The sequence below is a fragment of the Marinomonas sp. 63XJN7_9_ISO-PGPR-S23-217 genome (assembly GCF_056173515.1).
In genome coordinates this window covers 4,196,576-4,311,918 of sequence record NZ_CM149678.1, presented here as the reverse complement: position 1 = coordinate 4,311,918, position 115,343 = coordinate 4,196,576, and the positions used below count along the sequence as shown (strand labels likewise).

101 protein-coding genes, 1 CRISPR repeat array and 1 riboswitch (2 of these 103 running past the window's edge) are annotated in these 115,343 nt (G+C 44.8%); of the genes, 62 read left to right on the top strand and 39 right to left on the bottom strand.

Features of this window, described 5'->3' with window-relative positions:
- The 12 genes from flgK to AC0VYI_RS20145 form a co-directional block, all read left to right on the top strand.
- Positions 1-159, top strand: the end of a protein-coding gene (gene flgK, locus AC0VYI_RS20200; RefSeq protein WP_475445153.1) for a flagellar hook-associated protein FlgK. 1,818 nt of this gene lie to the left of the window's left edge; 159 of the gene's 1,977 nt are visible here — the last part of the coding sequence; the start codon falls outside the window, past its left edge; its stop codon occupies positions 157-159.
- Positions 160-163: 4 nt separating this feature from the next.
- Positions 164-1,507: a flagellar hook-associated protein FlgL gene (flgL, locus tag AC0VYI_RS20195; protein WP_199473908.1), complete on the top strand. Its 1,344-nt coding sequence runs from the start codon at positions 164-166 to the stop codon at positions 1,505-1,507.
- Between the two features lie 25 nt (positions 1,508-1,532).
- Positions 1,533-3,074 (top strand): HD-GYP domain-containing protein, encoded by a 1,542-nt coding sequence (locus AC0VYI_RS20190; protein ID WP_475445151.1) that lies wholly within the window; start codon positions 1,533-1,535, stop codon positions 3,072-3,074.
- 367 nt (positions 3,075-3,441) lie between these two features.
- Positions 3,442-4,332: a flagellin N-terminal helical domain-containing protein gene (locus tag AC0VYI_RS20185; RefSeq protein WP_475445149.1), complete on the top strand. Its 891-nt coding sequence runs from the start codon at positions 3,442-3,444 to the stop codon at positions 4,330-4,332.
- Between the two features lie 700 nt (positions 4,333-5,032).
- Positions 5,033-5,914 (top strand): flagellin N-terminal helical domain-containing protein, encoded by an 882-nt coding sequence (locus AC0VYI_RS20180; RefSeq protein ID WP_475445147.1) that lies wholly within the window; start codon positions 5,033-5,035, stop codon positions 5,912-5,914.
- A 63-nt stretch (positions 5,915-5,977) separates the two neighbouring features.
- Positions 5,978-6,397: a flagellar protein FlaG gene (locus AC0VYI_RS20175; RefSeq protein WP_067013465.1), complete on the top strand. Its 420-nt coding sequence runs from the start codon at positions 5,978-5,980 to the stop codon at positions 6,395-6,397.
- Positions 6,398-6,439: 42 nt separating this feature from the next.
- A complete protein-coding gene (fliD, locus tag AC0VYI_RS20170; protein WP_199473923.1) occupies positions 6,440-7,882 on the top strand; it encodes a flagellar filament capping protein FliD in 1,443 nt (480 codons plus the stop codon).
- 29 nt (positions 7,883-7,911) lie between these two features.
- Complete coding sequence (gene fliS, locus AC0VYI_RS20165) at positions 7,912-8,346, top strand: flagellar export chaperone FliS (protein WP_475445145.1); 435 nt, start codon at positions 7,912-7,914, stop codon at positions 8,344-8,346.
- Positions 8,346-8,639, top strand: a complete 294-nt coding sequence (locus AC0VYI_RS20160) for a hypothetical protein (protein ID WP_475445143.1) — start codon at positions 8,346-8,348, stop codon at positions 8,637-8,639. Before fliS ends, AC0VYI_RS20160 begins: the two co-directional genes overlap by 1 nt.
- Entirely contained in the window at positions 8,629-10,737 is a 2,109-nt protein-coding gene (locus AC0VYI_RS20155; RefSeq protein ID WP_475445142.1) for a motility associated factor glycosyltransferase family protein, read from the top strand. Before AC0VYI_RS20160 ends, AC0VYI_RS20155 begins: the two co-directional genes overlap by 11 nt.
- A 2-nt stretch (positions 10,738-10,739) precedes the next feature.
- On the top strand, positions 10,740-11,759 hold the full coding sequence (gene pseI / locus AC0VYI_RS20150; protein ID WP_475445140.1) for a pseudaminic acid synthase: 1,020 nt from the start codon (positions 10,740-10,742) through the stop codon (positions 11,757-11,759).
- Entirely contained in the window at positions 11,756-12,739 is a 984-nt protein-coding gene (locus AC0VYI_RS20145; protein WP_475445138.1) for a PseG/SpsG family protein, read from the top strand. Before pseI ends, AC0VYI_RS20145 begins: the two co-directional genes overlap by 4 nt.
- Here AC0VYI_RS20145 and pseF read toward each other — a convergent pair.
- From pseF to AC0VYI_RS20125, 4 genes are all read right to left on the bottom strand, one after another.
- The gene (pseF, locus tag AC0VYI_RS20140) at positions 12,725-13,453 is read right to left on the bottom strand and encodes a pseudaminic acid cytidylyltransferase (RefSeq protein WP_475445137.1); all 729 of its coding nucleotides are present in this window, start codon (positions 13,451-13,453) and stop codon (positions 12,725-12,727) included. The two genes, AC0VYI_RS20145 and pseF, sit on opposite strands and share 15 nt — an antisense overlap.
- A gap of 2 nt (positions 13,454-13,455) precedes the next feature.
- Positions 13,456-14,643 carry a UDP-4-amino-4,6-dideoxy-N-acetyl-beta-L-altrosamine transaminase gene (gene pseC / locus AC0VYI_RS20135; RefSeq protein WP_475445135.1) on the bottom strand — a complete coding sequence of 396 codons (1,188 nt, stop codon included), beginning with the start codon at positions 14,641-14,643 and terminating at the stop codon, positions 13,456-13,458.
- The gene (pseB, locus tag AC0VYI_RS20130) at positions 14,630-15,625 is read right to left on the bottom strand and encodes a UDP-N-acetylglucosamine 4,6-dehydratase (inverting) (protein WP_475445133.1); all 996 of its coding nucleotides are present in this window, start codon (positions 15,623-15,625) and stop codon (positions 14,630-14,632) included. The genes pseC and pseB overlap by 14 nt, the downstream gene beginning before the upstream one ends.
- Positions 15,626-15,758: 133 nt before the next feature.
- A complete protein-coding gene (locus AC0VYI_RS20125; RefSeq protein ID WP_475445131.1) occupies positions 15,759-16,328 on the bottom strand; it encodes a DNA-3-methyladenine glycosylase I in 570 nt (189 codons plus the stop codon).
- Positions 16,329-16,455: 127 nt separating this feature from the next.
- Between AC0VYI_RS20125 and AC0VYI_RS20120 the strand changes: the two genes are divergently transcribed.
- The 4 genes from AC0VYI_RS20120 to parE all read left to right on the top strand — a co-directional run bounded on the left by AC0VYI_RS20120 (position 16,456) and on the right by parE (position 20,445).
- Positions 16,456-17,073, top strand: coding sequence for an NUDIX domain-containing protein (locus AC0VYI_RS20120; protein ID WP_475445129.1), 618 nt, complete (start codon positions 16,456-16,458; stop codon positions 17,071-17,073).
- A gap of 206 nt (positions 17,074-17,279) precedes the next feature.
- Positions 17,280-17,732 carry a DUF1249 domain-containing protein gene (locus AC0VYI_RS20115; RefSeq protein ID WP_475445127.1) on the top strand — a complete coding sequence of 151 codons (453 nt, stop codon included), beginning with the start codon at positions 17,280-17,282 and terminating at the stop codon, positions 17,730-17,732.
- 39 nt (positions 17,733-17,771) lie between these two features.
- A complete protein-coding gene (locus tag AC0VYI_RS20110; RefSeq protein WP_475445125.1) occupies positions 17,772-18,359 on the top strand; it encodes a YqiA/YcfP family alpha/beta fold hydrolase in 588 nt (195 codons plus the stop codon).
- Between the two features lie 184 nt (positions 18,360-18,543).
- Positions 18,544-20,445 (top strand): DNA topoisomerase IV subunit B, encoded by a 1,902-nt coding sequence (gene parE, locus AC0VYI_RS20105; RefSeq protein ID WP_475445124.1) that lies wholly within the window; start codon positions 18,544-18,546, stop codon positions 20,443-20,445.
- 70 nt (positions 20,446-20,515) lie between these two features.
- Here parE and AC0VYI_RS20100 read toward each other — a convergent pair whose 3' ends face one another.
- Entirely contained in the window at positions 20,516-21,238 is a 723-nt protein-coding gene (locus AC0VYI_RS20100) for an NUDIX hydrolase (RefSeq protein WP_475445122.1), read from the bottom strand.
- A gap of 128 nt (positions 21,239-21,366) precedes the next feature.
- Here AC0VYI_RS20100 and prs point away from each other — a divergent pair, with 128 nt between their 5' ends.
- From prs to AC0VYI_RS20085, 3 genes are all read left to right on the top strand, one after another.
- The gene (gene prs / locus AC0VYI_RS20095; protein ID WP_475445120.1) at positions 21,367-22,197 is read left to right on the top strand and encodes a ribose-phosphate diphosphokinase; all 831 of its coding nucleotides are present in this window, start codon (positions 21,367-21,369) and stop codon (positions 22,195-22,197) included.
- Positions 22,198-22,222: 25 nt separating this feature from the next.
- Positions 22,223-23,716 (top strand): nicotinate phosphoribosyltransferase, encoded by a 1,494-nt coding sequence (locus AC0VYI_RS20090; RefSeq protein ID WP_475445119.1) that lies wholly within the window; start codon positions 22,223-22,225, stop codon positions 23,714-23,716.
- Between the two features lie 181 nt (positions 23,717-23,897).
- Positions 23,898-24,518 carry a UPF0149 family protein gene (locus AC0VYI_RS20085; protein WP_199473960.1) on the top strand — a complete coding sequence of 207 codons (621 nt, stop codon included), beginning with the start codon at positions 23,898-23,900 and terminating at the stop codon, positions 24,516-24,518.
- Positions 24,519-24,645: 127 nt separating this feature from the next.
- Here the strand turns inward: AC0VYI_RS20085 and AC0VYI_RS20080 are convergent, their stop codons facing one another.
- On the bottom strand, positions 24,646-25,842 hold the full coding sequence (locus AC0VYI_RS20080; RefSeq protein ID WP_475449837.1) for an amino acid aminotransferase: 1,197 nt from the start codon (positions 25,840-25,842) through the stop codon (positions 24,646-24,648).
- A 167-nt stretch (positions 25,843-26,009) separates the two neighbouring features.
- Between AC0VYI_RS20080 and AC0VYI_RS20075 the strand changes: the two genes are divergently transcribed.
- The 9 genes from AC0VYI_RS20075 (at position 26,010) to cas6f (ending at position 37,047) form a co-directional block, all read left to right on the top strand.
- The gene (locus AC0VYI_RS20075; RefSeq protein ID WP_475445117.1) at positions 26,010-27,188 is read left to right on the top strand and encodes a methyltransferase; all 1,179 of its coding nucleotides are present in this window, start codon (positions 26,010-26,012) and stop codon (positions 27,186-27,188) included.
- Positions 27,189-27,304: 116 nt separating this feature from the next.
- Entirely contained in the window at positions 27,305-28,141 is an 837-nt protein-coding gene (locus AC0VYI_RS20070; RefSeq protein ID WP_475445115.1) for a BrxR family helix-turn-helix transcriptional regulator, read from the top strand.
- Between the two features lie 136 nt (positions 28,142-28,277).
- Positions 28,278-29,330, top strand: a complete 1,053-nt coding sequence (gene cas1f, locus AC0VYI_RS20065) for a type I-F CRISPR-associated endonuclease Cas1f (RefSeq protein ID WP_475445113.1) — start codon at positions 28,278-28,280, stop codon at positions 29,328-29,330.
- Positions 29,327-32,728, top strand: a complete 3,402-nt coding sequence (cas3f, locus tag AC0VYI_RS20060) for a type I-F CRISPR-associated helicase Cas3f (RefSeq protein ID WP_475445111.1) — start codon at positions 29,327-29,329, stop codon at positions 32,726-32,728. The genes cas1f and cas3f overlap by 4 nt, the downstream gene beginning before the upstream one ends.
- Before the next feature lie 244 nt (positions 32,729-32,972).
- Positions 32,973-33,149: a hypothetical protein gene (locus tag AC0VYI_RS20055; RefSeq protein ID WP_475445109.1), complete on the top strand. Its 177-nt coding sequence runs from the start codon at positions 32,973-32,975 to the stop codon at positions 33,147-33,149.
- Positions 33,139-34,419 (top strand): type I-F CRISPR-associated protein Csy1, encoded by a 1,281-nt coding sequence (gene csy1 / locus AC0VYI_RS20050; RefSeq protein WP_475445107.1) that lies wholly within the window; start codon positions 33,139-33,141, stop codon positions 34,417-34,419. The genes AC0VYI_RS20055 and csy1 overlap by 11 nt, the downstream gene beginning before the upstream one ends.
- On the top strand, positions 34,416-35,381 hold the full coding sequence (gene csy2, locus AC0VYI_RS20045; protein WP_475445105.1) for a type I-F CRISPR-associated protein Csy2: 966 nt from the start codon (positions 34,416-34,418) through the stop codon (positions 35,379-35,381). Before csy1 ends, csy2 begins: the two co-directional genes overlap by 4 nt.
- 27 nt (positions 35,382-35,408) lie before the next feature.
- Complete coding sequence (gene csy3 / locus AC0VYI_RS20040) at positions 35,409-36,437, top strand: type I-F CRISPR-associated protein Csy3 (protein ID WP_475445103.1); 1,029 nt, start codon at positions 35,409-35,411, stop codon at positions 36,435-36,437.
- Between the two features lie 10 nt (positions 36,438-36,447).
- Positions 36,448-37,047: a type I-F CRISPR-associated endoribonuclease Cas6/Csy4 gene (cas6f, locus tag AC0VYI_RS20035; protein WP_475445101.1), complete on the top strand. Its 600-nt coding sequence runs from the start codon at positions 36,448-36,450 to the stop codon at positions 37,045-37,047.
- A gap of 130 nt (positions 37,048-37,177) precedes the next feature.
- Positions 37,178-41,887: a CRISPR direct-repeat array (repeat unit 28 nt; unit sequence GTTTGCCGCCGAGCACGCGGCTTAGAAA).
- Between the two features lie 68 nt (positions 41,888-41,955).
- Here cas6f and AC0VYI_RS20030 read toward each other — a convergent pair.
- Positions 41,956-42,720, bottom strand: a complete 765-nt coding sequence (locus tag AC0VYI_RS20030; RefSeq protein ID WP_475445099.1) for an EAL domain-containing protein — start codon at positions 42,718-42,720, stop codon at positions 41,956-41,958.
- Positions 42,721-42,968: 248 nt separating this feature from the next.
- On the opposite strand from AC0VYI_RS20030, the gene AC0VYI_RS20025 reads away from it, so the two are divergent.
- A complete protein-coding gene (locus AC0VYI_RS20025) occupies positions 42,969-43,703 on the top strand; it encodes an alpha/beta fold hydrolase (protein WP_475445098.1) in 735 nt (244 codons plus the stop codon).
- 60 nt (positions 43,704-43,763) lie between these two features.
- On the opposite strand, the gene AC0VYI_RS20020 is transcribed toward AC0VYI_RS20025, so the two are convergent.
- A complete protein-coding gene (locus tag AC0VYI_RS20020) occupies positions 43,764-44,474 on the bottom strand; it encodes a pirin family protein (protein ID WP_475445096.1) in 711 nt (236 codons plus the stop codon).
- A 180-nt stretch (positions 44,475-44,654) separates the two neighbouring features.
- Between AC0VYI_RS20020 and AC0VYI_RS20015 the strand changes: the two genes are divergently transcribed.
- Positions 44,655-45,560, top strand: coding sequence for a LysR substrate-binding domain-containing protein (locus tag AC0VYI_RS20015; protein ID WP_199473972.1), 906 nt, complete (start codon positions 44,655-44,657; stop codon positions 45,558-45,560).
- A gap of 59 nt (positions 45,561-45,619) precedes the next feature.
- A complete protein-coding gene (locus AC0VYI_RS20010) occupies positions 45,620-46,573 on the top strand; it encodes an AEC family transporter (RefSeq protein ID WP_475445094.1) in 954 nt (317 codons plus the stop codon).
- Between the two features lie 98 nt (positions 46,574-46,671).
- On the opposite strand, the gene yjfF is transcribed toward AC0VYI_RS20010, so the two are convergent.
- The 9 genes from yjfF to AC0VYI_RS19965 form a co-directional block, all read right to left on the bottom strand.
- Complete coding sequence (gene yjfF, locus AC0VYI_RS20005; RefSeq protein ID WP_475445092.1) at positions 46,672-47,643, bottom strand: galactofuranose ABC transporter, permease protein YjfF; 972 nt, start codon at positions 47,641-47,643, stop codon at positions 46,672-46,674.
- The gene (locus tag AC0VYI_RS20000) at positions 47,640-48,761 is read right to left on the bottom strand and encodes an ABC transporter permease (protein ID WP_475445090.1); all 1,122 of its coding nucleotides are present in this window, start codon (positions 48,759-48,761) and stop codon (positions 47,640-47,642) included. The genes yjfF and AC0VYI_RS20000 overlap by 4 nt, the downstream gene beginning before the upstream one ends.
- Positions 48,762-48,772: 11 nt before the next feature.
- Entirely contained in the window at positions 48,773-50,347 is a 1,575-nt protein-coding gene (locus AC0VYI_RS19995; RefSeq protein ID WP_475445088.1) for a sugar ABC transporter ATP-binding protein, read from the bottom strand.
- A gap of 102 nt (positions 50,348-50,449) precedes the next feature.
- Positions 50,450-51,439: an ABC transporter substrate-binding protein gene (locus AC0VYI_RS19990; RefSeq protein ID WP_067013536.1), complete on the bottom strand. Its 990-nt coding sequence runs from the start codon at positions 51,437-51,439 to the stop codon at positions 50,450-50,452.
- A 241-nt stretch (positions 51,440-51,680) separates the two neighbouring features.
- On the bottom strand, positions 51,681-52,721 hold the full coding sequence (locus AC0VYI_RS19985) for a Gfo/Idh/MocA family protein (RefSeq protein WP_199473981.1): 1,041 nt from the start codon (positions 52,719-52,721) through the stop codon (positions 51,681-51,683).
- Between the two features lie 76 nt (positions 52,722-52,797).
- On the bottom strand, positions 52,798-53,475 hold the full coding sequence (locus AC0VYI_RS19980; protein WP_475445086.1) for a YceH family protein: 678 nt from the start codon (positions 53,473-53,475) through the stop codon (positions 52,798-52,800).
- A 13-nt stretch (positions 53,476-53,488) separates the two neighbouring features.
- Positions 53,489-54,322 (bottom strand): sterol desaturase family protein, encoded by an 834-nt coding sequence (locus AC0VYI_RS19975; RefSeq protein WP_475445085.1) that lies wholly within the window; start codon positions 54,320-54,322, stop codon positions 53,489-53,491.
- Positions 54,323-54,503: 181 nt separating this feature from the next.
- Positions 54,504-54,896: a DUF1801 domain-containing protein gene (locus AC0VYI_RS19970; RefSeq protein ID WP_199473987.1), complete on the bottom strand. Its 393-nt coding sequence runs from the start codon at positions 54,894-54,896 to the stop codon at positions 54,504-54,506.
- A 61-nt stretch (positions 54,897-54,957) separates the two neighbouring features.
- A complete protein-coding gene (locus AC0VYI_RS19965) occupies positions 54,958-56,112 on the bottom strand; it encodes a MalY/PatB family protein (protein WP_475445083.1) in 1,155 nt (384 codons plus the stop codon).
- Positions 56,113-56,447: 335 nt separating this feature from the next.
- Here AC0VYI_RS19965 and betI point away from each other — a divergent pair, with 335 nt between their 5' ends.
- The 5 genes from betI (at position 56,448) to AC0VYI_RS19940 (ending at position 61,757) form a co-directional block, all read left to right on the top strand.
- A complete protein-coding gene (betI, locus tag AC0VYI_RS19960) occupies positions 56,448-57,035 on the top strand; it encodes a transcriptional regulator BetI (RefSeq protein WP_199473997.1) in 588 nt (195 codons plus the stop codon).
- Between the two features lie 110 nt (positions 57,036-57,145).
- Positions 57,146-58,090: a choline ABC transporter substrate-binding protein gene (locus AC0VYI_RS19955; protein ID WP_199473999.1), complete on the top strand. Its 945-nt coding sequence runs from the start codon at positions 57,146-57,148 to the stop codon at positions 58,088-58,090.
- A gap of 104 nt (positions 58,091-58,194) precedes the next feature.
- The gene (gene choW / locus AC0VYI_RS19950) at positions 58,195-59,040 is read left to right on the top strand and encodes a choline ABC transporter permease subunit (protein ID WP_199474001.1); all 846 of its coding nucleotides are present in this window, start codon (positions 58,195-58,197) and stop codon (positions 59,038-59,040) included.
- A 2-nt stretch (positions 59,041-59,042) separates the two neighbouring features.
- A complete protein-coding gene (choV, locus tag AC0VYI_RS19945; RefSeq protein WP_475445081.1) occupies positions 59,043-60,230 on the top strand; it encodes a choline ABC transporter ATP-binding protein in 1,188 nt (395 codons plus the stop codon).
- 243 nt (positions 60,231-60,473) lie between these two features.
- Positions 60,474-61,757: an MFS transporter gene (locus AC0VYI_RS19940; protein WP_199474022.1), complete on the top strand. Its 1,284-nt coding sequence runs from the start codon at positions 60,474-60,476 to the stop codon at positions 61,755-61,757.
- A gap of 69 nt (positions 61,758-61,826) precedes the next feature.
- Here AC0VYI_RS19940 and AC0VYI_RS19935 read toward each other — a convergent pair whose 3' ends face one another.
- Entirely contained in the window at positions 61,827-62,432 is a 606-nt protein-coding gene (locus AC0VYI_RS19935; RefSeq protein WP_475445078.1) for a LysE/ArgO family amino acid transporter, read from the bottom strand.
- Between the two features lie 108 nt (positions 62,433-62,540).
- Here AC0VYI_RS19935 and AC0VYI_RS19930 point away from each other — a divergent pair, with 108 nt between their 5' ends.
- The gene (locus AC0VYI_RS19930; protein ID WP_475445076.1) at positions 62,541-63,431 is read left to right on the top strand and encodes an ArgP/LysG family DNA-binding transcriptional regulator; all 891 of its coding nucleotides are present in this window, start codon (positions 62,541-62,543) and stop codon (positions 63,429-63,431) included.
- A gap of 50 nt (positions 63,432-63,481) precedes the next feature.
- A complete protein-coding gene (galU, locus tag AC0VYI_RS19925; protein WP_475445074.1) occupies positions 63,482-64,312 on the top strand; it encodes a UTP--glucose-1-phosphate uridylyltransferase GalU in 831 nt (276 codons plus the stop codon).
- A 135-nt stretch (positions 64,313-64,447) separates the two neighbouring features.
- Here galU and AC0VYI_RS19920 read toward each other — a convergent pair whose 3' ends face one another.
- On the bottom strand, positions 64,448-65,236 hold the full coding sequence (locus AC0VYI_RS19920) for an inositol monophosphatase family protein (protein ID WP_199474028.1): 789 nt from the start codon (positions 65,234-65,236) through the stop codon (positions 64,448-64,450).
- A 299-nt stretch (positions 65,237-65,535) separates the two neighbouring features.
- Between AC0VYI_RS19920 and AC0VYI_RS19915 the strand changes: the two genes are divergently transcribed.
- Complete coding sequence (locus AC0VYI_RS19915; RefSeq protein WP_199474031.1) at positions 65,536-66,258, top strand: RNA methyltransferase; 723 nt, start codon at positions 65,536-65,538, stop codon at positions 66,256-66,258.
- 120 nt (positions 66,259-66,378) lie between these two features.
- On the opposite strand, the gene gndA is transcribed toward AC0VYI_RS19915, so the two are convergent.
- Positions 66,379-67,902, bottom strand: coding sequence for an NADP-dependent phosphogluconate dehydrogenase (gene gndA / locus AC0VYI_RS19910; protein WP_475445073.1), 1,524 nt, complete (start codon positions 67,900-67,902; stop codon positions 66,379-66,381).
- 498 nt (positions 67,903-68,400) lie between these two features.
- On the opposite strand from gndA, the gene AC0VYI_RS19905 reads away from it, so the two are divergent.
- The 3 genes from AC0VYI_RS19905 to AC0VYI_RS19895 all read left to right on the top strand — a co-directional run bounded on the left by AC0VYI_RS19905 (position 68,401) and on the right by AC0VYI_RS19895 (position 71,755).
- Complete coding sequence (locus AC0VYI_RS19905) at positions 68,401-69,957, top strand: phosphoenolpyruvate carboxykinase (protein WP_475445072.1); 1,557 nt, start codon at positions 68,401-68,403, stop codon at positions 69,955-69,957.
- Positions 69,958-70,079: 122 nt separating this feature from the next.
- Positions 70,080-70,877, top strand: a complete 798-nt coding sequence (locus AC0VYI_RS19900) for a TatD family hydrolase (RefSeq protein ID WP_475445070.1) — start codon at positions 70,080-70,082, stop codon at positions 70,875-70,877.
- Positions 70,874-71,755, top strand: coding sequence for a sugar nucleotide-binding protein (locus AC0VYI_RS19895; protein WP_475445068.1), 882 nt, complete (start codon positions 70,874-70,876; stop codon positions 71,753-71,755). The genes AC0VYI_RS19900 and AC0VYI_RS19895 overlap by 4 nt, the downstream gene beginning before the upstream one ends.
- Before the next feature lie 556 nt (positions 71,756-72,311).
- Here the strand turns inward: AC0VYI_RS19895 and AC0VYI_RS19890 are convergent.
- The 3 genes from AC0VYI_RS19890 to AC0VYI_RS19880 all read right to left on the bottom strand — a co-directional run bounded on the left by AC0VYI_RS19890 (position 72,312) and on the right by AC0VYI_RS19880 (position 76,476).
- Positions 72,312-74,228, bottom strand: coding sequence for a beta-ketoacyl synthase (locus AC0VYI_RS19890; RefSeq protein WP_199474054.1), 1,917 nt, complete (start codon positions 74,226-74,228; stop codon positions 72,312-72,314).
- Positions 74,229-74,388: 160 nt separating this feature from the next.
- Positions 74,389-75,321 carry a glucosaminidase domain-containing protein gene (locus AC0VYI_RS19885; protein WP_475445066.1) on the bottom strand — a complete coding sequence of 311 codons (933 nt, stop codon included), beginning with the start codon at positions 75,319-75,321 and terminating at the stop codon, positions 74,389-74,391.
- A gap of 177 nt (positions 75,322-75,498) precedes the next feature.
- On the bottom strand, positions 75,499-76,476 hold the full coding sequence (locus AC0VYI_RS19880) for a glutathione S-transferase family protein (protein WP_475445064.1): 978 nt from the start codon (positions 76,474-76,476) through the stop codon (positions 75,499-75,501).
- 107 nt (positions 76,477-76,583) lie between these two features.
- Here AC0VYI_RS19880 and AC0VYI_RS19875 point away from each other — a divergent pair, with 107 nt between their 5' ends.
- The 3 genes from AC0VYI_RS19875 (at position 76,584) to AC0VYI_RS19865 (ending at position 79,468) form a co-directional block, all read left to right on the top strand.
- Positions 76,584-77,759, top strand: a complete 1,176-nt coding sequence (locus AC0VYI_RS19875; RefSeq protein WP_475445062.1) for a GGDEF domain-containing protein — start codon at positions 76,584-76,586, stop codon at positions 77,757-77,759.
- 441 nt (positions 77,760-78,200) lie between these two features.
- On the top strand, positions 78,201-78,848 hold the full coding sequence (locus tag AC0VYI_RS19870) for a TetR/AcrR family transcriptional regulator (protein WP_199474065.1): 648 nt from the start codon (positions 78,201-78,203) through the stop codon (positions 78,846-78,848).
- Positions 78,848-79,468, top strand: a complete 621-nt coding sequence (locus AC0VYI_RS19865; RefSeq protein WP_475445059.1) for a LysE family translocator — start codon at positions 78,848-78,850, stop codon at positions 79,466-79,468. The genes AC0VYI_RS19870 and AC0VYI_RS19865 overlap by 1 nt, the downstream gene beginning before the upstream one ends.
- Before the next feature lie 122 nt (positions 79,469-79,590).
- Here the strand turns inward: AC0VYI_RS19865 and upp are convergent, their stop codons facing one another.
- Positions 79,591-80,247 carry a uracil phosphoribosyltransferase gene (gene upp / locus AC0VYI_RS19860; protein ID WP_475445057.1) on the bottom strand — a complete coding sequence of 219 codons (657 nt, stop codon included), beginning with the start codon at positions 80,245-80,247 and terminating at the stop codon, positions 79,591-79,593.
- A 321-nt stretch (positions 80,248-80,568) separates the two neighbouring features.
- Here upp and lon point away from each other — a divergent pair, with 321 nt between their 5' ends.
- Together lon and AC0VYI_RS19850 are read left to right on the top strand one after the other, a co-directional pair.
- The gene (gene lon / locus AC0VYI_RS19855) at positions 80,569-83,007 is read left to right on the top strand and encodes an endopeptidase La (protein WP_475445056.1); all 2,439 of its coding nucleotides are present in this window, start codon (positions 80,569-80,571) and stop codon (positions 83,005-83,007) included.
- Between the two features lie 180 nt (positions 83,008-83,187).
- Entirely contained in the window at positions 83,188-84,570 is a 1,383-nt protein-coding gene (locus tag AC0VYI_RS19850) for an MATE family efflux transporter (RefSeq protein ID WP_475445054.1), read from the top strand.
- A gap of 12 nt (positions 84,571-84,582) precedes the next feature.
- On the opposite strand, the gene AC0VYI_RS19845 is transcribed toward AC0VYI_RS19850, so the two are convergent.
- Positions 84,583-85,350, bottom strand: a complete 768-nt coding sequence (locus AC0VYI_RS19845; protein WP_475445052.1) for a TlyA family RNA methyltransferase — start codon at positions 85,348-85,350, stop codon at positions 84,583-84,585.
- Positions 85,351-85,434: 84 nt separating this feature from the next.
- Between AC0VYI_RS19845 and AC0VYI_RS19840 the strand changes: the two genes are divergently transcribed.
- Positions 85,435-86,268: a sulfurtransferase gene (locus AC0VYI_RS19840; protein WP_475445050.1), complete on the top strand. Its 834-nt coding sequence runs from the start codon at positions 85,435-85,437 to the stop codon at positions 86,266-86,268.
- A 103-nt stretch (positions 86,269-86,371) separates the two neighbouring features.
- On the opposite strand, the gene AC0VYI_RS19835 is transcribed toward AC0VYI_RS19840, so the two are convergent.
- From AC0VYI_RS19835 to AC0VYI_RS19805, 7 genes are all read right to left on the bottom strand, one after another.
- Complete coding sequence (locus tag AC0VYI_RS19835) at positions 86,372-86,689, bottom strand: hypothetical protein (RefSeq protein WP_067341754.1); 318 nt, start codon at positions 86,687-86,689, stop codon at positions 86,372-86,374.
- A gap of 190 nt (positions 86,690-86,879) precedes the next feature.
- Positions 86,880-87,914: a glycosyltransferase family 4 protein gene (locus AC0VYI_RS19830; protein WP_475445048.1), complete on the bottom strand. Its 1,035-nt coding sequence runs from the start codon at positions 87,912-87,914 to the stop codon at positions 86,880-86,882.
- An 11-nt stretch (positions 87,915-87,925) separates the two neighbouring features.
- Positions 87,926-88,711, bottom strand: a complete 786-nt coding sequence (locus AC0VYI_RS19825; RefSeq protein ID WP_475445046.1) for a glycosyltransferase family 2 protein — start codon at positions 88,709-88,711, stop codon at positions 87,926-87,928.
- Between the two features lie 10 nt (positions 88,712-88,721).
- Positions 88,722-89,408, bottom strand: a complete 687-nt coding sequence (locus AC0VYI_RS19820; protein WP_199474084.1) for a glycosyltransferase family 9 protein — start codon at positions 89,406-89,408, stop codon at positions 88,722-88,724.
- Between the two features lie 251 nt (positions 89,409-89,659).
- Positions 89,660-90,664 (bottom strand): lipopolysaccharide heptosyltransferase II, encoded by a 1,005-nt coding sequence (gene waaF, locus AC0VYI_RS19815; RefSeq protein ID WP_475445043.1) that lies wholly within the window; start codon positions 90,662-90,664, stop codon positions 89,660-89,662.
- Complete coding sequence (gene rfaD, locus AC0VYI_RS19810) at positions 90,657-91,604, bottom strand: ADP-glyceromanno-heptose 6-epimerase (protein ID WP_475445041.1); 948 nt, start codon at positions 91,602-91,604, stop codon at positions 90,657-90,659. Before rfaD ends, waaF begins: the two co-directional genes overlap by 8 nt.
- Before the next feature lie 51 nt (positions 91,605-91,655).
- Entirely contained in the window at positions 91,656-92,804 is a 1,149-nt protein-coding gene (locus AC0VYI_RS19805; RefSeq protein WP_475445039.1) for an AGE family epimerase/isomerase, read from the bottom strand.
- A gap of 97 nt (positions 92,805-92,901) precedes the next feature.
- On the opposite strand from AC0VYI_RS19805, the gene hldE reads away from it, so the two are divergent.
- From hldE to AC0VYI_RS19770, 7 genes are all read left to right on the top strand, one after another.
- Positions 92,902-94,329: a bifunctional D-glycero-beta-D-manno-heptose-7-phosphate kinase/D-glycero-beta-D-manno-heptose 1-phosphate adenylyltransferase HldE gene (hldE, locus tag AC0VYI_RS19800; protein ID WP_199474094.1), complete on the top strand. Its 1,428-nt coding sequence runs from the start codon at positions 92,902-92,904 to the stop codon at positions 94,327-94,329.
- Positions 94,330-96,138, top strand: coding sequence for a lipid A export permease/ATP-binding protein MsbA (gene msbA / locus AC0VYI_RS19795; protein ID WP_475445037.1), 1,809 nt, complete (start codon positions 94,330-94,332; stop codon positions 96,136-96,138).
- A gap of 2 nt (positions 96,139-96,140) precedes the next feature.
- Entirely contained in the window at positions 96,141-97,367 is a 1,227-nt protein-coding gene (locus AC0VYI_RS19790) for a 3-deoxy-D-manno-octulosonic acid transferase (RefSeq protein WP_475445035.1), read from the top strand.
- Between the two features lie 22 nt (positions 97,368-97,389).
- Positions 97,390-97,500, top strand: a riboswitch (TPP riboswitch).
- Positions 97,501-97,548: 48 nt separating this feature from the next.
- Positions 97,549-98,550, top strand: coding sequence for a thiamine ABC transporter substrate binding subunit (gene thiB / locus AC0VYI_RS19785; protein WP_475445034.1), 1,002 nt, complete (start codon positions 97,549-97,551; stop codon positions 98,548-98,550).
- Positions 98,550-100,154: a thiamine/thiamine pyrophosphate ABC transporter permease gene (gene thiP, locus AC0VYI_RS19780; protein ID WP_199474117.1), complete on the top strand. Its 1,605-nt coding sequence runs from the start codon at positions 98,550-98,552 to the stop codon at positions 100,152-100,154. Before thiB ends, thiP begins: the two co-directional genes overlap by 1 nt.
- Complete coding sequence (locus tag AC0VYI_RS19775) at positions 100,141-100,842, top strand: thiamine ABC transporter ATP-binding protein (RefSeq protein ID WP_475445031.1); 702 nt, start codon at positions 100,141-100,143, stop codon at positions 100,840-100,842. Before thiP ends, AC0VYI_RS19775 begins: the two co-directional genes overlap by 14 nt.
- 173 nt (positions 100,843-101,015) lie before the next feature.
- Positions 101,016-101,888 carry a DMT family transporter gene (locus tag AC0VYI_RS19770; protein ID WP_475445030.1) on the top strand — a complete coding sequence of 291 codons (873 nt, stop codon included), beginning with the start codon at positions 101,016-101,018 and terminating at the stop codon, positions 101,886-101,888.
- Between the two features lie 213 nt (positions 101,889-102,101).
- Here the strand turns inward: AC0VYI_RS19770 and AC0VYI_RS19765 are convergent, their stop codons facing one another.
- Entirely contained in the window at positions 102,102-102,842 is a 741-nt protein-coding gene (locus AC0VYI_RS19765) for a MipA/OmpV family protein (protein WP_199474135.1), read from the bottom strand.
- Between the two features lie 267 nt (positions 102,843-103,109).
- On the opposite strand from AC0VYI_RS19765, the gene rpsF reads away from it, so the two are divergent.
- The 7 genes from rpsF to dapB all read left to right on the top strand — a co-directional run bounded on the left by rpsF (position 103,110) and on the right by dapB (position 109,250).
- Entirely contained in the window at positions 103,110-103,520 is a 411-nt protein-coding gene (rpsF, locus tag AC0VYI_RS19760) for a 30S ribosomal protein S6 (protein ID WP_199474137.1), read from the top strand.
- Positions 103,521-103,543: 23 nt separating this feature from the next.
- Positions 103,544-103,774, top strand: coding sequence for a 30S ribosomal protein S18 (gene rpsR / locus AC0VYI_RS19755; RefSeq protein WP_067013623.1), 231 nt, complete (start codon positions 103,544-103,546; stop codon positions 103,772-103,774).
- Between the two features lie 22 nt (positions 103,775-103,796).
- The gene (locus AC0VYI_RS19750) at positions 103,797-104,663 is read left to right on the top strand and encodes a YybS family protein (RefSeq protein ID WP_067013625.1); all 867 of its coding nucleotides are present in this window, start codon (positions 103,797-103,799) and stop codon (positions 104,661-104,663) included.
- Between the two features lie 19 nt (positions 104,664-104,682).
- Positions 104,683-105,126, top strand: a complete 444-nt coding sequence (gene rplI, locus AC0VYI_RS19745) for a 50S ribosomal protein L9 (RefSeq protein WP_199474139.1) — start codon at positions 104,683-104,685, stop codon at positions 105,124-105,126.
- Positions 105,127-105,249: 123 nt separating this feature from the next.
- Positions 105,250-106,626, top strand: a complete 1,377-nt coding sequence (gene dnaB, locus AC0VYI_RS19740) for a replicative DNA helicase (RefSeq protein WP_199474141.1) — start codon at positions 105,250-105,252, stop codon at positions 106,624-106,626.
- A 90-nt stretch (positions 106,627-106,716) separates the two neighbouring features.
- The gene (locus AC0VYI_RS19735; protein WP_475445026.1) at positions 106,717-108,279 is read left to right on the top strand and encodes a methyl-accepting chemotaxis protein; all 1,563 of its coding nucleotides are present in this window, start codon (positions 106,717-106,719) and stop codon (positions 108,277-108,279) included.
- A 170-nt stretch (positions 108,280-108,449) separates the two neighbouring features.
- On the top strand, positions 108,450-109,250 hold the full coding sequence (gene dapB / locus AC0VYI_RS19730; RefSeq protein WP_475445025.1) for a 4-hydroxy-tetrahydrodipicolinate reductase: 801 nt from the start codon (positions 108,450-108,452) through the stop codon (positions 109,248-109,250).
- A 103-nt stretch (positions 109,251-109,353) separates the two neighbouring features.
- Here dapB and AC0VYI_RS19725 read toward each other — a convergent pair whose 3' ends face one another.
- From AC0VYI_RS19725 to AC0VYI_RS19700, 6 genes are all read right to left on the bottom strand, one after another.
- A complete protein-coding gene (locus tag AC0VYI_RS19725; protein WP_475445023.1) occupies positions 109,354-110,559 on the bottom strand; it encodes a quaternary amine ABC transporter ATP-binding protein in 1,206 nt (401 codons plus the stop codon).
- Positions 110,552-111,448, bottom strand: coding sequence for an ABC transporter permease (locus AC0VYI_RS19720; RefSeq protein WP_475445021.1), 897 nt, complete (start codon positions 111,446-111,448; stop codon positions 110,552-110,554). Before AC0VYI_RS19720 ends, AC0VYI_RS19725 begins: the two co-directional genes overlap by 8 nt.
- A gap of 63 nt (positions 111,449-111,511) precedes the next feature.
- Positions 111,512-112,516: an ABC transporter substrate-binding protein gene (locus AC0VYI_RS19715; RefSeq protein ID WP_199474148.1), complete on the bottom strand. Its 1,005-nt coding sequence runs from the start codon at positions 112,514-112,516 to the stop codon at positions 111,512-111,514.
- Positions 112,517-112,808: 292 nt separating this feature from the next.
- Complete coding sequence (locus AC0VYI_RS19710; RefSeq protein ID WP_199474151.1) at positions 112,809-113,288, bottom strand: MarR family winged helix-turn-helix transcriptional regulator; 480 nt, start codon at positions 113,286-113,288, stop codon at positions 112,809-112,811.
- Between the two features lie 225 nt (positions 113,289-113,513).
- Complete coding sequence (gene phrB / locus AC0VYI_RS19705) at positions 113,514-114,917, bottom strand: deoxyribodipyrimidine photo-lyase (RefSeq protein WP_475445019.1); 1,404 nt, start codon at positions 114,915-114,917, stop codon at positions 113,514-113,516.
- A gap of 27 nt (positions 114,918-114,944) precedes the next feature.
- Positions 114,945-115,343, bottom strand: the end of a protein-coding gene (locus AC0VYI_RS19700) for a YbgA family protein (RefSeq protein WP_475445017.1). Its footprint extends 600 nt past the window's final position; only the last 399 of its 999 coding nucleotides appear in the window; its start codon lies beyond the right edge, outside the window; its stop codon occupies positions 114,945-114,947.

The following is a 115,343-nucleotide window of genomic DNA, read 5'->3' as shown; positions in this document are numbered from 1 at the left end:
ATGAATCAAAGTATCGCGAGACGTGATTCCATATCTGGTGTTAGCTTGGATGAGGAAGCCGTTAACCTACTCAAGTACCAGCAGGCGTATTCTGCTTCCGCGCAAGTGATCACGGCGGCTCGAAGTACATTTGATACGTTATTAGCGGCAATGAGGTAAGTTTATGAGAGTCACTAATAATCAAATATACGGTCAGTCCAGTCGCGCTATGAGTCATGCGAATGATCGTGTGATGGATATTCAGAAGAAGATTACGGAGAATACCAGTATTGTTTCTCCCAGCGATAACCCAGTGGGTGCGCGGGAGGTGATGCAGTATGAGTCGAGTAATCAGTCTTTAAAGCAGTACGATAACAACATGAAAATGGCGAAAGGGCATTTGGAATACGAAGAAGTGGCCTTGCAAAGTTATAATGGCCTATTGGATGAAGCCAGAACTATGTTGATTCAAGCGGATAATACCGCAAATACGCATCAGGATATTGGTGCGATTGCCGATCAAGTTTCCTCCATGGTCGATTCCATGGAGGATTTAATGAATTCTCGCAGTGCCGATGGTAGCTATATTTTTTCGGGGACAAACACCCAAGCGCCTGCTTTTACCCATTTGCCAGATGGTACCTTTAAATGGTCTGGTAATGAGGGGCAAAATTTTGCGCAAATTTCAGAGAGCCGTAAGGTGGCGGTGAGCGATTCGGGTAAGCATATTTTTGAAGATGTATGGAAGCGTAATACGTTTTCCACAAAATTGAGTGTGGGGAACTCTGATGTGGTGTCAAAGGTCTCTAATCAGGATGACTTTGATGCCTTTTTAAAAAGGCATTTTAGTGTCACCAATCAAGCAAGTAACCATTTCGTGCTGACAACCACGCCTTTGTCTATGACCAAACCAGATGCGGCTGCAATACAGTCGTTAGTGAGTCAAAGGGCGCAAGATGCTGCCGCTAACAAGGCAGCTGGTGCGAAGAATGATAATAAAGACGATGAAAAAAGCTATATAGGTCCACCAGGACGTTATTTTTTTGCTGATTCATCTGGAAACATTATTGCCTCAGGAACCTATGATCCGAACAAAAACCTCATTATTCAAGGGATGTCTTTTTCTTTAAAAGGGGATCCTGGTGCGATTGTTGACGTTGATCTTAATAAGCCAGAACGTGACAATGTGGTCAATGTGTTGCGCAATACAATAAAGGTGATGAAAGATCCTAATGCCTCGAGTGAAGAGCGCGATATCGCTTTGAAAAATGGTCAAGTCAGTATTGTTAATACGCAGACATCGGTAGGTCGCGTGCGTTCAATGGTGGGGGCTAGGCTCAATAGTATGACAGAACGAGGTGATTTTTCCACAGCGAACCAGATGGCCAATACCATGGCCCAGGAGCGGGTGGCAGGACTGGATATGGGCAAAGCGGCAACCGAATTGTCTATGTCCGAAACGGCCTTGAATGCCTCACAGAAATTATTCACTAGGATAGATAATCTATCTTTATTCAATAAGATTTGATTTATAGCTTGGAAGGTAGCGAGAGATGTCAGCGTTTCAAGTCGAGTCATGCTTTGGTATTGATTTGAATTCGGGGTTCTTTAATCTTGATGAAATTATCAGCCAATTTGGCATTAAGAATGATGTCCTTAATCATAAGCATATCCGTAGCCTAGTTCGAACGCGAGGGAAAAAAAGTCGTATTGTTAGTGTGGCCATGCGTCAAGTGACTTTTGATCTAGTGAAGCCTGCGTTAGAGACCAACTTTCTCCCCTATGACCCTTCTTTTACCTTTGAAAAGCTACTGAACACAAAACGAGAGCGCCTATATGACGCACAAGAGCGATTTCTGTTGCTGTGCTACTCCATGACTCAAGGAAAAACGGTTAAAAGTTTAAAAAAGCTAAATGCCTCATTAACCACCAAAGATTGGCGTGATAAAGCGAATAAAGGTCAAAGTCTGTTTAAATACTTTCGTCAAGAGCTTGATGATAATACTCGAGAGTATATTCTCGCGTATAAGGCGCAAAAAAGAGACAAAGAAAAACAAGTTGAAAAAGAGGCGGACGAGTCTCAGGCTAATGCATCGATTTCTTTGCCTTTACGACGTCAGGCTAAGACTGGTTTCGTGGAGAAAAAACTGGCACCGACTTCATTTAATGATGAGGTTATTAAAGCACTAAAACTGTTCGAAGATGGTTACCTTTTACTCAGGGAGCAGACCGATATCGTTAAAACGGGCTCCCCATTAGACATGGATAAACTAAGGGCGTTTTGTCAGCGCTTGATGCAATCTCATACGCGTAATTCCTTTGCTCTGCTTGCTATTCGTCATATAAAAGATGCTTCTACGTATCTGGAGCAGCATGCAATGGGGGCGGCAGTATTGGGTATTCATTTTGCCAAAGCCTTGGCATTGTCTGAGCCCTACATCGAAGCCATTGCTTTGGGTGGCCTGCTTTTTGATTTTGGGCGTTTTCGTTTGCCTATGGCCATTAGTCATAAAGCAGGGAAAATGACGGAAGCCGAATTTGATTTGTTTCGAAAGCACATTACATTTGGCGAGCAAATGTTTAAGCAGAGTGACGGTATCCCCAAAGTGGCATATCAAATGTTGATCGATCACCACGAAAGAGTAGATGGTGCAGGGTATCCCCATGGTAAGCAGGATCAAGAAATCTCTGTGTATGGGAAAATAGCTGGTATTATCGATGCCTATGATGCCTTAACCTCAGAGCAAGTTCACAAACAGTCCATGGGGCCACTAAGAGCGCGTCGGCAATTAGTAAAAGAGGCTGGATTGGCATTTGATAAATCCCTCTTAGGGGTTTTTCTGAAAAGCATTGGAAGAATTCCGGTGGGGTCTTGCATCGTGCTGTCGAATGGTCGTGTCGGGTTTGTGTTGACCTTAAGTGCTTCTTTGGAGCCCGCTTTAGTTCGTCAAGTATATAGCCTGACTCATAAGAGCTTTATTACAGTATCGGATATTGATCTGAGTAAGCCAGGCTACTCTCAGGAGAGTACTAAAATTGTCAAAGACATTTCCCCTCAGTCTTTGGGAATCCAGTTTATTAATTACCTTTCTTAACACATCCTCCTCTAGCAAGTGCCCTTAATGTGTCGTATCACGACAGTCTGTTTTTGTCATGAGTATTTTTGCTAATGACGGATTATTTGTAGTAGATTACAAATAAGACTAGAGTGCTTACTTTTTGTACACGGTTGTGCGCATTCTACTGACTTCCTTGTCTTTACTGCCTTTAGTGTAAAGGGCTTGGAGAAAAAATAGAAAAAATAGAAAAAAAGGTTAAAGATTGAAAATAGAGTGTCGATAAAGGGTATATGGAGTTTGATAACACAATTCAAACGAGCATTTGGTAGATCGCTGTATATGTGGATGCCAAGTTGATTTTACAGCGTTATCTCTCTTTTTTTATTATTTAGGAGAAAGCAAAATGGCTTTATATGTAAACACAAATACTTCTTCTTTAAATGCTCAGAACCAGTTAATGAAGTCGGGTAAAGCATTGGATACTGCTTACCAGCGTCTATCTTCTGGTTACCGTATTAACAGTGCTGCCGATGATGCTGCGGGCTTACAGATCAGTGACCGTTTGACGTCTCAGGTGAATGGCCTGAACCAGTCAGTACGAAATGCGAATGATGGTATTTCTGTTGCTCAAACGGCTGAAGGTGCGTTGAACGAAACAACCAACATGCTGCAGCGTATGCGTACTCTATCCATTCAATCTGCCAACGGTTCAAACTCGGCTGAAGATCGTGTCGCAATGCAACAGGAAATGGGGCAGCTTTCTAAAGAGATTAACCGTGTTGCCAGTACGACGACCTTTGGTGGACGTAACCTGCTTAATGGTACTTACGCTGGCGTCTTTCAGGTTGGTGCTGACTCTAACCAAACCATTAGTTTTACGCTGGAATCTGGTGGTAATGCGAATTCCATTGATTATTCAGGAAATGGTGGTTTTACCATGTCTGGGTTATCTAGTGGTGCAGCAACACCTCAGGTCTCTAAAGATACCGCATCAATTACCACTATGAGTAATGCGCAAAGTATGATCAAGGTTATTGATACTATGATTTCGGCAGTAGACTCTAAGCGTGCTGAGTTGGGTGCGGTACAAAACCGATTTTCCTCTACTGTGAATAACTTGAGCAATATTACTGAAAACGTAACAGCTGCACGTGCACGTATTAAAGATACTGACTTCGCAAAAGAAACGGCTGCTTTGACCAGTGCTCAAATCCTTCAGCAAGCTAGTAGCAGTATTCTTTCTCAGGCTAATCAACGTCCTCAAGCGGCGTTGTCCCTATTGGGTGGTCGTTAATTAGCATTAAATAGCGAGTAAAAAGTAGTACCTATGTGCTGCTTTTTCTTCTATTAAATTTATTTCAAGCGGCTTCTATTCTCTTGGGAAAAGCGGCTTTTAGCCAGATGAAAGTGCTTCATCTGGCTTTTTTGTGCCTAAAATTTGTGTTTTCAGGAGGTTTGTATTTGATAACGAGTGATTGAGTGGGGCTAATTAAGATGCTTTCAGCGTTTTTGTGTCTGGCGTGTTCGGCGGATATTTTTCTGTCGGCTTGACGGTGTCCGGTCTTTATAACATCTGTTTGCTGTCAGCCAGATGAGTTTTTCGCTCGTCTTTACTTTGTCGTGCCTGTTATTTCGATTTATAGAGATGTGTCTGCCTATCGATGTTGGACGTATTGGCAACATGCGATTATTGCTCCTTTTCGTTTAAGAAAGGGGAGTTGAAGACGGACTTTCCGTTGAGCTTTTTTGTAATGCTAGCGATCTTGTTACTGCTTAAAATTTACATTATTTAGACGGTTTTATTAATAAGGGAGTAAATACAAAGTTTATCTATATCAATCAGTTGGGAATATTTTTGCCTATTAGGGTGAAGGGTTTTGCCTGTATGAGGTAAATAAATGCCATGAAATAGTAAAGTTATTGATGTTCTCGTCGATATTAAGGACGAGTACTGCTTTTTTGCAGGAATTGTCGAAAACTTTAGGAGGCTATTTATGGCTCTTTATGTAAACACGAATATTTCATCTCTGAATGCTCAACGTCAGTTGATGAAATCAGGCAGCACGCTAGATGTTGCTTTCCAGCGTTTGTCTTCGGGGAAGCGTATTAATTCGGCAGCAGATGATGCCGCAGGTTTACAAGTTTCTAACCGTTTAAGCGCTCAAGTTAATGGTTTGAACCAGTCTGTGCGAAACGCGAATGATGGTATTTCTGTCGCGCAAACAGCAGAAGGGGCATTGGATGAAACGACTAATATGCTCCAGCGTATACGTACTTTGTCATTGCAAGCCTCTAACGGTTCAAATACCGATGAAGATAGGAAAGCCATTCAACAAGAGGTGGGACAGCTATCAAAGGAGATTAACCGGGTCGCATCAGACACTACATTCGGTGGAAGAAGCTTATTAGATGGCACTTACGATGGTGTCTTTCAGGTAGGTGCTGATTCCAATCAAACGATCAGTTTTAATATGAAGAATGCTGGTGCCACTGGGTCTATTGACTTTGCTGGGAATGGTGGCTTTACTATGTCAGGTCTGTCAAGTCAGGCCTCTTCCCAAGTTAGCATCACTACGGCATCGGTTACGTCCATGACGAATGCGCAAAGTATGGTTTCCGTCATTGATACGATGATTTCTGCAGTGGATTCTAAGCGTGCGGAATTGGGTGCAATACAGAACCGTTTCTCGTCAACGGTTAATAACCTAAGCAACATCACTGAGAATGTGACCGCTGCGCGTGCCCGTATTGAAGATACGGATTTCGCGAAGGAAACCGCAGCGTTAACAAGTGCACAGATTTTGCAACAGGCTAGTTCGTCTATCTTATCTCAAGCAAATCAGCGCCCGCAAACAGCGCTGTCTCTATTGAGATAATTTCACATTATAGAAAGCTGAGGGGCTACCTCAGCTTTCTATGTGTTATGAGAGGTTCAGACTATGTCGATCAGTTCAAGTGATATTTCTAAACATACGTTAAGTTCATTACCGATAAGGCCCGAACAGCGTAATTCTGATAATTTTCATGTACGGAATCAGTCAGAGGCTAAAGTTGTCCAGACTTTGTCCGATACCAATAAAACAAATAAAGAAGATTCGAAAGAACAAACCTTTTCAGACAAGATAGAGCCAAATCAAGTAAAACAAATGAACACTAAGATGGCTCAGTTGAATTTTCATCTATCGTTTGAAATGAGCAAAGACAGTAATGAAAAAATCGTCAAGGTGATCGACCAAACCACGGGGGATGTTGTTCGTCAAATTCCTTCGGAAGAGTTTATAAAAATGTCGAAGCGGATTGATGATATTATTAGTCAGCTACGTGACATCAAAGGTACCATTGTCAACAGCAAAGTATGATTTGATATATTTAGTAATTTGTAATGCATCAGGAGAGTGGATATGCCAGTTGGCTCATTGGGTATGGGATCGGGTCTAGATTTAGACTCTCTCGTCAAAAAAATGGTGAGTGCTCAAAAAGACCCAAAGGTGAAACTGTATCAGGATCAAATCCACAGATATGATGCTAAATTATCTGCTCTTGGAACGGTCGGTGCATCGATAGACAAATTCAAATCATCAGTGGAAAAACTGAATAATAGAGAGAGTTTTGAAGGGCGTAATACACAGATAGATCAGCCTGAAGACAAAAAAGTATTGGATGTCACCGCTGGCCCGACAGCCTCAAACTCTTCTTATGAAATCAGTGTGAATCAAACGGCGAAAGGCAGCCGAGTCATTTCTAAACCCAATATATTTCATTCAGAGAGCGATGTGGTTACAGCCCGTGGTGGAAAGTTAACCTTTAGTGCTGGTAAAGACTCATTCTCAGTGGATGTGGATCCAGGGACTACTCTAGCTCAGTTAAGAAAGAAAATTGATAACGCTAAAGATAATTTTGGTGTCTCTGCCAACATCATTGATGACGGAAAAGGTCATTTATTTTTTACCGTTACGTCAGATAAAGAAGGCGATAATAACTCTATCAGTATTACCAATACTAAGGCACCGCTTGGCAAACTACCGATTTCAGATACGCTAACAAAAGATGGTAAAGACACCTTAGAAAAACCTCCTGTTAATTCGGATGGTTTGTCATTGGACAGTGTGTCTACCTCAGGTTTATCCGCTGGCATGGTCATGCTGCAAGGGGATCAAGCCCGAGATGCAATGATCACGGTAGATGGCATTCAAATCCGCAATGATAGTAATAAATTTGATAAGGCTGTGTCCGGTTTAACCATCGATGCATTGGCGTTAACAGATAAACCGACCAAAGTGGATGTTACGCAGGATGAGAAATCCGTTAAAGACACTATTCAGGGTTTTGTCTCGTCATACAATGAATTAATTGGTGTCTTAAAAAAGAGTACTGCCAAGGGGGCTGTGCTAAATAGCAATAGCATGATTCGAAATTTACAGTCTTCTTTAACTAACAGTTTAATGATGACCCATGCTGGTCCTGGTAAGTTGAACAATATTTTTGACTTAGGTGTGAAAATTGACAACGACGGCACATTAAGTCTCGATCAAAATAAGCTCGATAAAGTCATGTCCACAAGTTATGACGAGCTTCCTGGTTTGTTTACGGGTAATGGTGGCTTAGCAAAACATCTTGAAAAAGTGCTGGATAACTATACCGGTATAGATGGAATGAATACCACGTTAAAGAACTCTATCGAAAAGTCGAAAGATGATACTGAAGAAACAATGAAGAACTTTGAACGCCGAATGAAGAGTTATGAGTCATCATTACGAGATAAATTTACACATTTAGATTCTCGGCTTTCTGAGATGAAAGCACAAGGGAACTATCTAAATAATGCACTTGAAAAAATGAAGTAACGTTTAAACTGTAATAAATGGGGTTGTTTATGTACGAGAAAAAAGGGATTCATGCTTATAGACAAGACTCTTTGAAGTCTGATTTGGCATCAGCTGATCCTCATCGAGTCATTCAGCTCTTGATGCAAGGTGCTTTAGAGCGTTTGGCACTCGGCAAAGGGTTTATAGAGCGAGGTGATTTACAGGGTAAAGCCTCTGCCTTGACCAATGCCGTTGAAATTATTAATGGGCTTCGCGATGCCTTGGATCGTGATAGGAACCCAGAACTTGTCGATAATTTAGAGTCTTTGTATGACTATATGACGGTAAAAATCAACGAAGCTAGCGCAACGCGAGATATCGCTATTATTGATCATGTAATGGATTTGTTGCTACAAATCAAAGGTGCCTGGGATCAAATCTCAGAGGCAGATAAACAAAAAGCCTATGCTGATAAAGTAGAAGCTCGTGTGGGTATTGCTTAATGCTGGATAAAGCCTATCTTGTCGAATTGACGGATGAGCTAGAAGTAAGTGTTCAACGCCAGGATGTTGATAGTATTTTACAGTTTTGCGAGAAACATGATGAGTTTATACGATCAATCCAGCCTTCGAATGATGCAGGCGTTAATCAGACTATTAAGGGATTTGCTCAAGCCCATCAGCGTGCGCTTGAGTTGATTGAGAATCTTCATACAGCCATGCAAAATGAGCTTTTTAAGACAACTAAAACCCGTCAAGGTGTGATCCAGTACAAGGGTGTAAAGCATGCAAAATGAGGAACAATGGACTGACACCGCACCAACGGAGGAGTATCTTTCTCTTTTGCAACAAGGTCTTCACCGTATAAAAGAACACGAGGCAGAGCTCAATAATCGATATGCCAATAACATGGCCGTATTTGCTGAGGTGATGCCGCATATCTATGAAGCGTTTCAATCCTATACACCAGACAACCCTTTTCTCTATATGGAAGCGAATGGCGAACTGAATCTTTTTCGCAAAGATGTCGGTGTGCCCTTTTTTTCTGATGAGCCTAGAAAGCAATCACAAAAAAAAGTCTTGGCTTCGCTTCGCTCCCCTAACAAAACCTTTTTGAATTTAGATAAAACGGACAATCACCCAAGCCGTCATGTGTTTTATAGCAACAAAATGATGGATGTGGCTTCTGCGCAAGCACAAGGTCTTGCTAAACAAAAGAGCATAACCCAGTTCGTGGGATCCGCCGTTTTTTTTGGTATTGAGCTTGGTTACCAGTTAGAGGCTTTGCTTGAATGTCGGGAGGTGAAGCATCTTTATCTATATGAGCGAAATTTAGATTGTTTTTATTACTCATTATTTGCGATTGATTGGCTGCCGATACTGGAAAAATGTAACCGAGATGGCCGCACGATTTATTTTTCTCTAGGTGTGAATGCAGAAGATTTTACTGATAAATACATACTTCAGTTGGCCGAAAATGGTTATTTTATGGCGCCGGAAACCTTCTTGCACGTTGCCTACAGTAGTCCTGAAAATAATCAAGCTATCCACTATTTTAAACAACATTATGTTCGTCAGGTGATGGGTTGGGGGTTTTTTGACGATGCATTGATTGGCATTGCTCAGGGGCTGCGATCTTTACCCAATACGCGTTTAGCTCGTTTTAAAGGACGTGATGAGCTCCCGAAATGGGTATTGGATATCCCTGTTTTTATCTTAGGGAATGGGCCATCCCTTGACCAAGGGATTGAGTTGGTGAAAGAAGTACGAGATCAAGTATTAGTGATCAGTTGTGGTTCCACCATCAACACGCTTAAAAAATTGGGAGTCACGCCAGATATTCATGTGGATATTGAACGCATGAAACAAACCGTCGACAAATTTATCTTTTTGGATCAAGACTATCTAGACCAAATCTGGGGGCTGTCTGTGGATGTTATGCACCCCGAGTATTTCCAATATTTTAAGCATTCTGGTATGGGGTTAAAGCCTGGAGAGGCGATTACCAGCTTGATTCTGCAACAAGCACGCGCTCAGGGCGATCTGGAAGAATACGTTCAACTAAACTTTTGCAATCCGGTCGTGGCGAACCTAGCGTTGTCTTATGTGCATTTGTTTGGCTTTAATACGGTGTATTACCTTGGGGTCGATAATGGTTTCAAGGACAAAGGCAGTCACCATTCTATCCACAGTGGTTATTATAAAGATGGCAAAGAATCAGGCTTTCAAAGTTTTCAAGATGCCTCTTTAATTCAACGTAAAGGTAACTTTGGTGATGTGATCTATGCGACAAATATTATGGATACGTCACGGGTCCAGCTAGAGTCCTTAACGCGCCTATTGAAGAAGCGTCGTGGGTTTAATAGCTACAATTTATCTGATGGTGCGAAAATCGAAGGAGTTGAGCCGCTTAAGCCAGAGAATCTGATGATTCTGGATCCTAAGATTGACCATAAAGCCGTGATTCAGCTACTGGATCAATGCTTTTTTACCGAACCGCCAGCCAGTGTGCTAAAAGAGGCGCCAGAAACGCTCATTTCTATCGAAGGTTTTTGCAAAATAGCTAAGCTTTTACAGCAAGGTTGGGATGATACCGTCACAACCCGTGAAGCCGTATGTGATTTATTGTGGTCCCATCACCGTAGACTGTTTTTTCTTCGCGCCAGTGTACATTGCCATATTCATGATTTGCTTATTGGCTCCTTTACCTATTCCGCCTTCCTGATCGTAAAGTTTATTTTCGCACACGAGGATGAGGCTGAAGCCGTGCGCCGTGCACGTAAGATATTTGATGTTTGGTGTGAGTTTTTAGACGAAATGCCAAGCATGTTACAGCAGGCGTCTGACTTTATAGACAAAGGTAATGATCACCTTATAACCTTTTACAACGGTTAATTATGTTCGAACAAGACCCATTTATTATTGCCGAGCTTTCTGGTAACCATAATCAAGACTTTGAGCTAGCGAAGGCGATGGTTCATGCTGCTGCCAAGGCGGGTGTTGATGCCATTAAATTGCAGACGTACACACCTGATACCATGACTCTTGATGTGCGACGGGAGGAGTTTATGGTTTCAGAAAGTGATAGTTTGTGGAAGGGGGATAATCTTTACGACCTGTATGCAAAAGCGTCCACCCCTTGGGAATGGCATAAACCCTTGTTTGAGTTAGCTGAATCCCTTGGCTTGGTGGCGTTTAGCTCGCCTTTTGATATCAATGCGGTCAATTTTCTTGAGTCTCTCAATGTGCCGATATACAAGATCGCCTCGTTTGAAATGACTGATATCCCATTGATTCAAGCCGTGGCGAGAACCAATAAGCCGATTATTATGTCGACTGGCATGGCGACGTTTGCTGAAATAGAAGAAGCCATTGCAACCATTCGTGCAATCGGTAATAACCCCCTGACATTGCTAAAATGTACCAGTACTTACCCGGCAAGAATTGTGGATTCAAACCTGATGACCATGGAGGATCTTGCTAAGCGTACAGGCTGCCAAGTGGGGTTATCCGATCATACACAGGGATTAGGGGCGGCTGTTGCTGCGACGGCACTAGGTGCAACCGCAATAGAAAAACATTTTGTATTGGATCGTTGTGCTGGTGGTGTCGATGCGGCTTTCTCTATGGAGCCGTCTGAAATGGCGGCGTTAGTAAAAGCATGTCGTGATGCGAAAGCCGCATTGGGGCGTGTTGTTTATGGTGGCTCTGAGGCCGAGCAAGCAGCGAAAAAATATCGTCGTTCAATCTATATCGCACAGGACTTGCCAGCAGGGACGGTACTTGGCGAGACCCATTTAAAAATTATCCGCCCGTCTTTTGGTTTAGCGCCTAAGTATTGGCCAGAGGTGTTAGGAAAAGTGCTGAAAGTGGATGCTATAAAAGGTCAGCCACTGGCGTGGAATATGCTGGAATGAAAGCGTTGATTCGAGCTGATGCGGCCGTAGAAATAGGCATGGGGCATCGTGTTCGTTGTCAGGCGTTGGCCAGCGCCTTTGAGCGATTAGGTTGGACGTGCCAGTTTGTTGTTCACCATCGTTACCGGCAGTTCGCCTCGGATCACGATCTGTTGATTGACTGCGAAGAGGATTTGTTGTCATTGGCGGAACAGTCAGATTTGGTGATTTTAGACCACTATGGTTATCAAGCGGATAATATAGCGCGTTTGTTTCAAGTACAGCCAAACCTGTTGGTCGTAGATGACATGAATGACAGAGGCATCTTTCCCGCTAAGTGGCTAGTCAATCCACTCAATCAAGTGTATTCCTCCCAAGTTGCCATGCCTCTTACTGGCGGACAATATGCCTTGTTGCGTCCTTCTTTTTCACAGCATTACTCTGAATCGATCACCCCAGATAGATTGCTCTTGACCCTGGGGGGGACTGATCCATTGGCGCTGACCTTACCTTTGCTTAAGGCTTTAGAAAAGGCCGGATTTTCATTAGACAAGGTGCAAGTGATGCTGGGTAAGAATGCCAGAAATAGCGCAGAGGTGCTTGCTTATTGCGAGGAAAAACACATCGCTTGGCGGCAAGGCGTGAGTGATGTCACTCCATTAATGGGTCAAGCAAGAATGGCCATTTCTGCGGCGGGTGGTACCTTGTTTGAATTGGCTTGTATGGGGGTACCAACGGTATTTGCTCAAGTGGCAGAGAATCAAACTCGCTCTCTAGAGCAACATGTTCCAATGACTTGGTGTGATGCTGTTCGGTTTGATGACGTTAGCGAAAAACAGCAAGTGGAACGCATCGAGCATCTTATTCGTCTAGTGATGATCTATTGGCAGGATGATGCTTGGCTGACCAAGGCCAGGAAGATCGCTCGGAGTCTTGTTGATGGCAAAGGAGCTGATCGTGTTGCCAAAACGCTCCACCAAGAATTCTCAGTGATGATATAGCGCCATTAGTTGTGTTAATCGTTGCCAATCTTCCTCTGTATCCAAATCTTGAATGCGATGTCTTGGTAACATGATAGGTTTGGATTTTGCGCCAAAAATAACACCATCCTCTAGCCAGTCTTGAACACTTGCCCAGTAAAACTGCCCTGCATCATGAATAGCTTCTGTTAAATCTTGCGAACGTTTGGCAATGTGCTCTGGAAACATTGGTGCAAGTTGGCCATTCTGATCGAGATGCAACGCTCTCTGAATAGGAAAGTCAAAGGTGCAGGCGGAAAAGCAAAATGTAGCATTTTCCAAGCCATTAAAGCCTTGTTGTAAGTCTTCCGGGGTTAAAAGTGGGCTAGTTGCATAGATTAAGCAACCATGAGTGGGGCGTTCGAAGCCATCAAGATAGGATTGTTTGATCAGCGTGCGTAGAGCGTGTTGCATCACTGGGGTCGTTCCTGTCATGTGATCAGCCAAGTCGCGTGGGCGCATAAATGGAATGTCAGCACCGTATTCTCGTGCGACTTCAGCTATTTCCTCATCATCTGTCGATACGACAATGCGATCAAATAGGCCAGACGCTTTCGCCACCTCGATGGAATAAGCCAACAAAGGTTTGCCGTTTAGCAAACGAATGTTTTTTCTTGGTATCCGTTGGGAGCCACCACGGGCTGGAATCACGGCTACCCGATAGTGCTTTTCTTGTAGAAGGGCGATGTCTTTCATGGTCAGGCACTCATGACTCGATTAGCAATCAGCGCATGTTTTAAAATCAGCGCGACACGTTCCTGTTGTGCCGTGGTTAGGTCGGCAAAAATCGGCAGGCTCAGGGTTCGTGAATAATAATCTTCTGCAACCGGAAAATCCCCCAGCTGAAAGCCCAGTGTCTGGTAATAGGGCTGTGTGTGCACGGGAATATAGTGTACCTGCGTACCAATGCCAGCATGACGTAAAACCTCAAATACCCCTCTGCGAGCAGTTTTGTTATGTTCTGGCAATAATATAGGGTACAAGTGCAGGGAGGAATGCGTGTCCTCCGCTTGGTAGGGCAAGGTGATCGGAAAGTCTTTTAGCAGCTTTTCGTAATATTTGAATTGCTGGTGGCGCTTCTCGATAAATTGATCAAGTCGAGAGAGTTGAGACAAACCGAGGGCCGCTTGCATTTCTGTCATGCGGTAATTAAAGCCCAATGTGTGTTGCTCGTAGTACCAATCACCAGGGGATTGTGTCAGTTCATCTGACGACTTAGTGGTACCTTGTTGAGCATGGGTGCGCATATGCCTGGCAAGTTTGGTGCTGTTTGTGACGGCCATGCCGCCTTCTGCTGAGGTGATGATTTTCACCGGATGAAAACTAAATACACAGATATCGCTATAGCGACAATCTCCGATAGGATGATCCTGATACTGTCCACCAATGGCGTGAGAGGCGTCCTCAATGATAGCAAAGCCATATTCTTGAGATAAGCGATGGATAGCTTCCATATCACAAGACTGCCCAGCAAAATGTACAGGGATAACTACCTTGGGCAAGGTATTAAGACGTTTTGCTGAGATTAGCTTCTCTTCTAATTTTTCTGCGCTTAAATTGTAAGTACGTGGGTCGATATCGACAAAATCCACCTCCGCTCCACAATAACGGGCGCAATTAGCGGAGGCAATAAAGGTATTAGGAGATGTCCAGACTCGATCCCCAGCACCTACGCCTAACGCCAAACAGGCCAAATGCAAAATGGAAGTGGCGCTGTTGCCAGCAATAGCGAATTGAGCCCCGACTTTTTCGGCAATGGCTTGCTCAAACGCTGTGACACTTGGACCTTGAGTGAGAAAGTCCGACTTTAAAACCCGAACAACCTCGGCAATGTCGTCATCGCTGATGGATTGTTTGCCATAGGGGATAAAATCAGAGTGAGTCATCGAAGGTTAATATCTCGTCAACCGTTAAAAAGTGCGGGTTATTACCCGAATGGTATTCGTAACCGGCTTCAACTAAGGAGCCTCTTTCTCCCAGTTTGTTGCAATCGAAACGAATGTCTTCTTGATAAAATTTAATGCTGGGGGCAATCACATAATGGTCTGCAAACTCGAAAGTATGGTAAGAATCATCAGAAGGACACATCACCTCGTGGAGTTTTTCACCTGGTCGAATGCCGACTTCTTTTGTGGGAATCTCTGGGGCGTAAGCGGTCGCAAGATCCATAATGCGCACAGAAGGAATTTTCGGCACAAAGATCTCACCACCATGCATGCGTTGAAAGTTGTTTAACACAAAATCAACGCCCATTTGCAAAGTAATCCAAAAGCGCGTCATATCCGGATGAGTAATGGGAATGCTTTGTGCGCCTTCATTGACCAATTTCTGAAAGAAAGGCACAACGGAACCACGGGAACCCACCACATTGCCATAGCGCACTACAGAAAAGCGTGTTCGACCTTGACCAACCATATTATTCGCCGCGACAAAAAGCTTGTCAGAGGCAAGTTTGGTTGCACCATATAAATTAATTGGCGCAGCGGCTTTGTCGGTTGACAACGCAATCACCTTCTCCACATTGGTTGCAATGGCGGCGGCAATCACGTTTTCGGCTCCATGAATGTTGGTTTTAATACATTCCATTGGGTTATATTCCGCCGCAGGAACCTGCTTAAGGGCTGCAGCATGAATCACATAATCCACATCTCGCATGGCTTGTGTTAAACGGTCTTTATCACGTACATCACCAATAAAATATCGCATGCAAGATGCATCGAAAATTTGCTGCATCTCATATTGTTTTAACTCGTCACGGGAGTAGACAATCAAGCGCTTTGGTTTATAGAGCGCCAAAAGCGTTTTGACGTATTGGTGGCCGAAAGAACCTGTACCACCGGTAATAAGAATACTTTTGTTGTTAAACATGAAAAACAATACCAAACCAGAGTGTATTAAATGATATATCGGCAAACCGTTTAAAAACATGAATAAAATCAAGAAACTGATGCCGTTTTCCGATTAAATCTTGGAAAATTAAGTGACCAATAAATCAGACTTTTTAAGCATCATTCGTTTGACGCGCGATACAGTCAGCAACATGATCATTCACCATGCCTGAGGCTTGCATAAAAGCATAGCAGGTTGTGGGCCCGAAGAAACGGAAACCACGCTTTTTCATATCTTTCGAAAGACGAGTCGATAATTCGGTTACAGCAGGAACGTCAGAGAGTGAAGAGGGGGCTGCGTCGATTACTTGGTGATCGCTAAAGGCCCAATAATAGTCACTAAAAGAGCCAAACTCTTCGACGATGGCTAAAAAGGATTGTGCATTGACAATCGTTGCTTCGATTTTTCCTCTATGGCGGACGATACTAGTATCTTGCACCAGTCTCTCTACATCGTCTGTGGTCATTTTGGCCACTTTTTTTGGATCAAACTGATGGAAGGCGGCTCGGTAACCTTCACGTTTTCGTAAAATCGTTATCCAGCTTAGACCTGCTTGGGCACTTTCCAGTACAATGTATTCAAATAAGGTTGGGTCGTCATAAATGGGCTTTCCCCATTCATTGTCGTGATACTCTATGTATTCGGGTGAACTTAAACACCAACTACAGCGTATTGCTTCCATTGACTTGACCTCTTAATTGTATTTTCTTGGCGCTGTCTTGCTTTTTGAATCAGCATACCCTGTTATGAAAATTCGTAAAGAAAAATGATTGCGTGGCATCAATGGATAGAGACTAACGGGATAAACCATGAGCTTTAAGCCAACTTATACTAAAAACGATGTGGAAATTCTAAACGACGAGTGCGTTTACAAAGGTTTTTTTGAGTTTCGTAAATTGACGTTAAAACACAAAAAGTACAATGGGGAGTGGAGCCAACCCATGGTGCGAGAAATGATGGTACGCAGTGATGTCGTCTGTGTTTTGTTGTTTGATCCAGTGGCAGATAAGGTGCTATTGATCGAACAATTTCGCCCAGCAGTCTATCAAAAAGACTCCCCTTGGTTGATTGAGCTGGTAGCGGGTATGGTTGAGAAAGGGGAAAGTGATGAAGACGTAGCGCGCCGTGAAGCGCTTGAAGAAGCGGGTGTGACCATTAAGCGCCTTGAGTACATGTTTAAATTTGTACCATCTCCAAGCGGATTGGTGGAATACATTCGTATGTACGCAGGAGAGTTTGATGCGAGCAAAGTCAACCCAGATGAAACCCATGGTTTAGACAGTGAGCATGAGGACATTAAACTGCATTTGATGAGTGCGGGAGAAGCGATTGCTCTATTGGATGATGATATCGAAAATGCCAGTACCATTATGGGATTACAATGGTTTGCACTGAATAAGCAGCGCTTGCTTGATTGTTGGAAATAAAAGACAGCGAACATTTGCTAAGCTTGTCTGATTGAATTTGACTATACTGTCTCGATATAGACATGTTTTATGAGATAGGATTCAAACATGCTAAGCTAATCATAAAGCGATCAGTTTTTAGTCAATGTGTTTAACTTCTAGATGTTTAACCCCAAATAATGTAACGAAGGAAAGTCGTTTTTATAATGACCAAGGTGATGAAGAGAATGTCAAAATATGTGCCTGATTTAACCAGTTTGCAGATACTCGGCGAATTAAACTATCGCCGCGTAGCGAAACTGATGCGCGGGCATGAAAGTGATACCCAGTGGCATTTCTCCATTCATAGTGCAGGAGATCAAGAAAGCCGCTTGCGTTTGACGCTTGGCAACGAGAGTCGCTTCACCACAGATGTTGCATTAGAGTTTGGCCCTGAAATCGAAAATAAGCTGTTGTTTGAAAGCAAACTGAATATGACCATTCGGCTTTATCACGATGTGGGTATTGCGGAAATTACCGATGGACATCGTCAATACAGTGGGGCTTATCCTTATCCCAATGATGCAATGTACCATAGGGATGAAAAATTCCGTTTGAACCAACAACTAGCGGATTTACTAGAGCTGTGTTTAAAGCATGGTCATCGTTTATACGAAACCACGTATTTTCAATTTGCATAATGGATTGTTCGCATAACCGCGAGTCTTAAAGGTTGTAGTATGAATACCTTATTGTATATTCACGGTTTTAATAGCTCGGAATTGTCTGAAAAAGCCACCCTATTGGCACAAGCGATGCGTCAACATGGCGTGCAAGAGGCGGCGTTTTTAGCGCCTCGTTTGGTATGGCAACCCGCCAAAGCTTTGGCTCAGTTAGAGGCGATGATAACCGAACAGCATTCCCAAGGTAATCGAGTGACCTTAATTGGCAGTTCACTTGGCGGCTTTTATGGCTGTTATTTAGCGGAAAAATATCAAATACGCTGTATTTTAGTGAACCCTGCCGTGCAGGCGCCGATCTTATTGACCGAGCATCTTGGGCCTCAGTATAACCCGTATACAGATGAGCATTATGTGTTGACTCAGGCCCATATGGCTGAACTGCAAGCCATGATAATTGATAAGCCAACCCCTTCTCTTTACTGGTTAATGCTACAAGAAGGTGACGAGACATTGGACTATCGCGCGGCTTTACGGGCTTTTCCTGAAACCGCTCGATTAACCCATGAGCCAAATGGTAGTCACCGTTTTGAGGGTTTTGAACGCTTTACAGACGATATTCTTCGCTTTGCCAATCTCATTGTCTAACGCGTCATTTTACCTCATTGTCTATTTAATGGCCTAGAAAACATGAAAGAGGATTCTCGCAGCGTGTTTAGTTATTTCACAGTACTAAGCAGCAGTGATAGACTTCGGATCATATTTTTATATAGCCACTCGATAGTGCGCTTTACCCCACTGTCGCAATCTCAAATTGGAAGAACAAACACGCATGTCTGCTAAAGAATATAATGCCGGATCGATTGAGGTTCTAAGCGGCTTAGAACCTGTCCAAAAACGCCCAGGAATGTATACCGACACCTCCCGCCCTAATCATTTGGCTCAAGAAGTGATTGATAACTCGGTGGATGAAGCGATTTCTGGCCATGCTGATCGCATTGAAGTCATTCTCTATAAGGATGGTTCGTTAAGTGTGGAAGATAACGGACGAGGGATGCCCGTGGACATTCACCCTGAGGAAGGGGTTTCAGGTGTCGAACTGATCCTGACTAAATTGCATGCAGGTGGTAAATTCTCTGGTGATAACTACCAGTTTTCCGGGGGGTTGCATGGTGTTGGGGTATCCGTTGTTAATGCCTTATCTTCGTCTTTAGAAGTCTGGGTAAAACGCGATGGAAAAATTCATCATATTGCCTTTGCTGACGGTTTTAAAACCGTTGAATTAAATGAAGTCGGTACAGTCGGTAAAAAGAACACGGGTACCAAGCTGAAATTTACCGCTGATGGGAAGTATTTTGATAGTCCTAAATATTCTCTATCGCGCCTAAAACACTTGCTTAAAGCCAAAGCCGTACTGTGTCCTAGCTTGCATGTCATTTTTATCGATCAAAGTGGCAGCGAAGAAGTACGCGAGGAATGGTTCTACGAAGATGGTTTAAAAGACTATCTAGCTCAAGCCAATGAAGGGTTTGAATTATTGCCAGAAGAGCCTTTCCTTGGTGGGTTAACAGAAAAAACACAAGGAGTAGACTGGGCCGTGCAGTGGCTTCCCGAAGGGGGAGAGCTGATTACCGAAAGCTATGTCAACTTGATTCCTACCGCTCAAGGTGGTACCCACGTTAATGGTTTACGTACGGGCCTATTGGAAGCCATTCGAGAGTTCTGTGATTTCCATAACTTGCTGCCTCGTGGGGTAAAGTTGACCGCAGAAGACGTGTGGGACCGTTGTAGCTACGTCTTATCGGCAAAGTTACAAGAGCCACAGTTTTCAGGCCAAACCAAAGAGCGTTTATCATCTCGTCAGATTGTGCCTTTTATTTCTGCCACGGCAAAAGATGCCTTTAGCTTATGGTTAAACAAACATGTGGAAGATGGGAAGAAAATTGCTGATCTTGTCATCAATAGCGCACAAAAGCGTCTGAAAGCCAGCAAAAAAGTGGTGCGTAAAAAAATCACCCAAGGACCAGCGCTCCCCGGTAAATTGGCCGATTGTGCGGGACAAGACTCCAGCCGAAGCGAATTATTTCTGGTGGAAGGGGATTCCGCAGGTGGTTCTGCCAAGCAAGCCCGTGATAAAGACTTTCAAGCCATCTTGCCATTGCGTGGTAAAATCCTCAATTCATGGGAAGTGGAATCTAGCCAAGTTCTTGGCTCCCAAGAAATACATGATATTTCTGTTGCCCTTGGGGTGGATCCTGGAGAAGAAGACTTATCTGGTCTACGCTATGGCAAAATCTGTATCCTAGCCGATGCCGACTCGGATGGACTGCACATCGCCACCTTGTTATGTGCTTTATTTGTACGCCATTTTTCCAGCCTCGTTAAAGCGGGCCATGTATTTGTTGCCATGCCGCCTTTATACCGTATCGATTTGGGTAAAGAAGTGTCCTACGCCTTAGATGATGAAGAAAAAGACATCATCCTACATAAAATGGCGGCAGAGAATAAACGTGGTACACCAAACGTACAGCGCTTCAAAGGCTTGGGTGAAATGAATCCATCGCAACTGCGTGAAACCACTATGGCACCAGACACCCGCCGTTTGATTCAACTGACCATGGATGATCCTGTCGATACTGGCGAATTGCTCGATAAACTGCTGTCCAAAAAACGTGCTGGGGATCGCAAAAACTGGCTAGAAACCTACGGTAACCTAGCCATCGTAGAAGTGTAATAAAAAAACAGAGACCTTTGCCATTGGCTACATGGCGAAGGTCTTCAGTGATGCCCTGTACTCTTAACGACTAGGCATCTAAGTTTCTAATAAACGTAAAATCTTTAACACCTTCTTTTAAGCGATATGCCATAGAAGGTCTTCCTTTTTTGTCGGCTGATCGTAACCCAACTTCTTCCATTAAATCGGCTTGTTCGACACGTCGGCGGAAGGATTTTTTTTGAATTGGCTTATCAATCAGGACTTCTAAGCAATGTTGCAGCTCTGGTAAAGTAAACTCTTCGGGCAGGGCGTAGGCTGGCACCATGGAATAGAGGGCTTTTTGTTTCAATCTTTCTCTTGCCGCTTTCATGATCTCTATATGGTCAAACGCCAGATCCATTTTCAACGCTTCTTCATAAATTTCCCAGCGAACCTCAGAAACGTTATCCACAAAGCTTTGACAAGATTGCAAAGCCACTAAGGCGGTGTAAACGACGGTCACAGACCAGCCTCTGACGTCTCTTTGATTATTACCGACACTCATCAGCTGTTCTATATAAGGGGCTTTCACACCGGTTTTTTCTTGTAGCTTGCGTTGTATGGCCTCTTCTAAAGAGGCGTCTTTTTCTTCATCCACAAAGCCGCCAGGTAAGGCCCATTTACCTTTTTCGGGATGTTCACAGCGTTCCGTTAGTAGTACTAACAGCTTTCCGCCATGAAAAGTAAAAATCGCAGCATCCACGGTCATCAAAGGGGCAAGATATTCTCTGCGATCATACTTTTGTAAAAACTCAGCTTCTGTTTCTTGCATCTTTTTCTCAATAAAACGGTGTATGTAATACTTATTGTAGCAAATAGTGTCCTTAAGACAAAAAATATCTTGACACACATAGTGTCCTTAAGACACTATTAAAAACACAGAGATAATGGAGTGTCAAAATGAGTATTCGAGTCATAGCAAATCAACATGAAATATTGGATGTTACCTTCCTGACCTTTTCGGGTGGTGAGCGACATGTTCAGTTGCCAGAACCCTCTCGGTCTATCGTCCGACAAATAGATCTGAGCGCTCGTCTTCAAAGTGCAACCGATATTATGGATTTGTTATTGCTAGTGAACGCGCTACGTCACAAATTTGGCGCGGATATTGTGATAAACATTACTCTCCCTTACTTACCTTATGCTCGGCAGGACAGGGTGTGTGCAGAAGGACAGGCGTTCTCATTAGAAGTATTTGCAGGGCTACTGAATAGTATGGAGTTCAGTAACATAACAGTATGGGATTGCCATAGTCAGACAGGTATCGATCTGACTCGAGCGGAAAACATTACGCCTGAAAAAATCATTGCTGCAAGCCCCGCTTTGGTAACGTTACTAAAATCCGCAAACAGTGTATTGGTTTGTCCTGATAATGGTGCTAAGGCGCGTTGCTCTGCTATTAAAGCGTTTTTTGCTTTGCCTAGCATGATCCAGTGCACCAAACAGCGTGATCCAAGTACCGGGAAAATTACCCAAACGACGGTGGATGTTGACAGTCTTGTAGGAAAAACGGCCATTATCACCGACGACATTTGCGATGGTGGCTTCACTTTTATCAAGATTGCAGAACAGCTTAAAGCCAAAGGAGCAGAAAGAATCGTGCTCTATGTCACCCATGGTATTTTCAGCAAAGGTGTCAAAGTCTTTGATGGCCTGATCGACGCTATTTACACCAGCAACAGTATCGAGCGGACAGTCGTCAGCCCAAAAATCAACGTTATACAGTATTAATGTCACAGTAAAACAGGAGGTTTTTATGAACCCATTAACCGCAATTGACTTTTACAAAGCCGATCACAGACGCCAATACCCTGCGGGGACAGAGTATGTGTATTCCAATTTTACGCCCAGATCTTCTCGTTTAGCCCCTGTTCTAGAAGGGTTTGATGACCGTGTAGTATTTGTCGGGCTGCAAGGCTATATCAAGCGCTTTTTAATAGACACCTGGAACGAACACTTCTTTAACCAACCAAAAGAGAAGGTAGTGGCGAAATACAAACGTCGTATGGACACGTCATTGGGGGAAGGGGCTATTCCAGTGGATCATATCGAAGCACTGCACGATCTGGGCTATTTACCATTGGAGATTAAGGCATTGCCTGAAGGCAGCCGAGTCAACATTAAAGTGCCCATGTTCACCATTGTGAATACCTTGCCAGAGTTCTATTGGCTAACCAATTATTTGGAAACCAGTCTAAGTGCCGAGATATGGAAAATATGCACCACCGCAACCGTTGCCTATGAGTACAAACGTCTATTAACCGACTACGCGCTAAAGACAGGTGCGCTAATGGCATTTGTACCATTACAAGGGCATGATTTTAGCTTTCGTGGCATGAGTGGCATGATGGACGCCGCCCAATCCGGTATGGGGCACCTGACTAGCTTTATCGGTACTGATACCGTGGCCGCGATTGACTACGCAGAAGACTATTACAACGCACAAGGGGTGATAGGCGTCTCAGTGCCAGCCACCGAACACAGTGTCATGTGCATGGGCACCCAAGAGGGGGAAATTGAAACCTTCCGTCGCTTAATCACAGAGTTATACCCACGGGGCGTCGTTAGCATCGTGTCTGACACGTGGGATTTTTGGCAGGTAATTTCTTGCTACGCTCGTGAGTTGAAAGCAATCATTCTAGCACGTGAAGAGGATGCACTAGGCCTAGCAAAAGTGGTTTTCAGACCCGACAGTGGTGATCCTGTCAAAATCATCGGTGGTGACCCAGAGGCTGAGCCTGGCTCTCCTGAATACAAAGGTGCTGTAGAGTGTTTGTGGGATATTTTTGGTGGTGACATCACCGACAAAGGTTACAAAATGCTGAATCCAAGAGTCGGATTGATTTATGGCGATTCCATTACATTGAAAAAAGCGCAAGCTATTCTTAACGTCATGGAAGAAAAAGGCTTTGCTTCAAGCAATATTGTGCTGGGAGTGGGAGGGTTCACCTATCAGTACCTGACCCGAGACAGCTTTGGCTTTGCCATGAAGGCCACCTGGGGGCAGGTAAATGGCGAAGGAAGAGAAATCTTCAAGGACCCAATTACCGACAGTGGTACCAAAAAGTCAGCAAGGGGCCTATTACGAGTAGAAAAAACTGAGAATGGCTTTGAGTTGTTCGATCAGCAAACACCCGAACAGGAAAAACAAGGGGAGTTGAAAACGGTATTTAAAAACGGCTCATTGGTCGTAGAGCAATCTCTTATGGAGATTAGAGAACGTTTAATGGTAGAGGACAAGGCCATTTAGAGCGCGTTATTCGGCCTTTTAATCAAGTTTTTATATATTCTAGGGAATGATCAGCCCAACAGGGGGAAATATGGTCGTTACCTTTATAAGCGGTTTATCTTATTGATAGCATTTTTCTGCAGGCAAATTTACGTGAATCGCGTTAAAATAAAAGAAACACACATGAAGCGGAATGCAGTCAATGTCTGAGAATGAAGACCAAAGCGTCATAAGTGAAGAAGAGTTATACGAGCGATTGGACTATTACCTGTCTGCCTACGGGTGTGAGCGTTCCTTGCTGTGTGTGTCTGAGTTAGATGGTTTTTTAACCGCAATCGGTTGCAGTGCACAAGAACTGGCACCAGATCAATGGCTCACCACCATTTGGGGAACGGAAGAAGACCAACCTGAATGGCTAACACAAGAGGAAGAAGATGAGTTCCTAAGTCTTGTGTTAATCATGTATATGGAAACCATGAATGCCCTGGTTCATGGTGAGATCTCGCCTGTTTATTTAGAACAAGAATTTGATGGTAAATTTCAATTAGTCGTCGAAGAGTGGTGTCTTGGTTTTGTACGTGGCGCTCGCTTGGCAGGCTTAGGCTTAGACGAAAGCAATCGAGATTTTTACAACGAAGTACTGGCGCCCGTGCGGCTGTTTGGCACCTCAACTGGCTGGAAAAAGCTGGAGAATATGGTCGAAGAAGAAGTGGACTTTTGGCGTGATACCATCGAGCCGTCAATCTTACGCTTAGCGCAATTTAACCACCCTGAAATCCAAGGGGCACAACAACAGAATGCTAAACCGCATACCTTGCATTGAAGCATTTCAAGTCAGCTGTCTTGGCTGATAATAGCGTGTTGTTTAAATCTGTATTTGAATATCGACCATAAAAAAACCGCGAGAGTCCCAGTTGACCTTCGCGGTTTTTTGCTATTTTTGGGTAAAATTAACCAACAACCTTCGCGATGCTTTCACACAAGTAATCTATATTGTTATCACTCACACCAGAGATACTCATACGGCCAGTGTCAGCGATATAGATAGAATATTCGCTGCGCAAAGTACGTACTTGCTCCAGGGTTAAACCAGAATAAGAGAACATGCCGCGCTGGTCTTTGATAAAGCTGAAGTCTTTGCTCACACCAGAAGCAGCTAATTTCGCAACCAGCTTTTCACGTAGGCCATTGATGCGATTACGCATTTCAGCGACTTCTAGTTCCCATTCTGCTTTTAGTTCTGGATTGCTCATAATGGTATACACTACCGCCGCACCGTGAGCGGGTGGCATAGAGTAGTTAGCGCGAATCGCTTGACCAATAATAGACAACGCCGCATCAGCTTCGTCTTTTGTTTCGGCAATCACACTTAAACCACCGCAACGCTCGCGGTAAATGCCAAAGTTCTTCGAGAATGAGTTGGCAATCAACATATCTGGCACATGGGCAGCCATATAACGAAGGCCAGCTAGGTCTTCATCTAAGCCATCGCCAAAGCCTTGATAAGCCGCATCTACTAAGGGTAACAAGCCTCGTTTATTGACAAAATCAGTCAGTACTTTCCATTGATCAAACTGCAGATCGATCCCCGTCGGGTTATGGCAGCAAGCATGCACTAACAGAACATCGCCTTCTTTTACTCCAGCTTCCAGAGTGGCCATCATATCGTCAAAACGCAGTCCATTTGTTTCAGGGTCGTAGTAAGGATAATCTTTGACCTCGACACCAGCAGAATGAAAGATAGACTTATGGTTTCCCCAAGTTGGATCGCTCACCCATAAACGTGCATCTTGCAAATTCGCGCTGATAAAGTCCGCCGCCACTTTTAGGGCACCCGTACCGCCAGGTGTTTGTGTTGAGCGAATACGACCAGAACTGATCAACTCATTACCTTCACCTAACACCAGATTCTGAATAATGGGCTCAAACTCAGACGCACCAAAAATCCCCAAATAACTTTTTGAATCTTCTTGCTCAAGCAGCATAGCTTCGGCTTTTTTTACCGTGTTTAAAATAGGCGTATTACCGAAATCGTCTTTAAAGACACCCACACCTAGGTCAATTTTCTTAGGATTAGGGTCATTCTTATGGGCAATGATAAGAGCTAAAAGAGGGTCGCCAGAAACGGCTTTAAGGTGCTTGAACATGATAAATATGGGGTCCTTGTTGTTGGTCACAGCAAAATGACTGCGAATAGGTCGTTGCTTTAGTTGCCTCTTCATTTTGCCGTTTTTATGGCAAAATACAATGTAAAATCTGCGGAAATATTACCCTGTCTGTAAAGAAAAAAAGACAGCCCAATAAGAGCTAAATTATGTCCTCATTACCTGCCACTTTCCAACACATTGATGGCTGGCTAAGAACCCATCAGTCTCTTTGGAAAATCGATACCTTTGTCGATTTAGACATTCCTTGGAAGGGGAACTATCCCGAACTGGCACACTATTTGGTTCGCATTCGTTTAGCTGAGAAAGACGCCGATCGTAAAGCGGATTTGATCGAACACTTTCCCTTTCTTGCTCCTTGTCAAACCTGGTTGAGGGCTCCCTCCTTGAGTCGCATCATGGAGCGCGACAAAGCCGTACCAAGCTATTTTTCTGTGGGCATCAAAGGACGAAAGTGGCAGCAGATAACCGCTTTTGCTAACGTTACCCCCATTGCTGAGGACTACCTTGAATGGTGTGCAGGTAAGGGGCATTTAGGCAAATTACTGGCCTTTCAAGGCAATAAACAAGTCCACAGCCTAGAATGGCAACAAAGCTTGTGTGAGGCAGGAAAACAAGATGCAGAGCGTCTCAACCTACGTCAAACTTTCAGCCACGCAGATGTGCTCAAAGGAGAAGGGCGCTCAGCATTAGCAAATGCTCACTGTGCTGTCGCGCTTCATGCTTGTGGGGATTTGCATCTTGAACTGATCAAACAAGCCGTGGCCGCTAAGACTCCCGTTTTGTGCCTTTCTCCCTGTTGCTATCACCTTACTAAAGATGAATTTTATCAGCCATTATCGCAAACCGCTCAACAATCGCCATTGATCTTGCGCCAAGCCCACCTGAAACTTGCTGTTAAAGAAGTCGCCACCGCTGGCGCACGGGAACAACGCCTCAAACAACTCGAACTGACCTACCGACTAGGGTTTGATTCCTGGCAGCGAGCCGCCTGTCAACAAGGTGATTACCTGCCTGTGCCCTCGGTACAAAAAGCCATACTGACACAAGGCTTCGATGCTTTTTGTCACTGGGCCGCCAAGCAAAAAGGTCTTACGGATTTCATTGCAGCCAATCCATTCGCAGAATTCGAATCTATCGGCGAAGCCAGAGCAAAACAGGTGCAAAAGTTGGAAACCATCAGCCAACTGTTTCGCCCTGCTCTGGAATACTGGCTTATCCTCGACCGTGCTATGTACCTAGCAGAAAACGGCTATCAAGTGGAGATCGGCACATTCTGCGAGAAAAGCCTCACCCCAAGAAACTGGATGATTAGGGCAACTCGTTGATGAGTCAGTCAATGGGTAAACGAAGCATGGATTGATCTAAATACTAAAGGACGCCAATTGCCATTTGGCTACCGTAGAAAACTGCGCTACATTGCTAGACCTTCAATGGTAAAGGAATGGTCAGAATGGACGTGGGGCAGCGCTACTGGATGATAGAGCTATTGGCTTTTTGGGAAGAGCAGATCAATACCACCCCCTTAATGAAAAGCTTTGGGTTGACGCGTCAAAGTGTTAGCCCACTCTTTAAGCAATACCAAGAAGCAACTGGTAATGGCCTAGTTTACGATACCAAACAAAAAGCCCACATAATCACCGATCACTTTGAACCCCATTATATTGACCAAAGCGTTGACGAATATTTTGATTGGTTAAACTACGGCAAAATCCCCACGTTTTCTAATACTGTCACTGAATCCACCCAACACAGAATAGAAGCCCTAGCACGCTTTGTCTCACCACAAGTCATGCGACCCTTATTAAAAGCCGTTAAAGACAAAACCGCTGTGGATTGCGAATATCTATCCGTTTCCAGCAGCGACCCGCAAGGACGTTTGATTTATCCCCATAGCTTTGTGAAAACCGCCGGACGCTGGCATGTGCGTGCTTATTGCGACATGCGACAACAATTTCTAGACTTCGTTCTGAGTCGCTTTCAGAGTGTCGACTACGATGGCAAAATCGCCGAACAAACCGCACAACAAGACACCCTGTGGAATACTCAAGTCTCACTGATTCTTGCCCCTGACTCCCGCCTTACCGACAAACAAAAATGTGTCCTTGAAAACGACTACGGCATGACAGATGGGCAACTTCACATCACCACCCGTGCTGCCCTTGTCAAATACACCCTAGATGACTTGCAAATAAAAACCAAAATGCTTGAAGCTAATCCGCAAGCTCAGCAACTGGTATGTGTTAACTACGCCGACATAAAACACTGGTTATTTGACTGATTGAATGATGAAAAACGGGATTTCACTTAAGACCTGTCAAATTACTTTACCTGTGCAAAACGACAGCATTGTGGGATTGAGAGAAGCAAGGCACAGTGGATACAAGGCAGATAACTAGAGCGAGAAGGGACAAACAATGGAACAGTTCTCACCATCGGATATGAAGACCATATTGCACTCTAAACGAGCCAATATGTACTACCTCGAATACTGTCGGGTGATGCAAAAAGATGGTCGAGTCTTGTATCTCACGGAAGCGCTTTCTAATAAAAAGTCAGGAGAAAACCAATATTTTAATATCCCAATAGCCAACACAACAGTGTTACTACTCGGTAACGGCACGTCGATCACCCAAGCCGCCATGCGCATGTTGGCTCAAGCAGGTGTATTAGTTGGCTTTTGTGGTGGCGGTGGAACGCCGCTCTATATGTCGTGTGAAGTAGAATGGTTTACTCCGCAAAGCGAGTATCGCCCCACCGAATACCTTCATGGTTGGTTGCAATTTTGGTTTGATGATGAAAAACGTCTGGATGCCGCGAAAACTTTCCAAACAGCGCGCCTCGATTATCTAGAGCGTATTTGGACAAAAGACAAAGACCTAAAAAGTGAAGGCTTTACACTCCAAGATGCCTCATTGCAAAGCGCTTTTGAAACCTTTCATAACCGAACTGATGCAGCAGCTAAACAGTCCGATTTATTACTAACCGAAGCGCAACTGACTAAAGCTTTGTATAAATACGCCGCGAATGCGGTCAGCATTGATGACTTTACACGTCAACACGACTCAAATGACAAAGCCAACGATTTCCTCAACCACGGCAACTATCTTGCCTACGGTTTGGCTGCTTGCTGTTTGTGGGTGCTTGGCATTCCTCATGGTTTTGCTGTTATGCACGGCAAAACTCGACGTGGGGCTTTGGTCTTTGATGTGGCGGATTTGATAAAAGACGCCATCGTCTTGCCTTGGGCATTTGTCTGTGCCAAAGAAAACGCCACAGAACAAGAATTTCGTCAGCAAATTCTACAAAAATTCACCGACCATAAAGCGTTAGATTTTATGTTTGAGACGGTCAAAAACATGGCATTACATCTTGGTGGTTCATCAAATAAGCAAAATGACCTCGAAGAACAAGAGACACTTGTAGGTCGTTCTTTAGAGCGACAAAACGACGAGGATACCGAACGATGATGGTGACCTTTGTTTCCCAGTGCGAAAAAAACTCACTCAAAAAGACCCGCCGTGTGTTAGATGCTTTTGCCAATCGAATTGGTGACAACACATGGCAAACCCTGATAACCGAAGACGGCTTGCTTACCGTCAAAAAAATGCTGCGTCAAACCGCCAGTAAAAACACCGCTGTCAGTTGCCACTGGATAAGAACCCGTGCCAGAAGTGAATTACTTTGGGTGGTGGGAAATCGATTGAAATTTAACGAGCAGGGCATTGTGCCAGTTAATGCTACACGAAGAAATTTATTAAAAAGTGAAATAGAAAATGATTGGCATTATTTACCATTGATTAAAGCGCTAACAAGCTTAGCAGCGCTTTTACATGATTGGGGTAAAGCCACCAAGCTGTTTCAGGAAAAGCTATCGCCAAAGAGTAAAAACAAATTCAAAGGCGACCCTATTCGACACGAATGGATCTCGCTCTTATTGTTGCGCGCTTTTGTACAAATCACCAATAGCACAACGGATGACGAATGGTTGGAAAGGCTTCATCAAGGCAATATAGACGAAGCACAACTAAAGACACTTATTCAAAACTCTGCATTAACTCCTTTAGCAAACTTACCACCGATAGCACAACTGGTTGCATGGCTGATTGTTTCCCATCATCGTTTACCCTCGTTATCCAAAGAGCAAGCTAGTGTCTATAAGGCTGAACAAGCCACGTCTATAAACACTATGTTACAGCGCATTACCCAAGAGTGGGGGTACGAAAATCGCTATGATGAAGCAGAATACCAAAAACGTTTAAAAGGCTGTTTTCGTTTTCCGAATGGACTATTAAGCAACTCTAGTCAATGGCTTAAAAACATAAAGCGTTGGTCTAGGCATTTGATCGAAAATAAAAAAGATGCGCTGCAAAGTATCGAAAATGGAAGCTATCGGTTGGTATTAAACCATGCGCGTCTGTGCTTAATGTTGGGGGATCATTTTTACTCGTCTCAGGATGCTGCGAACGGTTGGAAAGACACAACGGGGTTATTTGCCAATACCGACAAAACGACTAAACAAGTTAAGCAAAAGCTGGATGAACACCTAGTTGGCGTGGCAAGTCACGGGGCTAAAATTGCTCACTTGCTGCCGGCCTTTGAGACAGAGCCGCCTCTGGCCGAAGATGTACAAGCGCTACGAAAACTCAGTCCTAAAGGCTTTCAGTGGCAGGATAAGGCCGTAAAAAAGATAACGGACTATTATCGAAACATCGAACCAACCAAGCTTAAACAAGGCTTTTTTGCCGTTAACATGGCTAGCACAGGTTGCGGGAAAACCTTTGCTAATGCCAAAGTTATGCGTGCTTTGTCTGCCGACCAGAAAAGCCTGCGCTTTGTCCTAGCATTAGGACTGCGAACGTTAACACTGCAAACAGGGCGCGAATATCGAGAGCGCGTTGGCTTGGATGATAGCGAACTCGCCGTATTGATAGGTTCTAAAGCCGTCATGGAATTAGACCAAAGAAATCATCTCCTCAAGAGCCAAGATCAGGACACCTATGAAAGCCGAGGGTCCGAATCCCAAGAGCCATTGCTTGATGAAGAATTAGATTTTGATTGTGCTATCCCCGAGGATGCCTTAACCACAGTGCTTACAAAACAAAGAGATCGACAATTTCTTTATGCTCCAGTACTGGCTTGCACAATAGACCATCTTATGTCGGCGACAGAAACCAAACGGGGCGGACGCTACATACTGCCTACACTGCGCCTGATGTCTTCCGATCTGGTGATCGATGAAATTGACGACTTCACTGGTGATGACTTAATCGCCATCGGTCGATTGATCCATTTAGCGGGTATGCTGGGTCGTAAGGTAATGATTTCCTCTGCGACCATTCCTCCTTTTATGGCAGAAGGGTATTTTAAAGCCTATCGAGATGGATGGCGCTTGTACTGCCAAACCCGTGATGCCAGCCCAATCATTGGCTGTGCATGGATTGATGAGTTCGCTACTCAGGTGGAGGCTAACCACTCTGCTATATTAGAAGAGGCGATTTTAGATTATCGAAAACAGCACAAGGATTTCATTACAAAACGAGTGGCTAGCCTGAACAAACAGGTAGCGAAGCGCAAAGCGGATATTGCCCTATGCCAAGACATAATCGATCAATACAAGGGGCAGAGCCAAAGGGATGAAAGCATCGTTGAGAATAAGCAAAGCGCCTATTTTAATTGTATTTTTCAACAAGCATGGCAAAAGCATAAAGCCCATTACTTTAAAGACCCAGAGACACAGTTAAAAGTGTCCTTTGGGGTTGTTCGGATGGCCAATATATCGCCCTGTGTCACGTTAACGAGATACCTACTTAATAAGTCACTACCAAGTAATACTGAGATTCGTGTCATGGCGTACCACAGTCAGCAAGTCCTATTGCTGCGTTCTGAACAAGAACGCCATTTGGACGACGTTCTTAAGCGCAAGGAAAAACTAGGCGAGCTACCGAGCGCTTTGAGTAATCAAGTGATTAGGCAGCACTTGCAGCGTATTCAGCAGAACCTGCCAGATGTAAATAATGTGCTGTTTATACTGGTAGCCACGCCAGTAGAGGAAGTTGGCCGAGATCATGACTTTGATTGGGCGGTGATTGAACCTTCTTCTTATCGTGCCATTGTCCAGCTTGCGGGGCGTGTCAGGCGTCACCGAGAGGGTGAGGTTGAACACGCTAATATCGCCTTGATGCAATACAACTGGAAGGGCATTCGTGATGCACACCAAGAGAATAACAAAGTCTTTAATCGTCCAGGATTTGAAGAGCGAATAGCACTGAAAAGCCATAACCTTGATGATCTGCTAGATGTTCAGCAAGTCGGCAAACGCCTGGATGCGATACCGAGAATCCAGCAGCCAGAGTACTTAACCGTCAAATACATGAGTAACCTTACTAAGGCAACGAGCTTAGTAGAGCTAGAGCACATTATGACGCGCCATTGGTTAGCCAATTTTGCTAGCAAAGGTAAGCATGTTCAGACTGGTCCTGAAACATTACAAGGTTGGTTGAATCATCACTGGTTTTTAACCGCCTTACCTCAAGTGCTTACACCATTTCGTCAAAGCGAGCCGAGTTTAAAAACCTATTTGGTGTTTAGCGAACCCCATCAAGCAAGCTATTTCTGTGAGAAAGATGAAGACGGCCATGCTATTAATCGTGAGGTCATCTTAAATATTCAGCGGGAATCATTAAATGCTACTGCCATGTCAAGGCTATGGCTAGTTCGTAATTTTGACCAAAGCTGTGTGCAAGTGGCAGAAGAAAATGAGCTAAGCCAACGAATCGTTTCATTGCGTTATGGGGAGCTCAGCTTTCCTCATGATGAAAAGAAGCATTATGTCTACAACGACCAATTGGGGTTAGTGAAGTTTTAAAAAAGCCAGAGAAATAGAACCCTCTGGCTTAATGATTAAGCTGCTTGTTCAGCAGCATATTGTGGCGTTCCGAAGAACTCCGTTGTTGCATTTTCTAAGCTGCACGTTCTGCAGAAATATAATTGTATTGATAAAGATGGGGAAAGTCACTAGATAAAATAACTTCGTTGTTGCATGGCGTTGACTTGAAAAATGGATAGTCCTATTATGGTTGCAAAATGACCAGTAGCGACGTGCATGAACTATGAGCAAGACATACTTAAAGAAAGAGACAGTCACCATTACTCGAACCGAAGAGATTAGTGTGATTGATGGTGATGAAGAGTCTAAGGTTCTTTCCGAGAGTCGGTTTTGGCTTTCTTTGTGGTCGATGGCCAAAAAAATTTTGGGTAAATGGATGAGGGCAAAAGATGATGGATAAAAGTATCGCAGCTTTCTTTGAAGAAAGAAAAGCTGCTTGGCTAAAGAAAAACCTGAGTACATCCATGTCAGAACTGGAAGTGAAGGAAAAAGAGCAAGAATGCGAGAGCGTATTTGCCTTAAAAAACTGGTTGCCGAATGCGGCTAAAAGAGCAGGGCAAATGTCTATCTCAACACATCCTTGTACCTTTAGTCACCCAAGTGCTAGGAAAAATAAAAATGGTTACGCCAGCGCTATTATTGCGTCTAACGAAGCAAGAGATGACGGATTTTTACGCACAGGGAATGTCGCCGTTGCAGCAGATGCTCTCGGTAATGCCGCCGCTCTTGATGTATACAAATTTCTCACCCTCATTACCGACGATGGGCAAAGTGTTCTGCAACATTTGGAGCAAGACTCCGAGTTAGCGCAAGGTTTGCTCACCTTATCAAATGCTGAGGAAGAGCACAGCTATCAGGCATTAAAACAAGGCTTTTTAGCCATGTCTGCAAACGATGAGGAAGTGATCACCAGCTCCAAAATCAAGCAGGTGTATTTTCCTGTTCGCCAACAAGGTGACGAAACGGAATACCATCAATTGTCGTTATTAACCGCATCGGGCATAGTTTTTGAGCTACGTCAGCGCTTGGATAACATGCGCTTTGGTGAAGCAATAAAACTCGCCAGAGAGAAGAAAAAAGCCAACGAATACCATGAAGGTTTTCGTGAAATATACGATCTCACCACTATCGGTTATGGTGGTACCAAACCGCAAAATATCAGCGTTTTGAATAACCAGAACGGGGGAAAAGCCCATCTCTTGATGAGTGTGCCGCCAGCGATCAAAAACCGTCAGGTACATTTCCCTAAGACGGATTTTTTCCAACAAAGTGTTAGCTACTTTCAATGCAAAGAGCTATTCCAAAAATTGCATACGCTTTATAAGCGAGAGGATAACAACGTCCAGATTCGTACCCAGCGTGATGAAATGTATCAAGAGGTTATCGATTATCTTATTGAGCGAGTGTGGCAAGTGCGCGCAGTCGCTTCAGAACAGTATATAGAAAGTGCTAGTCAGCTACCTAAAGCGCAAACCATCTGGTTGTGTCCGCAAGGGGAAGCTTTAAGAGAGACAACTAACGATTGGCTGGATGACATTATTCAATCGACTACTCATTACCTATTTCATGGTTACGAAAAAGTATTGGGTAAAAAAGCCATTAAATTGGGCTTAGCCGAACGTCAGCACATGGAAAAAATAGCGGCCAGTAACAAGGAGGCATTGCGATGATCGGTGAAATCAAAAAGTTACTCATTATTCCGCATCTTAGGATACACAACGCCAATGCTTTATCTAGCCCGTTTACCATTGGCTTTCCTGCTATGACTGCGTGGCTGGGGGCAGTGCACGCATTACAGCGGAAACTGAATGACAAAGGCATTCCCATAAAATTGTTAGCAACAGGTGTGGTGTGTCATGAGCTGAACTTGCAAACCTACAAAGGGCAGAACGACTTCGTTCATTCCATTGTTGGCACGGGCAACCCGTTGGATAAAACCGGCTCGAGATCATCCTTTATTGAAGAAGGTCGTTGTCACCTTGATGTTACCTTAGTCATCGAATTGGATACGTTTTCGCTTGATGAGCAAGCAAATTTTTTAGAGACCGTATCTCATTTATTAAACGCTCAGATGAAAATGGCTGGAGGTGACATTAAGGGGTTTGAGACACCATTTTACATTGCCTCTGAAGAAGGTAATGACTCTGATATGAACAAAGTTAAGCGAGCCTTGATGCCCGGTTATGCCTTGATAGAGCGCAGAGAACTGATGGTGGAGGCCATGAAAAAAGGGGCCGATGCCATCGAAGCGCTGATTGATTATTTGGCGATTCATAATTCGTGTGATCGTTTAATAGACGAAGAAAACACAGAAACCATCCAATGGCGTAGGCATCGCAAACTTGTCAATGACAAACCCGCAGGGTGGCTTGTTCCCATAGCGACAGGCTTTCATGCCGTTAGCGAATTAGGCGAAGCGAAAAAACAGCGCGACCCAGATGTGCCTCATCGTTTCGCGGAAAGTATGGTCACTCTTGGGGAATTCAAAATGCCCCATCGCCTTCACTGTATCGAGGACATGTTATGGCGTTATCACCTCGATAATGACGCTTACCTATGTCATCAGCGTTCCCACGAACATTTATCATTAACGGCTCCTGCTGTGGATGAAGACGACTATTCAGAATTTTAATCAAACCACAAGAAAAGGATATTTATCATGGCTAAAAATGACAACAGCACAGCTTCTGTACTGGCTTACGAGAAAAAACTGGTATTAAGTGATGGCTATATGTACGGCACAAAATGGGAAGACCGTAGCCAGCTTGCGCCTTTGGCATTAAAAGAAAAATCGGTACGCGGTACCATATCTAACCGATTAAAAGCGGCTATAAAAAACGACCCAGCTAAGCTTAATGCAGAAGTAGAAAAAGCCAATTTGCAGAAAGTCGATGCCTGTTCTCTAGACCTAAACCAAGACACTTTGAATCTGCAATTCAGTGTCAAAGTGTTGGGTGGGATTGCGAAACCTTCTGCCTGTAACAATGCCAACTTTAAACAAAGCTACGCCAACGCCGCGAACGGTTATATTGAGAAGCATGGCTTTACTGAGCTTGCTCGTCGTTATGCCACTAATATTGCTAATGCACGTTTTCTGTGGCGTAACCGTGTCGGTGCGGAAAAAATTGAAGTCAATGTTGCGGCGAAAAACAGCAGAATTAATGAATCGTGGACATTCGACGCAACGCAAGTCAGCACGCGCCATTTTGATACTCAAGATTCTAATATCGACCAGCTTGCCAAGGTGATTGCTCAAGCCTTGGCCAGTGAAGAAGACTTTATTTTGCTGGAAGTAAGTTGTTTTGTACTAATGGGCAGCGCTCAAGAAGTCTATCCAAGTGAAGAATTGGTATTAGATAAAGGCAAAGGAGAAAAGAGCAAAATTCTCTACCATGTGAATGATATTGCCGCCATGCATTCTCAAAAATTGGGTAATGCATTGCGAACGATCAACACTTGGTACCCTGATTATACTGATCCAGAACTGTCTGTCGGTCCAATTGCCATTGAACCCTATGGCGCTGTGACTAACCTTGGCAAAGCCTTCCGTACTCCTAAAGACAAGCAGGATTTTTATACCTTCTTTGATGCTTGGGCGCGTGGCGAATCATTGAACCGTGAAGAAGATGAACACTATGTAATGGCAACCCTTGTCCGTGGTGGCGTGTTTGGGGAAAGCGACAAATAGGGAGAGTGTTATGAAGTACTACATCGACATGACCTTGCTGCCCAGTGACGCTATTGGCGTTCATTTTTTGTGGTCAAAACTCATGATGCAAGTCCACCTTGCGCTGGTGGAAATTCAGGATGACAACAAACAAGTGCCCATTGCGGTGAGTTTTCCAAAATACCAAACAAAGTCAGGTGATAAATTAGGTTTTATTGGCAACAAACTGAGATTGTTTGCAAGAGATAAAAACGACTTTGAGTGTTTGAATCTTGGGAAATGGTTAAATCGACTTGAAGACTATGTACATATAAAAAGCGTCGCGGAGGTGCCAGATAATGTGCAGGGTTATGAAACCTTTAATCGTCGTTGCAAATCTGGCTCACCAGACAAGCATATTAGAAGGCGAATGAAACGTCATAATGAAACATGGGAACAAGCGGCAGAATTTTTTAAAGGCTACAACATGGAAAAAGCCGATAAAGATCTGCCTTTTATTAGAATGAAAAGCCTACATAGTGATAACGAGTTTTGTATGAGCATCACTAGAAAAGAGGCTGAGTTGTCCAATAAATACGTTATGTTTAACACCTACGGACTGAGTGCAGAAGGTGTTTTACCCAAGTTTTAACCAATAAAATTTGCTCTTTAAAAAAATACTTTAAAAACAGCAAGTTACAATATGCCGAAAAACCATTGGTAAAAACGTCTATTTTTACCTAAACGCATGTTGTAACTTGTTTTTTTGCAACTAGACTATTGTTTGCCGCCGAGCACGCGGCTTAGAAATTGCTCTCGATTGACCGCGCCTGTTGCTTGCCGTTTGCCGCCGAGCACGCGGCTTAGAAATGTTTCTAAATCACACCCAACCAACATAACGTGTTTGCCGCCGAGCACGCGGCTTAGAAAGTATATATCGCCCAACCCTATCCAGTCCCAGAGTTTGCCGCCGAGCACGCGGCTTAGAAAACGACCATCTGACTTATTTTTGAGCTCATTGAGTTTGCCGCCGAGCACGCGGCTTAGAAAGACTGAAGGTGGCGGTGGTCGTGGTCGGGCCGGTTTGCCGCCGAGCACGCGGCTTAGAAATGCATTTGAGGCTACTCCTACAGTAGCGATAAGTTTGCCGCCGAGCACGCGGCTTAGAAAGCTACGTCAGTGCGGCCCCTCCCAACCCAAAGGTTTGCCGCCGAGCACGCGGCTTAGAAATCTTTATCATCAAGATGATCAATCATGCCGTCGTTTGCCGCCGAGCACGCGGCTTAGAAATGGATTATGGTTCATAAGCCGTGGGGTATACAGTTTGCCGCCGAGCACGCGGCTTAGAAAGTAATAGCAGTTGTCTGTTATATACCGTATACGTTTGCCGCCGAGCACGCGGCTTAGAAAGTAGTCCTCTTGACGAGTAGATATACAGTTTGGTTTGCCGCCGAGCACGCGGCTTAGAAAGTACAGAAGGGCCATTTGTTCCATTCCTTTTTGTTTGCCGCCGAGCACGCGGCTTAGAAATTTTTGGTATTCTTTGAACATTTTTAACTGGTGTTTGCCGCCGAGCACGCGGCTTAGAAAATACGCCCTAAAAACGACTCATCCCAAATACCGTTTGCCGCCGAGCACGCGGCTTAGAAATGTCTCGTTTAAACACTCGATAGGGCAAAGATGTTTGCCGCCGAGCACGCGGCTTAGAAAGTCTATGGTGGCCACAATCTCTCGAGCATAGAGTTTGCCGCCGAGCACGCGGCTTAGAAATGCTTGATTAAGCCGTTTGAGTGTACTGTCTGGTTTGCCGCCGAGCACGCGGCTTAGAAAGCGTACAAGCAATGCAATCCGCACCAGAAAACGTTTGCCGCCGAGCACGCGGCTTAGAAATATAGCAGATTACATTTAAACGCATTGATTTAAGTTTGCCGCCGAGCACGCGGCTTAGAAAGTTTGTGGGTGACATAGACCATGTACTTTCTCGTTTGCCGCCGAGCACGCGGCTTAGAAAATAGACAACAAAACAAGCAGCTCAGAGGATTTGTTTGCCGCCGAGCACGCGGCTTAGAAAAAACAGAGCATCTTTTCCTTATAAAAACGCTTGTTTGCCGCCGAGCACGCGGCTTAGAAATACATAAAACAGCTTGGTAAAGGCCCAGCAATGTTTGCCGCCGAGCACGCGGCTTAGAAAACAACAGCAAGGCGGTTACGGGCAACCTCAAAGTTTGCCGCCGAGCACGCGGCTTAGAAATATATGAGCGATGAAGAATATAAAAAATGGCGGTTTGCCGCCGAGCACGCGGCTTAGAAATAATGCTCAGATGGTGAGGTTTTATGATCTCTGTTTGCCGCCGAGCACGCGGCTTAGAAAGATATAAAGAGTTCCGTTTTCATCTTTAAATAGTTTGCCGCCGAGCACGCGGCTTAGAAAAGATACGGAGCCATGTTCTCCATTACTCCGGCGTTTGCCGCCGAGCACGCGGCTTAGAAATTCTGTATCAAAGCCATTGGCGGCAGCTTTAGGTTTGCCGCCGAGCACGCGGCTTAGAAAATCAGCAGCGGTATGATTGCGCTAAACCAATCGTTTGCCGCCGAGCACGCGGCTTAGAAAAGTCACGTAGATGGACGCCTAAGGTCTGTAAAGTTTGCCGCCGAGCACGCGGCTTAGAAAATTTAGAACCAGTGACATAGATTTTCACAAACGTTTGCCGCCGAGCACGCGGCTTAGAAAATAGAATGATGATTGGTCTTTGGTTAGCCCCTGTTTGCCGCCGAGCACGCGGCTTAGAAATGATCTAGTTTGTTAGCATATTGTTCTGGGCTGTTTGCCGCCGAGCACGCGGCTTAGAAAAGATTCCGCAATAGCAACGAAAGAGGAAAAGAGTTTGCCGCCGAGCACGCGGCTTAGAAAGAACGAGATTTACCACGCCTCAAAGGGCTTATGTTTGCCGCCGAGCACGCGGCTTAGAAATTTCATTCTTTTTTTGAGCGACTCAGACCAATGTTTGCCGCCGAGCACGCGGCTTAGAAAATATAGCTGTCGAATGTGTGGCGTTGTCGCTTGTTTGCCGCCGAGCACGCGGCTTAGAAAAGTTACAACGAGTAATTTTCATTTGCCCCCCTTGTTTGCCGCCGAGCACGCGGCTTAGAAAAAGATGTTCATGAGCGAGTTGAAGCGCCAACAGTTTGCCGCCGAGCACGCGGCTTAGAAAATCATGGATTGATGGTAGTAGCGGTTTTTCTGGTTTGCCGCCGAGCACGCGGCTTAGAAAAGGCGCATCAAGTAAACGGGCAGCACGATCACGTTTGCCGCCGAGCACGCGGCTTAGAAATTACTTTTATACCGCCAAATTAATCCAGCTATGTTTGCCGCCGAGCACGCGGCTTAGAAATTCAAACTTTGGATCTAAAGTGTGCTCTTCGAGTTTGCCGCCGAGCACGCGGCTTAGAAATGCACTGGATATAAATGAGTCCGTTGATATCGGTTTGCCGCCGAGCACGCGGCTTAGAAATGCACTGGATATAAATGAGTCCGTTGATATCGGTTTGCCGCCGAGCACGCGGCTTAGAAAATATCAGGATCAATTGCGCGCTTCAGGGCTAAGTTTGCCGCCGAGCACGCGGCTTAGAAATAAACAAGCGTGACTCAATCATCCTAGTTGCTGTTTGCCGCCGAGCACGCGGCTTAGAAAGCTCGCGCAGCAGGTCAGTGGGAGCGCGCACAGTTTGCCGCCGAGCACGCGGCTTAGAAAAGCAACAATTTACTTGAACTACAGCGACTGGTGTTTGCCGCCGAGCACGCGGCTTAGAAAGACTAAAAAAGCGGTAATTTGCTGCAACTTAAGTTTGCCGCCGAGCACGCGGCTTAGAAAGACCAAGCCAATCAAAATGATTCGCACCATTCGTTTGCCGCCGAGCACGCGGCTTAGAAAGTAAGCATCAGCCACAATAAAACAACCTTCCAGTTTGCCGCCGAGCACGCGGCTTAGAAAGCTTGTAATAATCGCTCTTCTAAAATGGCAGTGTTTGCCGCCGAGCACGCGGCTTAGAAACAGAAACCCAACGTTTCGGTCATATGGTTATAGGTTTGCCGCCGAGCACGCGGCTTAGAAATTCAACCTATGCTTCAATACTTGAAAATATAAGTTTGCCGCCGAGCACGCGGCTTAGAAAAGGATTTCCCAAAAGGGACAATTATACAATTTGTTTGCCGCCGAGCACGCGGCTTAGAAAAGATCAATACGTGAAAAAAACACTCAAGCTTTGTTTGCCGCCGAGCACGCGGCTTAGAAAATTAACAATAAACTCGCCGCCGACATACGTATGTTTGCCGCCGAGCACGCGGCTTAGAAATTAACAACGCGGACGTAAGGTTTATTTTTTCCGTTTGCCGCCGAGCACGCGGCTTAGAAATAGCTAATAAGCGGCTTTTTTACTTCCCTTAAGTTTGCCGCCGAGCACGCGGCTTAGAAAAAAATAAAGATTAGGAGTAGGAATATTTTTATGTTTGCCGCCGAGCACGCGACTTAGAAATTTTTCGTTCTTGCGTACCGTAATTTGCGTTGGTTTGCCGCCGAGCACGCGGCTTAGAAAGCTCTAATCCCGTATGAATAGCTTTTGAACGTGTTTGCCGCCGAGCACGCGGCTTAGAAATCACGACTTACATCTTTTAATAGCTGTTCACGGTTTGCCGCCGAGCACGCGGCTTAGAAAGCTACCCAAAGCAATATGTGTGATCTTTGATGGTTTGCCGCCGAGCACGCGGCTTAGAAATAAACTGTCTATTTTTTGCACGTAACAAGTCGGTTTGCCGCCGAGCACGCGGCTTAGAAAGCGCACCTCGGCTTATCAGGGGTAAACTATGGGTTTGCCGCCGAGCACGCGGCTTAGAAAATACGTTTGCCTGGCTTCGGTCATTTCAAAGACTTCACCGCCGAACAGGCGGCTTAGAAAAATGCGTATCAATCCTCTCTTGAGGGAGAAGGCTTCACCGCCGAACAGGCGGCTTAGAAAAACTTCAATAAGAGATTCACACTCTGTTTTTACTTCACCGCCGAACAGGCGGCTTAGAAAGTAACCCCTTTATTGATCATCCTGAATTTGTGCTTCACCGCCGAACAGGCGGCTTAGAAAGTTTAGCCGTTTTAGTTTTTCCAAACTCAGCACTTCACCGCCGAACAGGCGGCTTAGAAAGTTTAGCCATTTTAGTTTTTCCAAACTCAGCACTTCACCGCCGAACAGGCGGCTTAGAAAGCGATGTAAAACAACGCATAGAGATAATGACACTTCACCGCCGAACAGGCGGCTTAGAAATTGAAGATGTTTTCCTTCTTGGGCGAGGGCTCTTCACCGCCGAACAGGCGGCTTAGAAACCATGCCTGCGCGCCGTACGCCTCAAAGTGTTCTTCACCGCCGAACAGGCGGCTTAGAAAAATGAAGCATTCAAGTTTAGATCTTTTTGGGTCTTCACCGCCGAACAGGCGGCTTAGAAATTACTCCATTCCGAAGGATATTAGTGTCAACACTTTACTGCCGCAGATGCGGCTTAGGTCAGGTCGATTTATCCCCAGTTGATTTCGGCAAGGGATTCGAAGCTGGGTTTGGCGAAGTAGTAGCCTTGAAATAGGTAGATTCCCATGTCTTCTAGGGTGTGGTATTCGGCTTGTTTTTCGATGCCTTCAGCGATGATGGTGATATTAAGATCGTTAAATAGGTTGATGAGGTTTTTGACGATGGTTTGTCGGGTTTTGTCTTGGTCGATGTTTCTGATCAAGGCGATGTCAATTTTGATGATGTCGGTTTGTAGGTCAGCAAGTTGATTGAGGCCATTGAAGCCAGCGCCAAAGTCGTCTGTGGCGGTGAGAAAGCCTTGGTCTTGATAGTATTCGATGATGGATTTTAGGTGCTGGCTATCGATAATTTGTTCGTTTTCGGTGAATTCAAAGATGATTTTTTCTTGCGGAAATTGGTATAACTCGGCGGCGTCTAGTGTGGTGCGCAGGCACAGTTCTGGCTTGTAAATGGCGTTGGGCAGAAAGTTGATGCTTAAGCGGCTGTCGGTCGTTTGTATGCCCAGTTCTGAAGCCAGTTTGATGGCTTTCACGCGGCAGCTTTGGTCAAAACGATAAAGGTTGGTTTGGTTGACGTTTTGCAGGACTTGATAAGCACTTTCTTGGTTGAGCCCCCGCACGAGCGCTTCTTGTGCGTAGATGGTTTTGTTCTTGGTGTTAATAATGGGCTGAAACGCCATAGTGAAGTCAAACTCAAGATCGCAAGCGTTGGCGCATTGGGTGCAGCCGAGTGGTTTAAAGTCCGTTTGTCTCATTGAGTTTGAGCCTCTTTTGTTAAGTGGTGACGCTTTATCAGGTGATACAGCCTTTTTTATCTCGACAAGATTCTAGGGTGGTTGTGATTGTGATGCGAATCAAGAGTCTTTTAAATTGTAAGTGACCTTTTAGCGGATTGTCCTTTTGTTTTGTGTGATCTTTTGTTTTTATGGACAGGGGTGAATGGTTAAGTGAAACATGAGTAGGGCAGTGTTTATCATGAAAACTTGATAAAAAGGAGGGCGTGATGTCGTATCTATTCCTACCTGGTTTGTTATGTGATGCTGCTGTTTGGCAGTCGGTGTTGTCTCAGTTTCCTCGTGATGAGGTGTCGGTGGTGGATTATGGGGATGCCGATTCCATAGAAGCCATGGCGAAGGTCGTGTTGCAATCGGCCCCAGAGTGTTTTGTTCTGGTGGGGCATTCTATGGGAGGTTTGGTGGCGTTAGAGGTTTATCGTCAAGCACCGGAGCGCGTGAGTCATTTGGTTTTGTTGGATACGGGCTATAAGGCGCTTCCGAAAGATCACAAAGGGGAGCAGGAAAAAGCCTCTCTACTCGCTTTGCTGGCACTGGCTAAAGAGAAAGGGATGGCAGTGATGGGGCGCCAATTGCTAGCGGAGATGGTTCATCCAGATCGCTTAAAGGACGATCCTTTGGTCTCGTCTATATTGGCAATGATGGAGCGGCAAACGTTGGCAACCTTTACGGCTCAGGTCAATGCATTGCTACAGCGTCCCGATGCGACTTGTGTGTTACGTGAGGTGGCGTGCCCTGTGTTATTGATGTGTGGTCGTCAGGACAGTTGGACCCCTGTTTCGCTGCATGAGGCGATGTTGTTGCTGGTGCCGGATGGCGAGTTGCATGTGATCGAGGAATCGGGGCATATGACGTCGATGGAGCAGCCGCAGGCGGTGTTCAGTCAGTTGCAAGCTTGGTTAGCGCTTAATCAAGCGGATAAAGAAAGAGAAAGCCTAATTTGATAATAAATTAGGCTTTTTTTATTTCTGTCAGACTGGTCAAAGTCGTCCGATATAAAGAGGTTAGTGCGCCGCTTCAACTAGGTCAAATATTAGGGCTTTGACGGTGTCTTGGCCTGTATTGTGAAGTTGCACTTTGCTCTCTTCGGTGATTTTTGCACCGTCGCCTGGATGGAGTACTGTGCCATCTTGTAGAGTCAGCTCGCCTTCAATTTGATGAATGTAGAGACTGCGTTTGTTTTCCACATTTAGATCCTGTGCTTTGTCAGCCGATAAGATCAATTGATGAAGGCTGGCATTTTGCTTGATGCTTAAGGTGCCGTCGCGGCCATCAGGGGTGATGACGGTGGTTAGGCCTTCTTGTTGACCAAAATCCTTTTGTTGATAGCCAGGTGTACCACCAAATTCGTTTGGTTGAATCCAAATTTGTAGGAATTTTAGCGTCTGCGAGTCGGAGGCGTTGAATTCGCTATGGTAGATACCTTTGCCAGCGGACATCAGCTGGAATTCACCAGCAGGTAGCTCTTTGATATTACCAGTACTGTCTTTGTGGGCTATACGGCCTTGTAGTACGTAGCTGATAATTTCCATGTCTTTGTGACCATGGGTTTCAAAGCCTGCGCTTGGGGTGACGGTATCGTCGTTGATAACACGCAGATGGGAGAATCCCATGTGTTTAGGGTCATAGTAGTGGCCAAATGAAAAAGTGTGGTGACTGTTTAACCAGCCAAAGTTTGCAGTGCCACGATCCTCTGCTTTTCTGATGGTAATCATACTGCTTCTCCTAATAGTGTGTTTGTGGCGAGCAGGATGTATGCCTGTTGTGAGCTTGTGTGTTCGGTCACGTCGCCTAAGGTATAGAAGCAGTGTAGGCGTTAAGAAAGGCAAAGAAAATCGGAAGCTTTTGAGGTAGTATTTCAAAAATATTGAAGGCCAATGGATAAGGGTGTGTTTATGGCTCATGCGGTTACGTTAGAGGCATTACGGGTGTTGGAGGCGATTGAACAGTTTGGCAGTTTTGCTGCCGCTGCGGATGCATTGTATAAAGTGCCGTCTGCCTTGACCTATACGATGAAAAAATTAGAAGAAGATTTAGGCGTCAGTTTGTTTGATCGATCTCGCCAACGGGCGGTGCTTACCCCTGCTGGACGGCTTGTGCTTGATAAAGGGCGAACGATATTAGACGCCGCGGCGCGCTTGGAGGATTCGGTTAAGCAGTTAGAGTCTGGCTGGGAGCCAAAGCTGCGTATCGCCCGTGATACGGCGTTGCCAGAGTTGCCATTATTGACGGTAGTGGGAGCGTTTTTGGCGCAAAACCGTCCAGTGCAGATCAGTTTATCGGAAGAAGCCATTGCCGGGGCTTGGGATGCTTTGCAGGATGATAGGGTGGATTTGGTCGTCGGAGCATCGGGAGATTTACCTAAAGGACGCTTTCATACCCGCCCAATTGGCGAACTTGAGTTTGTCTTTACGGTGGCACCGACTCATCCGCTGGCGTTAACAGAAGGCCCGATTACCGCAGCTCAGCTGCGTGAACATCCATCGATTGTGGTAGCGGATTCAACCAAGATTTTACCACAACGGGATTCTGGACTGTTTGAAAGCCGTCAGGTGCTTCGAGTTGATAATATGATGAGTAAAGTTCAGGCCTTGTGTTTAGGGTTGGGTGTGGGGTATTTGCCGAGGCACTTTGTCGATCATGAAGTGATGTCTGGACGGCTGGTTATCAGAGAGTGTGAACTACCAAGACAGAATCACATGAGTTATATCGCTTGGCGCAAAGATGACCCAGGCCGAGGATTGAGCTGGTTTATTGAGGCTTTAGCGGCGCAAGACTGGCAATTGTTGAAGGCTGAATAGACGCTAACGCATTGTTACTTGATGATAAAATGGTTGCTTAATGATAAGAAGGACGTGTCATGTTGTCGTTGTCTGTTTCGATTGTTCCGATTTTTTTATTGCTGATGATAGGCGCATTGTGTCAGCGTTGGCGTTTTCCAGCAGATGGCTTTTGGAGTGGTGTCGATAAGCTGGCTTACTGGGTGTTGTTTCCTGCTCTGCTATTCAATAACACTTCGACAATGGATTTTTCGAATCCTTTGCTATTTCGTTATGGGTTGATCTTATTGTTGGCTATGGCAGGGACGGCGGTGTTTGTCTTTGCTTGTGCTTTTATGCTTAAGGTGAAAGCGCCTGTCGCCTCGTCCATGCTGCAAGCTGGGGTACGCTTTAATACGTTTTTGACACTGGCATTGGCGTCCAGTTTGTATGGTACACAAGGTTTAACGTTGGCGGTGCTCGGGGCATCTGTATTGATTCCATCCATTAATGTGTTTGTGGTGGTATCGATGGTGTTGCTGCATGGCAAATCAGCAGCATTACAGCGAGGAAAAGCTGTGCCGTCTCTTTCTCAATTGGTGATTAATGCGTTAATACGTAATCCTCTGATTGTTTCTATCGTGCTAGGAGCGGGGCTGAATTTGGCTGGGCTAACGCCCATACCGCTGGTCTCGGATACGGTGTCCATTTTAGCGAAGGCGGCGTTGCCAATGGTGTTATTGGCGGTGGGCGCCAGTGTGCGCTTTGAGGTGATTCGTTCTGTAGGTATGACGTTTGTGTGGTCGGCTGTGGCTCGCTTTGTGGTCTTTACCGGGTTGGTGGCTTTGTCATGTTGGTGGCTGGATATAACCGGTGTGCCTGCCTTGGTGGCGATCTTGTTTGGTGTGGTGCCTACGGCGGCCTCTGGGTATGCTTTGGCGCGGCAGTTAGGTGGAGACAGTGAGCGCATGGCGGCGTTTATCACCTTACAAACGTTAATCTGTGTGGTGACCTTGCCCGTGAGTGTGTTATTGAGCCAGCACATTTTTGGTTAGTTGGTTAGTTGGTTAGTTGGTTAGGATGGCAGGGCATTTGCCATCCTAACGTTTACTTGCGACATAATATGTGAGTATGTATCAGGTGTGATCCGTTATTACGTGGCAGGACTACGTTTTTTGGCCCAGAAAACAATGGCTTTTTGCAGCAAGATAAAAAACAGCAAGAGGCCGCCAATGGCGAGTTTAGTCCACCAACTATTGAGGCTGCCATCAAAGGTAATAAGGGTTTGAATCACGCCTTGGATCATGGCTCCTAAAAAGGAGCCAAAGACATAGCCTACTCCGCCAGTCAGTAACGTGCCGCCGATGACGACCGCTGCAATGGCATCTAATTCTACTCCTACGGCGGCCAAAGGGTAGGCGGAGCTGGTGTAGATGGCAAAAATCACCCCAGCCAGAGCGCTGTATAAACCACTTAATGCATAGATTTTGACGGTGGTTTTTTTGATGGGGACTCCCAGTAAGGCGGCCGACTGTTTGTCTCCGCCAATGGCATAGACGTTCATGCCAAAGCGTGTGCGACGAGCGATCAAAATCCCTACTACCAAGAGCACCAACATGGCCATGGCGATAAAGGTTAAACCGCCACGCCCTGGCACACTGACATAGATGTCAGACAAGGCAGTGATAAAAGGGTGGTTAATCGGGACGGCGTCCAGATTGATTAAATAGGCGAGCCCTCTAAAGAGAAACATACCTGCCAAGGTGACAATAAAGGGCTGAATCTCAAATACAGAGATAATCATGCCCATGATGGCGCCAAAGGCGGTGCCGACAATCAATGAGATAGCGATGGCAAGGATGGGATGAATGTGCAAGCTGGTGATCAGATAAGCCATTAATACACCGATGAAGGCGATCATGGAACCGACGGAAAGGTCGATTCCACCCGATAAAATGACAAAAGTCATTCCCACTGCGGTGACGATTAAAAAAGCGTTGTCTGTTAATAGATTGGTGAAGACAAGGGTGTCGCGAAAGCCTTTGTATTCATACATGCCAAACCCATAAAGTAAGAGAAACACGGTGAGTGTGGCGAAAATAGGAAGATTACGCTCATTGATCATTGATCTGCTCTCCCATGATTTTGAGATGATGTACTGTTTTGTCCTTTTTTAGCGTTTTGCCGTCTTTTAGATTGAAAGCGTTTTGCTAACCATTGCCTTGTGGTGGGGGATTGAATAAGCAGCACTGCCAGAATGATGGTGGCTTTAACAACCAGATTGTATTGTACAGGTAAACCGCTGGTTAAAATCGCAGTGGTAAGGGTTTGAATAATCAATACGCCAATAATGGTGAGTCCTAGGTAGATGCGTCCACCCGCGAGGGAAGCCCCCGCGAGCACGACGGCAAGAATGGCATCCAGTTCGAGCCACAGGCCAGCATTATTAGCATCCGCTCCGCGAATATCGGCCGCGATGATAATACCACTTAAGGCGGCGCAAAAGCCGGAAAACATATAGGCGGATAGTACCAATAGACGGGCTTCAATGCCGACTAAGCGACTGGCTCTAACATTGGCCCCAACGGCTTCAATAAACAACCCCAGTGAGGTTTTACGCATCACGACTATGGTCAGTATGATCATACCAAGGGCGATCCACACACGAATGGGAAAGGCTAAAAAGAATTCATTACCAATGGCATTAAGCACCGTTGAATGAAAGGTAACGATTTGTCCTTCGGTAATCATTTGGGCAATGCCTCGCCCAGCCACCATTAAAATAAGCGTGGCAACAATGGGTTGAATATTAAAGATCGATACTAATAGGCCGTTCCAGAGTCCGCAGGCTAAGCCACTGCCCAGTGCGCAGGCAATGACGATCCAGACAGGCCAATCTGTGTTTACCGTGAGTACGGCGGTGACCGCACCGGAAATAGCGATGACGGCACCGACAGATAAATCGATGCCTCGTGTTCCAATAACAACTGCCATGCCCAGAGCCACTAAGGCCGTTGGGGTGCCGCGATGGAGAATATCGATTAAGCTGCCATATAGATGACCGTTGACAAATTTAATCTCTAAAAAGCCGGGTGTGATCAGAGCGGTAACGCTAAGAATCAGCAACAGGGAGACAAAGGGGGCAAGGGTTTTAGGCTGCTTCTGTAGCCGTTTTAATAGGTGTTGTAATGCGTGATGTTTTTTCATATTGGTGGCTTTTATGGGTGGTCTAATGTCTATCATAGCGTGTCCATTTAGCTCGCAATGGTATGAAGGATAGCTTGTTCTGAGACATCGCTACCGCGCAACTCAGCGACTTTGTGATGATCTTTCATGACGACCACACGGTGAGCAAACATGACTAACTCTTCGAGTTCGGATGAGGCCACTAATAGGCCCATACCTTGTTCGCAAAGCTCTTGCATGATTTGGATAATTTCGTGATGTGCGCCAATATCAATGCCTCGGGTGGGTTCGTCTAGAATAAGCAGCTTTGGATGGGTAATCAGCCAACGCGCGAGAATGACTTTCTGTTGATTACCGCCACTTAATTCGCCCACGGGTTTGTCCATATCTGGGGTTTTTATGGCTAGGCGTTTGATCATATCGTCAACCAGTTTTTTCTGTTCAGACATGGCAATGGAGCGCCACCAGCCTTTGCTGGCTTGTAAGGCCAGAATCATGTTTTCACGTATACTTAACTCGGCCACGATGCCGTCTAATTTACGATCTTCTGGGCAATAGCCCATTCCCGATTGAATCGTCTGACGCAGCGACTTTTGTGTTAGTGAGGTGGGCTCAGCTGTTGGTGTTGCTGATGAGTCTTGGTGGAGTGTAATGAGACCTTGATCTGGCTTTGTCGAGCCATAGGCCAGTTCGCATAACTCGGTTCGTCCTGAGCCCAGTAAGCCGGCCACACCGACAATCTCACCGGCATGTATGGTCAAATCAAGGGGATGTAGAAAACGTTGTTTTCCGACATGTTGCATGGTCAGTAGAGTGTTTTGAGGCTTTCCAGTGGTTTGATGGTCGCTAGAGGTGGCAAGATCGTCTAACGATTTACCAACCATATGGCTGACAAGATCGGAACGGCTTAATGAGGCGGTGGGAAAAGTCCCCACGCATTCGCCATTGCGTAATACCGTGATAACGTCAGTGATGTCATACACTTGGTCGAGAAAGTGGGTGACAAAAATAATGCCCATGCCTTGGTTTTTGAGTTGAGTCATCAAGCTAAAGAGCTGCTTGATTTCACTGGCATCAAGGCTGGCGGTTGGTTCGTCTAAAATCAGCAGTTTTGCCTCATTGCTTAGGGCCCTGGCAATGGCGATAAGCTGTTGTATAGCAATGGAGTAGCGGTCGAGTTGTCGAGATGGATCGAGGTTTTCCAGTCCCACTCTGGCTAATAGGGCTCTGGCGCGTGTATCGGCTTTTTTCCAATTGATCAATCCAAAGGATTTTTCCTGTTGCTGTAGGGTTAGGTTTTCAGTGACCGACATACTGGGGATTAAATTGACTTCCTGATAGACAGTACTTATGCCTAATTGCTGAGCATGGCCGCTGTCACGGGCATGGATGGCTCGGCCATCTAACTGAATGTCCCCCTCGTCTCTTGGGTGAACGCCTGTGAGGACTTTGATGAGGGTCGATTTCCCCGCGCCGTTTTCGCCGAGCAAAGCATGAATCTCGCCTTTATTGACTTGCAGAGAGACAGCATTTAGTGCCTGCACACCCGTAAAGGATTTAGAGAGGGAACGAATCTGTAACAAGGCAGAGCTGTAATCGCTTGTCGTTCTTGAGTGGTCTTTTACATTGCTATGAGGTGCCATAGGTAAGCGCTCCTGTTTGGCCTACTTCAAACGTCATTCACGCCTGTGAGCGCGCGGCATCCTAATGAGAAACAGATGACGCACGCTCAAGGGGAAGCCACATTATTTGCGTTTGTTATACTCTGCGGCGGCGGTATCAGGTAAGTACAGCGGGCCGTTGGCTTTGATCCATTTAGGCACTGTTTTTCCCGCACGGTAGGCAAGAATGGCGTCAAAGGCAGGCGCGCCTAAATGTGGATTAAGCTCAATGGTGGCGTTACTTTCACCATCCATCATGGCTTTGAAAATATCTGGCACACCATCAATCGAGACGACAAGAATGTCTTTGCTAGGTTTGATTCCCGCTTCTTTCATGGCAAGAATGGCACCTAAGGCCATGTCATCGTTATGGGAGAACAGAGCACAGATGTCTTTTTTAGGATTGCTTTCGGCTTTCAGGAAGCTTTCCATAACTTCTTTACCACCAGCGCGTGTGAAATCTCCAGATTGAGAACGGATGATTTTCATATTTGGGAAATTGCTGATAACCGCATCAAAGCCTGCTTTGCGATCAATGGCCGCAGAAGAACCCACCGTGCCTTGCAATTCGACGATATTGCATTTGCCGTTGGTTTTCGCAGCTAACCAAGAAGCAGCAAGGGCACCTTCTTCCCTAAAGTCGGAAGCAACTTTGGTGAGATATAGGTCTGGGTTAGCATCCACGCCACGATCCACTAAGACTACGGGGATATGGGCACGCTTTGCTTCTTTGAGCACTTGATCCCAGCCAGTTTCGACGACAGGGGCAAGCAAAATCCCATCAACTCCTTGGGCAATAAAAGAGCGCACCGCTTTGATTTGGTTTTCTTGCTTTTGTTGGGCGTCGGAGAATTTTAGATTATAGCCACGGCGTTCTGCTTCGGCTTTGATGGATTCGGTTTCTGATGTGCGCCAGCCGCTTTCAGAGCCGATTTGCGAAAAGCCAATGGTTAAGCTCTCTGCGCTGGCAGAGACAGAACACACAGGCAATGCTACACAGAGTACGGTCGTTAGGAGGTGTTGCTTGAGAGTGTCAAACCATGACAAATGTTGACGTATTGAGCGATCGATCATACGAAATTCCTCTTATTTTTATTATTTTCCGTGAGAGAGTTAGCGACTTGCTAAATTCTCTGACGCTTTGAGGATAGAGTTCTCTATGGTGTGATTCAAATGCCAGTTGAGGGAATGAATATATCAATATTGGTATAACGAGAAGGGTATGAGAGAGTGCTTTGCAGAAGATGGTCTAAACCTCCCAAAGAGCAGGAGGCTTAGGTCAGATATCTAGGTTAGATAGCACCGCTTTGCTTAATCAGTGCTTGTGATGGTGGTGTTCATGATGGTGATGTTCCAAGTCTTCTTCGTAAAAATCCGGTTCTCCTGGGTATTGAAGACCGATGTCTTGACGGACTTCGTCAAGGGTAGCGATCAGTTCTAGGGTGTCTTCCCAACGATGGTTCGGGCTTTCTAGTAACTCTTCCATCAAACAACGGTTAACTTCATCCACTTCGAATTGATAGCCGCGCCCAGGAAAATCAAATTCCACAGCGCGTTCTTGTCCTTCGTGATTGATCAAACGACAGGATTTTGCCATATACCAAGGGGAATCGATCTCGATGTAGCCTTTGGCTCCCGATAGGACCGCTCGGTTTGGGTTGCAAGAGATTAATGACGCTTCCAAGGAGGCCAGTTGTCCGCTGTTCCAACCTAGAAGCAATTGCTCAAAAACGTCCACATTGGTATCCCCAATAACGGCTTGGTTTTGGATAAAGTCGGGCTTACCACATAGTAGTTGCGCTAAGAAGACAGGGTAGATACCAATGTCGAGCAAAGCGCCGCCGCCCATTTCTAGGTTCATTAAGCGATGCTCTGGATCGGTTGGTGCTAGAAAGTTGAAATTGGCTTGAACACTGTGAAGCGTACCAATTTCCCCTTCTTCGACCCATTCAATCACTTGCTCTATAACGGGGTTAAAGCGTGTCCACATGGCTTCCATGACAAAGACTTCTTTTTCCGCTGCCAATTCAAAGAGCTCTCGAGATTGTGCTTCGTTGATGGTGAAGGGTTTTTCACACAAAACGGATTTGCCCGCCAAAATACAGGCTTTGGTCAGGTCAAAGTGAGACATGTGTGGCGTGGCGATGTAGATCACGTCGACTTCATTGCTGTGGATTAAGGAGAAGTAATCGACAAAGGCCAGTTCAATGTCGAATTCGGCAGCAAAGTCATCGGCTAAGGTTTTTTCCCTAGAGGCAACGGCACGCAATTCACCGGATTTTGCATGGCAAAAGTCGCTTGCAAATAGGCGGGCTATATTGCCTGTTCCAATGATTCCCCAGCGTATCTGATTCATGGGTATCTCCTTAATGTGAATGTCTGGTGAGCAGAGCCGTTTATGTTAAAAGCGGCTAGTCTGACGCTAATCGTCATTATAGTCCACTGCCATTTTCAAGGTGTTCTACTCGTTCCATTAAGCTTAAGACTTGTTCTTCTAAGTCAGCAATACGTTTGATAAGTGAGGGATCTTGATCGCTTTGCTGGTGGTTGTGAGTCTCACCAAAGGTGGCGACCACGGCCCTGTCTTGTTCATTATGCTCAGTGCAGAAGCATTCCCGATAACGTGACTCCCGCTTTCCAGGTTCTCTGGCCAGTTGTTCAACGTAAGGACCGCCCGTTTTTTCGTGAAGACTTTGTAAGGCACTTTCCACTTCGTCACGGCTTTGAAAGCTGTATAAACGGCCACTGCGCGAGCGTAACTCCCCCGGAGTTTGTGCGCCACGTACAAACAATAAGCAGATAATCGCGGTTTCCGCAGGCGAAAGTTGTAAGTCTGAAAATTCGGTATTACAAAAGCGATGTTGATATTTGCTGACACGGCTGTGGGAGGTTGATATTTCAGTTACTAAGCCGCGATCCACCAATGCATCCAGAACGTCTTGCACGTCTAATTCGCTGTACTGGGTGACAGGCTCACGGTTGGATTTTTGATTGCATGCGTTGATCAGGGCATTCAGGCTTAATGGGTATTGGTCTGGTGTGGTGATTTCTTTTTCGATCAAACACCCAATAATACGCATTTCGATTTGGTTTATAGCGTGATAACTCATAGTGCTCCCTATACTATTTATCCCATTTTATTGGGGTCTTGTTGTTGGATGTGGTATGGCCTGTTGCGACTGAAGAGGCAGCAAAGGGCATAACAATAAGGCTGATAAAAGAAGGCGGGGGAGAATAAGAGGGGCTGGGTAGGCCGATGCTCAGTTGCCCATCGCCGTCCTGAGCGCGTGGTGTATTGCTTTGGAAACATCTGTCCCAAATGCTTAAGCAAAAGCCAAAATTGCTATGGGCTTCTTGTGGACGTCGCGAATGATGGATGCGGTGCATGTCAGGTGTGACGATGAGTGCGCGTACCCAAGGCTCAAGCCTGTTGGGTAATCGGATATTGGTGTGGTTAAACATGGCAAAACCATTAAGCAAAATATCAAATACTAAAACGGCAGCGAGGGGCACCCCTAATAGCCAAATTGCACAGGCTTTGATCATCAACGACAGGATAATTTCAACTGGATGGAAGCGAACGGCGGAGCTGACATCCAGTTCTGGGTCGCTGTGATGGACTTTGTGAATACGCCATAACCAAGGAATACGATGAAATAGTCTGTGCTGCCAGTAAATAAGGGCGTCTAGAAACACTAAGCTGAGAATAAAGATAAGCCAATAGGGTAGATTAAGGCTATGCAGGAGTCCGTTATGGGTATTGAGTAGTGCGATAAGGGAAAGTAACAGTGGCTGCAGGAGGCGCACACACAGAGCATTGGTTAGCATTAAGGCAGCGTTGTGTCGCCAGCGCGGTAGCGATAGGCGCAATGGTTTGCGCGGACGTTGCCATTGCCAAACCAGCAATACACTAAGCAGCGCCAAGAAAATACCTATGCGTACGGTAAAATCGATCATCAAGCGTGTCGCCTTTAATGCGGACCTTTCTTTTTCGTTATCTTGTTTTATCAGTGATTTCTATCTTAAACGTACCGATCAGCAATGACACGCTTTAATTGCGTTTTGGTTGATTGGTATCGAAAGGGCAGCGGTTAATATGACGATTACGCTGTAGTAGGTCAATATTATAGGTAACAGGTCAATGTAAATGATGTGCCTGTCGCTCACGATTGCGTTTTACCGCGCTGGCTTTGATTTGGCTGAGTAGCTCAGTAAAGACATTGACATTGATCTCATTAAGGCGATGAAAACGTAGGCAATTTTCGCCAAACTGAGCATGATTCAGACGCTGGGCAAAGGAATAAAACAGGCTGGTATCTGAAAAATAAATACACAGGTGATCTTGACGGGCCGCCACACCAAAAAGCCAGTCCGATTCTTGTTGGAAATAAGGGATACCAAGGTCAAAAGAGAGCTCGGCATCCGGTGCTATTAGAGTCATTATATCAATGATTTCATGCAAATCATCACGCATTGCTGAGGCGGCATGCTGAATATAATAATCGATAAAATTACTTGCAGGTGACGTCATCGCAATAACCTCTTTTAATAGAGTTTATTTTTGCCTAACAACCTGTTTTTAAAGAATAATTTTATAAAGCTCTATTCTTTTTTAAGGCGACTTCAAGGCGCTCAATTGCTTGTTCAAGTTGACGCATGGGACACCCAAAGTTTAATCGAATAAAGGCCGAATTACCAAATTCTTTACCATCCGAGACACCAACACCTGCCTCAAGAAAAAAATGATGAGGATTATCAATACCTAAGGCAGAAACATCGATCCAAGCGAGGTAGGTTGCCTCAAGTTTTTGCATCGAAAACGGCGTTTTTTTCAACCATTGTTGCAAAAAATTACGGTTCTTAGTGAGGTAGTTCAGCAATGCTTGGTGCCATTGTTGGCCTTCTTGGTAAGCGGCTGTGGCGGCAACCAAACCAAGCATATTGGGGTAAGGAATTAAGCCGCTTTTGGCGTCGTTAAATGTCTGTCTTAGTTTCGTGTTTTCTATAATGGCAAAAGCATAGCCTAATCCTGCGATATTAAAGGTTTTACTGGGGGCCATTAACGTGATGGTTCGCTTAGCTGCGTCGTCGTTTAGGCTGGCAAAGGGAGTATGCTGCAGGCCATCAAAAATCAGGTCACAGTGAATTTCATCACTGACAACAAGTAAATTATATTTTTCCGCGAGTGTATGGATTTGCGTTAATTCTTCTCTTGTATAGACGGTGCCGCCAGGATTGTGAGGGTTGCATAGGAGAATCATTTTAGCGTTAGCTTGCGCACAGGCCTTTTCTAATTGAGTGAAATCCGGCACCCAACGGTCTTGTTGGATGGTCATATCGACGGTTATTAGCTGGCGCTTTGCGAGTTGTGGGGCTCGGTTCAGGTGATAATACACTGGGCCTGGTACGACGATGCCATCGCCTTCGTTAGAAAACGCCCTGACGGCCAAGTGCAAGGCACAAACCAACCCGGGCAGATGAGAGAGGGCCGCTGGAGAGATGGACCAATGATATCGATGAACTAGATGGTTTAGGATGGCATTGTTTAGGGATTTGGAAGCGTGAGTGTAACCAAAAACCCCCTGATTAATACGGTTATTTAGGGCGGTTTTGATGCATTCTGGTGAGTCAAAGTCCATGTCTGCGACCCACATTGGGATGACATGCTCAGGGTATTTTGCCCACTTATCACTTTGTGTTTGGGTGCGATCTATGAGGGTGTCGAAATCAAAATGTGGCTTTTTCATACAAATTTTCCTTGTTAAATTATTTGAGCTCTATTAAAAATTATATTGTCAACACGTATTTTGTAGATTTTTCAATGCTTTATGTCACATTTTTGTTGAATTTTTAAACACATAATGAGCATTTTTTAGTTTTATTTCCTTATTTTTTATCCTTAAGCGTCCATTGTATGCCAAAAAAAAGATGTAAAAAATTTAAAAGATAGTTTTTATTATAAAAATCAAACGGTTATGTTTATTAGTGTACTAATATTTAGATTTGTCAAGGGTTGACCCTTATTATATAAAGAGCCTAGTATGTTTTCATTAAACGACCGTTTAATAAAAAAGGATGCATTATGCCAAAAGTTGGAATGCAAAAAATTCGTAAACCTCAACTCATTCAGGCGGCGATTGAAGCCATCAATGAATACGGTTTTTCTGGTGCAACGGTCAGTATTATCGGTAAAAACGCCGGTGTTTCTCCTGCCATTATTAATCATTATTTTGGTGGAAAAAATGGTCTATTCGAAGAAACCATGAAAAGTTTGATTCGTGAGTTTTTTGATATTTTGAGAGAGCAAGTGCAACAGGCACACAATGCCAGCGCAAAAGAAAGGGTAATGGCCATCGTTCGAGCCAGCTTTAGTCAATCTCAAACGAACCCTGAAGTGGTTAAAGCTTGGATGGGGTTTTGGGCTTCGGCCATGCATACACCGTCATTATACCGGTTGCAAAATGTTTATAGCCGTCGTTTGCATACTTCATTGGTAGTGGTGTTGCGAGATCACTTTGATATTAACGAGGCGCGTAACATTGCGCAGACGGTTGCCGCTTTGATTGACGGCATGTGGCTACGAGGGTCTTTGTCTGGCGGTATTGATAAAGCGCGGTCTGCGAAACAAATTCAAACTTATTTAGATTTTGTTTTTAAACAAGTTTTCTAGGTCGAGGGTTGGCCTAGAAAGGTGTAGCAAGAGATTTCTTGCATTGCAACCTAGGGTAAGCGTTGGTGCTTATTGCTTCATGATAGAGTTTTTAAAAAAGAGGATAAGTTATGTTAAAGAAGGCTACTAAAACCGCATTGATGGTTGGTATTGCCAGTATTTCTGGCTTAACGATGGCAGCAGATAACAGTTGCTCGACAGTGCGATTTTCGAATGTGGGTTGGACTGATATTTCTGCAACAACTGGATTAACAACTCAAGTGCTTCACGGCTTAGGCTACAAAACGACAATAGATCTTTTGTCCGTTCCGGTGACTTTCTCGTCATTAAAAAATAAAAATATTGATGTTTTCCTAGGGAATTGGATGCCAACCATGAAAGGCATTATTGAGCCCTATGAAAAATCTGGTGCGGTACAAGTTATCGGCCCTAACCTTGTGGGGGCGAAATATACATTGGCTGTCAATAGAGAGGCTTATGATGGTGGTGTGCACAGTTTTGCAGACATTGCCAAATACCGTAAAGAATTTAACGGCCGCATTTATGGTATTGAGCCGGGTAATGATGGGAACCGTTTGATTTCCAAAATGATCAATGAAAATGCCTTTGGTCTGGGTAAATTCCAACTAGTGTCATCCAGTGAAGCGGGGATGTTGTCTCAAGTAAAGCGTGATGTCCGTCGTCATAAGTGGATTGTTTTCTTAGGTTGGGAGCCGCACCCAATGAATACTGAATTCAAAATGAATTATCTAAAAGGAGGCGATGCTTTCTTTGGTCCAGATTATGGTGGTGCAAAAGTGTATACGAATGTGCGCAAAGGCTACCTTCAAGAATGTCCTAATGTTGGCAAGCTTCTCACCAATCTTAAGTTCTCACTGCCAATGGAAAACCAAGTTATGGGTTACATCATGAACGATGGTCAGCAACCCTCTGCAGCCGCTAAAAAGTGGCTGAAAGCAAATCCCGAAGTACTGACTAGCTGGCTGGCTGGTGTCAAAACTAAGTCTGGCGGTAATGGTCTTGCAGCTGTGAAAAAATATCTTGGTGTGAACTAGTTTCCTTATGCATCTGAAGTAATACATAAGGTTATTAGTGAAAGGTATGTATTGACGGTTCGCCATGAACCGTCAATAAAAAAATATTAATTCGGGAGAAAACTATGAATTGGCTAACGGACCATAAAATTCCTCTTGGCGCATGGATGGAAACATTTGTTAATTGGCTAGTAAATAATGCCTCCGGTTTTTTTGACATGATTTCTAATGTATTAGGAACCATGATTACATCTATGGTTGACGCTCTGATGTGGATTCCTCCGCTGGCCGTGGTGGCGATTGTTGTCGTGGGTGTTTGGTTTTTACATAAGAACATTGGTTTGATGGTGTTTATCGCCGCTTCCATGTTGCTCATTATGAATTTAGGTTACTGGCAGGATACGGTTGAAACCTTGGTGATGGTGATATCGGCGACGGCATTTAGTGTCCTAATTGGCGTACCTATCGGTATTGCCGCTGCCCATAGACCTTGGTTATATACAATATTACGACCCATTTTAGATTTGATGCAAACCATTCCGACGTTTGTGTATTTGATTCCTACCTTGATTTTATTTGGACTGGGCTATGTGCCTGGTTTGATTTCTACGATTATTTTTGCCATTGCCGCACCGATTCGCTTGACCTATTTAGGGGTGAGTAAAGTGCCTAATGAATTGTTGGAAGCGGGGCTCGCTTTTGGTTGTACAAAATCCAAACTGCTGTACAAAGTGGAGTTGCCTGCCGCTATGCCAAGCATTATGGCGGGGGTCACCCAATGTATTATGTTGTCTCTGTCTATGGTTGTGGTCGCGGCATTGGTGGGAGCTAATGGTTTGGGACGCCCAGTGGTTCAAGCATTGAATACGATTAATATCTCGCAAGGTTTTGAGGCGGGTGTATCCATCGTTTTGGTGGCGATCATGTTGGATCGTATTTGTAAAACACCATCAATGACTCGTGAGGGATAATCATGGCTGTTGTTAAAATTGAAAATATAGACATTGTGTTTGGTAAAAACCTGGCTAAGACGTTAACGCTCATGGATAAAGGTCATGGTCGCGATGAGATTATCGGCATAACGGGGGATGTGGTTGGTGTACGAGATGCCAATATTGAAGTAAATGAAGGCGAAATTTGCGTCTTGATGGGCTTGTCCGGTTCTGGTAAATCGACTTTGCTGCGTGCTGTGAATGGACTCAATAAAGTTGCCCGTGGTCGCTGCCTGGTTCGTGACGGGGACAAAATGGTCGATATGGCTTCTTGTGATGATACAACCTTGCGCCGTATGCGAACTCATCGCGTGTCAATGGTCTTTCAGAGCTTTGCTTTAATGCCTTGGCTAACGGTATTAGAAAATGTGGCGTTTGGTTTAGAAATGCAAGGTATGCCAAAAAACAAACGCTTAGAGAGAGCGAAAGAGCAGTTAAAAATGGTGGGGCTTGATAAGTGGGCTTCTAAATATCCAGATGAGTTGTCTGGTGGGATGCGTCAACGGGTAGGCTTAGCCCGCGCTTTTGCGATGGACACCGATGTGTTGTTGATGGATGAGCCTTTTTCAGCATTGGATCCACTGATTCGCTCTCAGTTGCAGGATGAGTTGATTGAGTTGCAAAAGCGTCTGAAGAAAACCATCATTTTTGTGAGCCACGACCTAGATGAAGCGCTGAAAATTGGTTCCAAAATTGCTATTATGGAATCGGCTCGTATTGTTCAACAAAATACCCCAGAACAAATTGTCCTTAACCCGGCGACTGAGTACGTTGAGCGATTTGTTGCTCATACAAACCCATTGCATGTGTTGTGTGGCAATTCATTGATGACGCCAATCGCAGAGCTACCAATAAAGGATGATCGTTATTCTTTAACGGAAAATCTTTGGATGACATTGAAAGAGGGTGAATTTGTTAATGTGCAATCGGCGCAGGGGGAGAGTGTTGCAACTGCCCAATGGGAAGAAGGAATGGACATTGAGGATCTTCAAGAAGGGGTTATCGTTCGTGTGCCAGAAACCATTAAAATGCGTGATGCGGTGGAAATTCGCTATCAATCGAAACGACCACTTTTACTAGAAAACGCAGGGCAATGTGTCGGTTTATTAACCGATCATAATTTCTATCATGCTTTGCTGGGTAAACATTTTAGTCGTGATGAGGTATAATCAACCTATAATAAGTTATTTTACCCATAGGCAATTCTGCTAGTAAAAGAAACATTTTAAAAAGGCCTTTATAGTTCGACTGTAAGGGCCTTTTGCCTATCAAAAGTAGTTAACAATGTTGGCATTTTACGTGCTTACTGCTATTGATAAATATTAGGTATTGCAATGCCCGTTCTTGTCGGTATAGTCTGCCGAAATTATGACCACTACGATGTTTATTATCGCTAATTCAAAGGAATCTGCATGATCAAGCAAACCCTTTTTCCAATTTGGAGTCTACTTTTTGGTATTGCCATTATTACAATGGCGAGTGCCTTACAGAGCTCGCTAATTGGTATTCGTGCTGCGATTGAATCGTTCGATACGACGGCAACGGGTCTGATCATGTCGGCCTACTATTTAGGCTTTATTCTTGGGTCTCAGTTGGTGCCTACTTGGGTTAAGAGCGTCGGACATATTCGGGTATTTGCCGCTGTGGCTTCTTTAGCGTCTGTTACCATCTTAATGCAATCTGTGGTGGTAAATCCTTGGTTCTGGATGCTGATGCGTATGGGAACAGGCTTGTGTTACGCAGGTTTGTTTATCGTGACAGAAAGTTGGCTGAACGATATTGCTACCAACAATACCCGTGGGCGTTTGTTTTCAATTTACATCATCGAAATATGGGCCAGTCAAACGATGGGGCAGTTTTTGCTTAATGTCTCCTCGCCCAGTGGGTATGGATTATTTATTTTAACCTCTGTATTAATTTCCCTTGCGTTGGTGCCTTTATTGTTGGTGCGTACACCATCACCGACCATTCTTGTGCCTGAGAAACTTAATATTCTTGGTCTGATAAAAACAGCTCCCTTGGGGGTAACGGGTGTCACCATTGCCGGTGTTACTTCTGGCGCGATATTAGGGTTAGGGGCTCTATATGCCCAGCGAATGGGGATGAATGTTGGGAAAATTTCCCTCTTTATTGGGGCCAGTTATATCGGTGGTATGCTTTTACAGTGGCCAATTGGTAAATTGTCTGATCGTCAGGATCGGCGAGTGACCATTCTCTGGGTTGGTATAATGGGGGCTATCGGTGCCTTTATTGTGCCGCTTGGCGCATCGATGAAGAGTGAAATTGTTATGATGGTTGGCATGTTCTTTATTGGTGCCTTTACCTTCCCTATGTATTCGTTGGCCTCTTCTCATATTAATGACCAACTACGACCTGAGCAAATTCTCTCAGCGAGTAGTGGGATGATTTTACTCAATGGGATTGGTGGGATTTTCGGGCCTTTGTTCGCATCCGCCTTGATGGATCTGGTGCGTATTGACGCATTGTTTTGGTTCATTTCAGCGATGAATTTAACGGTTGCTCTAGTTGCTTTGTATCGCATAAATTACCAGCCACCAATGATCATCGAGGATCAAGGGGATCAGATTCAAGTGGCTTTGGCTGTCAGTCCGGTGGTGACAGCAGAAATGTTGGTCGAAGCCGATTCATCTATCTCGCCAGTGGAAGAGAGCCATGAGGTAGAGATCAAACTATAAGGTTTGTTACTCATTGGCTCTTTCAAAACGCCACACTCTTATCGTCAATCGCGCTTTTTTTTGATGCGACTAAAACGATGATTGTGTGGCGATTTTTATGGCGATGATACTGATGAGCAGGGCATTTGCGCGATTAAACCAGCGCCAGAAGCGAACAGAGCTTAGCCAGTTGGCGCATAGGTGGCCGAGAATGGATAGTGATAGAAACCATATAATGGAGGCGCTAATCCCCCCAATAACAAAGAATAGTGTGCTGTCTGGAAACTGATTGGCCAAACTGCCCATTAAGACCATGGTATCTAAATAAAAATGCGGGTTTAACCAAGTGACGGCCAATGCCATTAAAAACAGGGGCCATATCGATAGCCTTGATGTAATGTGCTGTACAATAAGGTGTTCTTCCTGAAAAGAGCTTCGCCATTTTTGGTAAGCAAACCAAAGTAAAAATAGCACCCCAAACCAGCGAAATAGTTCCAGAAGACCTGCCTGATGATGTATTAACACGCCAACTCCAAACGCACCTAAGGAAATCGCTAGTGCATCACTTAGGATAAATAATAGAGCGATGGGAAAAGCCATGTGTCGCTTTAGGGCTTGTTCCAATAGAAAGCTATTTTGTGCACCCACGGCGACAATGAGACCGCCGCCCGTAATCAATCCACTTATGAATGCCATTATATTGTTTCTCTGTAGGTTTTTGCTTGCTGATACGTTTAGCTTGATCTTAAACGGATTTTTCGATAAAAATAAATTAATAAAATTTTAATTACATTAGAATATATTATGTTGGATTATCACTCTGTTGCTTGTTTTTGTTCGGTTGTGCGCTTTCAAAGTTTTGAAAAAGCAGCTCAGCACTTAAACTTAACGCAATCGGCTGTGTCCCAAAGGGTGAAGCGCTTAGAGGAACAGTGTGGAGGGCCACTATTGATTCGGGCTAGGCCCATTGAACTCACGATGTTGGGAGAGCAACTGCTTGCCCATGCTAATAAAGTGGCGATGTTAGAAGACGGTTTGTTTGGCAACCTAACAGGTGAGAATGCTCGTCAGCCATTGTCTATTGCGGTAAATAACGATGTGCTGGCGACTTGGTTTAGCGATGTGGTGACGGATTTTTCGCGATTGGATGATACGCGCTTACACATTAAGGCAGCGGATCAAGGTAAAACGCGAGAGTTACTGCAGCGTGGCGAGGTGGTAGCTTGTATTAGTCAAATTGGTACCCCTGTTTCTGGTGGAACCTCCATCTTGCTAGGTTATATGCACTATGAGTTGTTTTCCTCACCTGAGTTTATAGAAAATGTACTGAGATGTGACAGATGTAAGATTAGTGTTAGGTCGGTAGCTCGTGCGCCGTCATTGATTTATGATGAGAATGATGAGTTGTGGGCGCGTTATGTGAAAGAGTGCTTAGGAATGCCGTTGGATTCTGATACGAGCCACTGGTATCCGTCTTCTCATGGCTTTGTCTCTATGGTACTTGGTGGTACAGTCTGTGCATTAATTCCAAGTATACAAGTGAGGCAAGCGGTGGAGGCTGGTCGGCTTGTGTCTCTATTTCCACAAAAAAAATTATCTGTGCCAGTTTATTGGCATTGGTTTAAGTTGAACTCACCTGTTTTGGAGCGACTCTCTTCTGTTGTTCAGAAGGTCTCAAAAAGGGTGTTAAGTTAAAATAACCATGGTTGTGGTTGCTGATAAATTTGTTTATTTAAGGAAAGAGTATGATTCGCAAATGTTTGTTCCCTGTTGCTGGTTACGGTACACGCTTTTTGCCAGCGACTAAGTCGATGCCAAAAGAGATGCTTCCCATCGTCAACAAGCCACTGGTTCAGTATGGTGTGGAAGAAGCCGTACAGGCGGGTCTGGATAATGTCACATTTGTTACTGGCCGTGGTAAGCGTGCTATTGCTGATCATTTTGATATCAGCTATGAGCTTGAACATCAGATTTCTGGTACCAGTAAAGAACAGTATTTAGATGGTATTCGTTATTTGATTGATAATGTTAACTTCTCTTTTACTCGTCAAAACAACATGTTAGGTCTTGGTCATGCCATTCTGACAGGTGAACCATTGATTGGCGATGAAGCGTTTGGCGTCGTATTAGCCGATGACTTGTGCTTTGGTGAAGGGGAAGGTGATGGGGTCATGGCACAAATGGTGAAACTATATAATCAGTTCCGTTGTACCATTGTTGCCATTGAAGAAGTACCTGAAGACGAAGTGCACAAGTATGGTGTGATTAAAGGTGACTCTATGATGGAGGGGTTATACCGTGTGACGGACATGGTTGAGAAACCTAACAAAGAAGAAGCCCCGTCTAATTTAGCGATTATTGGTCGTTATATTTTGACGCCTGATATTTTCGATAAAATTCGTAATACGCCAGCGGGTCGAAATGGTGAAGTACAAATTACCGATGCTATTTTGCAGCAAGCAAAAGAAGGCTGTGTATTGGCTTACCAATTTAAGGGTCGTCGTTTTGATTGTGGTAGTGTGGATGGTTTTGTCGAAGCGACCAATTACTGCTACCAAAATGTTTACAAAGCATAATTGGTTGGCTAACTAGTTAAACGCAAAAAGCCCGTTTATGACGATGTTATAAACGGGCTTTTTGCGTTGTATCGACTAACTGACATAGACGGATAGGAGACTCAGTCCAGTATATGTCAGTTAGCTTTTTAGATTTTAAAGTAGGTGTTTGTTTAAAGCAGGCAGCAACACTTTGAAAAGGCGTGCGTTTGCGCACAAAACATCGCCGCTTTCAATGTTAGGTGAGCCATCAAAGGTGGCGTACAGGCAACCTGCTTCTTTGGCAATAAACAAAGCCGCTTGCATTTCCCATTCTTGAAGTTTTATTCCCCAAGCGGCATCCAAACGACCTGCCGCCGTGTTTACTAGCATCAACGCGGGTGCATCTTGCATCACAACGCGGGCGCCTTTTTGTGCAAGATCAGATAATAGGGCCAGTTGACCAGCCAAATAAGGGGCCGTGCGATCGGTGGCAGGAAATTGTGCTGCTAGAGTCGTTTTATCCAGATCACGGGCTGTACTAGTGCGAATACGAGAATTGTTAAGATAAGCTCCACGGCCTTTGCTAGCGTAGAATTCGTCTTTAGTATGAGGGTTAAGCACTAATGCATGCTCTACTTTACCAGCAACTAAGTAACTCATGGTAATAACATGGCCTGTTAGACCACGTGTGAACAGATGCTGTCCTTGGATCGCATCGATGATCCATTCGCCTTCTTCACCTGTTTGTACGCTACCTTGTAGACGAGTGGTAATGGTGTCACCAGGGTAGGCTTTTTCAAGGTGGTAAACAATGCTGCGTTCAGCACCAGTGCATACGGTTTGGTAGACCTGTGCGGCATTTTGGCCCTGCTCTTTGTCGAAAAGGAGCTTTTCTTGAGAATGGATGATGTATTCAGCTGCTGCGCGAGCGGCTTTGATTGCGACATTAATTCTAGGTTGCATAAGTTACCGTCTTTCTAATGAGAATGCGTCCACTGCCTAAAAAGGGCAGTAGAAGTTGCCAATAAAGTGTTAAAGAGCGTAGGCCTACCCAGAGTGAAAAAGAGAGCGAAACGAATGGTTTACAGCTTTCTTAATAAGACGCTCTGGATCTGCTTGAATAAGAGGGCGGATTCTAGCGTAAAGGTTGAGTGTTGGCTAGTGAATAATTGGTGAAAAACTGAGCAGTTTAAGGTTTTTGCTGAAAAAACTGTTAACATTCGCGGCAACCTTCGTTTTTAGAAAAATGGATAGTGTCTAGCATGCAGAATAAAGTAAGAATTGTCCTTGTTAATACCTCCCACCCCGGCAATATTGGTGGGACCGCACGGGCAATGAAAAACATGGGATTAGCCGATTTGTATCTGGTTGCCCCAAAACATTTCCCAAGTGATGAAGCGATTAGCCGAGCCTCCGGTGCGAGCGATTTGCTCGACAATGCGGTTGTGGTAGACACCTTAGAAGAAGCGATTGCAGATTGCCAGTTGGTGATTGGTACCAGTGCTCGTGAACGTCATATTCCTTGGCCTTTAGTCGACCCTCGTCAGGCGGCTGATTTGGTCTTTGATGAAGGGTTGGAAACAGCCTTTGTCTTTGGTCGTGAGGATCGTGGTTTGACCAATGAAGAATTGCAGCGTTGTCACTATCATGTGCATATTCCTTCAGTCGATACTTTCAGCTCGCTAAATCTCGCGGCAGCGGTGCAGGTGATTGTTTACGAATTGAGGATGAAGTCTCTGTTAATGAAGGATGAGCCCGTTGTGGCCTCTAAGTGGGATTTACCCGCCGCGACAGCAGAGCAAATTGACTTTCTGCTTGATCACTTGGAAACCGTCTTGGTAAAAACGGAGTTTTTAGAGCCGAAAATGCCTGGAAAAGTGATGACACGCTTTCGTCGTTTGTTTCAACGAGCGCAGTTGGATCAACAAGAATTAGGCATGTTGCGGGGAATGCTAACGGCTATGGAAAAGCAGATGAAAGAGTAGGAAAAGGAAGAGCCAAAATTAAATAAAAAAGCCCAAACGATGTTTGGGCTTTTTTAGGTATAAACACCCGTTGATAAGTGGCGTTTGTTCGCTTTCCAAAGTGTTACAGTAGGTTGCTACTTACACTTTGCGTTCAGGACGACCTTCTTCTTGCCAGAAAGTGTGGTATTTCTGACCTGGTTCGCCATCGACACGCTCATAGGTGTGAGCTCCAAAGTAATCCCGTTGGGCTTGTAGTAGGTTCGCTGGTAACACCTCTGAACGGTAACCGTCGAAGTAAGCCAGAGCAGAGAAGAAAGCGGGAGTAGGCACGCCTGATTGAGCTGCTAATACTACGGCTTTGCGGAGTCCTGCTTGTTTTTTGGCCATTGTATCGGCGAAGTAATCGCTTAATAACAGGTTTTCAAGTGCACGATTACCATCAAACGCATCGGCAATTCTTTGCAAGAAAGACGCGCGGATGATGCAGCCTCCACGCCAAATTTTCGCGATATCACTGAAGTTGAATGTCCAGTCATATTCTTTCTCTGCTGCACGCATTAATTGGAAGCCTTGTGCATAGGCGCAAATTTTAGCGCAATATAGAGCTTCCTCAATTGCTTTTTCAACTTCCTCCGCAGCAATCTCGCCACTTTCTACTTCTGCCGTCAGAATGCCGGCAGCATGTTCGCGTTCCGTTGTGAGCGAACTTAATGCGCGAGCATAGACGGACTCGCTAATAATACCGGCAGGGACACCCATCTGTGTTGCACTAATAGAAGTCCAACGCCCCGTCCCTTTTTGGCCAGCACTGTCCAGTATCATATCGACCAGTGGTGCACCCGTAGCTGCATCATATTGCTGCAGAATATCGGCGGTGATTTCAACTAAATAGCTGTCTAGATCACCCTGATTCCATTTTTCAAACAGTTTGCCTATTTCTTCAGGCTCGTAGCCTAGCAAAGAGCGAAGCAAGTGGTAGGCTTCACATATGAGCTGCATGTCAGCGTATTCGATGCCGTTATGTACCATTTTGACATAATGGCCAGCGCCATTGGGCCCAAGATAAGCGGTGCAAGGCTCGCCTTCAGTGACGGGTTTGCCTGGTGTGTTGCTGATAATTGGTTTGCCATTCTTGTCTACTTTTGCAGCCACGGCTTCCCACATAGGTTGCAGGTGTTTCCATGAGTCCGCATCACCACCAGGCATCAAGGACGGGCCAAAACGAGCGCCGACTTCACCCCCGGAAACGGCGGTACCGAAGAATTTGAAATAGTCTTTATATTCTGCTTCGCGTCGAATGGTATCCGTCCATTGGCTGTTACCACAGTCAACAACGATATCATCCGATTCAATTCCCGCTTTAATTAGATCGTTACAGACGATATCAACCGGTTTGCCTGCAGGAACGAGCAAAACGACCACTCGAGGTTTGGCAAGGTTGCTTAACATGTCTTCCATATTAGGACAGCCGATGATTCGGGCTTCCTTTTGAGTATCTGGACGCTCACGTTCTTCTGTATCCAGAACGTCTTTAATTTTGTTGGCGTCAAGATCAAAACCTGCAACTCGATAGCCATGGTCGGCTAGATTAAGGGCGAGATTTTTACCCATGACTCCTAGTCCGACAAATCCAATATTGCAGTTCTGATTTGTGTTTAACATAAGCTTCGATCAACCTTTTAGAATAGGGGGGATTCGAGAACCAATCTTATCATGAAGCCCCGAAGTTAAGGGGCAGAATCATAAGAAAAAACTTAATAATTGTGAAATTTTAATGTTGTTGGCGATAAATGCTCCTTATTTCGCTAAAAAAAGACACGTTGTCATTGAAATGAAACGATCAAAAAAGCGAATCACACAAAGAGACTACTTACTATTTAGTCACATAATCACCAAAAAGAAAGAAAATAACAAAAAAATATCGTAATCATGCCAATTTTCTTTGTATTATTATCTGTGTTTTTAATGTAATGCTAATAAAATCAAACGGTTGTATTGATTTATAAAATTACAAAACAGTAATAAAATAACATGTTGTTATAACAATACTTTTTCTTAGATTGTTTTGTTACTATCGATCTTACCAGTTTTAATTTCCTATAATAAATGGGAATGCCCCAGTACAGGTAAACTTTTTTTAGTTCAGAGGATTTAATACAAATGAGCGCCGCATCAGAGGTTACAACCATTCATTTAAATTTAACGACACCGCAGTTAGTTGAAAAGGCCCTGCAAAATGGCGAAGGCGTGCTTGCTGACAATGGTGCACTTGTCGTAGAAACGGGTGCACGTACGGGCCGCTCTCCTATGGATCGCTTTATTGTGGAAGAAGCATCTAGCAAAGACAGCATTCATTGGGGGCCTGTCAACCGACCTTTCCCAGAGGCGAAGTTCGCCCCCTTGTGGGATCGTGTGGAAGCGTATTTAAATGCGAAAGAGTCGTTTGTTTCTAAGATTCATGTTGGCGCGGGCGATGAGTATTATTTGCCAGTGATTATGCGGACAGAGACGGCTTGGCATCATCTATTTGGCCGTAATCTCTTTATTCGCCCAGAAGTGTATAACCCTAGTGTAAAGGGTGAGTGGCAGGTTCTTAATGCGCCAAACTTTGTGTGTGAACCGGAGCGCGATGGCACTAATTCAGATGGTTGTGTGATTTTGAGCTTTGCTGAGCGTAAAGTGCTGATTGCAGGTATGCGCTATGCGGGTGAAATGAAAAAAGCCATGTTCTCTGTGCAGAACTATTTGTTACCTGCTTACGATGTGTTGCCTATGCACTGCGCAGCGAATGTGGGTACAGAAGGCGATGTAACATTATTCTTCGGTTTGTCTGGCACTGGTAAAACAACCTTGTCAGCGGATCCTGAGCGCTTTTTGATTGGTGATGACGAGCACGGCTGGGGCAAAGATACTGTCTTCAATATTGAAGGTGGGTGTTACGCGAAAACCATCGATCTTTCTCAAAAGAATGAACCTATTATTTGGGATGCGATTAAGTTCGGTACAATCGTTGAGAACGTGGTACTGAACCCAGAGACACGTGTGGCGGATTATGCTGATACGTCTTTAACGCAAAATGGTCGTGCTGGTTACCCACGTGAACATATAGAGAAACGTGCTGCTGGTAACCGTGCGGGCGAGCCAAATGCTATTATCTTCTTGACCTGTGATCTTACTGGGGTTCTTCCACCGGTTTCTATCTTGTCAAAAGAAGCGGCGGCTTATCACTTCTTGAGTGGTTATACCGCTTTGGTTGGTTCTACGGAAATGGGGGCTGGCACTGGCATAAAATCTACCTTCTCGACTTGTTTTGGCGCGCCTTTCTTCCCTCGTTCTGCGGATGTTTATGCGGACTTGTTAATTAAGCGCATCGAAGAATTTGGTAGTAAAGTGTATTTAGTGAATACAGGTTGGACAGGGGGCGCCCATGGTCAAGGTGGTAAGCGTTTTAGCATTCCTACGACTCGTGCGGTGATTTCAGCTATCCAGTCAGGTGCACTAGTGGACGTGGAAACGGAGCATTTAGACGACGTGAATTTGGATGTTCCGACTCAGGTGCCAGGTGTTGATAGTGTGCTGCTAAACCCTCGTAAGACATGGTCTGATGAGGCCGCTTATCATGTACAGGCAAAGGCGTTGATCAGCCAATTCGTTGAGAATTTTAAAAAGTTTGACAGTGTTTCAGAGAAAATCGTTAAGGCTGGTCCTGCTTTGTAATAGCCTGTCTATTGTGTTGTTTATTAAGTTGAATTTTTCTTTTGCTTAATAATCTTAAAAGCCGTGTTTTTAGCACGGCTTTTTGCTTTCTTATGTCGGTCTATCTGGCCTGATGACGTCTCATGTTGTACTCTTTACTGATGTATGTGGATACTCATTGTCATTTAGATTTTGCTGCTTTTGATGGCTCTCGTTCTGAGCTGATGTCTGCTTGTCTGGAAAGTAATATTCGGCATTTTTTGGTGCCTTCGACAACCTATATAAGTTGGCAAAAAGTAGCGCAACTTGCTCTTGTTTACCCTATGTGGCGAGTGGCATTTGGTTTGCATCCTTATTTTTTGCGTAGCGAATGTATTGAGAATATTGATAAGCTTGGCGACGTCTGTGAACAAGAAAAAGCAGTCGCCATCGGCGAGATTGGTCTCGATTTTTGGCCTGATGCGGTGGCTGTAGAGGTGCAAAAGCGCTTTTTTGAGGCTCAATTAAGTGTCGCAAGAGAATTGAATTTGCCAGTGATTTTACATGCCCATAAAAGCTATGATGTGGTTCTAAAGATGATTCGTGACGCAAATCATACCTGCGGTGGGATTATTCATGCCTTTAATGGTAGTCTAGAGCAGGCCAATCGATTTGTGGAGCGAGGTTTTTTGCTAGGGATAGGCGGAACAATAACTTATCCTCGGGCCAAAAAGGCCCATCGAGTAGTGCAACAATTAGGAGATCATGCGTATGTGTTGGAAACGGACTCGCCTGATATGCCGTTGCATGGTTTTCAGGGGCAAATAAACACGCCTTTGAGTATTCCTAAAGTGGCTTTTTGTCTGGCTGAGTTAAGAGGTCGGAGCGTAAATGATATTGCTAAACAAGCGAAAAAGAATCTACTTAGATTGTTTCCTAAGTGGTATGAGGATGAACGTTGAGTAACCAAGACGATATTAATGCGCCAATACGTATTTTACTATTAGGGTCAGACACGGAAATTGGCAGCGCCTTATTAGCCTTTTCGAAAGATCAAAATGAGTTTGAGTGGCTTTGTCCCTCAGAGAGTGTATTGTTGGGAAGTCAGGTTGAGACTGAACTGGAGGCACTGCAGTACGATGTGGTTATAGATGCTTTAAGTCTGCGTCATGCGTTGCAGGATGACTATTCCAAAGTGCAACATGTTTTGTCTTTGTTAAGTGAAAAGAAGACTGCGCCGATTATGATGATCAGTTCGGTAAGAGTGTTTTCAGGTGAGAAGTCGGCTTCATATTTAGAGACAGATGAGCCGGACGGAACAGACTCGTATGCTCGGGTGTTGATTGCATCCGAAGAGATCGTACTGCGTCATGAGGAAAATATTGTATTGCGAACAGGGTGGTTGTTTAGTGGGCACAGTGATGATTTTGTTTGCCGCACACTTGGTTTGATTCAAGATGGCGTCAATCTGGCTTATAAAGACAATCTGGTAGGCTGTCCTACCCCCGTATCAGACCTTGCTCGCGTGGCATTGTCTGTAATCAAGCAACGCCATTATGGGGCAAAAAACACAGGAATTTATCATTATTGTTGTGCTGAAGAAATTAGCTGGATTGGTTTGGTTGAGGCGATTTTAGCGACGTCTGGTCAAATGGACCCCAAGGTCAATGTTGAGGTGGAATCGATAGAGGATTCTCTGATGGTCATGGATGGCGAGGTAGCACAAATAAAAAGGCAGTCTTTGTCCTGTCGTAGGGTGTTTAACCATTATGGTGTTAAGCAGCGTCCTTGGCGATCTAACCTGCGAAATTTAGTCAAAGAGCTTTATAAAACGAATTAATTATTAGTTAGGGTCTGACGTGAATAGAATCAATCACAAAGCGGTCATATTAGTTTTTTTATTGCAACTTCTGGTTGGGTTTTTGTGGTACTCAGCCGCGCCAACTTCGCTGTTAAGTAGCGGTCAAAGTGCGGCGCCTTTGCCAAATCCGAAAACGGTTGTGTTTTTTTGTCTGGCTGCTTTTGTGTATGTATATTTTACCGCGTGGTTATTAATAAAAGTGAAGCCTCCATCAAGCTTTTCTATGATGCTGGTAATTATAGGGTTTTGGGTATGTTGCGTGCTGCCTAATTTTGTCTTTATAAGTGTGTATTTGCACTTAACGGAGTCTACCTGTATTTACTTATTGTCGTTTGGGGCAGTCAGTTGCTTGATATCTTCTATTGTGCTGCCTTTGTGGCGTTCTTCTCGATCTATTTTTAAAGGCTAAGCGGGCGTTATTTTCAAGGTGGGTTAGTCTGGCAAATATTCTGAATAGACTTTATAAAAAAACGCAAAGAGCTTTAAGGCCTTTGCGTTTTTTTGTGTTGTGAGAGATTGATTAGGCGGCTATAGATCAGCAGATATCATCAAAATCGTTATTAACCTTTAACGAGACTGGGATGTCATAGCCAGGTAAACGGATTTCAGACTCTGACATGATTAAGTCTTCGCCCCCGAGAACGTGGAAGCCAAATTTATATATAGGATGGCTTTCACCGTGAATGGCTGCTTGGTTATACGCTTCTGCGGCGATTCGGACTTGCTGGTTTTTCTCTTTATAGTCGGCCATTTGCTCTTGTGAATAACGTTTGCTTAGCATATTCATCACCTTGTGAGGTGCAATGAGGACGGCTGTCGCATTGTTTCCACCAAATCCTTTTGAGTTGAGAAGAGCGGCATCAAAATATTGGCTGCCATATTCTTGGTGTTTCAATTGGAAGTGCAGGCCTTCTTGGTATACGTCATCTGCTAGGGCTTGAGAGGTAACGATCCCAGGAAGAATGCCGTCTTTCCACACACCCAAAGAGAGGTGTAACTGATCGCCACCAGCGGTGCCTTGAGAGTGGCCTATGTAGGCTTTTACCGCAGTAACAGGCATATTTTTCGCCCCAAAACTGGTCGCTGCTTTACTCAGTACGTGAGATTCTGTGACTCGATTTTGAGGGGTACTGGTACCATGAGCCTGAATAAACGTGCGTTCGGTTAGGCCTGTTTTGCCGATCATGTTTTGTAGATAAGCCATGGCTTTGGTCATGGTGAGATAGTTGCCGATACCGGGTGCCGAAATGGATTTTTTATGCCCATCGGCGTGTGAGAAAACAGCAGGGATGGCGCCATAAATTTCCGCACCAAGCTCTATTGCTAGCTCATCGTCCATGAGCAGTGTCCATTGGCTAGATTCGCCAATGGTAAATCCGCAGTTTTGCGCGAATGGGCGACAGCTACGAGTATGATCTGGTTCTGCTTGGTTGGATATCTGGTCAAGCGCGAGCAGGGCGGTGTCTTCTGCTAGGGCCCCCATGGTTCGAAAGCCTTCGATGATTTCTGGGGTAATCGGAGCATCGCTTCCCCCCACCATGGCGACACGGAATTTTCCGGTCTTAATGCCTTCAACGGCTTTTTCTAGGTTGAAAAAATAGGTTGCACAAGCACCAATGGATGTCCCTACATTACCAACACTGCCTAGTAAGTAAGCGTTCACAAAATCGGCAGGCATTTGGGCATAGCCTAATGGCAAATGTTTAGACGTGGTACGTTTTCCCATTAGTGCGGATTTGAGCATGCCGCCAAACCCTAAATCGTCCATTTGCCCAATGGAGTTAGCAGCGTAAACGGCCATCTCATCGGGAGCTACTTTGCTACGAATTACTTCCCAGTCAATACCTGTGCTTTGTAATGCGTCCGAAGCACCATAAACCGTCATTTGCAAACCGCGAGGATGGTTGCGGCTTTGGTAAAGCTTGGCCGCATCAAACCCAGTGGGAAGTTGTCCTGCAGATTTGACTGATAATGGTCTGGTATCTTTGATAAAGGCTTCTAGGTTGCCATCTACTGTGACGCGTGAAAGATTGTCTGAAATCGCAGCAACATGCCAGTTGGCTGGACGATCATCGGGCAGTGAGCGCGTTTTGATCGTAAAACTGAGTTTTTCTTCTTGGCTGTTGGGTGCAAGAACAGATTTCTTATGAAGCGTGACGTGATCAACATCAAATAAACTTGGGTGGATACGACGAATCAGCGTTTGAGCGAGTAACGTCTCACCAATGCTGTCGATTAGCGCGATATCATCTAAGGCTTCGCCATCATCGGTGTGCCATAAGCCATTTCGATAGTCAGCTGCGTTCGTTAATGTCGCAAGATCGAGTAACACATCTTGTTGCATGTGACTGGGTAGGAGGTCAAAAACAATACGGCGATAGGCTTGATGTGAAGAGCTGCGACCAGCTGAATTTATTCCGCCAAAGCCAATAATAACAGGTAAACGGGCCAATTGAATTTCCTCGTTTTAAATGGGTAAAAGTTAGAGCTATTGTAATGAAGGAGGGCTTAGTTAGCCACCCTACTATATGGAAATAGATGTTATTCCAATCGGCTCAACAGGTTTTTAAGAGACTTTTTTGCTTGGTCTCTATTGTGTTTATTTTAGTATATTAGTTAACACTTACTTTTGGGTCATTTTGGGTATTAAAACGCCACAGTTTATTGTATTCAATAAGTCCTTCTATTTCGTCAACATAGGCCTGCCCGCGTTGCGAGTAGTTATCTAAGCCATGAACAAGAGCGAGCCCTGTAATGGGATCGTGGTCTTTGCGCAAGTTAGCTCGGATCGCTCTTAGCTTTTTGTAGGCGGCGTTTTGATTAAGGTTATCAATGTAGGCAAATACGGACTCTCTTGCATCGTTAAACTTTCTCACTTCATGTGCAGCACCATCATCTCTCGATTCAGGTACTAGACCGCAGCCTTTTCTAAAACACCATTGACCAAAATAATTATTTCCATCGGTCGCAAATCTAGAGGTTCCCCAAGCCGATTCGTTTGCCGCCTGAGCGAGTACTAAGGAGCTTGGTACAATGTCAACGTAGTTAAGCAGTTGTTTTATGTCATCGACACTTGGGTTGTCTACTGTATCAAGACCACTGCTAGAGCTTAAGTCCGAAAGCCAAGCTTTATCTTTTGCTGACAAAGAATCCCCTTTTTTCAGCGTAGTTAACAAAGAGAATAAGTGTTTTCTTTGTCGAAGGATTTGAGCATTTTTTTCATCAACAAAAGGTTTAAGAAAACTGAAAAAGGCCTGTTTGCGCTCATTCACATCTTTTATAGCCGAAAAGTCTGGTGTTTTAGCTGTTACTGGGTGCTTCTTGAAGTAATCCTTTTCTTCTGCTGAGCTTTCTCCAGAAAGATTAGCCTGATCCTGTAGGCCTGCTTCCTCCTCGGCTTCCCCATTAGAAGACTGTTCACTAGACACTTGTCCAGATGAGGCCTGCGATGTGTTATTTTCGTTCAGTTTGCCGACGGATTCTATTTTTAACCAGAGGATAAAAATAAGCGCAAATGATATAAGCCAGAGAATTTTTCTTTCCATAAATGACTAAGGGTCTCGATTCTTTTTATAACATGCAAAGTTCATTGATTTTAAATGAGACTTTTCTAATTAGTGTGTTTTTTATAAAAAAGTGAGCCCATTATCTCGAAAAAAAGCACATTTTAATAGCTTTATCATTTATCTCCTTGGCTTTGTCTTAATATTCGTTATCTTTCACTATGTTTGACGAAATAGCGTAGTTGGGCCCTCAGGGACGATCCTAGTCGGATTTATCATATGGTGACTGTAATAGTAATGGCGTTTTATATGCTGTAAATTGACGGTATTAGAGACATTTTTTGTATTGAAAAGTTTTTGTAAGTACCTGTTTAGATTAGGGTAGTCTATTATTCTTTTTAGATTGCATTTGAAGTGACCAAAATACACGGCATCAAAGCGAATGAGGGTGGTAAAAAGGCGCCAATCAGCTTCTGTTTGGTTATCGCCAACGAGAAAAGTGGAGTGTTTTAGTGTCTCTTCGATGTCATCCAGAGTGCTGAATAATGGTTTCAGTGCTTCCTGGTAAGCTTTTTGGGTGGTGGCAAAGCCGCATTTGTATACACCGTTGTTGACCGTATCATAAACGCGTTGGTTGATAGCATCTATCTCAGATGAGAGTTCACTGGGATAAAAGTCCAATGTGTTACCTGTGAGATCATTGAATGCTGAGTTGAACATGCGAATAATATCGGCGGATTCATTTGATACAATGGTTTGCGTTTGTTTATCCCATAAGATGGGAACGGTAACACGTCCGCTGTAATCCGCTTTGGCTCTTGTGTAAAGTTGATGAGCGAAGTTTGAGTGATAGAGTGGATCGCCCATGTCGATATAGGGGTCTTGAAAGGTGGCGTCTTCTTTGAACTCCCAGCCGTTTGTCAGCATATCAGGATGGACACAGCTGACGGATATGAGATCTTCTAAGTCTTTAAGTTGTCGAAAAATAAGTGTTCGATGAGCCCAAGGACAAGCGAGAGAAACATAAAGATGGTATCGATCTGATTCTGCCGGAAAGTGAGTTGAGTTGGTGCTGTCATAATTGGCCGGACTGACGATCCAGTTGCGGAATACCGCTTCGCTGCGTACAAACTTTCCGCCAGTGCTGTCAGTGTCGTACCATTTGTCTGCCCATTGGCCGTCAATGAGTAATCCCATGTGGTTCTCCTTGTGAGTATCAATCTGTTTATTATCAATGAATATCGAGTAGTTTCGGAGCGTAATATTGATCCTTTTTAATCGAATGATTCGATGTGTTGGTGCTTATGATTGAGCGTTTTCAGTCTTTGTTGATACCGTGCTTTATTCTGTTGGCCAGTGTGTACGGTAGTTTATATATCAGCCATCTGCCACCTCTTTGGTTTGCGTTGTTGCCGTGGATGCCTGTCATTTTATCGGCTGTTGCGGTGTTGCTAGCTTGGCACTTCAACAAAGGGCGTGTACTTGTTGTGATCTGTTTGTTGTTGATACCCAAGGTATATGGGCATTCCAGTACGGAATCGGTGAACGCTTATTTGGCTGTCTCCTGCTTTTGCATTGCGCTATTAAGCTTTGTTCGTGAACGCGGGTTTTTCAATCGCTTTGTTGTGAACCGTTTTTTGTTCATTGCCATGTTACTGGCTTGGTGTTACGCCGTTGATGCTAAGTGGGTGTCTTTTTCCTTTCTGGATCAGTCATTTTTATCTTTTCAGATCTCATGGTCTACGCTGTTGTTGTGGTGTGTTTTGCTGGTTAGTGTGGTGGTTACTGGCTGTACGTGGTGGCTCGCCAATGATGCTTTTTGTGCCAGTGCATTGATGAGTATCGTTGGCTTAATGGTCATGACCCTGTTTTCTATTTCTCAGAATCAGGTCGATGTGCTGTTGTCTGCACAGTGTCTTGTATGGCTGTTCTTTTTATTAATGGAAAGTCATCGAATGGCGTACTTGGATGAGCTGACAACGTTGCCAGGTCGACGAGCTTTGAATGAAAATTTGTTGGGATTATCTGGGAAGTATGCCTTGGTAATGGCAGATGTGGACCATTTTAAGTCATTTAATGATACTTATGGGCACGATATGGGAGATAGAGTACTAGCTCATGTGGCCCGTCAATTACAGCGATTTTCTCACCCTGGGCGGGCGTATCGTTTTGGTGGTGAGGAGTTTACTATGGTCTTTCGTGCCAAAGTACTGAGCGATATTGAGCCGATTTTAGAAGAGGTTAGAACTCAGATTGAAACCATGCCAGTTGAAGTCTATGACCCTAAAAAGAAGAAAACCATTGAGACCAGTGTAACGGCCAGTTTTGGTGTGGCGTTGTCGACACCAGGGGAACTGGCTGATGAAGTGTTAATGCGCGCGGATAAGGCGTTGTATCAGGCTAAGCGCAAAGGGCGAAATTGTGTTGTGTTCTCTAAGCCGACTAATCATCGGTCGAGTAAAAATAAGGCAAATGTGTAAATTTGTACGATTGGTCAATTTTTTGTTTCGTAGCTATTGCGTTGGACAAAAAGATCTCTATAATTCTCAAAAATTGAATTATTGACCATTTGGTTATTTTTCTTGCAAAGAAAAGTGTCAGGTGGTTTGAGATGATCTGTCTCAGCAGAATATGGTGTTATAAGTGATAAATGACTTAATAGCACACATAAAAGAGCCAACGTGGTGCAGCAGTTAGCGTAAATGATGAATGCCTAATCATTGTTTTTCGTCTCTGCTGTGAGGGGAAATGGGGAGCTTTGGCTCCCTTTTTTTATGCCTTACTATCGCGTTTCACCTTCGTTTAGGTGATTTCTAATCAATTGTCTTCTTATCCAGTGATTTCTCTAGTGCCAAAGCCACCGATCTTCGCGTTATAATGCTAGTTGCCTATTTCATGACGCCAGTTAAAGAGGTTCTATTTTGTCAGAAGCAAAACGACCAAAAGATCAATTAAAAACTCATATCCGTGAGCACAATCAAACCTTAATTTTGGATGCCGCGGAGCGTGTGTTTGCACGTCAGGGATTGGCTAAAACCACGACACAAATGATTGCTGATGAGGCAGGTTTGCCGAAGGCAAATGTTCATTATTACTATCGCTCTAAAAAAGATTTATTAGAGGCAGTACTCGAAAAAATCCTGACTTTATGGTTGGATTCGGTGAGTCGTTTCACTCTAGAAGAAGGCCCTAAAGCCAATTTGACGCGCTATATCAGTGAGAAAATTGATCAATCGCGAATGAATGTGAGTGCTTCGAAAGTCTTTGCTATGGCTTTGATCGGCGAAGAAGCTTTTGTGCTGGATTTTCTTCGTGAGTATTTTGTCTCTGAATTAAGTCGAGAATCTAAGACAATTCAAGCATGGGTAGAGCAAGGGTTAATGGACCCCATTTCTACTGAGCATCTTTTTATCAGTTTGTGGGCAATGACACAAACCTACGCGGATTTTGATGCCCAAGTAAAGATTATTCTGCAGAAAGATCAGCTTGAAGAGTCTGACTATGATGAAGCGAAGCAATTTTTGACACGTATGGTGTTGGCGGGTTGTGGTGTGAAGGAAGAAAACTGATGACCATTCAGAGTGCATTGACGTTCTTTGTAGCGATTTTTATTTTTAGTATCACTCCAGGCCCTGGTGTGTTTGCAATTATCGGTCGAAGCTTAGTGAAAGGGGCGAAGCAGTCTATCGCTTTGTGTGCTGGCATGGCCTTAAGTGATATCGTGTATTTGATCATGGCCTGCTATGGCTTAGCCGCCATTGCCGCCAAATGGGATCTATTATTTTCCGTGATTCGCTATTGCGGTGCGGCTTATCTGTTGTACCTTGGTTGGAAAATGTGGACCACTCCGGTCTCTCAGGATCTGTCCGGCGCAGATAAAAAAATGGCTAAGCAGGGAATTGCGAGTTTTTTTCAGGGGTTCCTGATTTCGGCTTCTAACCCGAAAGTCATTTTGTTTTATGTGGCATTTTTACCCAGCTTTATGGATGTGACAGCCTTGCATGGGACGGATATTGTCTTGGCCGCTGTATTGGCTTTTTCCGCTTTGATGCTGGGGTTAACCTTGATCGCGGTGAGTGCCTCTCAGGCCCGTCGTTACATGAAATCTGAAAAAGCGATGAAAGGATTGAATCGCTCTGCTGGTAGTATTATGGCCTTGGCTGGGGTCTATCTTGGGATGAAAGGCTAGGCGCGCTCTTAAGCTTTCAGTTTTTCATCAATAAAAAAGCGCCTGTCGATATCGTCGGGCGCTTTTTGTGTTTATGTCGCTAACCTTATGTCTTATAGATTTTGTCTGATTAAAGGGTGTGATTAACGAGTGCCATAAATGCGGTCACCTGCGTCCCCGACACCTGGCCGAATATAAGCATGGTCGTCTAACTCACGGTCAATCGTGCCGATAAACATGGGGACATCAGGGTGCGCTTTTTTGAATGCTTCGATGCCTTCTGGTGCGGCAAATAGACAAATAAAACGAATGTCTTTCGCACCCATGTCTTTCATTTTAGTAATCGCGGCAATGGCAGAGTTACCCGTTGCGAGCATCGGATCGACAACAATAATAGTTCGTTCATTGATGGAATGCGGCATTTTAAGGTAGTACTCAACGGGCTGTTTAGTATCTGGGTCGCGATACATGCCCACGTGACCGACACGGGCAGAAGGGGATAGCTTTAATACTCCTTCTGCTAAACCATTTCCAGCGCGCATGATGGTGACGATACACAGCTTTTTGCCTTTGAGGACTGGGCTTAAGGTAGTCTCTAAAGGGGTTTCTACTTCTGTATCAACTGTTTCCAAATCCCGTGTTGCTTCATACCCAATGAGTGTGCCGAGTTCTTCAACCAACATGCGAAATTCACGAGTACTGGTGTTTTTGTCTCGAAGACTGGTTAGCTTATGCTTGACGAAGGGGTGTTCAATGATTGAAATGTCAGTGTAAGTACTTAATATCTCGTCACGAGTCATGTCGGTGTCCTTTTTTCGAATAGAGAACCAAGCGGATGTTAGGCCGTTATTTCAGGTTGCTTGCAGGAATAATACCACAATGCTTTCCCTCTGAATAAACAATCCTGTCTACTCAGTCATAATCGATCCATCATTATGTGGATAAGTAGTGACATATCTGTTTTTTGAGCAATGGATAAGAACTTAGGAGCCCATCCCGTTTCTCTAGGGATTGTTTTTATTCAGTTTGTCACTACATAAATAAGCAAACTTAACGGCTGTTTTTATTGAATTGTTTGCCGCAAAGCAAGACACACTAATCTTGACGTATTGGGAATATATATGAGTAACGATGAACAGTACCCAGATCAACATGATGAGTCATTGATGGATGATACTAATGAAGAGGTGGTTATTAGCGACCCACGGGCGTTGGCGTTGCCGGACGACGTGCTGCCAGATACTTTGTACATTTTGCCGATTTCTAGTCGTCCGTTTTTTCCAGCCCAAGTGCAACCGGTTATGGTGGATGCAGATCCATGGGAAGAATCATTAGAGCGTATTGCCGATAATCCACAAACCGCTGTGGGGTTGGTGTATACCGATAAAGTCGCAAGCGGTGCGCCACCAGTGGACTCTTTCCGCACTATTGGTTGCGTGGCAAGGGTTCATAAGGCAGAAAGACAAAACGATAAAATCACTTTTTTAGCACAAGGAATTAAGCGTTTTGAAATTGTAGAATGGCTAAGTGATAGTACACCCTATTTGGCGCGGGTGCGTTATTTAACGGACTCAAAGGAAACGGACAAAGAGTCGAAAGCCTACTCGATAGCTATTTTAGATGCTATTAAAGAACTTATTCGCTTGAACCCTTTATTCAGTGAAGATTTACGTCAATATTTAGGCCGTTTTTCCTTTAGTGAGCCCGGCTTGTTGGCGGATTTCGCGGCCTCGATTACTTCAGCTGATGGGGGGGATCTGTACGAGATTTTGGAGACCATTCCGGTGCAGCCTCGTATGCATTTGTCATTGACATTGCTGCGCAAAGAGTTGGAAATTGCGCGTTTGCAGCATGAGATCAGCGCTGAAGTGAATACTAAGATCAGTGAGCATCAGCGAGAGTTCTTTTTGAAAGAGCAGTTAAAAGTGATTCAAAAAGAGCTGGGTATCTCCAAAGATGACCGAACGGCGGATGTAGAAGCCTTTGAGGCGCGTCTGAAAGACAAAACTGTCCCGGACCCTGTGCGGGAAAAAATTCAAGAAGAGCTTCATAAGCTGAGCATTTTAGAAACCGGATCACCCGAATACGGTGTGACTCGTAATTATTTGGATTGGGCGACCTCCTTACCATGGGGGGTTCATTCAAAAGACAATTTAGACATTAAAGCGGCTCGTGAGGTATTGGACTCTCATCATTCTGGTCTAGGAGATATTAAAGACCGCATTGTTGAGTTCCTAGCTTTGGGGGCGCAGCGAGGAGAAATGGGCGGCTCCATTTTGCTATTGGTTGGCCCGCCAGGTGTGGGCAAAACGTCCATTGGTAAGTCCATCGCAGAATCACTCAATCGTAAGTTTTACCGCTTTAGTTTAGGGGGAATGCGCGATGAAGCAGAAATTAAGGGACACCGTCGAACTTATATCGGGGCCTTACCCGGAAAGTTTGTCCAGGCATTAAAAGACGTTGAAGTGGAAAACCCTGTGATCATGTTGGATGAGGTGGATAAGATTGGCTCTTCTTTTCAAGGCGACCCAGCATCAGCACTTCTAGAAGCTCTGGACCCTGAACAGAATAGTGAGTTCTTAGACCACTATTTAGACATGCGCATCGATTTGTCTAAAGCTTTATTTGTGTGCACAGCCAATCAGCTGGATACCATACCCGCACCATTGCTGGATCGTATGGATGTGATTCGTTTGTCAGGTTATATTGCTGACGAAAAATTGATGATTGCCAAGCAGCATTTGTGGCCCAAACTGTTAAAGAAAAACAAGTTGTTGAAAAAACAGCTAAACATTACCGATGCCGCATTGCGCCATATTATTGAGTATTATGCCCGTGAGGCAGGTGTGCGAGGCTTGGATAAATTACTGCAAAAAGTATTGCGTAAGTCAGTCGTGGAGTTACTGACCGGAGAAAAGGAAACCATCAATGTGGGGGTGAAAGACGTAGAAACCCTATTGGGTATGCCTTACTTCCGCCCAGAAAAAAACTTGCAAGGTGTGGGCGTAGTAACGGGGCTTGCGTGGACGTCTATGGGGGGCGCGACCTTGTCTATTGAAGCCAATAAAGTGCACGAATTAACCCGTGGTCTAAAGCTCACCGGGAAGCTAGGGGATGTGATGAAGGAGTCGGCTGACATTGCGTATTCCTATGTTTTTTCTCATACCAAGAGCTACCAAAGCCATCCAGAATTTTTCGATAAGTGTTTGGTGCATTTGCATGTGCCAGAAGGCGCCACTCCAAAAGATGGCCCAAGTGCTGGGGTGACCATGGCAACGGCTTTATTGTCCTTAGCGAAAGGTAAACCGATACGTAAAGGGTTGGCGATGACAGGGGAGTTAACACTCACCGGTCAGGTGCTTGCTGTTGGTGGTATTCGCGAGAAAATCATCGCTGCCAAGCGCAGTAAAATCAGCGAAGTAATTCTCCCTGAGCCCAATCGTCGTGATTATGAAGAGTTGCCGGAGTCAGTAAAAGAAGGCATGACCGTGCATTTTGCAGAACGTTTTGCGGATGTGGAAAAAGTGGTGTTTGATCGCCGCAGTAATGATATCCATTAAAGCCGCCAGAAAATGTGGGCTGAGTGTCATGATTGTCTTGTGATATATTCACAAAGAATGCGTTCTCACTAAGCTAGAGACATGAGAAAATATCGCAGCCGGGCAGGCGAGAGCTTGTCCGGCTTTTTCATGTCTTTGAGCTATAATTTTGCGGCTCAATTAATCGTATAGGGGAAATGAATGCCTGATCAGGCAAAACTCACACAAGGTTCGACGTTAAAGCATGTGGTGGTGATGTCTTTTACCAATGCGCTTGGCTTGATGTGCATGTTTTTGGTGGATTTGGTGGATATGCTGTTTCTGTCCTTTCTGGATGAGAAAGAGGCTTTGGCTGCTGTTGGTTATGCCAGTACCGTGATGTTTTTTACTATTTCCATCAGCATTGCGGTGTCGGTTGCGGCCACCGCATTAGTGGCAAGAGCCATTGGTGAGGGCAGGGTTGAGGAAGCTAGGCAGCGAGCCGTTAGTGTATTGGTGTTTGGGGTACTTTTTTCCACCGCGATTGTGGCTTTGCTATGGCCTAATGTGTCGATGATTTTGTCTTTTATTGGCGCAAGCGGTCGCTCTTTATCTTTGGCATCTGGCTATTTGCATATTTTGATACTTGGCATGCCTGCTGTGATGATTGGTATGATAGCCTCTGGCATTATGCGTGCGCTAGGCGATGCGAGACGAGCAATGTATGTCACTTTGGTTGGTGGCATTATTAACGCGGTGTTGGATCCGATTTTTATTTTTTCCCTTGGGCTAGGAGTAGAAGGAGCGGCGTTGGCTTCTCTGATTGCTCGTCTTTCGATGGTCGTGGTGTCGTACTATGGTGTGGTGTCTGTTCATAATATGTTGGGAAAATTTCATTTTTCCCACTTTTTCAGTGATATACGGCCGATTTGTGTTATTGCCTTACCGACTATGTTAACCAATATGTCCTCACCCTTGGCTAATGCGATTGTTATGGAACATACTGCGACCTTTGGTGACGATGCTGTTGCTGCGATAGCCATTATTGGTCGTATTATTCCAGTGGTATTCGGTGGACTATTTGCTTTATCCGGTGCGGTAGGACCCATACTTGGGCAAAACTATGGGGCGGGACATTTTGACCGTATGCACAGAGCCATAGGCAGTGCTGTGCTCTATGCTTTTGCTTATTGTTTGGCTTTGTGTACGGCTTTATATTTGGCTCAGGATTGGTTGGTGGCGATTTTCCATGCTACGAAAGGGACGGCGGATTTGATTCATTTTTTTGCGACCTATGTCTCCTTTAGTTTCTTCTTTCAGAGTTTGTTGTTTATCGGCATTGCGGTGTTTAATAACCTAGGTAAGCCTTTTAACAGCACCTTGTTGAATTTTGGCCGCGCTATCTTGGGGACTTGGCCGTTGATCATTGTTTTTGGCTGGTTTATGGGAGCCGAAGGGGTGCTGTTAGGGCAGGCTGTTGGGTCGGTTATTTTCGGTTGTCTAGGGTTCTTTTTAGGTCGTCGTTATATTCATACCCTTGAGAAAAAAGAAACTCGGGAACTCCGGATTGACGACAGTCTAGCCTATGATGACCCTCTTCTTTAAGCGCTGCTTTTGTTAGTCTTGCATGGTTTTGCTTGCCCAGAGTAAGAATTCCTGGTTGCCATCGCCGCCTTTAATAGGGCTCTCAATATAGCACTTTACTTGGAACCCCAAGGATTGCACAAAGTGTTGCATATCTTCCGACAGCTGCTCGATACGTTGCTTGTTTTTGACTACACCACCTTTGCCAATGAAGGCTTTGCCAACTTCAAATTGAGGCTTTACTAACGTAATGAGTTGCCCTTGAAGGCTTAATAGGGCAGGAAGTTGCGGTAATATTTTAGTTTGAGAAATGAATGATACGTCCATCACAGCGATATCAAAGCCTCCCGTTGGGAAATGCGCACCAAGATCCTGTTGACTTAAGTGGCGAGCGTTGATGCCTTCTAAGCAAATGACTCTGGGGTCTTCTCTTAATCGTTGATCCAGTTGCTCATGACCTACTTCAATTCCGACGACTTGGGCTGCCCCATGTTGTAAGGCGCAGTCTGTAAAGCCTCCGGTCGATTGGCCGACATCCAAAACTCGATAGCCTTGAATATTTAGTTGAGTATGGGCAAGGGCGCCTTCCAGTTTGAGCGCGCCTCGCGAGACATATTTATCAGCGTCCGTTGCGGTGACATGTAACTCACAGTCTGCGTCTAATTTTAAGCTGGGTTTGGTAACGGCTAACCACTTGCCATCCTGACAATAGGTCACTCGACCTTCACTGATAAAGGTTTGGGCTTGCGAGCGTGATTTTGCGAGGCCACGTTCAGTCAGTAATAAGTCGATTCGGGTCATTGGTAAAGCTCAGTGGTTAATGGTAAAAAGACGTCATACTAACAAAAAGTTCTAATCCGCAGTAGATTTTAAGGAAGCCAATATATGCCATTAAAAACATTAATCACCGTTGATGAGTTGAAGGCGTGTGCAGACGATAACAATGTAGTGATTTTAGATTGTCGTTTTTACCTAACGGATCACGGGAAAGCAAAGCGTGAGTACGATAAGGGACACATAGCGAAAGCGATCTTTGTTGATGTCCATCGCGAGCTAGCTAGTGCAGAAACGACAACCAGCGGACGACACCCTTTACCAAGTGAAGATGTGTTTGCTAAACAGCTACAGCAGTGGGGTGTGGATCTCGATAGTCATGTGGTGGTTTATGACGATGCGAGTGGTGCTATTGCTGCACGGGCTTGGTGGATGCTGTCGCAGCAGGGGGTCGATGTACGAGTATTGGATGGCGGCCTACCCGCTTGGGTTCGTTCAGGCCTACCCTTGTCGGATACAAACGAAGTACCTGTCGCATCCTCAGTGTCTATTTCTGTTGCTTTTCCATGGGCTGTAGATGTGACTCAAGTGATTGAAAACATGGAAACGGATGTCTTTCAGTTGGTGGATGCTAGAGCAGAAAGTCGTTATCAAGGAGAAGAGGAAACCATCGATCCGGTGGCTGGCCACGTTCCTGGAGCGTTGAACCATCCATACTCGCAAAACCTTGATGAAAATGGTTGCCTAAAAAGTCCTGAAGCACTGCGTGGTGTCTGGCAAGATCTTGTCGAGCAAGATAAAACATTGGTTAACTACTGTGGTTCAGGAATCACGGCTTGTCACAATGTTTTGGCGTTGAATCATGCTGGGTTGGATTTTAATCAAGTGTATGTGGGCTCATGGAGTCAGTGGTCAAAAAGAATGGTGCAAGCCGCAGGCCTGTAAATAACTACCTTCTTTTTTACTGCAGATTTCAAAAAGCCCACCCTCCTAGGTTTAATTCAGGAGGGTGGGCTTTTTGTTTTTTAGGAAGAGTGTTCTCTAGGTATTATTTGGGGGTAATACCAGCGATGAAGATTTGTACTTGCTGGTGGTTCTCTCCCCAAATGTGCGTTTTGATCGCTTGTAACATTTTTTCCGCTTCTTTTAAGGACACCACGCCGTCTATTAGTTTTATCCCCACACCTTCTTGAGTAAAGAAAAAATGCCAAGTGTGGCCGTCAATGCGAACTTCGCCCTCGCCGTTGCTATAGCTTAATTGTTCAAATGGGTAATCTGCAGGTACAAAGCAAGCGAGTTCTTTGCCTGCGCTGCCGTAATTTAGGTCTGGGATATAGCCTTGTCGGTCAACTAGTTCAAACTTCATATATCACTCCTCATTATTATTGTCGGTCATCTCTTAATTAGGGGGAGTTTTGTTCATCCCTCATCACAAGTTAGCATGAGAGAAGGGCTGGGTGTGACAAAAATAAGCAAAAGTTTGATCTTTCGCTTATTTTTTAAGGGAAGCATGATGGCTTTAGGGTATCACATAGCCGAAGCCCGAGGAGTCTGGGTTAACGGGTGTATACTGCCATATAGCGTTCGGCCATTTTTTGCGGCGTATAGTTGATGAGTCTGGCGGTCGCACCAGCTTTCAACTGTTCTTGTAGAGAAGGGCTTTCGTATAAAGTGACAATGGCTTCTTTAAGTGCCTTGCTGTCATTGGGCGGTACGAGTAGGCCTGTTTCTTGATCTAAGATGATGTCAGGAATGCCGCCTACGCGGGAGGCTATAATCGGCACCCCTGCATCCATCACATCTAATAAAGTAGAGCCTAACCCTTCATTTCTAGAGGGGAACGCAAACATATCCAAGAAAGGCAGATAATCTCCAATGTTGTTCTTAAAGCCCATCCAAGTGATATTACCAAGGTGTTTTGCGTATGCTTTGAGTTCTTCTTTATCAGCACCGTCGCCAAAGAATACAAAGTGTAGCGCTGGGTGGCTTTTTTCAAGCAGGGCGGCGGCATCTATCAGGACTTTTTGCCCTTTATGACGATCCACCAAAGCGCCTACGTGTCCAACGAGAATTTTATTGGGAAACTCGGCTTTAAAGGCTTTGCCTTCTTGGCGGTTCGCTTCTAGGTGTGCCAAGGTGCTGGGGATTTGTTCAACTTCTCCCCAGTGCTTATCGCGAATATGTTCCGCAATCAAAGTGGAAATCCCGACACGCGTCTTGGCGTTGCGATAAGACGCTTTGTTCGACCATTTTTCTTTGATTGGTGTATCCACGCGGCGCGTCAATATGTAGGGAACTTGTCGCAAAAGCTTGTGAAGATAAGCCCAATGAACGGCTTTGGCTTCATGGGCGTGAACGATATCTACATGAGGGGCGGCGAAATGCCCGCTTAATTGATGGTTAGCGGTTAAAAGCGAGACGTTTGGCACGCTTGCTAGTCGGTCTCTCAGAGGGGAGTCGTCACGGCAGGCAACAATTTGTTTAACCTCAAAATGTTTGGCAAGCGCTTTGATAAGTAGCTCTGTTTGTCTCTCTCCACCACGAAAGCCTTTGGCAAGGTTGACGTGCATGATTGTCGGTGTTTTAGTCAAAATAAGCCTACTTACCAGATATTATTGAAGTCGTCTTGCTTGGTAACACTTGGGTCGCGCTGATATTCAAGCAGTTTTGCGTATTTTAAGTAACTATTAATCGCGGAACTAAGGGCAATGGTCATACCATCGACCCCACCTAAAAAGCCCCGTTGAAAAATATATTTGCGAATAAACGCATTGAGCCCGTGAAGGAAAGGGGAAAAGGCATTGGCTTTTTTGCCTTTGGCATACATGATTTTTGCCGCACGACCACTGAAATTGCGCCCTGGCTTGGCAAACAACTCGCCGATGTGATTGAAAGAAAAGTGGATAATGTCTGCGTTAATGTCTTGAGTCGTTTTCGCTTGCACACTGGCATGTTGTTTGACGTCAGAAAAGCGGGTTTTATCCGTATCGTAAAGGCGAATACAGCGGTCAGGGTACCAGCCACAGTGCTTTATCCAGCGGCTACCAATGCGGTTTTGTCGACGAAATGAATAGCCCTCGACCGTTGAAGCAGCTAAATCCAGTTGTTGGATAGCTTGTGTCATTTCTGGTGTAAGGCGCTCATCGGCATCTAAACTAAGCACCCATCTATGTTGGGTGTGGGTCAGAGCAACGTTTTTTTGTATGCCGTCGCCGAGATAAGGCTGGTGTATTACGGTGGCTCCGAGTTCAGTAGCGATTTCCACTGTCTTGTCCGTGCTGCCTGAATCGACAACGACGATGTCATCGCAAACAGTTTGCATTGATTCTATGCAGGCGGCGATGTTTCTTTCTTCATTTAGGGTAATAATGTTGCCGGAAATCTTCATGATGGGCTCTTTAGTATTGACTCTCTAATAGATGAACAGCGTGTTCTGTCACGCTTTCGATGTCGATGGTTTTAATATCTTGGCCTGTTTGTGGAATCACTTTACGAGACAATGCGTGGTTAAGAAACCATTCGGGGTTGGGTTCTCTGTAGATACCGATATAGGGTTTTTGTAAGCACTGAGCAATATGAGATGGACCACAATCGTTGGCAATGGTCAAATTGCATCGACTGGCTAATTGGGCAATGTCTTTAATCGGTATGTTGGTGTGCAACGACAAATTATTGGATTCGGCCATTAATGCTTTCATGATATTGATTTCTTCTGTTTCGTCTGGCCCTAATAAAACATGAAGATGACAGGTTTTATTCAGTTGTGTTGCGATGGCATTGCCTGCTGCGATGAAGTTATCAATGCCCCATTTTTTGATCTCGCCTGCTCCTCCTCCTGGCATTAATAACAGATTGAGTTGTGTTGTCGCTACCTGCAAAGAAGAGCTTTGAGCCAGAACTTGGAATGGGGCCGCCAGAGCTGGTAAAAGTGCCGATTCTTCTTTTATGAATATCTTTAAGTAGTTGAGGGCTCGATATTCATCGTCACACATTTTATTGTATTGCGTAGCCGTTAATTCAATCAAAAAGTCATTAGCTACTAAATCAAAGACTTGCCCCCCCTTAAGCGCTTTATACATAATCATAAGGAATCGATTGTTGGGGCGTAAATTCAACAGGTTGTCGCACTTGTTGAGTTGTTTTAAGTCGTCCATGCGATGTTTTGAATGGATACACTCCTGTACCCAGGGCAACTGGCTATAAATCCAAGACACGTTGTTTTTAGATAAGAGTACCAGTGGCTTTTTTTGACAATAGTGCTCACTAAAAAAGTGGAGTACTGGAATCGTTGTGATTTGAGCACCAAAGTGCGGCCTGTTCCTGAGTAAGACGACGTTCATTGTGGGAGAATGGTCCTTATGACGATGTCAGGAGTGAGTTGGTTTTGACAGTTTGTGTGCCCAAGAGGGCAGGTTCGTTTAAAACAGGGTGAGCAGTCCAGATGAAGACTATGGATGGTTTTGTTCTGTGTTAAAGGAGGAGTGAACTTCTCGCTGGTCGAACCGTAAATACCATGGACTTCGGTCCCCACTGCGGCGGCAACATGCATTAAACCAGAATCATTACTGACCGCTTTATCGGCGGCATCCAGCAAGTCGATGGCATCGACGAGTTTGGTTTTTCCGCATAAATTAACCGCGTACTGTCCCAGTCCTTGTATGATTTGCTCTCCTCCTTCCACATCTTTTGGCCCCCCTAAGACCCAGACCTGATAGCCTGCTTCAATAACTCTTTTTGCTAAATCGTGAAAATAGGCAAGAGGCCATTGTTTCGATGGGCCATATTCCGCGCCAGCCATAAGGGCAATGGCAGGACGATCTGATAGTTGGTAGGTGTGGTAAAGTGCTTGTTGATTGTCTAAGTCGACCCGAAGTGACGGGTGGGGGATAGTGCTTGGCGCGCTATGTAAGTTTTCTGGCAGTCCAAGGGAGACAAAGCGCTTAACTGTCTGGTCAAGGAGCTTTTTATCGAGCTTACGGCGTTCGTTGAGCAACAGATAGCGCTGCTCGCCTAAAAAGCCTACGCGATGTTTTGCTTTAGCAAAGAAGGGGACTAAAGCCGATTTCCATGAGCGCGGCATGACAATGGCGTGATCATACTGTTCATCGCGAAGGGAATGACCGAGCTTGCGGCGTGTACTAATGCCCCATTCCCCATGCCCTGTCGGTAGTGTAATAGCGCGGCGAACTTCCGGCATTCTAGCCAGTATCGGTGAGGACCAGTTAGGGCCAATAACATCAATAATTGCCTCTTTATCACGCTGTTTTAACGTAATAAAGAGACTTTGAGCCATGACCATGTCACCTACCCATGAAGGGCCGACGATTAGGTATTTAGCCATTCGTATCCAACCAGTTCAGATAGTCTTGAACACCTTGTGCTAAACCACGGAAGCTACCTTGATAACCCGCTTCACGCAGTTTGCTGATGTCCGCTTGTGTGAAGCTCTGGTAGGCTCCTTTTAAATGTTCAGGAAAAGGAATGTATTCGATCTCGCCACGTTGGTAATGGTCAATAACGGTTTCAGCGATAGTTCTAAAGGGTTCTGCTTTACCTGTCCCCAAGTTAAAAATACCAGATTTATCGGTATTGTCTAAAAACCACAGTTTGGTTTTGACTAAGTCTTCAACATAGATGAAGTCTCGGCTTTGACCACCCGCTTCGTAACCATCGTAAGCACCAAATAACTTTGGATTTTCACCTTCCAATACCTGATTACGAAGGTGGAAAGCAACACTGGCCATACTACCTTTGTGCTGTTCACGAGGGCCATATACGTTAAAGTAACGAAAGCCAACAATTTGGCTGCTAGCTGTGGGAAGAACCGCACGAATATATTGGTCAAATTGGAATTTTGAGTAAGCGTACATGTTCAGAGGTTTTTCATTTTCTCGCGCTTCTTTGAAAACAGGACCAGAGCCATAGACAGAGGCTGAAGACGCGTAGGAAAAAGGGACCTTATGACGTAAACAGAAGTCCAATACCGCTTTAGAGTATTGGTAGTTCACATCCATCACAAACTTACCATTCCATTCGGTTGTGGCAGAGCAGGCGCCTTCGTGGAAAACGGCGGTAGGAATGATACCGAGCGTATCGTTTTTAATGGCATCAAGGAAGTCGTACATGTCCATATAATCGGCGATATCAAGATCCGATAGATTTAGGCATTTTTTGCCGTCGGTTAAATCGTCGACAAGAAGAATGTTTTTAATGCCTTTTTGGTTTAAGGCTTGAATAATGTTACTGCCAATGAAGCCAGCGCCGCCTGTTACAATATACATAATAGTTTGTCCTGCTAATAAAGAAGTCTCATCGAATTAAGTGGCTACTATTTAACGAAATCCGTTAAAGCCAGTATTCAGTTGAGCCCATGTTATCACTTCCGTTAGACCTAGAAAAATATGATAGCTGCTTGTGCCTGGTAAGGGGTAATCTTTTGCTTGGTTATGCTCATCTAGGTATTCATTCCAGCGTCCGTTCTCTAAGAAATAATGACATTGCATAAAGTCTAATGCTTTTGTTAAACGGTCTATTTTTTCTTCCTTACCGATGGGTATCACAGTAATGGCTTTTAAGTACTCTGTTATCGGCCAGATACGCTTTTCTTTATCGATGGCCTGATAGTGGTCACCATCAATCTGATTGTAGATGCCGCCATTGCTGGCTATGCCGTATCGGGCGGCGGTTAGCCAGAGTTGCTGTGCCAGATCGGTATAGTCGCTGTTAGGTAAAATGGCGTTGGCTTGATAGAGCAACCAAACCCATTCAAAATGATGCCCCGGCTCGACCTGATGAGCTGTATTTGGATCCGGTTGCCAATCCGTTGTAAAGAACTCGCGTAAGGTTTGACTCTTTTTATGGTAAAAATGTTCGAGGGCTAAATCGAGTAGTGAGCGGATGGTGTCTTTGTAGTCGTTCGCTCCTGTGGCGTTGAAAGCCGCGATATAGCCTTCCAATAGATGCATATGAGGGTTTTGACGGCGTGTTTGTTTTTCATCCACAGGAAAGGATTCATAAAAACCACCAGTCTGGGCTGTCATATTAGCCAGCAGAAAATGATGGGTTTTCTCCATATAGGGCAAAGCACGCTCGTCTTGGCTAAACTGATAGTAATAGCTAAAAGACAGTAAGATAAACGCGAGGGCGTAAGCATCCGATTGAGTATCTTGAATGCTTAAGTTGTCATCTAGAGAGAAAATCCAGCGGTTATCGACAAAGTAATGGTGGGTAATAAAGTCGAACAAAGGGGTGAGTTTTGCCTGCCACTCGTCATTGTTTGTTAAAAGACACGCATGACTATAAGTGTAGAGTTGGCGGCATTGGGTTAAAAGGCGAAGACGTCCCGTCTGATTTCTTGTCCAGTCGTGATGCATGCTTTCGTAGCTGTATCCTTGGGTGGCATCTAAACCATAATTGGCCCAATGGGGAAGTAGCTTGTCAAAAACAAAAGCCTGACAAGAAGATAGTGCGGAATTCAGCATGGGGTAAACAGCCTTATTTCGTGTGTTTTAGGTATGTCCAACTTATATAGGGAGTATGATAAGATGGGCGCTCTCAAAAATCGATTATTATGTGCCTATGAACTCTTCGTATCTAAATTTTAAGGATAAACACATTCTCGTTGTTGGGGATGTTATGTTAGACCGCTACTGGTATGGCGGCACGTCACGTATTTCTCCAGAAGCGCCAGTCCAAGTGGTGAAGGTTTCAAATATTGAAGATCGCCCAGGCGGTGCCGCTAACGTTGCACTCGGCTTGTCTAAACTTGGTGTGTCTGTGACGCTTATCGGCGTGGTAGGCAGAGACGATAATGCGGCTGTCCTTTCCCGTTGTTTAGAAGAAGCAGGGGTGAACTGTCGTTTTGTTTATTCTGATACCTTGCCAACGATCACCAAACTACGAGTGATGAGTCGCCATCAACAATTGATCCGTTTAGATTTTGAAGAGCGAGAAGACAGTCTGTCGCAAAATGAAGCGCTGGCAAAAGAAGTCGCCGCTTGCTTACCAGAATCCAATGCAGTGATTTTTTCCGATTATGCAAAAGGGTGCTTGGCGGATGTTCGGTCACTCATCAGTCTTGCTAATGCGCAAAATGTGCCGAGTTTTGTGGATCCTAAAGGCAATGATTTTTCCATTTACCAAGGGGCAACCTTGGTAAAGCCAAATTTGCTTGAGTTTGAAAACATCGTCGGCAAGTGCCGCTCGGTGAAAGAGTTAGAAGAAAAAGGCAAAGCATTACGTGAACAGTTTGGCTGGAAAGCACTGTTGGTTACCCGTGGTGAAGATGGGTTGGTGTTACTAAGTGAAGGTAAGCCGCCTTTTTCATTGGCGACTGCCGCCAAAGAAGTGTTTGATGTGACGGGAGCTGGAGACACTGTGATCGCGGTATTAACGGCAGTTTATGTTACTAGCAAGCGTTTTATCGACGCAGTGGAATACGCGAATCAGGCCGCTGGCTATGTTGTTGGTAAATTAGGCACCGCCTCTATTGATGCTGAGCATTTAGGTGCCATTATGTTTCAGCGTTCCCATACGACGAATTTTGGTGTGTTAGCACCTGAAGAGTTATTAAAGCAAATTAAACTGGCGCAGATGAGTGGCGAGAAAGTGGTGTTCACCAATGGCTGTTTTGATATTTTGCACCCAGGACATGTGGCTTATATAAAGCAAGCAAAAGCCCTAGGGGATCGTCTTATTGTTGCGGTCAATACGGATGCCTCGGTTAAGCGACTAAAAGGCGAGAAGCGCCCAATCAATAACTTAGAACATCGTATGGCGGTGTTAGAAGGAGTAGGGGCTATTGATTGGGTGACTTGGTTTGATGAGGATACTCCGCAACGTATTATTGAACAATTGACCCCAGACGTACTGGTCAAAGGTGGCGACTACACCATTGACACGATCGTTGGTGCACAGCATGTACTTGAGCATGGTGGCGAAGTAAAAGTACTTACCTTTGTGGATGGTTATTCGACAACGTCGATTATTGAAAAGGCAAATCTCTAAATGCAAGACAAAGAAAAAACGAAGTCAGAAAAAACCGCCAAAGATATGTCAGGCATGACACTCTATTTCAGATTATTAGGGTACGTTAAGCCATCCATGGCCTATTTTCTGATCAGTGTCCTTGGCTACATTTTGTATTCTGCTATGCAGCCAGCCTTGGCGGCATTGCTAAAACATATTGTGGATGTGGTATCCCATGGCAAGGTAACGGAAAGTCGTGCTTTGATTCCATTGGCTATTCTTGGTGTGTTTTTAGTGCGCGGTTTGGGGACCTTTTTAGGCTCTTATGGCATGGCTAAAGTGGCTAATAATGTCGTGTTTGACCTGCGTACCAGTATGTTCAATAAAATGGTGACCTTGCCATCTGGCTATTTCAATAATATGCCCAGTGGGCGGTTGTTGGCCAAATTGACTTATGATACGGAGCAAGTAATCGACTCTGTTACTCAGGCTATTCAGGTTATTTTGCGTGAAGGTTTAACCGTTGTTGGCTTGCTGGGTTATATGGTGTTCATTAACTGGCGTTTGTCTTTGTTGTTCTTATTCGTATTGCCGTTGATTGGTGCCGTGGTGCGTTACGCGTCGAAGCGCTTCCGCAAGCTCAGTTTAAAAATACAAAATGCCATGGGTGGCGTAACTGATGTGGCTTCAGAGGCGATCAAAGGTCATGAAGTCATAAAAGTGTTCGGCGGTAAAGAATATGAAGTGCAGCGCTTTTATAAAGCAGCTCAAGAAAACCGTCGCTCACAGTTAAAAATGGAAATGACCAAAGCACTTAATGTGCCCATTATTCAATTTATTGTAGCGGTTTCTTTGTCTTTGTTAATTTGGTTATCACTTGATCCCAATATTTCGGCAAGCATGTCAGCTGGTGATTTCGTGGCCTTTATTGGGGCAGCAGGTATGTTAAGTCGTCCAATGCGTCAACTTACCTCAGTGAACAGTATCCTACAAAAAGGCATAGCGGCAGCCCAGAGTATCTTTACTTTCTTAGACCTTGAAAGTGAGAAAAATACAGGAACAAAAGTGGTTGAACGTATGCAGGGCAATATTGAGTGGCGAGGTCTGACGTTCCGCTACCCAAGTGTTGATAAAAATGCGTTAACGGATGTGAACTTATCTTTGCCAGCAGGTAAAAAGTTGGCCTTGGTCGGACGCTCTGGCAGTGGTAAGTCCACCTTGGCAAACCTGATTCCGCGTTTTTACGACGTAGAAGGGGAGTCGTTGTTGATTGATGGGGTCAATATCAATGATTATGACTTGAGTAGTCTGCGTCAAAACATTGCGCTCGTTAACCAACAAGTGGTGCTGTTTAACGGAACGATTCAAGAAAACATTGCTTATGGCGGTTTAAAAGGGGTCTCAGAAGAAGATGTGATTGAGGCTGCGAAAGCAGCAAACGCATGGGACTTTATTCAAGAATTGGAGTTGGGCTTACAGACTCTGGTTGGAGAAAACGGTGTTTTGCTGTCGGGTGGTCAGCGTCAGCGTATTGCCATTGCCCGTGCCATTTTGAAAAATGCTCCCATTCTGATTTTAGACGAAGCCACTTCGGCGTTGGATACGGAATCGGAACGAGCGATTCAGCAAGCATTGGATAAATTGATGGAGAACCGAACCACCATTGCCATCGCCCATCGTCTTTCTACCATTGAAAATGCCGATATCATCGCAGTGATCGATCATGGGGAGATCATTGAAAAAGGCTCCCATGCAGAGTTATTAGCGAAGAACGGGGCATATGCACAGTTACACAATCAGCAGTTTAATGACTCACCAGCGGTTGAAGCTGCTGACGATAAGAGCTGATTATGTGGCTATATCGCTTATTGTTATGGGTTGCTACGCCGCTTATTCTCGTCAAAGTGCGGCGTTTTAAAAAAGACTATGCGCACTATCGAGCGAAAGAAGCCTTAGGTGTTTGGCCTTCAGTGAAGGCAGACCTTTGGATTCATTGCGCTTCTGTTGGCGAGGTGTTAGCGGTTCGTCCATTAGTGGAGCAATGGCGAGCTAAATATCCCAATCGCCCCTTGTTGATTACGACCATGACGCCAACCGGGGCGGAGCAAGTGGCAAAGACCTTTCCATTTGCTGAGCATCGATATTTACCCATGGACTGGCGTTGCAGTGTTAGGCGAGCGCTTAAGCGTCTTGAGTGTCGCCATTTGCTGATTGTCGAAACGGAGCTTTGGCCGAATCTCTTACGTCAGGCTAAGCGCAAGGGGATAAAGGTTGATATTGTGAATGCTCGCATGAGTGAGCGCTCGTTTCGTCGTTATGAAAAGTTTTCCATGGTGTCTCGTCCCCTGATGCAATTGCCGGATACGTTTCTTGCTCACGCGCAAGCCGATGCGGATCGCTTTGCGGCCTTAGGAGCAAAACAAGTCATTGTCACTGGTAGTATTAAATTTGATTTGACGGTGCCAGAAGCGGTTGTCGCAGATAATTGGCAAACTCAGATGACCAGTCCGTTTGTTTGGGTGGCGGGCAGTACCCATCAAGGGGAAGATGAGATCCTATTAACTGTCCATCGACAGCTGGTGGAGAAAATACCTGGCGCACTTTTGGTGCTTGTACCTCGCCACCCGGAACGCTTTGCCGCAACTTTCGAGTTAGCAAAAAGCATGTTTGATAAAGTGGCATTACGCAGTGGCGTTGAGTTATCTCAGTGGGCCGATTTTAATGTGGTCATTGGCGATACCATGGGGGAGTTAATGCATTACTATCAGGCGGCGGATTTGGCTTTTGTCGGCGGTAGCTTAATTCGTCGTGGTGGTCATAACCCGATCGAGCCTGCGCTGTTGGGGAAAGCAACCCTAGTGGGACCACATACGTTTAATTTCGCTGAGATTACTGAGCAGCTGCTGCGCGCCAATGGAGCGATTCGTTGTCAGGATGAAGCTCAGTTAGCTGAGGTGGTACTATCGTTGTCAGGAAAAGCCAGTCAGCGTCATCGTCTTGGTCAAGCCGCGATGCGATTTGCTCAACAAAACCAGGGGGCGGTAACCCGAGTGTTATCAGAAATAGACTTCCGCTGAACGACTCTTTACAATACCCACACATTATCTCATGGGGTGTGTTCATTTTTGTTATGAACGCTGAGAGGCTTACGCCAACCCATTGAACCTGATCCAGATCATGCTGGCGTAGGAATCGAGATAGCAAGTCACACTTGCCTTTTCCCTCCCGTACGCCGCTCATTTTTTAGGAGCGACACTTATGAATAAATCTTTTGTCTTAGCCTCTTTGGTAGCTGGGGCGCTATCATCTTTATCTGCCAGTGCGACGGCACAAACCTTAAATGTCTACACTTATGATTCTTTTGCGTCAAAGTGGGGGCCAGGACCTGCGGTAAAGGCCAATTTTGAAAAAGAGTGCGGCTGTACCCTGAATTTTGTTTCTGTTGATTCCTCCGTTGGAATTCTATCGCGTGTGCAGTTGGAAGGGTCAAGTTCCAATGCTGATGTAGTGCTAGGGCTGGATTTAAACCTGATGCATAAAGCGGAAAAAACGGGGTTGTTAGCCAAGTCGGGGGTGGATACCAGCAAAGTCACCTTACCCGGCGGTTGGCATGATCCTGTTTTTGTGCCATTTGATCATGGCTATTTTGCTTTTGTTTATAACGCTGACAAGCTTAAGACGCCACCGACAAGTTTAAAAGACATCGTTGATAATCAACACTTACGGGTGATTTATGAAGACCCTAGAACCAGTACTCCAGGGTTGGGGCTATTGTTGTGGATGAAATCTGTTTATGGAGATAAAGCCGCTGAGGCGTGGGCGACCTTGGCAAAACATACGGTCACGGTTAGTAAAAACTGGTCAGACGCTTACAGCTTGTTCTTAAAGGGAGAAGGGGATGTGGTGTTGAGCTATACCACTTCTCCTGCCTACCACATTATGGAAGAGGGGGTGACCAAATATAAAGCTGCTCCGGCCAGTGAAGGTTACTATCCTCAGGTGGAAGTCGCGGCGATGATGAAACATGCGCCGCACCCCAAACTGGCTAAAGAGTTTATGGCATTTATACTGACTCCTGGCTTTCAGTCGACTGTGGCGACGGGAAACTGGATGCTGCCAGTGATCAAGTTGCCCGAAGGGCTGCCTAAAGCTTTTGCGAGCAGACAACGACCTACTAAGGTGCTAACGCTGCCTGCGGCTGAGGTGGCCAGCTACCGTGCCCAGTGGACCAACGAATGGCTTGAGGCGACGACTCGCTAATGCCAGGAAAGGGTTATCATCTCGCTACTTGGTTTCGGCTAACGCCTGCATTGCTTGGCTTGTTGGTATTTGTGTTGGTGGGAGCGGCCAGTCTGGCAGCTCTTTTGCGTTTTAGTCAGTTCGAGTCTTGGTCTGGTTATTTACACAATATCTATCTTTGGCGTGTGGTTCGCTTTTCTCTTTGGCAAGCCCTGCTGAGTAGTGTACTGAGCTTATTGATTGCGGTGCCCGTTGCTTCCTGTTTAACCCATCGTCAATTTAAGGGGCGTGGGGTACTGTTGCAGCTGTTTGCAGTGTCTATGGTTGTTCCGACCATCGTGGCGATCTTGGGAATCGTGGTGGTTTATGGGCACTCAGGTTGGTTGCATGCCTTGTTTGGTGTTGAGACACCGCTTTATGGATTGCTTGGGATTTTATTGGCCCATGTATTTTTTAATATGCCATTGGCCGTTCGCTTGCTATTGCAAAGTTATGGTTTGGTACCGTCTGGTCAATGGCGTTTAGCGTCTCAGCTTGGGTTCTCTCGCTGGACAGCGTTTCGCTTAATCGAGTGGAGCTATATTAAAAAAGCCTTGCCGGGTGCATTTGTCTTGATTTTCATGCTGTGCTTTTCGAGTTTTTCGGTGGTGTTAAGTTTAGGGGGCGGCCCGAAATCAAGCACATTAGAAGTGGCTATTTATCAGGCACTAAGGTTCGATTTTGATCTTAATAAGGCGAGTTTTTTGTCTTTGTTGCAGGTGAGTATTTGTAGTCTCGTTGCCTTAATGGTGTATCGGTTTGCCCCGGCAAATCAGCAAGATGTTAGTTTACTGGATGCTCGCCTATACCCTTTAAAAGACAGTATTTTGGCTCTGTTTGGGGATTGTCTGGCCATGGCGCTAGCGGTCTTTTTAGTGATTCCCCCTTTTTTGGCGATTTTTGATCCCATTTTCTCGGTAACGTTTTATCAGACTCTTATGGCGGATGCGACGTGGCAGGCCGTATGGGTGTCGCTGAAAATTGCTATTCCAGCCGCTCTGTTAAGTTTGTTTTTAGGCGGCTGTTTTGGTGTGTTGGCGCGCATGACTATGGATCGAGGGCGGCTGGCTTTTTTATCCAGTAAAATCGAACAGTTAGGCAGCATGATTCTTATGGTGCCAGGGTTAGTATTGGCAACAGGGCTGTTTTTATGGTTGCGAAGCATTGGTTTAAGCTCCCTATCTGGATATTGGGTAGTGGTTTGGGTCAATGCTGTGATGGCTTTGCCCTTTGTATTGCGTGCTTTGATGCCGGTGTTATATCAGCAAGAAAAACGCTTTCGTAACCTGTATACAAGTTTGGGCATTCATGGGGCGAACCGGCTAGTGATTGAGTGGCCGCTGATTCGGAAAAGTGTTTCTCAGGCATTTGGTTATGCCGTATTGCTTTCCCTCGGGGATATGGGGGTGATTGCGTTATTTGGTAGCCAAGGCTTGGTGTCTTTGCCTTTGTATCTCTTTCAATTGATCGGCTCCTATCGACTACAAGAGGGCTCTTGCATCGCGGTTATTTTGATTTGTCTGTGTTTGCTGCTTTTTTATCTATCAGTGCGTTTTATTGGCGGGAAAACACATGTTAAGTATTGATTTATATTATGACTGGGACGCGTTCCATGCTCATTACCAAACGTCTTTAGCGCCGGGTATGACGACATTGTTGGGTGCCAGTGGAGAAGGGAAAAGTACCTTGTTGCATTTGCTGGGTGGTTTTCTGCAAGGTCGTGGTAGTGTGTCTTTTCAGGGGCAGGCTTTAGAGCATTTATTGCCTTATGAGCGTCCTATTTCGACCTTGTTTCAAAGTGATAACTTGTTTCCTCAACTGACGGTTTGGCAGAATGTGGCCGTGGGGATCGCCCCTTCGTTGTCATTGCAGGCTGAACAAAAGGCTAAGGTCAGTTGGGCGCTCAAGCAAACACAATTATCGGATAAAGCGGATCAATACCCACAAGCTTTGTCTGGTGGACAGGCGCAGCGTGTTGCCATTGCCCGAGTTCTGGTGAGAGAAAAACCTATTTTATTATTGGATGAGCCGTTTAGCGCTCTCGACCCAGCATTGCGAGAGGAAATGTTAGCCTTGGTGAACGATGTGACTGAGCGTTTCGGCATGACGACGTTGCTTGTGTCTCACATGCCCAGCGAGGCGGTTTTTGTTGGTGGAAAGGTGATGTTGATTGAAAAGGGCAAAATTATGGCAAATGAAGAGGCGTCAGTCTTGTCCGGCGGTCAGATTCCCGAGGCGTTTTCGCATTACTTAAGGATGACCATAGCTTCCTAATACGGCTTATTCTACTGGATAAAGTCAGAGTCGGGTTGTCTCGAGGTGATGCTATTTGCTTGTTTTGATTAAAAATGCTTTTGCCTTCACTTGTCTCGTGACATGTTGCAGCAGTCTCAGTATATTTGAGAGGACTTGGGTGACTTAATACTTAGTAGATGGAGAATGCAATCGTGGCTGGCTTAGCGAATGAGGCGGACTTACTCAAAAAAGGGATTATTGCCACCGTTGTGTATGCCTTCATCATGTCTATTATGGGGGTGGCTGCAAAACAGGTTCAGCAAACGATCCCGGTGCCTGTTTTGGTATTTTGGCAGAGTGTATTTTGTATTATTGTGCTTTACCCTCAGCTTTATGGACATTGGCAACGTCGTTCAAAAGAGGTTTGGAAAATTCATTTTCTGCGCAGTGTCGGGGGCTTTTCTGGTTTTCTATTTTACTATTTGGCTCTGAATCATATTCCTCTTGTTGAAGCCACCTTACTGCGTTATTGCGCGCCACTGTGTGTGCCTTTTGTGGTGTTGGTGATGCATAGAATTACCATACCTAAAGCGCGCTGGTTACCGTTAATCATTGGTTTTATTGGAGTGTCTTTGGTCATTCAGCCTAGTATTGACCATATTGATCCTTGGCAAATTGTTGGGTTGTTATCGGCGGTAGGATTGGCATTTTCTATGGTAACGACACGAATGCTCTCCCACCAGGTGAGTGGCCAAGAAACTATGATCGTTTACTTTATCATCTCAGCGTTATTATCGCTTTTGTTGGTGCTGGTGCGTGGTGATTCCCTGGTTTTACCAATGTCGACTTGGCCTTTGGTATTGACGGTTTGTGTAACTCTGTATTTGGGTATGTATTTGTATACCAAAGCCTATTCCTTTGCCCCAGCCAGTATTGTTTCTCCTGTTAGTTATGTCGGAGTGATTTTTAGTGGTCTTTGGGGGTGGGCAATTTGGGGGCATGTGCCTAATGCACTTGCGGTGCTGGGTATTGTCTTTATTTTTTTCAGTGTACTGATCAGTGCACGCATGGTTCGACGACGATAACGCTATATTTGTTAGGCTTTGGCTGCCTTTTGCTTGCTAGGGTTTAAAAGTGTGGCGATGCTAATTTCGGTAAAAATGAATAGCATGCCAACATAATGGAAGATATGAAGCGTTTTATTTAAGATCAATACTGATAGGCCGATCTCTCATGGGTTCCCAAGCCACATAACATCATGGCTTGGGAATATTAGATATTCGAAAACCTATGCTCGCTTAAAAGTGGTAAATAATCCCAGTAGAAAGAGAATAGCTATAATCTTTCGTCACCATTGGGCTGTCTAACACTCTTTTGTAGTCCGAATGACTGACCCCTACAAATAAGTTTAAAGAAGCATTGACACTGTAGTCACCACGCACGGCAATGGTCATTTTGTGTGTACTGGTTGAGTCGTATTCTGGGATGACACCACCTGTTCTGATGGATTCTGCTTGGCTAACACCGTACAAGTGGTTGCTCATCTTTTTATCCAAATATTTATAGGTAATCGATGGGGTAATTCTCCAAGCTGAGACATTGACAGGGTAGGCCGCGCCTACTAGTCCATAGTAACCATCATGCCGATTGCTAATATCGGTCACAAGTTTAGCAAACAAAAAATTGTATTTGAGGCGTATCCCCGCCATCGCAGCGGCCTTGCGTCGATCCAACAGTTGCATTTGTTTATTATTAGAGTCCTTAGGATCAAAACTATCCATGTTGTATTCGACAATAGCCGATATGTTTTGACGGGAGTCATTCGGTAAAAGGCTGTAGCCCACTTCAGTGCCTTTTAAGTAGCCGCGTTCGCTGACAATGGAAACAAAAGGAAACGCAGCATTTTGAGGGGGGGTGTCTTTATAGACAGAAGAGGTACGAGTGCCTACTACACCAAATGAAAAGTCGGCACCAAGTGCGTTACTGCTTAAGACCATAAGCGTCACTATGGCGGTTAGAGGAGGAAGAGAACGCAACATGGGTGTAAATCCTTTCATAACAATGAATCAACGACAAATTAAGTAAAGAAATTGTATGCTATGAGTATTATGGTGTTTTGTAAATAAATTAAGAGCATGTTGTCTTTCTTATAGAGAAGGTGGGAAATTTATCCATCAAAGCATTAGTAAAACGTTTATTTATTGTGCGATCTGCTATATACTTCGCGTCCCTGTAAATCAATACTCCTTGTCTCACAGCTTTATAACAGGGGAAGTGTGGAGACTAAGAACCCATAAGGAGCTTAAATGCGTCATTATGAAATCGTCTTTCTGGTTCACCCAGATCAAAGCGAACAAGTACCAGCAATGGTTGAGCGTTATACTAATCTAATCACAGAAGATGGTGGTCAAGTTCATCGTCTAGAAGATTGGGGCCGTCGCCAACTAGCTTACCCAATCAACAAAATTCACAAAGCACATTACGTTCTTATGAACGTTGAGTGTTCTGATAGTGTTTTGAACGAACTAAACGACACTTTCCGCTACAACGATGCGATTATCCGTAATTTGGTTATTCGTCGTAAAGAAGCGGTAACTGACGTTTCTCCAATCAAAGCTTCTGAAAGTCGTGAAGATCGTCGTTCTGCTCCTCAACGTGAAGAGCGTAACCAGTCTGAACATACTGAAGAAACGTCTTCTGAAGAATCAGAAGATTAATTTATTTGAACTAGGAGATACTCATGGCTCGTTTTTTCCGTCGTCGTAAGTTCTGCCGTTTCACAGCAGAAGGCGTTAAAGAGATCGATTACAAAGATTTAGAAACACTAAAAGGTTACATCACTGAAACTGGTAAAATCGTACCTAGCCGTATTACTGGCACTAAGGCACGTTACCAGCGTCAGCTAGCGACTGCGATCAAACGCGCTCGCTACATTGCTTTACTTCCTTACACTGATAGCCACTTTAATTAATTGGCAGGGCTGAAGTAACAGAATGAGTGGTTTAGCAAAATGGGTTATGCAACGTCCTCGTAATGCCATTATTGGTGTGATGGCGTTTAGTATAATTCCTCTCTTATTCTGGATAGCTGCCGCCATTGTTGGGTTGGTAGTGCTTCGCCGCGGTGTAAAAGAAGGAATACCTGTATTAGCCTGGGGCTGTCTTCCTATACTCGTGTTGACAGTCATCCAAGGTGATGCAAGTGCGATAATGGTATTGATTGACGTGACGGTGTTGGCCTATTTACTTAGATCAACGACGTCGTGGAGTTGGGTGTTATTGGTCAGCAGTTTTCTTGCTGTCATTAGTGCCATGCTGTTACCACTCATTATGCATGATATGTTGACGCTTGTTACTAACATGATTCAACAAGTCTTGGTGAAAGAGAAAGTAGCGGCTTTACCTGATAAAAGCGTTATTTACCATCAGGCGGTGATGGCATTGTCTATTGTCCAAGTGATGGCTGCAGTTGGCTCGTTATTTTTAGCGAGAAAATGGCAGGCGGGGCTCTATAATCCTGGTGGATTACGTAAAGAATTCCATGAACTAAGGTTGCCAATAGCATTTAGTTTGATTTTGGGGGCAATGGTGTTACTAGGCGAAGGTCTAGGTGGCCAGTACCTTATTTTATCTCAAGCAGCTATTCCAGCGTTGGTGTTATCGGGTCTTGCATTAGTGCACGGTGTTCTAGCAAAAAAAAGAATTGGGGTTGTTGGACTGATTGCGTTTTATCTAGTTGGTATCGTTTTTTTGCATATGTTATTTGTGAATATTTTGATTACGCTGAGCGTGATTGATAGCTTCGTTGACATACGAAAACGCATCCGGGATACGTCATCCAACTCAAGTGATAGCGAATGATTAATTAGAGGTGATCGAGATGGAAGTTATTCTACTCGACAAAGTAAACAAGCTAGGTGGTATTGGTGACGTTGCTGTCGTTAAACCAGGCTACGCTCGTAACTTTTTGATTCCAAACAAAAAAGCTGTGATGGCAACAAAAGCTAACTTAGCTTCTTTTGAAGAGCGTCGTGCAGAGCTTGAAGCTCAAGCGGCTGAGCGTAAAGCAGCAGCTGAAACACGTGCTCAAACACTTGAAGGCAAAACTTTCAAAATCGAAGCAAATGCTGGTGATGAAGGTAAGCTTTTTGGTTCTATCGGTACACGTGATATCGCTGAAGCTATTTCTAAAGAAGTGGCTGTAGAGAAGGCAGAAATTCGTCTTCCAGAAGGTGCGATCCGTCATACTGGCTCTTTCGAAATCGACGTTCAAGTACACCCAGAAGTGCTTGTAACCGTGACTTTGGAAGTAGTTGCTCAGTAATTCGTTTTAACGAATATCTGACACTGAAAAAGGGTATCTTGTTTAATGCAAGATGCCCTTTTTTTATGGTCATGGTAAGCTTGTTTCCCTGTCATTTTTCCATTTTTCCTTGGGTGTTTTTACGTGCAATTAAACGATTCTGAAGTCGCTTCTATCAAGTTACCACCATATTCTATCGAAGCAGAACGTTCTGTTATCGGTGGTCTAATGCTGGATCCACAAGCGTGGGAAAAAGTCTCTGAGTTGGTTATAGCAGACGATTTTTATCGTCCCGAACACAAGCTTATTTTTTCTGTCATTGCTCGTTTGGTGGATGACAGTGAGCCCGTTGATGTTGTCACTATTGGGGAGCGTCTTGATAAACGAGGTGATTTAGAGTCCATTGGCGGCATGGCTTATCTTATCGAAGTGGCTGAGGCGACACCAAGTGCCTCTAACATCGCCTCTTATGCAGATATTGTGCGTGAACGCTCGATTCTACGACGTTTGATTATGACCACCAGTGATATTTCTGCTCGTGCTTTTCATCCCGAAGGGATGACGGCGGCAGAAGTATTAGATGAAGCGGAACGGAAAATCTTCCAAATCGCTGAAGGAGGAGAGAAAAAAGGTGGGCCTAGAATCGCTTCTGATATTCTAAGTGCCACCGTGGATAAGATTGATGAACTGTATCATCAGGATGGGGCAATTACTGGATTGAGCACTGGTTTTACGGATTTAGATAACATGACAGCAGGCTTGCAACCAGCGGATTTAATTATCGTCGCGGGTCGTCCTTCCATGGGGAAAACGACGTTTGCGATGAATCTGGTTGAAAATGCCACCATGATCAGTGAGAAGCCCGTGATTGTCTTTAGTTTGGAGATGCCTGCGGAAGCACTTATGATGCGTATGTTGTCCTCCCTTGGCCGGATTGACCAAACGCGTATGCGTTCAGGGCAGTTAGTGCAAGAAGACTGGGACAAATTGATGTCAGCGGTGAAAATGCTTAAAGACCGTAAGCTGTTCATTGATGACACTGGGGGCATTAGTCCGACAGAGATGCGCTCTCGTGTGCGTCGTATTGCTCGAGAGCATGGCGGTGTGGCCATGATCATGGTCGATTACCTTCAATTGATGCAAATACCCGGTTTCACAGAAGGTCGAACCAATGAGATCTCTGAAATCTCTCGATCTTTAAAAGCCATTGCTAAAGAAATGGAGTGTCCAATGGTGGCGCTTTCTCAGCTTAACCGTAGCTTGGAGAACCGTCCGAATAAGCGTCCAGTCAACTCGGATTTACGTGAATCCGGAGCCATTGAGCAGGATGCCGATGTGATTTCCTTCGTCTACCGTGATGAGGTGTACCATGAAGATACACCACACAAAGGGATCGCCGAAATTATTATCGGTAAACAGCGTAATGGCCCGATTGGCACCTGCCGACTTGCTTTTGTCGGTAAATACACGCGCTTTGAAGATTTGGCGCCTGATGCCTATCGTGATTTTGATGATGAGTGATATTTTTTAATATCGATATTAATTGATTGATAAAATGCAATTGGACACATAAAGTTACAAGCTCTAATTATTATAAAACGAGATGAATGTATGCGTAAGATGCCTGTTACCAACAAGGAATGTGATTATCCGAGCAACTATGTGCTTGTCTCTAGTACGGATGTGAAGGGGCGAATAACCTTTGTCAATGATGCCTTTTGTGAGGTAGCTGGTTACACTAGGGAAGAGCTCATTGGAGCACCGCATAACCTTATTCGTCATATTGATGTGCCTCCAGCTGTATTTGCCGATATGTGGGCAAATCTAAAGCAGGGCAACAGCTGGATGGGGATCGTAAAAAATCGTTGCAAAAGCGGTGATCACTATTGGGTGAGTGCCCACGTTAGTCCTTTGATAGACAATCAAAAGATTATTGGCTATGAATCCGTCCGTCGTAAGGCGACAAGGGAAGAAATTCATCATGCACAAAGTATTTATGATCGTATCAATGCTGGCAAAGGCCTGTTACCCACTAAGACAAAACTACTTGCTTATTTGACCAACCATACTTGGCCTGTACTGTTTTTCTTTGTGTTACTAGGGATTATCAGTCTGTTAACCAATTCACTTGCACTGCAAATAGCTGGCCCAGTAGTAGCCTTGCTAGGTTTTATACTGTCTTGGGTACAAAGTGAGTCTCTCAATGCTACTGCGTCTGCTTTACCCGTGGAAGCTAATAATCCGATTGGCCAGTATCTTTATACAAAAAGTGTGGGTTTAAAGGCGGCGATTCCCTTCGCTCATATTCATCAACAAGCGGCGGCGGACACATTTCGCTATCGTTTAAAAGAAGGGGCGGCACAATTGCGTAAGCGAGCAGCAGGTGCCAAAGAAAGCGTCACCGGCAATTTGGCAAACTTTAATCAGCAGCGCCACACTTTTCAGAGTATTGTATCGGCCAGTTCACAAGTGCTGGCCAGTGCAAACGATGTGTCTGATCATGTAGGTAAAGCTGTTGAGGCGACTGGGGAAGTAGAAGTGGCTTCCAGAGAAAGCCAATCTCTAGCCAAGGTAACGGGTGACACCATGCGTGAGGTTTATAACGAAATTTTAGCCGCGAAGAAAGTTGTGGAAATCTTGGCATCACAAAGTGATGGTATTAACACAGTGGTCAACTCCATCAGTGATATTGCGGAACAAACGAATTTATTAGCATTGAACGCGGCTATTGAGTCTGCGCGTGCGGGCGAAGCAGGACGTGGTTTTGCCGTTGTGGCGGATGAAGTACGAGCGTTGGCGATTCGTACTCAAGAGGCGACTCAGAATATTCATAAAATGACCGAAACCTTGAAGAGCAACACCGTCGAAGTTACTAAAACCATCGATAAAGGGGCGGCGGTTGCTCATGATGGTGTCGATAAAGTGACGCTTGTAGCGGAAAAGATGAAAGATATTGAGGTGTCGATTAGTCGAATTGTTGAGATGACTTCGCAAATCAATGTCTCTTCAGAAGAGCAGGCGTCAGTTGCTCGTGATTTGAATAATCAAATGCAAGAAGTTGATGGGTTAAGTTTAAGAAGTATTGAAAGCGCGGAAAGCATTGTGACGAATATTGCCCATATTGAAGAAGAAGCTTATGAGCAAGGCAATCTAGCAGAGCGAATGAAAGCCTAACTAGAGGCCTTGTTGGCGATGAAAAAGCCCAAATGCAGATTTACTTGGATGAAGTTAATCAGTATTCGGGCTTTTTTGCTTTCTCGTCGCTATTTGTTGTGGGTTATAGCTGAGTTTTGAGTGCGTATTTGTTATGGTTTATGCAATTGATGGTTAAGGAATAGAGTTGGATGAGAATTGCAGTAATTGGCGCTTCTGGGCGCATGGGTAAAAATCTAATTATCGCGACCAATGAAACCGATGGGGTGTCTTTAGGGGCTGCCATTGTGCGATCAGGTAGTTCTCTTGTGGGAGCGGATGCTGGTGAGATAGCAGGTATCGGTAAGCTTGGTGTTTTGGCTACCGCCTCACTTGCCGATTGTGTGGCGGATTTTGATGTATTGATCGATTTCACTACGCCAGGCCTAACTCTTGAAAATGCGGCGTTTTGTGCAGAACATAATAAAGCAATTGTGGTGGGCACTACCGGTCTAAATAATGCTGAAAAAGCGCAGTTGGCCAGTTATGCAGAAAAAACATCAGTGGTTTTTGCTCCTAATATGAGTATTGGTGTGAATCTAACATTGAAGCTGCTTTCTACCGCTGCGAAGATTCTAGGCGACGATTATGATGTGGAAATCGTTGAAGCGCATCATAGACACAAGGTCGATTCGCCCTCAGGTACGGCTTTGCGTATGGGGGAAGTAGTGGCGGAAGCATTAGGGCGAGACCTGAAAGAATGCGCGGTTTACGGGCGTGAAGGTCAAATTGGCCCCCGTACTCAAAAAGAGATTGGATTTGAGACCATTCGTGCCGGAGATGTGGTAGGCGAACACAGTGTCTGGTTTGCGACCGAAGGTGAGCGCATTGAGATTGTTCATAAAGCCAGTAGCCGTATGACGTTTGCCAAAGGCGCTGTGCGTGCAGCGAATTGGCTAGAAGGCAAAGCTGCAGGTTTGTACGACATGCAGGACGTGCTGAATCTTAAGTAGTAACAAGCTTACTCATAGAAGTGTTAAGCCAAAAAATGGCCGCTTATGCGGCCATTTTTGCGCTTTTGAGATACTGAATGGTTTTAGGAAAGCATTAAGAATGCTAAGGAGACAACACATCGGCTAATTTTTTCGCTTCTATTCGCCCTTTTAATACGCCTTTTTTATTAATTACCGGAATATCGAACGGGGAGGTAAGGGCAATCGGAATCACATCTTGCAATGGTGTGCTTTGGCGTACAGACGTCAGTGGCTGCAATACTTCGTTGAGTGGCGTGCTGTCATCCATATCATCCAGTTTTGTTCTGCTTAATATGCCCTGATAGCCTTCCTCATTGAAAACAAACGCATGATCCTTATCCTTAGGAAAATCACCTCTCACATCACCTACTACTTTGCCTGTTAGTTTTTCAGTACTGGCTGTCATGATGGTTTGTACGCTGAGTGCTCTGGCCCGGTTGACATCTTTTGCAAAGGCTCGAACATACTCATCCGCTGGCTTCAGTACGATATCAACGGGATTGCCGACTTGAACCAGTTTGCCATCTTTCAATACTGCAATTCGATCACCAAGTCGAAGAGCTTCATCGAGGTCATGGGTGATGAAAATGATGGTTTTTTGCAGGTTTTCCTGTAGATCCAAGAGCTGTTCTTGCATTTCACTGCGAATTAACGGATCCAATGCTGAGAAAGCCTCGTCCATGAGCAATATTTCCGCGTCTGTACACAACGCGCGAGCGAGGCCGACACGTTGCTGTTGTCCGCCCGAGAGCTGTGATGGGTACTGTTCTCCGTACCCCGTGAGACCAACCGTATCAAGCCATTGATTGGCCTTTTCTTCCCAGTCTTTCTTGTTTTCACCCTTGATGGATAAGCCATAGCCAACGTTTTCTAGCACAGTTCGGTGTGGCATTAAGCCGAAATGTTGAAAGACCATTGACATTTTGTGACGGCGAAACGTTGTTAAGTCTTTCATGGAAAACTCCATGATGTTATCGCCATCCACCCGAATGAGACCTGCCGTTGGGTCTATCAAGCGATTAAAGTGACGGATAAGGGTTGATTTTCCTGAGCCTGATAGGCCCATAATCACGAAGATCTCACCGCGTTTTATGCTTAGATTAATATCCTGTAAGCCAACGGTGTGACCCGTTTCGGCAAGAACTTCCTCTTTGCTTGCTCCCGCTTTAACTTTAGGGAGAACCTCCTTAGGGGTTTTGCCAAAGATCTGGTAAAGGCCTTCTATTTCAATCAGGGTTGTGCTTTTTTCTAGAGAAGGCTCATTAGTGTGTATGTTGTGTTCAGTCATTGTGAGCGCCCTCTAAATGTTTTTGGGTGCGTTTCGCGTAGCTTTGTGACACCCGGTCAAAGATAATTGCGAGCGCAACAATGGCTAAGCCATTCAAAAGTCCAAGTGTGAAATATTGATTGGTAATGGACCTGAGAACGGGTTGACCAAGTCCATTCACCCCAATCATGGAGGCAATAACAACCATGGCGAGAGCCATCATGATGGTTTGGTTGATTCCCGCCATAATGGTTGGCATGGCAAGGGGGAGTTGCACACCTAGCAATCTTTGAGTTGGTGTGGCCCCAAAGGCGGTGGCCGCTTCAAGGGTTTCTTTCGAGACGAGTCTAATCCCCAGGTTTGTTAAACGAATAACGGGAGGAATGGCATAAATCACCACCGCGATTACACCTGGAATTTTACCTATGCCAAGCAGCATCACCACTGGAATTAAGTAAACAAATGCTGGCATGGTTTGCATGACATCAAGTAGCGGTGTGATGATGGATTGTGCCCGATCAGAACGTGCCATTAAGATGCCAATTGGAATACCCAGTGCGATAGAAATAAGGGTACACACTGTGATAATACTGAGGGTTCGCATCGTGTTTTCCCACATACCAAAGTAGCCAATGAGAAGTAATGAGATAACAACGCCTAAGCTCAATTTCCAAGAACGGGTAGCTGCATAAACTAAGCTGGTGATGGCAATGATGATGATCCACCAAGGGGTCTGAATAAGCAGATTATCAAACCAGATAAGAAATTTTAAAAGAGGATGAAAAGCCGCTTCGATTGCGTCACCGTATTCGCGTGAAAAATGTCGATAAGCGCCATCTAACGTTTGTCGAATGGTGAGTAAGTCTCGACGGCTCATATCAGGAAATTGTGTTAGCCAATTGGAAGACATAATATGGGTCTCTTGACGAAATAAAATAAGAGAGGGCTTTACGAAGCCCTCTAAATACAAGATTTATAGATTGTTAAGTGCTTTATCGAGCTTAGCCGCCACTTTTTTACTAACCCATTTCGACCAAATATCTTTATGTTTTAGCATGAACTCTTCTGCAGCGTATTGGCCGTCAGCTTGGTTGTCTTCCATCCAGGCTAATAAGCTGTTCATTTGCTTGTTGGTGTATGAACGATGCTGTAAATACGCAAAGGCTTCAGGGGATCTTTTCTCGAATTTAGCCGTTGTCAACGTATAAACAGGGGAAGGTGGGTACATGGTGGGTTTTGGATCTAAGCAGTTTGCCTGCGTGATACAGCTTGTAAACTCTTTTTTATTGACGCCAGTACCAAAATCTACCTTCACCATTTGATATTTTCCTAAAATGGCTGTTGGTGCCCAGTAGTAGCCAAACCATGGCGCTTTTTTCTCATAAGCATGTGCTAAGGTGCCTGCTAAGCCTGCTCCAGAACCTGGGTTGACGAGAACAAACCCAGCTTTTTTTAGATGTAATGCATTAAAAAGGTTCTGTGCTGATATTTGGCAGTTCCAACCAGGAGGGCAGCCGTAAAATGCAGAGACTGAGCTATCTTGAGGATTTGGGAAATCTTTCGCGTGTTTAATGACTCCTTGGATGGTGGCGAGTGATGGATCCTTGTCGACCATATATTTAGGCACCCAAAACCCTTCTTCGCCACCGTCAGAGAGGGATTTCGCCGCAATTTTAAGGCGGCCTTCTTTAACGCCGCGATCAATGGCATCTTTCATGGAGTTTGTCCACATTTCTGGCGCTATGTCTGGTTCTCCTTTTTCTATCATGGAAGTGCCCGTTGGCATGGTATCACCAGGAACGAGTTCAGCATGGCAGCCATAACCATGATTCAGGATGAACTTGTCTACATTCGCCATTAATGTCGCTGAGTTCCAGTTCATGTTTGCGATAGTGACGTTTCCGCATTGGCTATTTGCTGCGAAAACAGAGGTGGTTGCAAGGGTCATTAACCCCGCAAGGAGTGCTTTTTTATACATAATAATTTCCTTTTGAATGTGATGTGGCATTTTTATTATATTAATTAAGTTTACATATCTAAGTATTTATAGCAAATTTTTGTCAGATTTATCAAAAATTAAGGATTTATTATCGGTTCGATATCGTGAAAACTGTCGTAATAGACGTTTGAGATAGGCGCTCAGAGAGGCCAGAATAGTGGTGTTAGTGTGAAGTTAGGGTGACCTGGGAAGCTCGTCTATTGACAAAAAAACTCGACTATATTGCACAGTCGAGTTTTTATAAGATTTGTGATCTAAGGATGTGCGTGCGTTATTGATTGGGAGAATTAATATCCAGAAGAGGTGCAGCATCAATGTGTTCTGCGTCCATCATGATGGCAATACGCTGTAAAGAGGAGAGAACTTGAGTTTGCTCCCAGCCTTGTAGACTTTCAAACTCACTAATGAACTTTTCATGTAGCAGAGGGGGAGCAGAGTGCAGTAAAGTGCGACCTTGATCGGTTAGTCTAGCGTTTACAATACGTTTGTCTTTTTGTGCTCTAACACGCTCAACCAGTTTGCGATCTTCTAACCGATTTAAAATGGTGGTTACTGTGGCTTGGCTCAATGAGACGCTGTCGGATATTTTGCGAACGGTAACATCGCCCAAGCTCTCAATAGAGCGTAGCACCATTATTTGAGGGATCGTTAACCCACAAGCTTTTACGACTCGTTTCGACTGTAAGTCAGTCGCACGAATGATACGGCGTAAATGAACAAGGACATCATGTAAATGTTGTGATTCAGGCATATTGCTAGAGCGACTCATAAAAAAGGTGACAGATAATCGCCAATGTTGGCAAGTTAGAATCCTATATTATATGTGAGAAAATACACATCAAATAGACTCAATTATAAAATATTATAGCTCTAATTATAGTGCTAAACCAATCATTACGAAAGTTTTATTGCAAAAGAGCCTCTTGGTGTTTAGACCCGAAAAGCCGCAGGGCCGTTTTTAAGAGTATTTAACGGCTTAGGATGAATAATTTTTTAATCGATCGAACGCTTCGATGGCTGCTTTTCGAGCGGCTTGATAATCTACAATCGGGCTCGGGTAACCCAGTGCTTTTCGTTGCTCAGTTGACGGATTATGAATCGATTTGTTATCCAAGCTTTTTAGCTCAGGAACAAAACGGCGAATAAACTCACCGTTTGTATCGTAGCGTTCCGACTGTCTTGTGGGATTGAAAACACGAAAATATGGCGCCGCATCGCACCCCGTTGAGGCACTCCATTGCCAGCCACCGTTGTTAGCCGCAAATTCGCCGTCAATGAGTTGACTCATAAAGTACTGCTCTCCTCTTCGCCAGTCTGCAAATAATAATTTGCTGAAGAAGCTTGCCGTAATCATCCGTAAGCGATTATGCATCCAACCTGTTTTATTCAGCTGTCTCATGGCCGCATCGACGATAGGAAATCCCGTTTGGCCTTTTTGCCAAGCGAGCTGCTCCGCTTTATTATCGCGCCACACAATGTGGTCTGTCTCGGGTTTAAAGGGGTGGTGTTTTGATAGCGTAGGAAAGTGTCCCATAAGTTGACGGTAAAAGTCTCGCCAAGCCAATTCTTTTAACCAAACACTGTCTTGCCATGGTCGGCCTTGCTCATTGCAAACATAGGTTATGGCATACACACATTCCCTTGGCCCCAGCGCGCCAAGGGCTAGGTAAGGGGATAAAGTACTGGTGCCCGGCGCCATGGGAAAGTCACGTTGTTCGTCATACTGGCCTTCTTTACGGTGACAAAATTGCCAAAGTGTCTGGCTGGCTTTGTCTTGATCTGGCCTCCAAAGGTCGTCTCGAAATGGCCGCTGCCACGCCATGGTCAGGGGCTGCTCGTCAAGTGCATCTGCTTGTTGTTTGGGGGCGAGTAGAGGCTCAATAGATTGCTCATTAAGCATGGTGAGCCAGCGTTTATAAAATGGTGTAAAAACTTTAAACGGTGTGCCTTGCTGACTTAGTACAGGACGGGAAACAATCAAGTCCGGTTTTTGTGGATGGACTTCAATATGAATGCCTTGGAGTGCTTGATTCACCGCCTGATCTCTCTGTCTTTCATCGATCGGCAAATCTTGGTTGTACCAGACATGCTTTATGGCGTTGTCCTGACAATATTGGCGCAGAATATCAGGTACTTGCTCAAAATACTCTCCTTCAATGAGATCTGCTGGAATACCTAGGCTAGCCAGTTTGCTAAACAAGCAGCGAATCAGTCCTGCTCTCAGTCCTATTTTTGCCTCGGATTCATGGTGCTTTTGCCATTGTTTTGGTGTGGCAATCACAAGCACCCGAATGGGGCCTTTTAGGGAGGCAAAATATAGGGCTGGATTGTCTTGCCAACGTAGATCGTTCCGGATCCAGACGAGTTGTTCTATGACCATAATGGCCTCCTACTATTCTACGACTAACTAGATGGTATTGCGGATGCCAAGCGCACTTGGGTAGGGGGCAAAATAACGTTGCTCTTGCACATATTGACTGCCATGATGTTTCAAGTAGTGGTGCAACAGGGCGACGGGCGTGGCGAGGTTTACCTCTTCGCGCCGATATTGTTCAACTACGTTTAATATGTCTTGACGAATCGAGGAATCAACAGAGCGTTTTAGATAGCCAATAAGGTGCATTAACACGTTACAGTGGTTTTTCCGTTTAGCAGTCTGTGACAGAGCCGTCATAAAAACTTCAAAGTACGCGGCTTTTAGCTCATCTAGCGTTCTGGGGTCATTGCCAGAGAGCATTTTGCCCAATTGTTTATAGGCAGATTGTGAATGGGCCATGATCAAATATTTGTAGCGGCTATGAAAAGC

Bases quoted from the DNA above. Each gene is read 5' to 3' on its own strand.
- flgL (WP_199473908.1), top strand. From the start codon at position 164: ATGAGAGTCACTAATAATCAAATATACGGTCAGTCCAGTCGCGCTATG.
- AC0VYI_RS20190 (WP_475445151.1), top strand. From the start codon at position 1,533: ATGTCAGCGTTTCAAGTCGAGTCATGCTTTGGTATTGATTTGAATTCG.
- AC0VYI_RS20185 (WP_475445149.1), top strand. From the start codon at position 3,442: ATGGCTTTATATGTAAACACAAATACTTCTTCTTTAAATGCTCAGAAC.
- AC0VYI_RS20180 (WP_475445147.1), top strand. From the start codon at position 5,033: ATGGCTCTTTATGTAAACACGAATATTTCATCTCTGAATGCTCAACGT.
- AC0VYI_RS20175 (WP_067013465.1), top strand. From the start codon at position 5,978: ATGTCGATCAGTTCAAGTGATATTTCTAAACATACGTTAAGTTCATTA.
- fliD (WP_199473923.1), top strand. From the start codon at position 6,440: ATGCCAGTTGGCTCATTGGGTATGGGATCGGGTCTAGATTTAGACTCT.
- fliS (WP_475445145.1), top strand. From the start codon at position 7,912: ATGTACGAGAAAAAAGGGATTCATGCTTATAGACAAGACTCTTTGAAG.
- AC0VYI_RS20160 (WP_475445143.1), top strand. From the start codon at position 8,346: ATGCTGGATAAAGCCTATCTTGTCGAATTGACGGATGAGCTAGAAGTA.
- AC0VYI_RS20155 (WP_475445142.1), top strand. From the start codon at position 8,629: ATGCAAAATGAGGAACAATGGACTGACACCGCACCAACGGAGGAGTAT.
- pseI (WP_475445140.1), top strand. From the start codon at position 10,740: ATGTTCGAACAAGACCCATTTATTATTGCCGAGCTTTCTGGTAACCAT.
- AC0VYI_RS20145 (WP_475445138.1), top strand. From the start codon at position 11,756: ATGAAAGCGTTGATTCGAGCTGATGCGGCCGTAGAAATAGGCATGGGG.
- pseF (WP_475445137.1), bottom strand. From the start codon at position 13,453: ATGAAAGACATCGCCCTTCTACAAGAAAAGCACTATCGGGTAGCCGTG.
- pseC (WP_475445135.1), bottom strand. From the start codon at position 14,643: ATGACTCACTCTGATTTTATCCCCTATGGCAAACAATCCATCAGCGAT.
- pseB (WP_475445133.1), bottom strand. From the start codon at position 15,625: ATGTTTAACAACAAAAGTATTCTTATTACCGGTGGTACAGGTTCTTTC.
- AC0VYI_RS20125 (WP_475445131.1), bottom strand. From the start codon at position 16,328: ATGGAAGCAATACGCTGTAGTTGGTGTTTAAGTTCACCCGAATACATA.
- AC0VYI_RS20120 (WP_475445129.1), top strand. From the start codon at position 16,456: ATGAGCTTTAAGCCAACTTATACTAAAAACGATGTGGAAATTCTAAAC.
- AC0VYI_RS20115 (WP_475445127.1), top strand. From the start codon at position 17,280: ATGTCAAAATATGTGCCTGATTTAACCAGTTTGCAGATACTCGGCGAA.
- AC0VYI_RS20110 (WP_475445125.1), top strand. From the start codon at position 17,772: ATGAATACCTTATTGTATATTCACGGTTTTAATAGCTCGGAATTGTCT.
- parE (WP_475445124.1), top strand. From the start codon at position 18,544: ATGTCTGCTAAAGAATATAATGCCGGATCGATTGAGGTTCTAAGCGGC.
- AC0VYI_RS20100 (WP_475445122.1), bottom strand. From the start codon at position 21,238: ATGCAAGAAACAGAAGCTGAGTTTTTACAAAAGTATGATCGCAGAGAA.
- prs (WP_475445120.1), top strand. From the start codon at position 21,367: ATGAGTATTCGAGTCATAGCAAATCAACATGAAATATTGGATGTTACC.
- AC0VYI_RS20090 (WP_475445119.1), top strand. From the start codon at position 22,223: ATGAACCCATTAACCGCAATTGACTTTTACAAAGCCGATCACAGACGC.
- AC0VYI_RS20085 (WP_199473960.1), top strand. From the start codon at position 23,898: ATGTCTGAGAATGAAGACCAAAGCGTCATAAGTGAAGAAGAGTTATAC.
- AC0VYI_RS20080 (WP_475449837.1), bottom strand. From the start codon at position 25,842: ATGTTCAAGCACCTTAAAGCCGTTTCTGGCGACCCTCTTTTAGCTCTT.
- AC0VYI_RS20075 (WP_475445117.1), top strand. From the start codon at position 26,010: ATGTCCTCATTACCTGCCACTTTCCAACACATTGATGGCTGGCTAAGA.
- AC0VYI_RS20070 (WP_475445115.1), top strand. From the start codon at position 27,305: ATGGTCAGAATGGACGTGGGGCAGCGCTACTGGATGATAGAGCTATTG.
- cas1f (WP_475445113.1), top strand. From the start codon at position 28,278: ATGGAACAGTTCTCACCATCGGATATGAAGACCATATTGCACTCTAAA.
- cas3f (WP_475445111.1), top strand. From the start codon at position 29,327: ATGATGGTGACCTTTGTTTCCCAGTGCGAAAAAAACTCACTCAAAAAG.
- AC0VYI_RS20055 (WP_475445109.1), top strand. From the start codon at position 32,973: ATGAGCAAGACATACTTAAAGAAAGAGACAGTCACCATTACTCGAACC.
- csy1 (WP_475445107.1), top strand. From the start codon at position 33,139: ATGATGGATAAAAGTATCGCAGCTTTCTTTGAAGAAAGAAAAGCTGCT.
- csy2 (WP_475445105.1), top strand. From the start codon at position 34,416: ATGATCGGTGAAATCAAAAAGTTACTCATTATTCCGCATCTTAGGATA.
- csy3 (WP_475445103.1), top strand. From the start codon at position 35,409: ATGGCTAAAAATGACAACAGCACAGCTTCTGTACTGGCTTACGAGAAA.
- cas6f (WP_475445101.1), top strand. From the start codon at position 36,448: ATGAAGTACTACATCGACATGACCTTGCTGCCCAGTGACGCTATTGGC.
- AC0VYI_RS20030 (WP_475445099.1), bottom strand. From the start codon at position 42,720: ATGAGACAAACGGACTTTAAACCACTCGGCTGCACCCAATGCGCCAAC.
- AC0VYI_RS20025 (WP_475445098.1), top strand. From the start codon at position 42,969: ATGTCGTATCTATTCCTACCTGGTTTGTTATGTGATGCTGCTGTTTGG.
- AC0VYI_RS20020 (WP_475445096.1), bottom strand. From the start codon at position 44,474: ATGATTACCATCAGAAAAGCAGAGGATCGTGGCACTGCAAACTTTGGC.
- AC0VYI_RS20015 (WP_199473972.1), top strand. From the start codon at position 44,655: ATGGCTCATGCGGTTACGTTAGAGGCATTACGGGTGTTGGAGGCGATT.
- AC0VYI_RS20010 (WP_475445094.1), top strand. From the start codon at position 45,620: ATGTTGTCGTTGTCTGTTTCGATTGTTCCGATTTTTTTATTGCTGATG.
- yjfF (WP_475445092.1), bottom strand. From the start codon at position 47,643: ATGATCAATGAGCGTAATCTTCCTATTTTCGCCACACTCACCGTGTTT.
- AC0VYI_RS20000 (WP_475445090.1), bottom strand. From the start codon at position 48,761: ATGATAGACATTAGACCACCCATAAAAGCCACCAATATGAAAAAACAT.
- AC0VYI_RS19995 (WP_475445088.1), bottom strand. From the start codon at position 50,347: ATGGCACCTCATAGCAATGTAAAAGACCACTCAAGAACGACAAGCGAT.
- AC0VYI_RS19990 (WP_067013536.1), bottom strand. From the start codon at position 51,439: ATGATCGATCGCTCAATACGTCAACATTTGTCATGGTTTGACACTCTC.
- AC0VYI_RS19985 (WP_199473981.1), bottom strand. From the start codon at position 52,721: ATGAATCAGATACGCTGGGGAATCATTGGAACAGGCAATATAGCCCGC.
- AC0VYI_RS19980 (WP_475445086.1), bottom strand. From the start codon at position 53,475: ATGAGTTATCACGCTATAAACCAAATCGAAATGCGTATTATTGGGTGT.
- AC0VYI_RS19975 (WP_475445085.1), bottom strand. From the start codon at position 54,322: ATGATCGATTTTACCGTACGCATAGGTATTTTCTTGGCGCTGCTTAGT.
- AC0VYI_RS19970 (WP_199473987.1), bottom strand. From the start codon at position 54,896: ATGACGTCACCTGCAAGTAATTTTATCGATTATTATATTCAGCATGCC.
- AC0VYI_RS19965 (WP_475445083.1), bottom strand. From the start codon at position 56,112: ATGAAAAAGCCACATTTTGATTTCGACACCCTCATAGATCGCACCCAA.
- betI (WP_199473997.1), top strand. From the start codon at position 56,448: ATGCCAAAAGTTGGAATGCAAAAAATTCGTAAACCTCAACTCATTCAG.
- AC0VYI_RS19955 (WP_199473999.1), top strand. From the start codon at position 57,146: ATGTTAAAGAAGGCTACTAAAACCGCATTGATGGTTGGTATTGCCAGT.
- choW (WP_199474001.1), top strand. From the start codon at position 58,195: ATGAATTGGCTAACGGACCATAAAATTCCTCTTGGCGCATGGATGGAA.
- choV (WP_475445081.1), top strand. From the start codon at position 59,043: ATGGCTGTTGTTAAAATTGAAAATATAGACATTGTGTTTGGTAAAAAC.
- AC0VYI_RS19940 (WP_199474022.1), top strand. From the start codon at position 60,474: ATGATCAAGCAAACCCTTTTTCCAATTTGGAGTCTACTTTTTGGTATT.
- AC0VYI_RS19935 (WP_475445078.1), bottom strand. From the start codon at position 62,432: ATGGCATTCATAAGTGGATTGATTACGGGCGGCGGTCTCATTGTCGCC.
- AC0VYI_RS19930 (WP_475445076.1), top strand. From the start codon at position 62,541: ATGTTGGATTATCACTCTGTTGCTTGTTTTTGTTCGGTTGTGCGCTTT.
- galU (WP_475445074.1), top strand. From the start codon at position 63,482: ATGATTCGCAAATGTTTGTTCCCTGTTGCTGGTTACGGTACACGCTTT.
- AC0VYI_RS19920 (WP_199474028.1), bottom strand. From the start codon at position 65,236: ATGCAACCTAGAATTAATGTCGCAATCAAAGCCGCTCGCGCAGCAGCT.
- AC0VYI_RS19915 (WP_199474031.1), top strand. From the start codon at position 65,536: ATGCAGAATAAAGTAAGAATTGTCCTTGTTAATACCTCCCACCCCGGC.
- gndA (WP_475445073.1), bottom strand. From the start codon at position 67,902: ATGTTAAACACAAATCAGAACTGCAATATTGGATTTGTCGGACTAGGA.
- AC0VYI_RS19905 (WP_475445072.1), top strand. From the start codon at position 68,401: ATGAGCGCCGCATCAGAGGTTACAACCATTCATTTAAATTTAACGACA.
- AC0VYI_RS19900 (WP_475445070.1), top strand. From the start codon at position 70,080: ATGTTGTACTCTTTACTGATGTATGTGGATACTCATTGTCATTTAGAT.
- AC0VYI_RS19885 (WP_475445066.1), bottom strand. From the start codon at position 75,321: ATGGAAAGAAAAATTCTCTGGCTTATATCATTTGCGCTTATTTTTATC.
- AC0VYI_RS19880 (WP_475445064.1), bottom strand. From the start codon at position 76,476: ATGGGATTACTCATTGACGGCCAATGGGCAGACAAATGGTACGACACT.
- AC0VYI_RS19875 (WP_475445062.1), top strand. From the start codon at position 76,584: ATGATTGAGCGTTTTCAGTCTTTGTTGATACCGTGCTTTATTCTGTTG.
- AC0VYI_RS19865 (WP_475445059.1), top strand. From the start codon at position 78,848: ATGACCATTCAGAGTGCATTGACGTTCTTTGTAGCGATTTTTATTTTT.
- upp (WP_475445057.1), bottom strand. From the start codon at position 80,247: ATGACTCGTGACGAGATATTAAGTACTTACACTGACATTTCAATCATT.
- lon (WP_475445056.1), top strand. From the start codon at position 80,569: ATGAGTAACGATGAACAGTACCCAGATCAACATGATGAGTCATTGATG.
- AC0VYI_RS19850 (WP_475445054.1), top strand. From the start codon at position 83,188: ATGCCTGATCAGGCAAAACTCACACAAGGTTCGACGTTAAAGCATGTG.
- AC0VYI_RS19845 (WP_475445052.1), bottom strand. From the start codon at position 85,350: ATGACCCGAATCGACTTATTACTGACTGAACGTGGCCTCGCAAAATCA.
- AC0VYI_RS19840 (WP_475445050.1), top strand. From the start codon at position 85,435: ATGCCATTAAAAACATTAATCACCGTTGATGAGTTGAAGGCGTGTGCA.
- AC0VYI_RS19835 (WP_067341754.1), bottom strand. From the start codon at position 86,689: ATGAAGTTTGAACTAGTTGACCGACAAGGCTATATCCCAGACCTAAAT.
- AC0VYI_RS19825 (WP_475445046.1), bottom strand. From the start codon at position 88,711: ATGAAGATTTCCGGCAACATTATTACCCTAAATGAAGAAAGAAACATC.
- AC0VYI_RS19820 (WP_199474084.1), bottom strand. From the start codon at position 89,408: ATGATTATGTATAAAGCGCTTAAGGGGGGGCAAGTCTTTGATTTAGTA.
- waaF (WP_475445043.1), bottom strand. From the start codon at position 90,664: ATGGCTAAATACCTAATCGTCGGCCCTTCATGGGTAGGTGACATGGTC.
- rfaD (WP_475445041.1), bottom strand. From the start codon at position 91,604: ATGTATATTGTAACAGGCGGCGCTGGCTTCATTGGCAGTAACATTATT.
- AC0VYI_RS19805 (WP_475445039.1), bottom strand. From the start codon at position 92,804: ATGCTGAATTCCGCACTATCTTCTTGTCAGGCTTTTGTTTTTGACAAG.
- hldE (WP_199474094.1), top strand. From the start codon at position 92,902: ATGAACTCTTCGTATCTAAATTTTAAGGATAAACACATTCTCGTTGTT.
- msbA (WP_475445037.1), top strand. From the start codon at position 94,330: ATGCAAGACAAAGAAAAAACGAAGTCAGAAAAAACCGCCAAAGATATG.
- AC0VYI_RS19790 (WP_475445035.1), top strand. From the start codon at position 96,141: ATGTGGCTATATCGCTTATTGTTATGGGTTGCTACGCCGCTTATTCTC.
- thiB (WP_475445034.1), top strand. From the start codon at position 97,549: ATGAATAAATCTTTTGTCTTAGCCTCTTTGGTAGCTGGGGCGCTATCA.
- thiP (WP_199474117.1), top strand. From the start codon at position 98,550: ATGCCAGGAAAGGGTTATCATCTCGCTACTTGGTTTCGGCTAACGCCT.
- AC0VYI_RS19775 (WP_475445031.1), top strand. From the start codon at position 100,141: ATGTTAAGTATTGATTTATATTATGACTGGGACGCGTTCCATGCTCAT.
- AC0VYI_RS19765 (WP_199474135.1), bottom strand. From the start codon at position 102,842: ATGTTGCGTTCTCTTCCTCCTCTAACCGCCATAGTGACGCTTATGGTC.
- rpsF (WP_199474137.1), top strand. From the start codon at position 103,110: ATGCGTCATTATGAAATCGTCTTTCTGGTTCACCCAGATCAAAGCGAA.
- rpsR (WP_067013623.1), top strand. From the start codon at position 103,544: ATGGCTCGTTTTTTCCGTCGTCGTAAGTTCTGCCGTTTCACAGCAGAA.
- AC0VYI_RS19750 (WP_067013625.1), top strand. From the start codon at position 103,797: ATGAGTGGTTTAGCAAAATGGGTTATGCAACGTCCTCGTAATGCCATT.
- rplI (WP_199474139.1), top strand. From the start codon at position 104,683: ATGGAAGTTATTCTACTCGACAAAGTAAACAAGCTAGGTGGTATTGGT.
- AC0VYI_RS19735 (WP_475445026.1), top strand. From the start codon at position 106,717: ATGCGTAAGATGCCTGTTACCAACAAGGAATGTGATTATCCGAGCAAC.
- dapB (WP_475445025.1), top strand. From the start codon at position 108,450: ATGAGAATTGCAGTAATTGGCGCTTCTGGGCGCATGGGTAAAAATCTA.
- AC0VYI_RS19725 (WP_475445023.1), bottom strand. From the start codon at position 110,559: ATGACTGAACACAACATACACACTAATGAGCCTTCTCTAGAAAAAAGC.
- AC0VYI_RS19720 (WP_475445021.1), bottom strand. From the start codon at position 111,448: ATGTCTTCCAATTGGCTAACACAATTTCCTGATATGAGCCGTCGAGAC.
- AC0VYI_RS19715 (WP_199474148.1), bottom strand. From the start codon at position 112,516: ATGTATAAAAAAGCACTCCTTGCGGGGTTAATGACCCTTGCAACCACC.
- AC0VYI_RS19710 (WP_199474151.1), bottom strand. From the start codon at position 113,288: ATGCCTGAATCACAACATTTACATGATGTCCTTGTTCATTTACGCCGT.
- phrB (WP_475445019.1), bottom strand. From the start codon at position 114,917: ATGGTCATAGAACAACTCGTCTGGATCCGGAACGATCTACGTTGGCAA.